Origin of the sequence: Polynucleobacter sp. UB-Siik-W21, assembly GCF_018687415.1 — a bacterium.
GTDB lineage: Bacteria > Pseudomonadota > Gammaproteobacteria > Burkholderiales > Burkholderiaceae > Polynucleobacter.
The window spans coordinates 1,322,248-1,436,942 of record NZ_CP061289.1; the positions used below are offsets into that span (position 1 = coordinate 1,322,248).

The window sequence follows — 114,695 nt, forward strand, 5'->3', positions numbered from 1 at the left end:
CTGGAAAGCCGCAGAGCTTTGCCAAGCCATCTAATGGCGCATTGGCTCTGCCATTAAATTTAGCCAAAAGATCCATCATGTCAAGGTGACGCATGTGATAACGACTGATGTAGTTATTCCATTTAAAGTCACGGCTATCAGCCTCTTGACTATCACCCATTTCCCAATAGCGTGGCGCCTGAATGTGATTTGCAAGCGCGCGATAGTGCAAGACGGGTAAATCAAAACCACTTCCATTCCAAGAGACCAGTTGCGGCGTGTACTTCTCAATTAAGTCAAAGAAGGCTTGCACCAATACCTTCTCATCATCTTGGGGTGTGCCTAAGGTACCCACTTTAATTTGCGGTGTACCCTCTTTGGTCGTTCTCCGAATCACACAAGAGATCGCAACAATTTTTTGTAAAAACAGGGGCAGAAACTCACTACCAGTTTTAGCGGCGCGCTCAGCCATGGCTTTAGCAGCAACCTCGGCATCACTCATCGAATCTGAATAATCTTCCAGACGACGCAAACCTGCTACATCAGGAATCGTTTCAATATCAAAGACAAGAACGGTGGCCATAGCCTATTGCCCTATCGCCGCAGGCTTACTGCAAGTACGGCGTTGGATTGACTGGCTTGCCGTTGACGCGTAATTCAAAATGGAGCTTAGGAGAATTGGTATCGGTATCCCCCATCTCGGCAATCTTCTGACCCTTGCGCACGCTATCGCCTTCTTTCACTAAGAGTTTGCTGTTGTGTGCGTAAGCCGTGAGATAAGTGTTGTCATGCTTCACAATGACTAAGTTGCCATAACCACGCAAACTGTTGCCGGCATAAACGACTTTGCCATCAGAGGCTGCCAATATAGGCTCGCCTACTTTGCCAGCAATGTCGATCCCTTTATTGGTTTCATTAAATTCGCTCGTCACTTTACCTTTGGCGGGTGAAGATAAACGAATGCCAGGCTCTGCCACCACTTCGGGTTTAGCGGGCTCTGCTGAAGCAGGGGCATCTACAGATTTTTTCTCAAGAGGTGCAGCGGGCTTAGCACTGGCTGGCGCTTTAACCAAAACCAGATCGCCCACTTCAATCACATTGGGATTAAAACCTGGATTGGCAGCAGTATTCCACTGCGCTACATCCCGTGGAGCCTGACCGTGATCCAAAGCAATACGCGCTAAGGTGTCACCCTTTTTGACGCGATAGTAACCAGGAGGTGCTGGTTCATACGCAACAGACCCCCCAGAGCGATCAGTCACATTCGCAGGTTTAGTACGAGGAGTAGAACATCCTGCGATCAGCACTACAGATGCCGACAGGATTGCGATCAGAAAGCTGCTAGATACATTAGTCATGGAATGAGAGATAGGATTAACGAGTCGCGATTTCATACTACCCCTGATTGTAAGGGGACAAAAAAGACCCCGTCCAGCACAGTTCTTTGATAGCGCTGGGAGCTCATTCTCTCCACCATCACCAGTTGTTGCTCTTTTTCGTTTTTAGCAACCGGAGCCACCAAGCGTCCACCGATAGCCAATTGATCCAGCAAGGCATCAGGAATCCCTAAACCTGCCGCTGCCAAAATAATCCCGTCAAAGGGGGCGGCTTGTGGCAAACCCAAAATACCGTCGCCATAAATCAGGCGTAAATTATTAATCCGAAATGGGCGCAGTTTTGCCCTAGCCAGATCGTGCAGCGAACGAATGCGCTCAATGGAATAAACCTCATCGGCCAATAAACTCAGCACCGCTGCTTGATAACCACAACCCGTACCAATTTCCAGGACTTTGCCCAGGGGGTGTTTGGGTTTATGCAGCAACTCAATCATGCGCGCCACAACCGATGGCTTAGAAATCGTTTGCTCGTGCCCAATTGGTAATGCCGTATCTTCATAAGCTTGCGCGTGCAAACCCGCGTCCATAAATGCATGACGTGGAACAGTAGCAATCGCCTCTAATGTTTTGCCATGTTTTACACCGGCAGCATGTACTTTTGCTGCTAGTGCTTGCCGATAGGCGGCAAATCGCTCGGTGGGTGCCTTCAAGCGCGATCCCAACCATTCGCTCGCATCGCCGCTAAACGCGCGTGATGCGTTAAATCTAATTGCATAGGGGTAATCGAAATGCAACCATCAGTAATCGCATGAAAATCGGTCCCTTCGGAACCTTCTTTCACTTCGCCTGCCGCACCAATCCAATAAATCTTCTCACCGCGCGGGCTGTCTTGCACGACAACTGGCTGAGAGTGGTGGCGATTGCCCAAACGGGTCACACGCCAGCGATTGAGATTTGCATAAGGACGATTCGGAATATTGACGTTGAGTAAAGTTGCAGTGCCATCGTTATGCGAGAGCTTGGATGCCAACATCTGCACTACGACATCATGCGCTACTTTAGCGGCATCTTCAATACGATTCCAGCCCCGATCAATTTGGGAGAAGGCAATGCCAGGCACACCAAACATCACACCCTCAATTGCCGCAGCTACCGTACCGGAATACAGCACATCTTCACCCATGTTCTCGCCTTGGTTAATCCCTGAGATCACTAGATCAGGTTTTTCATCCAAGAAACCAGTCATTGCAACGTGGACACAATCAGTCGGGGTGCCGTTAATAAAGAAGAAACCGTCACGTTCACCGCCAGCCACACGATGAATCGAGAGCGGTCTTGAAAGTGTGAGTGAATTCGAAGCGCCGCTATGGTTTTGCTCTGGAGCAATCACGGTAATACGACCTAAAGGGCGCACCGCATTGACTAAAGCCAATAAACCAGGAGCTAAATAGCCATCGTCATTCGATACCAGAATATGGGGTTGTTTAGACATCACTACACCAGTCCTGGCTTGTGCTTTCCGCGTGATCTCATGGCTGCATAAATCACTGGTAACACTAATAAAGTGAGGACTGTTGTAGTCACCATACCACCCACAATCACCAGAGCAAGCGGACGCTGTGCTTCAGAACCAATTGAATGTGACAAGGCAGCCGGCAAGAGACCAAGTCCCGCTAACATTGCGGTCATTAACACAGGGCGCACACGTAATGCTGCGCCATCAACCATCGCATCCTTCATGGCGCCATGCTCTTCCGCTACGGTTTTATTAATATAAGAAATCAGAATCACGCCATCCTGAATTGCAATTCCAAACAGTGATAAGAACCCAAATAGCGCAGAAATACTCAAGGTTTCACCACCAAGATGCAAAGCGATGATGCCGCCAATAGCAGCAAACGGAACGTTGATCAATACAATGACTGCGTCACGGAAATTACCCAAGGCAGTCACAAGTAATAAGAAGATTGCCACCAGAGTTAATGGAATGATCACCATTAATTTTTGTTGTGCTGCCTTCATCTGATTAAACTGACCATCCCAAGCAATCATGTAATTCGTAGGCAAGGAGATGTTCTTTTCCACTAAGTACTTAGCATCTTCGACAGCGCTACCTAAATCACGACCACGCACACTAAAGATCACCGCAATGTAGCGCTTACCTGCTTCGCGGTAAATAAAGAAAGGACCATCGGTGAGCTGTACTTTGGCAACCATTGCCAAGGGTACTTTTTGACCGTTTGGCGTATCTACCAATAAATTAGAAACATCCGGAATGTCGTTACGACTAGCTTCATTCAAACGTACCGCAATACCAAAAGTTTTCTCATCTTCCAAGAAATTAGTAACGGGTGCACCACCAATGGAGTTAGCCACCACCGTCTGAATATCACTTACATTGACGCCATAACGCGCAGCCTTATCGCGGTCAATTTGAATATTTAAAGTAGGTTGACCTAATTCTTTGAGGATATTTTCATCCTCGATACCGCGTACTTTCTTGAGCTGCGCCACGACTTCGTGGGCTTTCTGACTCAAGACTTCGAGATCGGATCCAAAGATCTTGACGGAGTTCTCGCCCTTCACGCCAGAGAGCGCCTCATTGACGTTATCTTGAATATATTGCGAGAAACTGTAATTCACGCCAGGAATCTTATCGAGTTCAGCCTGCAAGTGTTTAATCAAGAGATGTTTATTAGTGCCTTTAGGCATCTCTTCCGGTGCTTTCAAATACAGACCGTACTCTTGGTTAAATACGCCCGTCGAATCTGTGCCGTCATCTGGTCGACCAATTTGGACTGCTACCTTTTCTAGTTCAGGCTGCTTTAGAAAGGTTTCGCGTAACTGGTTAGCGACTTTAATGGAGTAATCCAGATCTACTGTATTCGGCAGAGTCACCCGTAGCCAAATATTGTTCTCTTCAAGCGTTGGCAAGAAGGCGGTTCCCAAACGGGTTGCGCTCAATAAAGTCAACCCAAGGATGAAAATAGAAACAGCGATGACATGGCGTGGATGATCCATCCAGTTCCGCAGCAAGGGGCGATAGCGCTTGAGCATCCAGGAAATAAACTTTGGTGGCTCATGATGAAAATTTTCACCAAAGGCATAGGACATTGAGGCCGGCAGGAAGGTCAAACTCAAAATAATTGAAGCAACCAAAGCAAAGCCCATCGTGAAGGCCATGGGCTTAAAGATAATGCCCTCAACACCACCCATCAAAAACAAGGGCGAGTAGGCTACGATGATGATGCTAGTTGAATACACCATGGCACGTTGAACTTCGCTCGTTGCCAAAATGATGCTTTGATTGACCCGCTTACCACCCTCTTCCATATGACGCATCACATTTTCGGTGATGATCACGGCTGCATCCACAATCACACCAAAGTCAATCGCCCCCAATGAAATCAGGTTTGCTGGCACATTAAAGAGATACATCATGATGAATGAGAAACACAGTGCCAGCGGAATCACTGCAGCAACCACTGCAGCTGCGCGTAGATTACCTAAGAATACATAGAGTAATACCAAGACCATGGTGATCCCAAAGAACATGGTGTGTTTAACCGTGCCTACAGTGATGTCAAGAAGAACTTGACGGTCATAGAATGGTTTTACCTGTATACCAGGTGGCAAGATGTGATTATTGATATTGGTAACTTTTTCACGAACGCGAGCCAAGACTTCAGAGGCGTTCTCACCCCGACGTAAATACACAATACCTTCTACTGAGTCTGGATTGCTATCAAACTGAAAGAGACCCAAACGCGGTGCATTACCAATCTGTACTGTTGCCACATCGCCAATGCGCACAGGCATACCCTTATTTACAGCGATGATGACTTGTTTAATATCTTCAATATTTTTCAATAAGCCCACACCACGCACCACAAATTGCTGTTCACCACTAGGTAGTACACCGCCACCAGTATTGTCGTTAGCCTTAGATAAAGCCTCGATTAATTGTGGAACAGTAACGCCCTTGGACTGCAAACTCTCTGGACTCACAATCACTTGATATTGACGCACCTTGCCACCGAACGAAGATACATCAGCGATTCCTGGGGTCTGCTTGAGTTCTTTGTAGATTTCGTAGTTTTGTAAGGTCTTGAGGCGAGTAGGCGATGCGTAATCAGAAGTCACTTGATAGCGCAAGATCTCACCCGTCGCATCTGAATCTGGGCTAACACTAGAACTCACGCCTGGCGGGAACGTGACATTACCTAAATTGGTAATGAATATTTGGCGCACCTTAAACGGATCAGCGTTGTCATTAAATTTAAGTGTGACAACCGATAAACCAAAAAGAGATACCGAGCGAAATGCTTTTACACCCGGAATACCCGCTAAAGCATTCTCAACCGGAATGGTAACTTGTTGCTCAACTTCAGTCGTACTTCTACCAGGCCATTGAGAGATCGCTTGGATCGTCAGCGGCGCAACGCCAGGATATGGCTGAATCGGTAACTGTTTTAAGCTAAATGAACCGAGCACCAACAGCACCGCTGCGGCAAATAGAATAATGACGCGCTTATCTAAAACTCCCCGAATGAAGGAGGTAACAAAACTCAATTATTCCTCCTGCTTAGCAAAACGGTCGTTCAGTAAGACAGCGCCATCAGTTAACACTTTCATACCAGGCTCTAGACCTTCAGTAACTGCAAAACGCTTACCATCGAGGTCATACCCTTTTACAGCAAAGCGACGGAAAGTATCTGCACCCGTTTTGATGATGGCGTAACGCATTTCACGTACCCGTACAATTGCTGATTGCGGAACGACGACTGCCTCTGACTCACCCGTTTTGAGTCGGGCATTAACGTACATATCTGGGCGCAATAGTCCATCAGGATTTTCAACATCGCAGCGAATCAACAAAGCATGAGTCTCTGGGTCAATCGCCGGCGCAATGTAGTTAGCGGTAGCAACAAACTCTTTGTCTGGATAGGACTCTGAGCGCAGAATCATCGTCTGCCCTTTTTGAATCTTACGAATATCTTGCTCGTATACATTACCTAAGAACCATAGCTCTTTAGGATTAGCCAAGGTTACCAAGACATCGCCCGCATTCACAATTGAGCCGGGATCAACAGCGCGCTTGACGACTACCCCTTGTAATGGTGAGCGCATGACCAAGTTGTATTGAGTTTTTCCTGTCTTATCTAAAGACTTTATATCGCCATCACTCGCACCTAAATTACGCATCCTGTTTGCGGCAGCCTGTTGTGTGATTTGAGCATCCCCCAACAGGTCGCTCATTGTCTTATTGGCTTCCAGCACTTTGGACGTTTTTGATGACAGCAGATACTCTTGTTGTGCCGAGAGGAACTCGGGGCTGTACAACTCAATAATTGGCGAGCTCACTTCCACTTGAGCACCATCAAATGCGTAAATGCGCTCCACCCTACCAGGAGCCCTAGCGGAGAGCACTTTCGATTTTTCAGCATTAAATGCTAAACGACCAGGAACCTTAAGCTCGACCGGAACTTGTACTTTTTGCGCATCTTGGAATACATAGATACTGGGATTGAGTTCCACGCCTGGCAACTTAAGCTCCATTGCGCCAGTACTTTCAATCGACAGTGATTTGCTACTCTTCTCCAATTTGACTGGACGGTTCACGTTCACAAACAAACCAATCACAATACCGAGCATCAGAATAGATACGCAAATCAATATCAAGCGCAGGCGAGCGCGAGTCTCTAATGGCAATGCCCAGTAAGAGCGATGGATCTCATTCGTATTAGCTTCAATACGAGCGACAAACCTGTCCTTGAGCTTCTTAGCCTCTTCAGTAGCGCGCTTTAGGATGTTCAGTAACTTGTCCTTCAAAACAACTCCTTAAAAAGGTTCTTTGCCAGCAGATACCAGCAATACTGCCTGGGCCTGCATTAGATTTGCCTCAGCCAAAGCCAACTGCACCTCTAAATTACGCAACTGTGTCTGGGCAGTCAACAAATCATTAAAACCTTGACCATTATTGGAATATTGAACCAAGCCTACTTTATATGCTGCATCCGCCTGCGGGACTTGTCTTTCTTTTAAAAACTGGGTTTGAACCTTGGCCTGCTCATAAGCAGCATAAGCGGTATTGACCGCCAAAACAATCTGTTGGCGATTAGAAATGTTGCCAGCTTCAGCAGAGGCTTGATTGCGCTGCGCCTGCTCTACCCCATACTTCTCTTTGGTAAAGAAATATAGAGGAATAATCAGGTCTAATTCAAACTGGTAATACAAGGCACCGTTGTTCGATGCAAAGGGACCGCGTGGCGTATAGGAGGAACCAATCACCTGAAAATCTGGCAAGTACGCTTTCTTGGCAAGGTCCACACCCTTACGCGCTGCATCTAACTGCAAGGCAGAACTCTTTAAGGCTGGGTGACTACTCTCTGCATAGTCCTCTAACTCCACTAATGTTGGTACGCCGGTCATTGCGCGACGTACATCACCCCGCAGCACCAACTTTTCTCGAGAGTGTCGACCTACTAAAGTATTGATGTTGTTGATCGCTACTTGAAGCTGACGGTCAACGTTGAATTGATCTGCCTCGGCAGCACTTTGCGCAACTTGCGCATTCAGGTATTCAACATAAGCGGCAGCATTATTTGCATAACGTGCTTTGGCAACATTCTTAACCATCTCTAGGCGAACTACAGACTCCTTGAGAACTTGCAATTGTTTTTGTGCAGCGAGTGCGTTGTAGTACAAGCTTGAGAGCTGCGCACCCAATTGCAAATACGTTGCTTCAGACTGCGCTAGCAATGCCTCAGCATTGGTGTCGGCAATATTGGCTGCCAAACTTCGCTTACCCGGAAACTGAAACGGCTGTGCAATCGAGATGGCATTGTTATTACTCACGTTAGGATTAGTACCTGCAGCACCCAAAGCTAATGGGGATCCTACTGGCATGCCTGACCACACTAGTCCAACTTGAGGATTGGCTGGTGCTGCAATCTGTGGTACGGTTGCCTTGGCAGATAAATACGATTCACGCAAAGAAGATAATTGCGGATTATTTATCTTGAGTTCATTCCAAAGCTGACGCAGATCCATTTCAGTGGGACCGCTTGCAACAGGCTTGGCATAAATCTTGGGTGTATTGGCTTTTGTTACTGGCGCAAATAATTCATTTGCTTTTGAAGGCTTGTCTTGACCGCTTAACTGAGCACCAATTGAGGGCGGAGTACTTAATGGTGCATCGCTGGTTTGGACGGTGACACTTGCTGGCGGAGTATCACTACCAGTAGACTGAGCAAAGGCGGCAGAAAAAGCAGAAGCAAAGAGAGCAAAAGTGATTCTTTTGACTATGAATACTGCGCTAATTTTGCTTGTGCCGTGAATCAACAAATGCGGCCGCCTCTAGATCAATAATGCTGTTTTTATAGCCCCTGATGCAGATTTTGATCACGCATCTACCTGTTACAGGGGGTTTAGAGGATTATAGGGTAGAAAACGCAAATGTCGAATTATTGACGATTGCTATCTCTTTGATTCTAAAGATAATAATGAAGTCTTCAGGACGTCCACACCCCGCCAAACCCTTAAAACTCAGCATGAATCCTGAAAGACACGATATTTACAGGGCCGCGGGCAGAGTTATAGGCAGGATTTTGAATATGCTGAAAGTTCACGCCGCCAAGAATATTTTTCACAAGCAGGGCGTTGTAGTACACCTCGCCGATACGCTCTGGGCGATAAGAAATAGTCTGCGATGCGCTCGCATAGTCACCAATAAAGTAAGACACGCCACCTGCTTGTAGATAGCCTCTTCTGTAACTCGATAGGCCGTTTTGCATCATCGAGATTCCGATGCTATCGCTTGGACGACTCCAAGAAGTGCCATTCATACCCATGCCTACTGAGAGAGAGTTATCGGCTTCAGTAAAAGACATCGTTTCTGTATGACCATCGGATGTGAATGCGCGGCCATAGATACCCAAGTCATGAGTCAGCGCTTGTTCCCCATGAATACCAACACCCGTTTTGTATTGGTAGTTATTGCGTACGTTGTTAATCGCTTGCGTACCCTGCGCATTATTGGCAATCACATAATTAGTTGCATCCTGAAAGCGCGCCAAGATCATTCTGTTGCGATAGGCTAAGACGCTCACCTTACCTGGCAGGTCAGCAATATGGTGCTGACGCTCTACTTCCACCTGGTCACCGTAGGTGTTAAAGATTTGCCAATTGAGATCACGACCATTGGGGTTTTTTGGCGCCAACATGCGTGAGGCACGCAAGACCCAATTATTTAAATACCACTCACCTGCTAGGCCAGTACTATAGCCACGCGCATCAGCAGCATAGTCATAGGCCAGATAAGTCATATTGCCCCAGTTCATAAACTGGATGCGGGGATCTTTTGCGTAACGACTATCGTCAAAAATATCTAAAGTAGAAAATTGACCGGCAGTAATCACTACTCGATTGCTGCTGACGGTTTGCGTAATTTGATTCGCATCATCCTCAAGCACCACCTTATCGCCCTCTTGGTTGATGGTGTGACGCAAGAATGCACGTGCAGAATAAAACTTGGCTTGAGCGCCGCCTGCTTTGGTAGCCTCACCGTTTGTAAAACCGCCAAGACCCGTTAGGCCAGAGAATGGCACACCAGAAACCACTTCTGGGTTGAAATAAAAATCGGTGTCAGGTGCCAAGCGCGCACCAAAGAACAAAGTACCAGACCAGGTGTAGCTCATTGACTTCAGAGCACTCATACTATTAAGACCTGAATAGCTGGAGGTGAAATTGTTATAACGCTGATTGATATAAGTGCTTTGACCGTGAATATTGACGGGCAGACCAAAAATCTCACCTTCAGTTGGTAACCAAGAAAGGTCGTTAGCAAAACTGGCAATTTGGTCAGCGCCTGACCCTGCCCTCTGCGCAAACGCAGAAGCTCCAAGAAAAGTGCACAAAATGCTCAACAGGAGAAGGAAATAAAACTTGCGGATCATTCGCGATGTCTTTGGGTGCCAGTGCATCAATACACTGGCTACATACCGATAGAGAAAACTAGACCTTCACACCGAAGATTAAAACCCCAGTGTGGCGTAGCCCAAATTATCCCCAAAAAGGAGTAATTTACCTAGTTTTTATGTCTCAGGCATGACAAAAGTGTCATGCCTGGCGGAGGATGCGCCTCAGTCTTTGAGACCCAATAGTTTTGCTGGGTTCTTTTTCATCATCTTATCGATGTCTGCTTGTGACACACCTGCAGCTTTAACTGCTGCAATTTCATTCTCAACACCATCTGGTGGAGTCATCATGCCTTGCTGACCTAAGTCAGTTGAAAGTACTAAATGGTCTGCACCAATTTCTTTGACCGCTTTAGCAACCACGGTGGCATCGACCTTCTCCCAATGCGTCATCCATTTGTACTGCGCTGTAGGACCGGTCATAAATTGCAGGTAGCAAATTTCAATATAGGCGCCCATGGAAGTGACTTGCTTAGCTTGCTCCCAAGATAGGCCTGGGATATTGGTTAGGCCATGGGTAATTAAAATATTTTTCACGCCCAATTCTTTTGCGCGCTTGACTACTGCCACTACTTCTTCTGCAGAGATGTGACCTGTCGCCAGAATCAAATCCTCACGAGCAATGATTTTTAATACTTCTTCAAGCTCTGGTGTGACTTGGCCATTGGGCGCAACCACGATGCCAGATTGGTTCTTATCAACTAAGGTCTTAACATGCTTATCAGAGTCAAAGGTAGGTAGCCATACCACTTTGCCACGACCACCAGACATCCGGTGCATCCACTCAACTGCAGAAGGATTCACACCGCCAACGGATTTATTCAGAACAATACCGCCCCACACTTCAATACCGGGGACTTGTTGCATCACTAAAGCGGCGCGATCATTGGTAGTGACCACATGGTTTTTAATCACAATACCGCGCATGCCTTTGCGACGAGCAATGGTGGCTAACTCGTAATCAGTTAAAGCTCTGCCAAATACATCTGGATCAGGATGCACGTGCATATCAATCACACCTGCTGCAGGACTCACTTTTGGTGGCGGTGGCGGAAAGCCTACTTGTGCCTGAGTCATATTCGAGGTCAATATCAAACCAGCACTCATTAAGCTGGCGACTAAGACCTTGGTGGACTGAAATTTACGCATGAGTCATCTCCCTGATTAAACTACTTATTTGTAATCAGTTGACTCTAATGCATCTATCCCAAAGGGTATTTAAGTAGTTCCCCCTAGGCGATGGGCTCAGAGAGTGATAGAGGGGCGATACAGCTGCGAACTTATTCGTACCGGAACAACGCTTGCTTTAATGCTTATCGCTTCAAATCACGATAGAAGTTTTCGTGAACCCCATACCCCATCAGCACAAGCTTAGATCCATCAAGACTGACGGAATAAGCTAACAACATCTGCTGCGTTAGATGTCTAAATTTAAATACCTGGATACCTGTTAAATCGCCTTTTTTCATCTCACCCTGAGATGGGTCAGCAACTATGCTCTTAACGGTATCATCAAGAGTCTTTTTCTCAGCAGGCGATATCTTCTTAATAGCCCTATCAAATCTAGGTGTCGTAAATACAATCATCCGAATTTATAGGGATTTAGATTGCCAACCTTCACCTCTTCGATGCTGACTAACATATCCTGCAACATATGAACTGGTAAGTCAGGATTCTCCTCTGCGACTTTACCTAAACGAGCCCAATACTCAATCTGCTTAGGAACGGAGCGATGCATTGCCTGTGCATAAGGCTTTGCATCCTCTACTAAAAGATCAGATAACTTGATAGCTATAGCCATAATTACCCCTCAATAAATATAGATGTAATTTAACACAAAAGGTTGCAATTTGCAACCTTTTGGCATTTGAGGAATTTAGGAAATAAAAGACTAACGACGATCCATGAGAGCCCTGGCCAAGGTACCTGCATCCACATACTCGAGCTCCCCACCCACCGGAATACCGCGTGCGATACGCGTGACTTTAATACCTTTAGCTTTGAGTACTTCACCAATGTAATGGGCTGTTGCTTCGCCCTCACTCGTAAAGTTCGTTGCTAGCACCACTTCTCGAATCGGCACACTAGTATCTGGGTTCTCTATACGATTGAGTAAGCGATCAAAATGAATTTCATTAGGGCCCATACCATCGAGTGGTGAGATGCGACCCATGAGGACAAAGTAGTTACCCTTAAAACTCAAAGTCTGCTCTACCATCACTTGGTCAGCAGGCGTTTCTACAATACACAGCAGTGATGGGTCACGACGACCATCAGAGCAAGTGCTGCAGATTTGTGTTTCTGAAAAAGTATTACAACGGGCACAGTGACCAACGGTCTCGACCGCTTCGCCTAATGATTGAGCAAGCACTGCTGCGCCATTGCGATCATGCTGTAATAAATAAAAGGCCATGCGCTGAGCAGACTTAGGGCCTACTCCAGGCAATACCCGCAATGCCTCAATCAAGCGACCGAGTGCATCTTGAGGTGCTTCTATGCGCGCCATCTATTTAGGTAGTGAAGAAAAAACTAACAAGGTCAATTAGAACGGCAACTTAAAGCCCGGAGGCATTGGCATGCCAGCAGTAGCGCCTGACATCAGTTGCCCGCTAGCCGCTTCTACTTGCTTAAACGCATCTGTATAAGCAGTAAGGATTAAGTCTTCTAACATCTCACGGTCATCCATTGCGCCTGGATCAATCTGCACCCGTTTGATCTCGTACTTACCAGAGACGGTCACCTTGACTAAGCCACCAGCCGCTTGACCAGTGACTTCTAGCGCAGCCAATTGCTCTTGCGCTACTTTCATCTTCTCTTGCATCTGCTGAGCCTGTTTCATGAGACCAGCAAGTCCACCTTTCATCATCGCTTTATTCCTCAGTACTTATGTTGATTGCTTATGTTGATTACTTATGTTGCTTACTATGATTAATACTTATGAATGAATTTAAAGAGGCCAGATTACAGTGGCTTGACTGAGCCACCAACGACTTTAGCGCCAAACTCTTTTTCTAATTGCTGAATAAAAGGATCGGCTGCAATCAATTGCTCGGCGTTCATTCTTTTCTCTTGATGAATCTGTGCATCTACTTTGGCAACCGTCTTGCCTTCTACTTCACCTTTTTCAATCACGATCTTGACTGTTTTACCGAAGTGCGCAGTCAGTGCATCAGCTAGGCGGGCGATAGAAGCCTCGGAAGCTAACTGCGGCATTGGAGTCAGAATGCTTGCTTTCACAGCCGCAGGGGAATCTGCCCAATCTTGTAACTCTGTCTGAAATGCCAATTGCTGCACTAAACCTTTGACTGGTAACTGACGCATCAAGCTATGCCAATCGGGACGCTCAGCAGGGTTACCAACTACGCTAGCAGCAACAGGAGCAGGAGCAGAGGCAACCGACTTAGCACTTGCAGATGCTGGCGCTGCTTTAGCGGCAGGCGCAGAAGCTACAGAGGATGAACGGGCAGTATTAACTGGTGGGGCCGATGGCGCTGAAGGTGTGGGCGCAGAACCTCCACCACCACCGCTATTGCTGCTTCCCGGACGAAACGCCAGCATGCGTAAAAGTGTCATGGCAAAACCAGTTTGCTCATCGGGTGCGAGCGATAGGTCAGGACGGCTTGTAATCGTAATTTGGTAGAAGAGTTGTGCTTCTTCTTTGGTGAGTTGTCCTGCTAAGCGACGAATCTCACCTGCTTCTGGCCAATCCTCTAAGACAGACTCTGGCACGACTTGGGCTGCTGCAATTTTTTGCAACAAGCTAGATAAATCTTGTAACGCCAATGAGAAAGACATGCTGCGCTCACCCATTTCATTAGCAACTGCCAAAAGGCTTGCGCCATCTTTGGCAATGATGCAATCTAAAATCCGAATGAGATACGCATCATCTAATGTGCCGAGCATACCGCGCACCGATTCTTCGGTGACCTTACCAGCAGCATAAGCAATTGCTTGATCTGTGAGTGATAAAGCATCGCGCATCGAGCCTTGCGCTGCTTTTGCTAAAACACGCAGTGCATTAACTTCATAGGTAACCTTTTCTGCAGCGAGTACTTTCTCCAAGTGCTCAACGATGAGTGGCACTGGCATTTGCTTGAGATTGAACTGCAAGCAACGCGACAAAATGGTCACAGGGATCTTTTGTGGATCCGTAGTAGCCAGAATAAATTTAACGTGCTCTGGGGGCTCTTCTAATGTTTTGAGCATGGCATTAAAGGCATGATTGGTGAGCATATGCACCTCGTCAATCATGTAAACCTTATAGCGACCATTACTCGGTGCGTAGGCTGCTTTTTCCAGAAGTGCAGCAATATCATCTACACCGCGATTACTCGCTGCATCCATCTCGATGTAGTCAACAAAGCGACCTTCATTAATCTCTAAGCAAGATAGACATTTGCCGCAAGGCTCTGATGTCATCTTGCCCGATCCGTCCGATCCTGTGCAATTGAGCGCTTTAGCCATAATGCGTGCAATCGTGGTCTTACCGACTCCACGAGTGCCCGTAAAGAGCCACGCATGATGCAAGCGACCCTGATCTAAAGCATGGGTTAAGGCTTTCACCACATGGTCTTGCCCCACCAATTCGGAGAATGTTTTAGGGCGCCACGAACGGGCTAATGCCAGTGCTGTCATGTCCTACATTCTAACAAGCTAAAATGGAAGAGGATGGGCCTCCCCGCATGGTGGGTTGGATAACCTGGTCAGGTCGGGAACGAAGCAGCCAAACCCAATTTCTGCCAGTGCCGGGGGTTTGGCTCATCCACCTGATTTTTAAGTCTTTGTTTGTGTTGAGTTTTGTTTAATCAAACAAGGATTTGTGTCACCTAGCTGTGTCACCCCAGAGGCATTAACTGCTTTTTACTGGGGTAATGCATGGCCAATACAAACGGTATTTTTCAAAGAGGAAGCTCTCACTATCTAAGAGTAGTACTGCCGATAAACCACGAACTTCAAAAGCAATATAAAAGTGGGAAGATCATTCTGTCGCTGGGCTCTTGCAGCTACAGGGAAGCAGTTACGCTAGGAACAATCAAAAGAGCAGAAATTTTAGGTCTAATTGCACCCGCCCAAAAAACAACGGCGGAACAAGCGCCTACAAAACGCACCCCAACCGCATACTACCTTCGAGACATCTATCAGCGATGGAAAGAATCTAAACCACGTAGCAGCGATGCGATTAACTCATGCATGCGAGCTTTAATCTTATTTGAGGAGCAAACCAAGAACCCCATACTTCAAGAGTTAACTAGAGCTCAGGGCGATAGCTTCAGAGCCTGGCTACAACAACCAGAACGTAATACAACAAGTAAAACTGCAAGGGATCGACTTACTTGGGTCAAATCGCTACTGAAATATGCCTACAGAGACCTAGAAATTATTAATAGACACCCTTGGGAGGGGATAGAGATCCACTCTCAAACCACTCAAAAACGGAGGCCGTGGGATGTATCCGAACTTAATAAGCTCTTTTCAAATGAGTTATTCACCAGTTACCAGTTGCCAAAAGACTGGAGATGCGGAGGGGATGCTGCCTACTGGCTTCCAATATTAGCGATATTTACTGGGGCAAGACTTAGCGAACTTGCACAACTTAAACCAAGTGATATCGCTCTCGACTGCGAAATACCCACAATCTCAATCTCAAACGCTGGAGCAGGTCAACAAGTTAAAACAGAAGCCGCAATAAGAAAAATACCTATTCATAGCGAGGTAATTCGTCTTGGTTTTTTAAATTATGTCCAAAAAACAGTAATGGCGAACGACACACAACTTTGGTCAAAATTGAAGTTTCGCAAAAACAAACCTGGCGGAAACTACTCTAACTGGTTTGGGGAGTTTAGAAAGGAGCTTGAACTACCGCAAGGTCTTGACTTCCATTCTTTTAGGCACGGAGTTAGAAGCCAGTTGGCTGAAAATGATGTTCCCGAGCCTACCATTGATGCAATCATGGGACATGAAATCAAAGGTAGTACTGGGGCAAAGATTTACTCACATAGAACTACATCTAGTATCAAGGCAGCAATTGAGCTCATTAAATACCGAGATCTAAGGCTGCCTAACGAGTTATGCAAACTGAACCTTTAGTACCAAAAGTAACTATAAAAACTGATACAAACTAATTGTAAATACTCACACTTTTGGTAAAATAAAAATGCACGCGACAAATTGAATACGTGCCTCAAGCAGTAGACAGTCTGAATCCGTCCTTCACCCGACTTTAAACCGGTGCCAAATCAGATAACTACTTGCGCCTACATTGCAGGTCCTGTCAAAAGCTGGCCACTAACGGCCAAATTATCTTTTATATAACTATTTGCTTCTGCACGCCTGTGCAGAACGCTATTCATTTAGGAAAAAACATGAATACGCAGCACAAAATTTTTGGTATTACTCCAACTGAGCCACTACAAATCCTCAGGTTATCAATTGAACAGCAACTGGGCACGAATAAAACGGTCATGTCCATGAACTCAATTAAAGCAATACAACTGCAAGCAACTTCCTCAATTAGTAAAACTACTTCAGGAACTGAGGTTGCAACTCGCATCGACTTTTTAACCTTAAATGGAATCTTCCATAACGACGAACTGAGCGGCATTGGTATTCCGCAGACTGAAGATGAGCATTGGATCATTCAGTTGAACTTCATTTCAGAGGTTAATACTGGTAAATGCAGCCTGATCGTTCCAACAAAGAAGTACCCAGCTGGTCAAATGCAGAATAACTACTTTTTACAAAAAATCATTGATCGCTTTACAGAAGACCGATATCCACTGCAATTAAAAAAAGATCAAATAATTGCGATCTTAGTAGAGGTCTTTTCAGAAATGACAGGCAAGGATATTTTGTTAGACAAAGAAGGAGGCAACTAAGATGCACGCCAACCTCCAAGAAAATCTTAGTATTAAAAGCGACTTTGCCCTCTTTAATAACATTAAAAGTATTACCGCAAAACAGGCGCACAAGTCCCTGCGTAATATCACGAGGCAATTAAGCACACCAATAGAATCAATTGAAAAAGATACGCTGTTAATTGGGCCTTACAAACTAGGACCTGAGCAAAAAAGGGCAAACCGAAACATTGAATCAGTCTCCGCTTTAGTGTTTGATATTGATGAACCAAAAGGATATACCTTTGATGACATCATCGCATTAACAAGCGAATACTTTGGAGTTGTGCATACAACTTGGTCACATACAATGGACCATCCAAGATATAGACTAGTGATTCATCTTAGGGAGGAGATACCAGCCAATGACTTTGTATCTGTTCGCGATAACTTTTTATTCTTTAATTCGGAATTGGCATTAATTGTAGACAAGGCCTGCTCTGATATCTCACGCGCTTATTACTGGTTTAGTTACCCACCAGAGAAGGCAAACGATGCGCATTGCTGTGTTTTAATGGGAAGTCTGCTTGATCCGTCAAACTTAAAAACGCCTAAGTTTTTAGCTCAGACTAGAAGTCAATCATCAATAGTTCAATCTCAACTGCAAAATATTCTTCAAGGCGGAGCAGCAGAGGGTTCTCGTAATAAGCATCTTGCTTCTCTAGTAGGTGGACTTATTAAAAAGGGGTTAACAAGAACTGAGACGTATGACCAAGCCAATCAGTGGAACCAAACACTAAGCGCTCCCCTGCCATCAGACGAGGTCGAGAGGACCCATAATAGTATTTGGAATACCCACCTGAGAAACAACTCAAACTGCGAGCCAATACGGGGGCAAACTCATGCAAGCAATGCCGAGCGCTTTAATCTAATACCTGCAGCAGGTCTTCTAGCAACACTACCACCAAAAAGGGATTGGGTTATCCAAGACTTTCTACCAAGCAAGATTGTGGCAGCGGTTGTCGCAGCAGGCGGAACTGGAAAGTCCTATTTTGCAATGCACACGGCCGTTAGTATTGCCTCAGGTACACATCTATTTAGCAAGTACCAACCAAAGGCAGCGGCTAAGGTTATATTTATCAGCGGCGAAGATGATGCTTCAGAGTTACAACGTCGACTACACAAAGCGGTATCTGGTCTATCGTCGCAAGCAAGAGCTCTAGTAAACCAAAATCTTCACTTTATTGATTTAGCAGATTCATTTGAACTCTTTACCGAAAAAAACAATAAAGGCGAAATTGATATTACCAAAATACCAAGCCTAATTTGCGAGCAAATTAATAGCCAGGTGGGGCCAGATATTGGTTTGGTAATTGTTGACCCTGTTGCACGTTTTAGGGGTGGGGATGAGAATTTCGCAGCAGATGCAACGAGGTTTGTTCAAGCACTTCAACAAATTCGAGACCAACTAAACACAACCGTCTTATGTCTCCACCATGTAAATAAGGGCGCTGGTGCTGGAGGTAATCAAAATAATGCTCGGGGTTCAAGCGCATTTATTGATGGGGTGCGATTGGTCTTTCAGCTAAATACCCTCTTGGAGCCTGAAATACGAAAGTTATATGGCAACCCATTGGCCCTCCCACCGCTTCTTACGCTTCAATCAGTCAAATCAAACTACGGAAAGCCAGCAGAACCCATGATTCTTGCAAGGCGGGATGATGGCTCCTTAGAACTGTTTGATGTCATTGCAGAAGATCATCAACAAAACGACCTACTTAAGGAGATTGAGGTTTGCAAACTATCTAAAACCCAGTTCAAAGGGCTTTACGGTGGTGTCAAGAAGAAGTTCGGTCTAGCAGAGAAGGCATTGTTAGAAAAGCTCGAGCAACTTAATCGGGAGGGGCTCATCACAATACCTAACCGAGGCGTGATGACCGTAACCGAAAGCGGTAAGAAGGTCACAACCTTATAAGGGCAACGGGCAAATGAAAGGGCAAGTAAAACGTCTGGAACCCTTGAAGTATCAAGCTTTTGGTTTTATACGGGCAGGCAAGGGCATGCCCTTGCTTTTTCTAACCCCTTATTTTTATTGGTTTTTTTACGGGCAAGCGCCTATATATAAATAAGCACCCTTTGGGGGTGCATTTATGAACACATTAAATCCCGACCATGACTAATCTGAATCTAGAACAAAACACTATAACTGCGCGTCTCCAGCGCCGTTCAAAAAAATGTCAAATTACAAATCCAGAACTCACATTGGTCACGGCGGGCGGCAAAATTAAATGTCGGAGATGCGTAGGAGTTAGTTCAAGAACAAAACAACAGTGTGGTCACGTAGCCCTAAAGACAAGTAAAACATCCCGTTGCAAGTGGCATTCCGGAGCATCAACAGGACCCCGCACTGAAGAAGGAATTGAAGCGATTCGGAACGCAAATACCAAGAATGGCAGCGAAACTCTTGAAGCACGGGCAGAAAGAAAAAAGAAGTTTGCTGAATTAAACGAACTGGCCATCAGCCTAGGAATCAACCCCAGAAAATGAACAAAAGGACGGTGATAACTGGGCTATACAAAAAGCACCCCTAACGCATACTAGCTAAGCCTGCATTTGACTGACTGCTTCTCGCTGTGTAACCGCCCCTCACCTGAACTAGGCTTCAAAGACTCTACCCGACCCAAAGCAGACGGTCATGAAAAAACCACCCGAAGGTGGTTTAAGTAAGGTGAAAAACTTTATTAATGCTTAGGCGACTTAGCAAAGCGTACGTATGGCAATTTGATATCAAGCTCACCATACTTAGCTACCGCTTGTTCATCATTTAGAGCCAGTCCCACTATTACATCCTGGCCAGGAACCCAGTTTGCTGGCGTTGCTAATGGAACACCATCCGTTATCTGAATAGCGTCTAAGGCTCTAAGAATTTCAGCAAAATTACGTCCAACAGACATTGGATAAGACATCGTTAAGCGTAACTTTTTATCTGGCCCAATGATAAATACAGTGCGCACAGTTGCACTATGAGCAGGAGTGCGGCCATCGGGCAAATAGGCATCAGCCGGTAACATATCATAGAGCTTGGCAACCTTTAGTGAAGTGTCATCGATTATTGGAAAATCTGCAGGTACTCCAGCAAAAGTAGCAATATCTTTTTTCCATTTATGGTGGTCTTCTACACTATCAACAGAGATACCCATTACCTTAGTATTTCGTTTGGCAAACTCGGGAGCCAGTCTTGCTACCGCACCAAATTCCGTTGTGCATACCGGCGTAAAGTCTTTTGGATGAGAAAACAAAATAGCGTAGTTATCGCCAATCCAGTCATGTAAAGTCAAACTGCCGGCTGTCGATTCTGCTGTAAAGTTCGGCGATAGATCGTTAATTCGTAATGTCATGGTTATTCCTCAGGATAATAGTCATACTATAGTTATAGTTCGTCACAGTTTTAGTCGATATGCTTTTAAAATTTTTGTCGTTTTAAATGACATTAAAAGTGCTGACATTAATGCTCATGATGGCCATAGGCAAAATGATTATGAATTGCATCATGGCTTTCCGCAGCAAGCTGACGATAAAGTCCTAAGTCATCAGTCTGGAAAAGCATCGTCTTCATTGAGACGCCTTCAATAACTCCATTTGCCTCCAACTTAATTACAGCGCCGAGACCAGCATATACATAATGATCCCCGAAAGTTTTGCGTAAGGCATTAAATGTAGGCTCCCCAGTGCAATGACCTGGGGCGATGTAATTAACCTTCCATTTATCACGCAAAGCAATTGCTACATTAGCTATCGTTTCATCGGGAGCTGTTACCAAGTGGAATCCTCCAGCTACCAAATGAATTTTAGGATTAATTTTTGCAGCCGCCTGAACAATATTCTCAATGCCAGGATGTGAGCAACCCACAAGGATCACTAGTCCATTAGGTGTATCAACTGCTAAAGAGAGCTCTTTCATTTCTTTAGTGCCTGGAGCATCCGATACCTGTGCAATAGCCCATATTCCCGGGGCAATTTCCGTAGTCTGATCAATTACCTGAAAATTAGCCTTCTCCCAAGCTGAACCAAATTTCATGGTTTCAGGTGGCGATCCATCGTAATAACGATACTCATTTGGTAGTTCTGCATCTTTACGATAGAAGGAGCTGGGTAAGGAAGAGCCGTAGATACCAAACCCTTCTCTCGGAGCATAAATTTTGACTTTTGGATTTGCCTCAAGGACTTTATTCAGTCCTGCCATATGGTCACTATGGCGATGTGACAGCACTACGAAGTCTATTTTTGAGAGATCTGCGTTAGCAACTTTGGCGTTATGTTTGAAAGTTTCGCCGTTATTACCAGTATCAAAAAGAATGCGTTTTCCACCTATTTCAATAATAGCCGCATAACCCCAATCCTTTTGGTAGGCACTCTGCTTTCCAAAGGCGTCATAAATTATTTTAATTTCAGACTTTGATGATTTTGCTTTCTGATCGTTGGGTGCTGCAAATACCAAAGGCACGGACAAGGAGGCAATAAATAAAATTGCAATTGCTTTAATAAATTTAATCATTAATTTCTTCTTTTTTTCATAGTTTTATTGAGTAAGGTTTTAATGTAAATGCCATTCATTAAAGATGTAACCTTAAACGACATGAGTTGCATATCAAACGATTAAATAATTATTCCATTAGAGCTTTTTATGTATATAGCAGTATGGGTACAGCAAAGGGGCAATTCCTTAATTTGGGCTCCTAAATTTAATATGCCGCAAGTCTTAATTCTCTGAGCAGTTGAGGATTCTAGTGAACCCATAGGACTTAAGCTATCTGTACTCAATGCTTGCAATGACCGCTCATGGCCGTTCTCTGCCCGTCAAGAACCTCAAAATAGGCTAATTTGAACGGCTGTTATAAGCTCAATATCAGCCATGGTGGTTAAAAACCCATATTGCGGTAGCAAAACTGCCTGATGACCGTTAAGCCTGTTTAATTCTCTCGCCCACTTTCTTAGCCAACTTCACAAGACCAAAAGCTACTTCAAACTAGCAAGCTCTCGATACCATTCCGGATAATCATCCTCAAGCATATTTTTTCTTATCCATGCGGGGTAATAATTCTCAGGATCAAAAGGTGTTTTATCAAGATCTGGGTATAACCTCGTAGGGTGAGGTTCTGGCTCTTTGTAACTCTTATCAAAGAATCTTCGGATTGGTTTGTACCATCTTGGCGTACTATCCGACGCTGGCACCTGCAAAATTCCAAGAGGAATAAAGTTTTTTAGAGGTTTCTGTTCAGAGCAGCGTTGGCATACCTGAAAATCATCCGGTTTGTGACTTTTTGGTGGTGGGTCAAAGGTTAAATTAATAGACCTACTTTTAGCCAGTATGTGTTTTTGCCCACAGCTTGAACATTGAAGTAATTGATAAGAAGAAATGCGGCTCATACTATAGGCATGAAGTAATTGAGCCAGTTGTTGAACAGTTCATAATTTTCCCGCCTGGCAGCATATATGTTCTATTTAAATTTGTAGGTGCAATTGGAGCTATTGGAGGTTGAGATGCATATCCTCCTGGTTGAGCATTGGAAGCCATACCTAAACCCATCCCCATAAGGGCTAGTCCAGCCGCCCGATCCTGTTGCTTCTTGTAAGCCGCAATTTGCTCGTTATATCTTTGCTCATCTTGGGCATACTTTGCCTGAGCAATAATTGCGTCTTTCCTAGCTTGATCTATTTGCATTTTACATGTTGCATATTCGTTTGTCTTTTCTTTAAATCCATATTTTTTACAGATAGCAGCATCATTTACATCTTGTTCATCAATGCTTGATTTAGACGCAGGATCTCTTTTTATCAATACTGCCTGCGAATATCCATTTTGTTTACAGGCAGTAATATTGCTCACTTCTTTACGACTCCCATCTGGCCATATTGCTGTAACTGGCTGCAAGGTCATGCACCCAGTTGTCATAAATGGTCCATTTAAGGTAACTCTATAATTAACATTTACAGGCATCTGACCAAAGCCAACATTGCCCTGATAGAGAGAAGCCCCGGGCGGATCAGAGCTGTAAATTACACCCAACTGACAGCCAGCTAGAAGTAATAAAGTGCAATAAGTCACTCTTCTAAAAAATATCTTCATTTACTTACCCTTTTATGGTTACCATATCCCGTGGTGTTAAATACGTCAATAGGCAAACATGCTGCCTATGGCAAGACCCTCAAAAACCCACGCTGGAAGCAAAGAATTAACCGCCCTTGGCAGAGCAATACGTGGTTTTCGTCTTGAAACTGGTTTATCTCAAGAGGCTCTAGCTGATGAAGCTGGAATTGATAGAAGCTATATGGGTGGAATTGAGCGTGGTGAACATAACGTGGCCCTAATCAACCTTGTAAAAATTGCCAAAGCTCTAGAAAAGACGACTGCAGAACTCCTAAGTAAAGCCAAGCTCTAGTCAAATCTTTGACACACTTTACAAAAAATTTTAAAAACGGTTACAAAACAGTGATCAGGTATACAGATCAACATTCCCTATTTTGTGTGGGTACCGGGTGGGCGGGGTGAACATATTGGGTATGAGTAAAGATAAACGCAGTCTTGGCGATGTCGAATATGCGGGCACTATAAAAAACCAAACCTTCAAGCAATTTCAGCTTGAACGACTCATTAGGGATGGGAAGGTCATTCCTGCATCGAAGCTGGCAGATGCCAAGAAACAGGAACTGGAGCGTGTTAGAGACTTTACAGCCGCCTCAATCGATGAAGAAAGGCATAGAAGGTCTGCAATCCCCGCACCAAAAGACAAGCTAGAAAGTCTTCCCCTGACTAGAGAGCCCTTTGAAGATTAATGGGATTAAAGCTATATTGAAATCCAAACGCGTCTTGTGTCACCTTACTGTGTCACTTTTGGGGTACTAGCCACATTTCCAGTCAAATAATTCTTGCATTCTTGAGGGCACTAAATTACCATAGAAGCCTTATGCTACAAGGGTTGTAGCGGTTAGAAAAAACAGGTCGGGAACGAAGCAGCCAAACCCAATTTCTGCCAGTGCCGGGGGTTTGGCTCATCCACCCCCAGCCTGCCATTACTGCCATTACGAAGTGAGATCAAACATCCCTAATTGATGGGAATATAGGTCTGAGGTTTATTGAGATCGTAAAACTGCACCTCTTTGGCATTGGGATCAATCTTCTTAAAGTCAAACGCCAACACATTGGTGCTTTCAAACATCTTGACGTAATACATCCGATTTTTATTATCAGCAACCACAGACCATTCTGTAATCTCAATACCACCTGCCCCCCCACCATAAGCATTGCTTGCAGGCAAACTAATCGCACCAGGAGGAATATCAAAGCTACCCAAAATATGCCAAGCGGTATTGGTATGCTGCGCAGTCGAGTAAGTGGTTGGTACGGACTTGGTTAAAAATAGCGCACGAATAAAGCGACTCGGACTGAGGTAGTCTCCTGGTAGGCCATGCAAACCGCTACCGGAACTTGGTGGAACAAAACTAGCGCCATTAATCACCAAAGCATTGCGCTCTACATTAGTCAGATTTGCGTAGTTACCAATATTGTTGAGTTGCTCACGAAAGGCAGGATCATTGGTCATCACCCCAGTTGGGTTATCGGTCATCACTAACTCGCCTTTGAGATACTCAATGACTAGGCTCTTACCCAGCGCATCATGCAAGGTCATGCGGACAGGTGCTGATTGATTATGAAATGCCGGAATGATGGAGCGATTCACCAAAATCTTTGGAAAGCCGGCTTTGACTTCATCAATCGTTGCATAGTTAGTCAAGGCATAAGTGAGCATCTGCACTGACGCAATACTCTTAGCGGAATCGGCTGCTGGCACCGCCTGAAATACCGCGGTATTGGGAGCATTGAGTAAGCCACCGACCAAACCTTTTTCATTCATACCATCAACGAGTACTGGCAAACCCAAACCATTCATACCAGCGGCGGTATATTTAGCCGTCCAATTGAGACCGGTACCGGGTTTGCTATCAACGCCCACACCTTGCATAGCCGTATTTTTAGGAATGAGAGTGAGCTGCGACTTGAGCGCTAAACCAAACTCCATCGTTCTGCCATACACGTAACCGTTGTCATTGCCTTTGAGCAAAAAGCTTGTACAGGCATTACTGATGAGAGGAGTCAATGCCAAAGACGCGCACACACTAGTGGCGACGATTTTTTTAGTGAGTTGATTCTTCCAACTTTGTTTAACTTGATTTTGCACAGCTACCCCTTTTATTGAAATGAGATAAGCAGCTTATTTTGCTGCTATTAAAAACATTCTAACTGAGGGGCGGACTAAAAAATCCAGAAATCTAGAAGATCTTCAAAATCCTAAATATTCCCCAAATCATCCAAATAATGGCTAAAACTAGAACAGTTCGGATATCTAGCTGGATCTTAAACAGACGCAATGTCTTATGGGTGCACTCAACAGAAACTTGCAAACTGAACCCTCCTCTACATAGAAAGATTTAGCGTAGAGGCTTGGGAAGACAATAGAAAGGGATCGCGGATGGTTCGGATGTAGGAAAGAAAGGAATCTGGTCCCAACTAGTTGCTTTAAGCTAGATAGATACCAAGTCAAGCCGAGTTTCTTTAGTGGCTCCCAACCAATTATTACCCCCATCATCGCTGATGGGGGTGTGATTGATTTAATTTAACAGCAGTTGATTCATGCGCTTTACAAAACTCGCTGGATCATTGAGTTGGCCGCCCTCTGCCAATAAGGCTTGATCAAACAAGAGATTGGTCCAATCATCAAAATGCTGATCATCGCTTTTAAGTTTTGCTAGCAATGGATGCTCCGGATTAATTTCCAATATGGGCTTCATATCAGGAGCATTTTGCCCTGCTGCTTTGAGCATGCGTAGCAAGTTGCCAGATAGCTCATTTTCATCGGCAATCAAACACGCTGGGGAATCTGTTAAGCGGAAGGTCACACGTACATCTTTAACCTTCTCTTCTAACACTTTTTTCATGCGCTCAACTAAGTCTTTGAACTGCTTCTCAGTCTCCTCATGCTCTTTTTTTTCTTTTTCATCACTCAGACTTCCTAAATCGAGGCCACCCTTGGCAACGGATGCCAATTGCTTGCCATCAAACTCAGTGATGAAAGAAAGCATCCACTCATCGACACGGTCCGATAGCAAGAGCACCTCAACGCCTTTCTTGCGGAAGATCTCTAGATGCGGGCTATTTTTAGCTGCGTTAAAAGTTTCGCCAGTGACGAAGTAAATCTTATCTTGGCCTTCTTTCATACGAGAGATGTACTCCGCTAGGGATACGGTCTGCTCAGCAGAATCAGTCTGGGTGCTTGCAAAGCGAAGTAACTTGAGAATGCGCTCTTGGTTTGCTTGATCTTCGCCGACCCCTTCTTTGAGTACTTGACCAAACTGGGTCCAGAAAGTGCGATATTTCTCTTTCTTAGCCTCATCGTCGCTATTAGCCAATTCTTCGAGCATGCTCAGTACTCGCTTGGTAGCACTTTCACGAATGACTTTAATGTCACGCGACTCTTGCAAGATTTCACGGGAGACGTTTAGCGGCAAATCGACTGAATCAATCACGCCCGTGACAAAACGCAGATACATCGGCATGAGCTTTTCAGCATCATCCATGATAAAAATGCGTTTTACATAAAGCTTGATGCCACCGCGCTTATTACGATCCCATAAATCAAATGGAGCTTTGCTGGGTACATAAAGCAGTTGGGTAAATTCACTTCTACCCTCTACGCGATTTAAGGAGTAGCACAGCGGATTCTCATAATCATGTGAAAGATGCTTATAAAACTCGTTGTACTGCTCTTCAGTAATGTCTGACTTATTACGAGCCCAAAGTGCCGAAGATTGATTAATATTCTCAAGCTCATCTTTGATGACTTGCTCTTTTTTCTCCTCATCCCACTCTTCTTTGCGCATTTGAATCGGCAAAGAGATATGGTCTGAATACTTGCGAATAATGGACTTGAGCTGATAACTATTGAGGAAATCATCTTCGCCTTCGCGCAGATGTAAGGTAATTTTGGTACCACGTTGTGGCAGATCAATTTGCTCAATCGTAAATTCACCAGAACCATCCGATTCCCAACGCACACCATCAGCAGCTGGTAAACCTGCACGACGGGTATCTACCGTGATGCGGTCGGCAACGATAAAGGCCGAATAAAAGCCCACACCAAACTGACCAATTAAGGCAGCATCTTTTTGCTGATCACCTGAGAGCTTGGAAAAGAATTCTTTCGTGCCAGAGCGGGCAATCGTGCCCAGGTTACTAATCACCTCTTCACGACTCATGCCAATACCATTATCGGTAACGGTGAGGGTTCTGGCAGTCTTATCAAATTCCACTTTGATCTTGAGCTCTGGATCATCGCCATACCAATCAGGGTGAGCAATGCCTTCAAAGCGCAATTTATCGGCAGCATCTGAGGCGTTTGATATAAGCTCGCGCAGGAAAATTTCCTTATTGGAATATAAGGAGTGGATCATCAACTGCAGAAGTTGCTTTACTTCCGCCTGAAATCCTAAGGTTTCTTTAGTAGCAACAGTCATTTTTGGCATCCCATAAAAATATGAACTTTTAGGTATTTGGGGGTGATTTTGCTAATTTCAAGGGCATTGCAAGATCACTTAGGCCGGCTTGTCACCTTGCAAGGTAATTCTGAGCATTAATCTTTCAAAGCCGTGATAGTCGTTAATTGGGTTGTGCAATACACAGCGGTTATCCCAAAGCGCAATGGCATTTTTAGTCCAAGAAAACCGGCAGGTAAATTCAGGCTTGATTTGGCGCTCAAAGAGAAAGCTCAGTAAAGGCTGGCTTTCTTCTGGGCTCATCCCTTTGATGCCAATAGTATGAGCAATATTAATAAATAGGGATTTCCGACCAGTTTCCGGGTGAGTTCTGACGATGGGATGCTCGGCTAGTAGCACTTCATTCGCTTTTGCGCTGCCATCATTCTTGATGCGATCTTCTCGAGTTTTAGAAACATCTGCCTTAGCTGAACTGCTAATACCAATCAGGCCATCGAGCAATTGTTTCATCGTGCTAGATAAGGACTCATAAGCCAAATACTGATTGGCAAACATTGTGTCACCTCCGTAAGGCGGAATTTTTTGAGAAAGCAGCATAGAAGCTTTGGGGGGAACCTTGAGATAGGTAGTGTCCGAGTGCCAAATACCGCCAAAATTAACTTTCTCATGTTTTAATTTTTTCACTTCAATAATCATGGGGAATTCATTAAGTCCTTTTACAAAAGGATACTTAATGGGCTTACCTATTAAGCGAGCAAAATTGAGAAAATGTTTTGCGTCAATATCTTGATTACGTAAAAAAATTACTTGGTGATCTAAGAAAGCCTGTTTAATCGAATGAATTTCTTCTAAAGAAAGTTTCTGATTCAAATCAATGCCACTAATCTCTGCACCTAAAGCACCAGAAATTTTTTTGATCGTTATATTAGCCATTTAGGGACTCCATAATCACTGCATAGAATTCGAATAAAGGAGTGATTTCCCCATTCTTTATTTCTCAATTACTTTGAGTATACTGATTCAAATCAACCAGTTAAGCACCTGCTAAAGGAAATACTACATGAGATTAGGAATACTAAAAAAGGTTATTTTCTCTGTTCTACCTTTCCTTTTTATTGGTGGACCTATCTCAGAGCTGCAGGCAGATGAGTTCCCTAGCAAGCCCGTGAAGATTTTGGTTCCGCAAACACCTGGCGGCGCCTCAGATGCCTTAGCAAGAATTGTGGCTCAGAAATTAGGTGAAAAGTGGCAACAATCGGTAGTGGTTGAAAATCGCCCAGGTGCTGGCGGTAATGTAGGAATGGAGTTTGTCGCTCTCGCTCCTGCAGATGGCTATACCTTGCTCATGAGTTACGCAGGTTCTCACGCCATTAATGGCGCCCTTTATAAAAATTTACCGTTCAATGTAGAACGGGACTTCACCCCCGTCGCCACACTTGCAGTTTTACCTTTTGTCCTCACCAGCAAACCCAACGCGCCTTTTAAATCAGCCAAAGAATTAGCGGAGATGGGTAAAACAAAGATCTTCACTTTTGGCTCTGCCGGTAATGGATCAGTCAATCATTTGCTGGGCGTAATGTTCAATACCACTGCCGGCATTAAGATGGAGCACATTCCTTATAAAGGCGCTGCTCCTGCCATGCAAGATTTGATGGGTGGACAAATTGATATCGTATTTACTAGCCTACCCTCGGTTGCAGGATCAATTAAGTCTGGAACTCTGCAAGCAGTTGCTGTGACTAGTGGTGTGCGATCCAAAAACTTTCCTACCATTCCAACTATTGCAGAATCGGGTTTTAAGGATTTTGATGTCACTCCCTGGTTTGGCTTATTTGCCCCAGCAAAAACGCCGCCCAATATCATTCGCAAAATCAATCAAGATGTAGCGGAGGTTCTGCGAAATCCTGAAGTCATTGAGAAATTTAATTCTCAGGGTGCCGATCCTTTTATCACGCAACCCAACGAATTTGCCTTAATCGTTAAAAAAGATATTCAGAAATGGGGAGAAGTTGTCAGAACCTCAAAGGCACAGATTGATTAATAAGCGAGGTTCAGATGAGTTGCTTTTATTTTTCAAAGCTTCTTCTAGCTAAGTCATTTGATTTTGTATCCCAGCCTTCTTGGATTACCAAGCATGCAACAATCGGCATCGCATGAATCAAGGTATGTTTTGCTTTACTCTGCAGCACAAAGGCATCAAAACTAATTTTTTGTATTAAGATCATTCGAACGATAAGCTTTGAACCATAAGCTGAAGATGAGGGTATATGCTTTCCGCGCAAGATAATGCATTTCTGGTCACTAGTGAACCCAATTCGCCGATGGGTAATTATTTACGCTGCCATTGGCATCCGGTAGCTCTTTCAGAAGAAGTAGCAGCGCCAGATTGCCCTCCTATTCGCGTCAAGGTCATGGGTGAAGACCTATTACTATTTCGGGATACCAATGGCAAAACCGGTTTAATCGAACCGTTTTGCGCCCATCGTGGCGCAGACCTTTTCTTTGGTAGAAATGAAGAGTGTGGCATTCGCTGTATTTATCATGGCTGGAAATACGACATTCACGGTAACTGTATTGATATGCCCAATGTCCCTAAAGATGCTGCCTATCATGGGAAGATCAAAATTAAAGCGTATCCCACGCAAGAGTTTGCTGACATGGTTTGGGCTTATATGGGTCCTTCAGACCTACAACCCAAAGACGTTCCTCAACTTGAAGTTGGCCTTGTTCCCCCTAATCAACGCTATGTCACTAAACGCTTAATCGAGTGCAATTGGGTGCATTCGATGGAGGGCGCATTAGATACTGCGCATTTCTCGTTTTTACATATGCCAGCCCCAGCATTTCTTAAAGACGACACTACGAATATTGCTGCTGATGAGAAACGCATCCGCTGGTTGCGCAATGACCCAGCCCCCCGTTTTAAGATCATTGAACATGCCGTGGGCTTTCTGATTGGTGGCGCTAGAAATGCTGATCCAGGAGACCACTATTGGCGCCTTACTCAATACATGTTGCCAACCCATTCCATCACTCCTTCAGCAATGCCCAATGAAACCTACTATGGTTACTCTTGGACGCCCATCGATGATCATCATTGTTGGATGTATGTCTATGCTTGGCATCCAGAACATCCCATTCCTGATGAAGAACGCAAAAAATATATCCAAGGTGGTTATGGGCAATTTGCAAAACTAGGCCCAGGCTATGTCCCTCTGCGCAACCGCAGCAATCAATATCTGATGAGTCGTGAAGAGCAAAAAACAATTACATTTACCGGAATTTCAGGAATTGCTGAGCAAGACCAGATGGCTCAAGAAAGTCAGGGCTATATTGTTGACCGCACCAAAGAAAATCTATCACCTACTGATGTTGGCATCATTCGTTTTAGAAAAATCTTATTAGAAGATGCGAAGGCTTATGCCAATGGCAAGAAACCGGAGTCTCCTCACCTGCCTGATGAATATTGTCTACGCGGCGGTGGAGCACATACGAAAGCCAGTTTGTCCTTAGAAGAAGTAATGCAAGAGCGCTTTGACTCCACCACGGGAAAGGTTCATGATGCCAAGCACTAATATTTTTACTGCACTTTTTTTTAGTCTGATTACCTGCTTCTTCAGCACAAGTAGCTTTGCCCAAAATTATCCCAATAAACCCGTGACAGTAATCGTGCCTTTTTCTGCTGGCAGTGCTAGTGATGTGGTAACTCGTGTATTACTAGATAAGGTGAGTAACAATACTGGCACCCGTTTTGTATTTGATAATCGCCCGGCAGCAGGCGGTAATGTTGGAACTGCAGCGCTGGTGCGAGCCGAACCAGACGGCTATACGATTGGAATTAGCACCTCTGGCCCCCTGGCGATTAATAAAATCTTAAATCCAGATCTGGGTTACGACCCTGAAAAAGAGATTCAAGGCATCGCTGTGTTTGCAGTGTTGCCAAATGTGATTGTGGTGAGCTCAACCCTCAATATCAATACTCTTGGTCAGTTAAATGACTATGTACGAAAAAATCCTGACGTAGGTTATGGTTCTGTTGGTAACGGTAGCTCTCAGCACTTAGCTGGTGCCTACTACGAACAACTTGTTGGTGCCAAAATGTTGCATGTGCCCTATCGTGTTACCGCCAATATGGTGACTGATCTAGTAGCTGGTCGCGTTCCAACGAGTTTTCAGTTATTTCCCAATGTTGTTGGACAAATTAATAGTGGCAACGTCAAAGCACTAGCGGTTGCCTCTAATAAACGCTTAGCCGCTATTCCCGATGTGCCCACCGCCGCTGAAGCGGGCCTCAAAGGCTATGAATCTGCTGCTTGGTTTGCGCTCATTGCACCCAAAAACACCCCAAAATCTATTGTGGATAAACTCAATAAGGATGTGAACCAAGCCTTGTCTGACCCCACAGTGCGTGCGAAGTTTTCAGAGCTTGGGGCAGAACCGATGATTGGTCCACCAGAAGATCTCAATAATTTGATGGCATCTGATATTAAGAAGTGGACTGCGATTATTAAAAAGGGTGGTATTACTTTAGAAAAATAATCTGCAGGCGGGATTACTCTTTTTTAAGTCCAGCCGACTGCACTACTGGTCGCAAACTAACGAGTTCTTTGGCAATAAATCCAGTGGCGGCAACGCCCGTGAGATTGGTAATGGGCTGAATGGATATTGAGTTTAATTTTTCTAATAACTCTGGGTTTTTGAGAGCCTTAGTTGTCGCCAATATCAAGGTATTATTCACTTGAGGCGACAGACCCTCAGGTGCTGAGACAATATTCCATAAAGCCGCTTGGAAATCTTTTAAGCCCGTTACCTCATTTACGGTCGGCACATCAGGAATCAAAGGAGATCGCTTAGAGGCCGCAATTGCAACAATTCTTAACTTTTCAGCACGATGTTGTTGAATTAATGAACCTAATGTGTCAACCGTCATATTGACTTGATTGCCAATCAAAGCAGGGATTGCTTGCGCGCTTCCTCTAAAAGGAATGTGCTGGATATCTAGCCCGCCTAATTCATACTTCAAGCGCTCTCCGACAATATGCAAATACGTTCCCTCTCCTGCTGACCCATATTGCAACTTGCCTGGGTTGATACGTGCATATTCAATGAACTCTTTCAAGCCCCCTTTGGTTGTTGGGCTTACTGCAAACACAATAGGCGCATCCCCAACCACGGCAATTTCTGTAAAGTCTTTGATGGAATCATACTGAGGCTTTGGATTAATTAAGCTGTACAGCACATGAGTAGAAGCAGTTCCAAATAACAAGGTATATCCATCTGGGGCGCTGTTTTTCACTTCTAAACTTCCAATTGCGCCACTGGCTCCGCTTTTATTATCGACAACTACAGGTTTTCCCAATTGAGTCGACAAAGCCTGTGCGTACTGTCTTGCAAATTGATCGGTAGGACCACCTGCAGGAAACGGCACTACTAAACGAATTGGTTTAACGGGGTATGTAGAAGATGGGCCTGCGGTCTGAGCAAAGCTCGCCGAGACGGCCAAATAAGATACCAACACCCATAACAGCGATTGCATCAATTTCATTACGATCTCTTATAGTTTTCCGTCATTCCAATTTTCTGCTGGCATCGGCGGCTCCGCAATAAAGCCAGCCGATTTAATGGACTCAATAGCGCAGTATTCATCTTTATCTGATGCATCACCACTAATTCCAACGGCGCCAATTGCTACTCTGTCTTGATTCACAATCAACACACCGCCTGGGGTAGGAATAAATCTGCCACCAGATGCAGCTGATAAAGCTGCTTGAAAACTAGGCCGATCAGATAATCTATCTCGGATAGTTCTAGTTGGCATTCCCATCCCAAGAGATGCCCAAGCTTTACCAATGGCAATATCGTGACGCAAGATACCACAACCATCTTCTCTTTTAAAAGAGACTACATGCCCACCAGAATCCAATACCACCACTGCCAATGGCAAAAGTTGATGTTTTGAACGCAATCTTAGAGCCTCATCAATGATCCGTTCAGCATCAGCTAAAGTAAGACTTGAATGATTTGCAATGAGCTTTTCTGCCATGGTTTTTGCTCCGGTTCACTAATTACTTTTATTTTTCAAAGCTTCTTCTAGCTGGGTAATTTTATTTTGCATTGCAGCCATCTTGGCATTGAGCGCGCCCACATTTAAGAAAGTTTCATCCGCTACAGGCGCTTTGAGGTTATTACCCCAACCTAGCCAAGCTGAGTCATATACTTTGACCTTCTTAAAGCCTAAAGTCTTTAATACCACTGCCGTTTCAGCAGCGCGCACCCCGCTTTGGCAATACACCACTGTCTCTTTATCAGGATCGAGATTGGCATACAGTTTTTTAAGATCTGTTTGATTTTTCAGTGCCATACCGGAGTTATCAGCAACCTGTTTTTTACCCAACTTAATCGCGGTCGCCGGATCTTGCCAGTTGTCCTCAAAAGGAATATTGATGGAATTGGGAATATGGCCACCGCGAATAGCTCTGACATCTTTGCCCGAAAATTCATCGGGAGTTCTGGCATCAATAATTTGTACTGACTTTGATTGAGCAATCTTGAGCATCTCCTCATTGCTAACTACTAACTGAGGCTGAGCTACTAGTGCGACGGATACCGGTGGTAAGGCTTGGCGCTCTTTTTGCATTGGTAAACCCGCTTGCTTCCAGCCATCAATACCATCGTGATAAATCTGCGCATTTTTTCCACCAAAGTAATTAATAGTGTACAAACCAAAATAAGCATAGGGATTGCCCCGCGCACCATAAACTACAACATCTTTATTCACATCTAATCCGGCACTGTTAAAGAGCTTCTGGATTTGTTCTGTAGGAATGTAGTCTTCCTTATTTGGATCGCGAAGTGTGCCGCCGACTTCACCAATATTGATTGCGCCTGGGATGTGGCCTTCTAAATAACTCTTTTCATCACGCACGTCCCAAATGATCGCGCCGCGCGCAACTGCCTGCTGCATCTGATCGGTTTGGATAATGGCTATTTTTTGCTGAGCAAAAGCCAGGGAAAAAATAGATGCCAATACGATTGCTAATAATGATTTCACTGTACTTCCTTTAATTAAATAGATTTAAAAGCTTACATAAGGGATAACAAATAAGCAGCGCCAAAAATACCTTGTATCAGAATAGCATTATTTGAATTCCCAAAGGCTTTAGATCTAAAAACTTTTGACCATTTTTTATTCAGAAAATTCAATGGTCCCAGATGCTCCAATTTAAGGAAGGTGGCGATGGTTGGGTCCAAGAGATTGGATACTTTCTGACTCCCAAACCTAGTCGGCTCCAGATGTAAGCAACTACAAAAATAATAGTGACACCGAGTAATACCGTGACACCAAGATGAATAAAACTCGCATGGGCCTGAATCATAATGAGCGGGTTTGCACCTGCGGGTGGATGAACACATCTCACCACCAATAAGATGCCGATCGTTACTACTAAAGCAATAATGTAGACCCAAAAAGCATCGCCAAATAATTGATAAGCCAAGATGCCTACTAGGCTACTAATAAGATGCGCACCAAAGACTGCTCTGGGCTGCGCAGCAGGCGCGGTAGTCAGAGCAAATAAAAAAAGTGTGGTGCCGCCCAATGAGGCTAACAATAGTGGGGAGTTGGTTTTTGTCACCCACAAGGCAAGAGAAATCGCGACAGAAGATCCAAGCAATACCCAAAGCAAGCGAAGCAAACGTGTTTTCATTGCCTCATCATAAACGCTTCATCAAAGATAGCCTAAAGCGCTTTTGCTCAACGAGAGCCAATAGCCTCTTCAGTAAACTTAGCCACCTTCAAGAAAGCCTCGTCTGCTTTGTAATTACCCATCAGCTGAATTCCTAGAGGCAACCCATTGGCAGACTTACCTGCTGGAATATTGATCGCCGGAATCCCCAAAAGACTACCTAGGGCGCAGAATGAAGGATCACCGGTCCAGCTCAAGCCTTTGGGGGCTTCACCAGTTGCAGGGGCTAATAAAAGAGCATCAACGTCTTTGAATAACTCACCAACAGAGTGACGTAATTTGCTTTGCACTGCTAAGGCCGCTTCATATTGCGCCTGGGAATATTCTGCTCCCTTGGTGGCGGTCTCTTTAATATTTTCACAAAGAAGCTCTTGATTGTTTTCCATGTGTTTTTGATGAATGTGCGCAACATCAAAGCCCATGATCGTTGGCATTTGATCAATGCCCTCCCAGTATTGCGCTGGGATCTCCATTGTTTTTACGCTCACGCCAGCCTGCTCTAGCTTTTCGACTGCAAACTGTAGCGTTTGCTGTTGCTCGGCGCTCATTAAGTGATCAAACGGTGTTTTAAGTAATGCTATTTTGGGCGCATGCGCCAACTTTAAATCCGGTATGACAATTTGGGCTGTTTTGGTGCTGCCATCTTTGAGCAATTGAAACGCAAAAGCGGCGTCCTCAACTGAGCGAGTAAAAAATCCAATGTGATCTAAAGAGTAAGCAAACGGGTGGACACCTTCTTTGATGATTGATCCAAAGCTAGGCTTAAAGCCCACCACGCCACAAAACGCTGCCGGACGCACAATCGAGCCTACTGTCTGAGAGCCGATGGCAAGCGGCAGAATACCGGCCGCTACTGAAGCGGCAGATCCACTAGAAGAGCCTCCTGGAGTATGTTCCGAATTCCAAGGGTTCACTGTTGGCCCTGGGGTTCTCCATGCAAATTGGGTCGTCACAGTCTTACCAAAAATCAGCCCACCCAATGCCCGAATTCTTTGCACAATCGGCGCATCTTCCTGGGGACGATGATTGGCGTAAATTGGTGAACCATTGGTGGTGATTAAATCTTGGGTATTAATAATGTCTTTAATTCCAATCGGAATACCTGACAAAGGTCCAGGCGCAATCGCCTTTTTTAAATCCTCTAAAGTGTTTCTGGAAACAAAGGCTTTTAAGTTAGGCTCTAGTTGATTGGCTAACTCAAATGATTGCGTTAATAAAGTTTGCGGGTCAAGTTTGCCTTCGCTGATCTGCTTGACCGCTGCAATTAAACCAAGGGGTTTGCTATGTTGCTCACTCATATTCATTTCCTAATGTTTTGCCAATCCATAATCAGATCTTCAAAGAGCTGGGTGGCGTCAGTAATGTTGTCGACATAGCAAAACTCATCGGTCTGGTGCGCCATCTCAGGCTGACCAGGGCCTAGAATTACTGTCGGGGGGTTACCGATGAACGGCTTTAAGGCTGAAGCATCAGTAAAGTACGAAACTGTTTTTTCAACAGGTCGCACGCCATTGATCTTTTCGCAGCGATCAAACACGCTTGCCATCCAAGGATCACTCGCAGGGGTATAGACCCCTTCGATATCAATCATAGTATCGAGACGCACAATCGGCCCCAATGCTTTGCAAAGACAACCGTAGATATGCGCATGACTTTGCCCTGCCACTGTCCGGATATCTAAAGTCATTTCAGCGGCATCAGGTACAGAGTTAATATTTAAACCCGCTTTCGCAGTGCCTACGTTTAAGGTGCCCTGACCCATCAAGGGATGCGCTGGTGTATCAAAGGTAAATTTCTCTAAAGTTAATGCTGCTTTGGCTAACTTATAAAAAGCATTCTCACCACGCTCTGGCATCGATCCGTGCGCGGTAATGCCTTCGGTTGAGGCCTTGAGCCAATATGCCCCTTTATGACCTATGAGTGGCTCGTTGGCAGTAGGCTCAGCTACTACAAAAGAGCCTGCTGGTCCTAAAAACTCGAGGATCTCTTGACTGGCTGCTAAATGAAAGGCGCCTTCACAACCTGTCTCTTCGCCTGCGGTAATAATCAAACTCACACCGCTACCTGCTTTAGCAGCCTGGGCAGTCTTCATCGCTGCCACCACAAATGCGGCAACACCGCTTTTCATATCACTAGAGCCGCGACCAAATAATTTGCCATCTTCAATCAAGCCGGCAAATGGCTCATGCTTCCATGAACGCGCTCCTAAGGGAACAACATCCACATGGCCAGTAAAGCAGATGCTGGGATTGTCATTGCTGCAAGATCCAATTTTGGCAACCAGACTCATGCGCCGTGGAGCAAACTCAATTTTGCGACATTCAAAACCGGCAGACTCTAAGATCGATGCGAGGTAATTACAGACTTGGTCTTCATTACCTGGGGGATTGACTGTATTAAAACGAATTAACTCTTGGGTTAATGCAATCGGATCAGGAATAGTCATTATCTGTTTTACTCAAACTGAAGTGGTTAAGGGTGTTTAGCCAAAATAAGCCGCTTGGACTTCTGCATTTTCAGCCAGCTCAGTAGCGCTTCCTTGAGCAACCACCTGCCCTTTAGCAATCACATAACCCCGATGGGCAATCGCTAGGGTTTGGCGCACGTTTTGCTCAACGAGTAATACGGTAGTGCCCATTTGATTAATCTCTTTGATGATCTTGAAATTCTCTTTCACAAACAAAGGTGAGAGTCCTAAAGAGGGTTCATCAAAAATGAGCAGTTCGGGAGAACTCATTAAACTGCGGCCAATCGCTATCATCGCCTGCTCGCCGCCAGACATAGTTCCCGCTAATTGATTAGCGCGTTCTGCCAGGCGTGGAAATAAAGTCTTCACCCGCTCGCGGCGCTCTTGTATGACTTTTTGATCGCTCACGAGATAAGCGCCTGCCGAGAGGTTTTCATCAACCGTCATCCGAGGAAATACCCGGCGACCCTCAGGTACGCAAGCGATACCTTGTTCAATAATGCGATGGGTGGGCAGATGAGTGATATCAGCGTCGTTAAAAATAATCTTGCCACGATTGGCTGGCGTTAAACCCAAAATTGAACGAATCAGGGTGGATTTACCAGCGCCATTAGCACCCAAGATACACGTGATCTGTCCGCGCTCGACCTTGATCGATACGTCCTCTAAGACGTCAATGCGATCGTAGGCTGTATAGATGTGATCGATGTCTAATAAGGCCATGATTATTCCTGCCCCAGATAGGCAACCTGAACTTCACGGTTGCTAACAATTTCTTCATAAGTGCCTTCGGCAATTTTCTTGCCGTAGTTGAGCACAATGCAGCGCTCAGTCATGCGCTGAATCAAGCTCATTTCGTGCTCAATCAAAATAATCGTAAATGGTTTAATTTTGCTGCGGACCTGCAAAATATCATTCATGACCTCTGCAGTCTCATCATGGGTCATACCCGCTGATGGCTCATCTAATAACAAGAGATCAGGCTCACTGATTAAGGCTCGGCAAATTTCAATACGGCGCCGATCAATCATTGGCAGACTAGCTACAGGCTCAAATATTTTGGCTGCTAGTTTGGGGTTAAACGTTAATAGCAAAGCGCTGACTTGCTCGACAACGTGGTCATACTCTTTTTCAAATCGATCGCGGGCAAACAAGTTAAAGATCAGTCCGGTATTTAGCCTGCGATTATCACCAATCGCGATGTTGTCAAATACCGTCAAAGGCAATGACAAACGGGAGCGCTGAAACGTTCTGGTAATCGCGTGCAGATAGACTTCTTGCGCAGTCGCATCGGTGATATTCTCGCCCCGAAAACTCACGTTCCCAGAGCTCGCGCGATATAGGCCCGTGATGACGTTAAAAAAAGTGGTCTTGCCTGAACCGTTTGGGCCTAATAGACCTAGGACTTCACCTTCATTGACATGCATGGTTAGATCATCTAGCGCAGTAACCCCACCAAATCGCATAGTCAGGTTGTTGGCTTCTAAAATTTTGGAAGCATTCATCGTAGCGCTCATTCTGACTCCCCCACCTTCTTGCCTGGGAAGTAGTTCCGAATTCTTCTAGGAAGCAGGCCATCTGGGCGAAAGAGCAAAATCAAAATCACCACAATGGCATATAACAAGAAACGGTATTCCTGAATAAATTGCAGCTTCTCTGGAAGGATAACCACAATGGCTGCCGCTGGAATAATGCCCCAAGGATTTCCAATGCCGCCCAAAATCACAATCGAGACCAGAATGAGCGAGTCTGCAAAAGTAAAGTTATTGGGCGCGACATAAGCTGTCATCATTCCGTATAGGGCGCCTGCAAGGCCGGCCAGCAAATTGCCAAGAGTAAAGGCGACGATTTTCCAATGGGCAATATTGACCCCAAAGGTTGAGGCCGCAATCTCATCGGTGCGCACCATATCCATACTCAAGCCTATCCAGGAGCGCTCTAAATTTCTGGTGATACGAAAAGCGGCAATGAGCAAAATCAAAGCGATGAGCAAGTACGGAATATAGAAGGAGAGTTCAATTCCTCCAATCTGAATACCTTCAGAAAGATTCCAACCAAAGATTGTCAATGGCGGAATTTTTAAGCCTTGCGGTCCGCCTAAGGTATCGTTCACCTCTAAAAAATTACGGAACAAGATTCCAAAAGCAATTGTCACTAAAGCGGCGTAATGACCTCGTGTTCTGAGCACAGGGTAAATCAAGATTGAACCAATTAAGGCAGAGACTGCCGCCGCAATAAACAAGACTAGTAAATGAGGCAGTGCTGTATGTGTGGCTAAGACTGCAGCGGTATAGCTGCCAATGCCAAAAAAGGCAGCACCCGCAAAATTAACAATCCCCACATAGCCAAACTGGATGTTTAAGCCCAAACACACAATGGAATAAATCAAGACCGTTGCCAACATCAACAGCGCAAAGTGGGAGTTATAAAACACCACCATCGCAATCAAGACACCAGCCACAGAGGCAACTGCCGGAAAATGAGGATGTTGACTCACTGCATTAGCAAGGCGATCCATCAAGCCCATCTTCTTGCCCACTACGCTTGCGATAAAAGCGACGGCCACCAAAATACCTACTTCTAACTGGTTTTCAGCACCTAACAATAAGAGGCTATAAATGAGGAAAACAATAAAACTAGAGATTAATAACTTCATACTTACACCCGCTCACTTGATTTTTCAGAAATCAAGCCGGTTGGCTTTAATCCCATGATGATGATGATCACCGTAAATGCAAATACATCTTTATAGGCGCTAGGTACGCTAGGCAAAATCGCGGGCAACATAACCGCCCCAACCGTTTGAAGGGCAGCAAATAAGAAGCCGCCCACAATAGCTCCATAAAAATTACCTAAACCGCCAACAACTGCAGCGGAAAAGCCAATCACCCCGAGCAGCAAACCCATACCGAAGTTCACTTCGTTGTAATACAGGCCGTTCATCAGGCCCGCTAAAGCAGCTAGCGCTGAACCAAGCATAAAAGTAATTAGCACAATCTGGTGAAAATTAATTCCCATAATGCGTGCTGTCTCACTATCTTGTGCAACCGCTCGGATCGCTAAACCAATTTTGCTTTTGGTAATGAGTCTTTGAACCGCGATGATGGTAATGATCCCTGTTATTAAGAGAATCAAACTATCAGAGCGCAAAGTGAACTCCCCTAAAGCGATACCATCGGTTGGCAGCAATCGAGGGAAAGGTTTTGGATTAGAGCCATTGGGATAGAACAGGCGAACCATTTCACGCAATGCCAGACCTAACATTAGGGTCACGAGCAAAGTATTAATCGGGGGCGCCTTTTGCAAAGGCAAGATGAGATAGCGGGCAATAACAGCGCCCAAAAATGCTGCTACTGAGAGGCTGACTAAAACTAGTATCAGCAGTTGTAACCAGGGAGACTCAAAAGTTCCCGCGATACCAATATAGGTGGTGAGGCCAGCAAAGGCCCCCACCATCAAAATATCGCCATGCGAAAACTTAATGACATCGAGTACCCCAAAGTAGAGGGTAAAACCCACCGCCACAATTGCATAAATCACACCTAACATCAAACCATTGAGTAGGTACTGCAAAAAAATATCAAATGACATGCAAGCTTACCCTCTTTGACTTCTGTAAAAAATCAAAAGAGCTTATTGACCTAATTTACGTTGCCCCTTAGCGTACTGACTATCTTCCCACACGACCCACTTACCATCCTGGGCAACATATTTAGAGATCAGAGGAACGATGTTTTGACGGTGATCATCAAAGCTAACCTTACCGATCACAGTCTCAACGTTTTGAGTGTTATTTAATACTGCCATCACTTTTTTACGATCAGGACCTGCTTTTTCAATTGCAGCCATGATGAGGTTTGCAGCAGTGTAGGCAAATGGACCATAAGCCTCAGGTGCATCTGGATATTTTTGTTGGTTGTACTTAGCAATGAATTCAAGACCGCCTGGTAATTTTTCCCAAGGAGCGCCTTCGATAAAAGAGAGAGAACCTTCAGAGAGCTTGCCCAAGCCTTCAATATAGGCGTCAGATTTAATACCAGAGGTACCTTCAAAGACCGCCTTAATTCCTAAGCGATCCATTTGTGTACGAATACGAATACCAATGGGTGTCAGGCCACCAAAGTAAACCACTTCTGGTTTTAACTCTTTGATCTTGGTGAGCTCTGCAGTGAAGTCCTGCTGATCAGCTGTCACTCCGAATGTACCCAGGATTTGTCCACCATTTTTATTGAGGTACTGACTGAAGTACTTGTTATGTCCTTTGCCGTAATCAGTAGTGTCATGAATAATCACCCACTTTTTATAACCGAGGCCAGTTAAAAACTTTGCTGCAACTTCGTTTTGGTTAATCATCGTGCCGTTCACGCGATGAATTTCTTTGTAGTCATTGCCATAGGTGATTTCTGGAAGCACCGCGCCCCACACCATGACTGGCAAACCAAACTTGTGATAAACGTCTACGGTGCTCATCGCTACTGCTGAGCAATAGTGAGTCACGCCCGCGATAATCGAGTTATCCGAAGCAATCTTGGTAGCCACTTGTACGCCTACGTTCGGCTTACATTCATCATCAGCTGACACCAATTCATATTTGTATTTCGCATTGGGGTCTTGGTTTTTGAGTCGAACCGCTAAGTCAGCAGAGTTTCGTCCACCAATACCATTGGCTGAAACGCCCCCAGTTAAAGGCCCAATATAGGCAATCTTGACAGTATCTTTTGCAGACACATCGGCAGAAAGGCCAATGACAAATGCTGCCAGCAATGTAGAAATGCGTGATTTCATGCTTAATCTCCTTAGTTTTGGTAGTACTTTTTTCCAGTGTAGCAAAGCTTTGCAAATGGCATGCATTGCTGGGCATCTTCGATTCTATAAAGGTGATTGCTTGGATTTTCAGGAAATTGACTGTATTAGTGCATGAAATGCTTAGATAGGTGCATGCACCCTAATAAGCATTCTATTGAATAGGACGCCTCAATGAAGGCTCCTTTGCCTTACTAGAATATATCTGGCTCAGGAACCGGCTTCCCAAAGCCAGTTTCCAGAAAGTCAAAATCACACCCGTCTTCTGCTTGCAAGATGTGTTGGCTAAACATCCAACCATAACCACGTTCATATTGAGGTACTGGTGGTGTCCATTTGGCTTTTCTGTGAGCCAGCTCCTCATCACTAATCTCTAAATGAATTTTGCGATTAGGCACATCGACAGTGATAAGGTCACCCGTTTTAATGAGGGCTAATGGACCGCCGATATAAGACTCTGGTGAGGCATGCAATATGCAGGCGCCATAACTAGTACCACTCATGCGTGCATCCGATAAACGCAACATGTCGCGCACGCCTTGTTTTACTAACTTCACCGGGATCGGTAACATGCCCCACTCTGGCATACCTGGTCCACCTTTAGGCCCGGCATTTCTGAGAACGAGGATGTGGTTTTCAGTGACGTCAAGATTTTCATCTTCAACAGCTTTTTTCATTTCGGGATAACTATCAAATACTAAGGCTGGGCCAGTATGTTTTAAGAACTTCTCAGCACAGGCGCTGGGTTTAATCACTGCGCCACCCGGAGCGATATTGCCTTTGAGTACAGCGAGCGCGCCCTCTTGATAGATTGCATTACCCAGCGGTCTAATAACGTCTTCGTTATGCACCTCTGCGTTTTGAATATTCTCACCAATCGTCTTACCGGTGACCGTCATCGCACTGAGGTTGAGATGAGAGCCCATTTGTTTGAGTAATGCAGGCATGCCACCAGCGTAATAAAAATCCTCCATCAGATATTGATCGCCACTAGGACGGATATTGGCTATCACTGGAACTTTTCTGCTGGCCAAATCAAAATCTTCTAAGCTCACGGTGCATTCTGTACCGGCACGCCGCGACATCGCAATTAAATGAATGATGGCGTTTGTACTGCAACCCATCGCCATCGCTGCATTAATAGCATTGAGAAAGCTTGTCTTGTTTAAGATTTTTGCAGGAGTGAGGTCTTCCCATACCATCTCGACAATTCTTCTGCCACAAGCTGCAGCCATGCGTGGGTGACTGGCATCAGCTGCCGGAATACTGGATGCACCAGGTAATGTGAGACCTAATGCTTCAGCAATACCCATCATCGTTGCAGCAGTGCCCATCGTCATACAAGTTCCATGACTGCGAGCAATGCCACCTTCAACTTCGAGCCACTGCGCTTCAGAGATATTACCAGCGCGGCGTTCATCCCAATACTTCCAGGCATCAGAACCCGAACCTAACACTTTGCCTTTCCAATTACCGCGCAGCATCGGACCAGCAGGCAAGTAAACAAATGGTAGTCCAGCAGATAATGCGCCCATCACTAAACCGGGAGTAGTTTTGTCACAGCCACCCATCAGTACTGCACCATCGATCGGATGAGAGCGAATCAGCTCTTCGGTTTCCATCGCGAGCATATTGCGATAGAGCATGGTGGTCGGTTTGACGTATGTCTCTGAAAGCGAAATTGCTGGCAGTTCAATTGGAAGCCCACCGGCTTGCAAAATACCACGCTTGACATCTTCCACGCGTTGCTTGAAATGCGTGTGGCAAGGATTGATGTCTGACCAAGTATTCACAATGGCAATCACGGGCTTGCCAGACCAATCCTCAGGACCGTAGCCCATTTGCATGGCGCGCGAGCGGTGTCCAAATGAACGCAAATCATCGGGCTCGAACCAACGGGCACTGCGCAGGGATTCTTTGGTCTTTTTGGACATTGTTTTAGGCACTCGTTTGAATAGCCCTATATTAATGCCTGATATGAAGGAAAGGGTATACCTGCACTTGTTTTCTGGCAGCCAATTAATTACCCTAGCTTTCAACACTAATATAGATATTTATTCACAAGGATCTATCAATGACTGGGCATTCCTTCTTTACTATGTTCACCAAGCTAAATAAGGCATTTCTGATTGGCGCCCTCTTATGCGCCAGTCATCTTCCAGTATTCGCTCAGTCCGAATATCCAAGCAAGCCCGTCAAAATTATCGTGCCCTTTCCGCCTGGTGGGACTACTGATCTGATGGCGCGAATTTCTGCAGAACAATTAACCAAGATATTGAAGCAAGCCTTTGTAATTGAGAACATCGGTGGTGGTGGTGGCGTCATTGGCGCTGAGAGAGCTGCTGGTGCACCAGCTGATGGCTATACCTTAGTCATGACTGGCGTGGGTCAAAACGCGGTTGCCCATGGCTTGGATCCCAACCTCAAATATGACTCTATAAAAGACTTTGCCCATATTTCTTTAATTGATTTAGGCCCTAATGTGTTGGTCGTCAACCCAGATCGTCCATTTAAGACACTCAAAGATATTGTTGATTTTGCACGCAAGAATCCTGGCAAGCTGGACTACGGGTATACCTATGCATCTTCAGGTCACATGGCAATGGAGCTACTGCGTCAAGCAACCAACACCTGCGCTGATGTAAAGAATAAAACGAACTGCAATCCGCTACCGATTGTTGGTATTCCGTATCGTGGTGGTGGCCCACTCATGAACGCCATCCTCGCCAATGAAATCCCGATGATCTTTATTAATCAAGATGCGGCTTTGCCTTATGTTGCCTCAGGTAAATTACGCCCGATTGCGGTGAGCAGTTTGCAACGCAATGCGCTCTATCCTACTGTGCCTACCGTGGCAGAAAGTGGTTACCCAGGATTTCAGGCGCTCTCATGGGCTGGGATTAGTGCTCCCAAAGGAACGCCCAAACCTGTCTTAGATAAGTTAGAGGCCGCCATGATCCAGGCTTTGCAAACCCCTGAAGTCAAACAGCGTATAGAGTCCGTGGGCTTTGTGATTCCACCCTTGGGTGTGAATGCTTATAACAATTTCTTAAAGTCTGAAATTGAGCTTTGGACTACATTGATTAAGAAGTCAGGGATTAAGCCAGAGTAAGCCGAGGTAAGCCTGAGCCACACCATTACTCGCGCTAGTCCACCGTGATTTTTGCTTTCTCAACCACCTTGGCCCAACGACTCTGCTCAGTCTTGATGAAGGCACCAAACTGAGCGGGTGTATCTCCCAATAAAACCGCTCCATCTTCAAGCATCTTCTTAGAGTCTTCTTTTGACTTCAGTGATTTGGCGATCTCTTTTTGCAATTTATCAATCACTGGTTGTGGTGTACCGGCGGGCACGATAATTCCATACCACTGCGAAGTCTCAAATCCTTTGTAACCAGACTCTGCAATAGTGGGTACATTTGGCAATACCTTTGAACGCTCGGATGATCCAATCGCTAATGGTCTTAAGGTATTACCTTTAATCTGCCCCATTAATGAAGGTAAGCCGTTGAAGGTTACCTGAATTTGACCGCCAATGAGGTCCGTAAGCATTGGTCCAGAGCCTTTATAAGGTACATGCACTAGATCAATTCCGGCTTCAGAAGAAAAGTATTCCATCGCCAAGTGACCAGCGCTTCCATTACCTGCAGATCCATAATTAATCTTACCCGGATTCTTTTTGGCGTCTGCCACGAGATCAGCCAAAGTCTTGTAATTACTTTTCTCGCTCACCGCAATCACGTTCGGAACTTTTGCTACCAAGCTTACTGGCGCGAAATCTTTATTGGGATCGTAAGGAAGTTTTTTACCAAAGAGTGCGGGATTCACGGCCAAGGTTCCAACGTGACCCAATATCAAAGTGTAGCCATCGGGGTTAGCGCGCTTGACCTCTTCCATAGCGATATTGCCAGCGCCACCAGGCTTGTTATCAACATACACAGATTGGCCCAAGCTATTACTGAGACTACTAGCCACAGAGCGCGCAATGATCTCTGAGGTGCCACCTGTAGCAAATGGCACCACTAAACGAATCGACTTTTCGGGATAGTCCGCACATACGAGTGAAGAGCAGAGTAAAGCCAATGCAGTTAAAAAAAATTTCAAGGTTCATCCTTTTGATTTGCTGATACCCAAAGCTAGTGGCTAGGCACCTACTAAACTTGAATTTACACTACTTAACTCAGTTAACGATTAGTACGTCGTTGTCTAGCGACCTCTTGTAGTCTCAAGCAATCAGGGTTAGGTGTTCCATCCTCGTTGAGGATATTAAATTCTCGGCAAGGACTGGGACGCTGTTCATAAATAGAGCAACGCCAGCCTTCTGCTTGGGTATGCCGTAGCGCGACACAAGGCGCTCCACCTTTTTCAGTGCCCTTCATACAGGCTAAGTGGTCTGTAAGCTTTGTTGTCAACTCTCCTGGAACGACTCCAGTGTCATTACCTGCGATTTCTCCATGGTAAAAACTCACCCGAAAATGCTGACAGCATTGGCCACATTCAAAGCAAGGATTGACATCCTGAGACAGTCGGTTCTCAAGAGTCATAGTCGCCTACCAACTACTTTCACTTTGATCGCTGTCGTTTTTTGGCAATGATTTAGAGTTTTATACAAAATATTCTACTTTTTGATAGACATGTCATCACAGTTTACTCAGACTTCGCACAAGCATTAGATCTGCGGAGCGAAATACTGATTTGTTTACCGCTTGTTTTTAGATTGCTCCTCAGTCTTTGGGTCAAAAACCTAACAACGCTAGGAGGTAATGATGCGGATTCACCACTATCACTCTGAAGATGACGACTACTTTAATGAGTATGCCGACACCATTAAATATGACGCTTTAAAAGACCGGCTGCATTGGCAACATAAGACGCGTAAAGACATCCTATTAGATTATCGTTTTTACGATGATGATTGTGACTTTGATTACTAATGCAGTCATTATGCAAAGTCTAAAAAGAATTAGGGAATAAGGAGTCCGTGATTTCCTTATTCCCTCAAAAAACCTGCTGCAACTATTATTTTTTCAACTAATCCCTTAGCGGGAACTGCGATTTAATGCCTGTTTTGTGGCACTTTCATGACGCTTAGTGTTTTTCAATACAGCGCAATAAGACAGAATCATGACAGCTGCCAGTGAGATACCATTGAAGTTATTTAATAAGTCCATTTGCTTGCTCCTAGAGTGGTTTTACCTTGTAAATGTGCTGCTATCTATTAAGATTAGTGGTTCAAAAGCTCATGAAATGAGCTAGTAATAAATACTTAGTTTTACTGTTGTTTTTCATCTCTTTTTCTTAACGAGCTACTGGTAATTCATCCCACTGGGTGGTGTAGTTTGGTGACTTGTTTCCTGAGCGCATTTGCCATACTTGCTTGCTGCCGTTTGTACCGGCAGCTGCAGATCTGACTACCGCATTACCAAAACGAGTATTGATCTGGTCCATAGCTTTCATGAGGTGTGCAGACTTACCTTTACTTTCTATATCTTCAAAGAGGGATTGCTGAATCGTTGGCTTATCGCTAATCAGATTAAGAATGACGCCCGCCTTCTTGTAACGAAAGTTCGGCTGATAAATTTGCTGAAGGCCTGCTAGTGCTGCATTGGTTAACGTCAGCGTGTTATCTGTTGCATCTGATAGTGGAATCGTGACACTTTGATGATGCTGTGGCTCATGTTGCTTAAACGGATTTGTCTGAATAAATACCGTAAGCGCCCCCGTCACGCTGTCTTGGCTTCTTAACTTCTCTGCTGCCCGCGCTGCATGGGTGGCGACGGATTGGGCCAGCTCTGCCTGACTCGTGACCAACTTACCAAAACTACGGGAGGCAATGATTTGCTGTTTGGCTGGCGCCACTTCTTCTAGCTTGAGACAAGAGACACCTCGCAGTTCATAACAAAGGCGCTCCGTCACCACACCAAACTGCTGACGCATTGCCTGTGGTGAAGCTTGCAAGAGATCGAACACGCTATGAATGTGTTGTGCTTTGAGTTTCTTGGCAATTTGCCTGCCGATACCCCACACCTCACCTACCTCAGTCTCACTCATCCACTGATAGAGCTCTTCTTTATTCATAGCATTGACATCACACACACCGGAAAACTGTTTGTGTTTTTTAGCTAAGTGATTGGCCAGCTTAGCCAAGGTCTTACTCGCGCCAATCCCAACACACACTGGCAAGCCAGTGGTGTCTTTGACCTGCTGTTTAATCTTTTGACCTAACTCAATCGTGTCTTGATATGGTTTTAAGACAGTCTCAATTTGCAAGAAACTCTCATCGATACTGTAAACCTCAAGATGAGGTGTAAAGCTGCGCAATACTTGCACTACGCGGTTACTCATATCACCATATAAAGTGTAATTTGATGAGTAAGCTTGAATGCCATGCTTTTTTGCCAGATCTTGCATCTGAAACCAAGGTGTTCCCATCTTTACACCTAAGGCCTTGACTTCGGCACTACGCGCTACCGCGCAACCATCATTGTTTGAGAGCACCACCATCGGCACTTCTTCTAACTTAGGCTGAAACACCCGTTCGCAAGAAACATAGAAGTTATTCACATCGACTAAGGCGAATAAGGAGTTTGATGGTGAATAGGTACTCATTGCTTACTCCCTTTGCTATATCTTGTGCTGGCATTGCTGTACTTACGCACAACGCCAACGACAACACCCCAGATTTGCAACTCACTACCTTCACTAAAGGTGATAGGTTGATAGTTGGGGTTTTCAGGTTGAAGTTCAATGCGGCCACGTAATTGATAGAGGCGCTTGATGGTGTATTCACCATCTACCACTGCTACCACAATGTCTTTGTGTTTTGGTTTGAGGGCTTTATCCACAACTACCTTATCGCCATCGCAAATCCCCGCACCCAGCATCGAATCCCCCTTCACAGTGAACATGAAGGTGGCTGGTTTGTTTTGTACTAGGTAATGATTGAGATCTAAGCCATCCTCAGCGTAATCTGCCGCTGGACTGGGGAACCCAGCAGAAATCCGATGACTCAGGAGCTTGAACTCATAGGCGGCAAAATGACCGGCTAAGGCTTGTGGAGCCTGGCTAAGAGTTACTTTTGGGGAGCTCATTTGTTGCGTCATAGTCATTAATATACTGTATGTTTATACAGTATATGTAAAAACCGTAAAAATGAGGTCGTTTTTGTTGTTTTGGGGCTATGGGCGCCATTTCACCCCTCTTTTTATGGGCATACCCGAGTTCGCCCTAAGGAAACTTAGGGGCAAGCGATTGCATAATGGCTCTAGAAGTTACTGCTGAAGTAGCTTATATAAAAAACAGTAGGAGACACATGAAGACGTACAAAATTGCATCCATTCCAGGCGATGGAATTGGCAAAGAAGTTATTCCTGAATGCGAAAAGGTTTTAAACGCTTTAAGCAAAAAACATCCTGAAGTCACTTTTGAGTTTGAGCACTTCGATTGGGGTGGTGACTACTACCGTAAGCACGGCATCATGATGCCCGAGGATGGTCTTGATCCTTTGCGCTCCAAAGATGCCATCTTGTTTGGCTCAGCTGGCGACCCAAAGATTCCGGATCACATTACGCTGTGGGGATTGCGTTTAAAGATTTGCCAAGGCTTTGATCAATATGCGAACGTGCGCCCTACTCGCATTCTGCCTGGTATTGAAACTCCGCTACGCAATTGCAAACCGGATCAACTCGATTGGGTGATCGTGCGTGAGAACTCCGAAGGCGAATATTCTGGCTTAGGTGGCAGAGCACACCAAGGCCATCCGATTGAAGTGGCTTCCGATATGAGCATCCTCACCCGTGTTGGGGTTGAACGTGTGCAACGTTACGCCTTTAAGTTAGCGCAGTCACGCCCTCGCAAGCATCTCACGGTGATTACCAAATCGAATGCGCAGCGCCACGGTATGGTGATGTGGGATGAGATCGCTAATATCGTTGCTAAAGATTTTCCAGATGTCACTTGGGATAAAGAATTAGTCGACGCTGCTACCGCACGCATGGTCAATCGCCCTGAGTCTTTAGACACCATTGTGGCGACTAATTTGCATGCTGACGTACTCAGTGACTTAGCTGCTGCACTTGCAGGCAGCCTAGGCATTGCACCCACCGGTAATATTGATCCAGAGCGTCGCTACCCTTCAATGTTTGAACCGATTCATGGTTCTGCTTTTGACATCATGGGTAAAGGTCTCGCTAATCCCATTGGCACCTTCTGGTCTGCCGTGATGATGCTCGACTTCTTGGGTGAAAAAACTTTAGGTGCCAAGTTAATGGCCGCCATTGAAAAGGTGACCGCCAATCCAAAGTTACATACCCGCGATTTAGGTGGCACTGCCATGATGAGTGATGTGACGAATGCTGTTATCGAGGAGATCTCTAAATGAAGTTAATTAAATTCATAAGTGCTTGTTTTATTTCGTTTGGATTGCTGTCGGGAGCAGGCGCCCAACCTTTCCCAGACAAAACGATTCAGTACATCATCCCCTTCCCACCTGCTGGGGAGTCTGACTTAGTAGCACGCTACCAAGCTGAAATCTCTGCCAAGAAATTTAAACAACCGATGGTGGTGATTAACCGTGCTGGTGCTGGTGGCGCTCTAGTATGGAGTGCTCTGAATACTTATCCTGCTGACGGCACTACGGTAGTGGGTGTCAATATTCCCCATACGATCTTGCAACCTCTGCAAGAAGGCATTCAGTACAAGACTGAAGACATTAATGCCATCTACTACTATCACTTCACGCCCGATGCCTTAATGGTTTCTGCAGATAGTCCCTACAAAACTTATCAAGAATTTATTGCGGCAGCTAAAAAAGAGCCTGGCAAGATGTCTTTAGCAGGCTCAGCCCAGTTCTCAGCGAACCACATGGCAGTGGAGCGTTTGAACAAACTGGCGGGCGTCAAAATCAATTACGTTCCTTTTAAAGGTACCGGTGATTTGATTACCGCTTTAATTGGGATGCACGTCGATGGCGCGATGGGTTACCTGCCATTAGCGATTCAGCAAAAAGGCAAAGTACGTACTCTTGCGATCGCCACTGAAAAACGCAACCCTGCGCTACCAGATGTGCCTACCTTTAAAGAACTGGGTCTGAACTGGGTTGACGGTGCTTATCGCGGCGTTGCTTTGCCAAAAGCTACGCCACTCGTCTTACAGCAAAAGATGTCTGACTACTTTGCGCAGCTCAATGCCGATCCTGAGACCAAAAAGAAACTGGAAGAGTCTGGATTTGTATTGGTAGATGTACCGTTAGCCAAGATGCCTGCTTTCATAAAAGAGAAAACAGCTCAAGCTATGGAAGATGCTAAGAACGCAGGCATGATTAAGTAAGGCTTGTTAGATATTAATGACTGTTGCTTCAAATAAAAAACCACCGAATCTCGGTGGTTTTTTATTAGGCGCTTACTATTGCCATGCTCCCATGCAATCAGACATCACTCATAAAGTCGCCACCACCGTCATCCCAAGAACTAGAACCTCCATCATCCCAAGAGCTGGCGTCATTCACACCAAAGTTAGGATCTAAAGATGCGGGGCCACCAACTTGAGTGAGGTTCGGATTTGGGTTTGCACTGGAATGGCCGCCATCGTGACCGCCCATGAGATTGTTTGCTAAGGCTTGACCAGCAACCATGCCAGCACCTAAAGCAGCGCCAGTAGCCAAGCTACCCATCAAGCCACTTCCCATGCCACCTGCAGCTGGAGCTCCAGGGTAGCCAGGACCACCTGGATAACCAGCAGGAGGACCGCCTGGAGTACCAGGGTAACCAGCGCTAGGTGCGTTGTAGACCTGCACAGCCTCAGCCTTACGACGTCTCATCACAATAATGATGCCTACTACCAAGATCGCAATCAAACCCCAAAAGATTGGATTGCTAAAAATTGAGCCTTGAGCAGCGGCAGAGCCTGCTGCACCACTAGCGAGTTGCACTTGGAGTTTTTGTACAGACTCCGGTTGAGCAAATGGCAATCCTGGCGCAAGATTTTCTGCTTTGACAAAGTGATTGCGTGCGGCATCGAGCTTACCTTCTTTGAGATAAAGCTCAGCAGCTACATAGTGCGCTTTGGCACTATTAGGATGGTTCTGCAAAACCTCTTTCATCATGGCATCAGCTTTAGCCAACTGCCCAGATTGCACGGCTTGATATATCTCTGGCAAAGATGCCTCAGCGAATACGGGATTGCTAGCAAGCAATACCGCAGCGGCAAATAAACCAGCAAGTACATTGATTAGATTACGCATTTTCATGATGACTCCTTATAGGATGTTTCTTGCGAATTTCATTATCCCTAGTTTCGGGATTTTTGCTATTCCCCTCCTATATGGGGGCTTTTGGGTGCAATTCAAGGGGCTTCACGGGCTATTTAGCCTAGCGAATTTCGTGGATCCTGCCCTCTGATGAAACTAAATAAGCCTTATTAGGCTTGTCCTTGCGGATACGACTTAACTCAGCCCGGTAGTTTTGAAGTTGCTCGCGATATTTTTCATGCTTCTCAGTTCCCACTGCTGGAATGGTGAGCTTGTAATCGATGATGGCGATGTAGTCATCTAACTCGACCAAGCGATCCATGCGATAGCTCTTACCTTCTTTACTTGCAATATCTAACTCATTCCACGCGGCAATCCATTGACCTGAGGTCAAATACTTGCTGAGCTCTGGCGCTTCTAATACTGTCTGGGCGCGCTCGATCACTTTCTGGGCATGGGCTTGATCTATACCAAGCCAATTCATCACCTCTTGCTCGCTTGGCATCTGTGTTGCTTGTGCTTTAGTCGAGTCGGCAGTAACAAACTCCAACAGTTTATGAAAATGTGTACCTTCCTCTAAGATCTCTGGATCAGGCTCTGATATTTGCTCACCTTCACCAGCAAATACTTCTACTGTGATGCCATCCTGAATATCACGTAGTAATTGAGTATGACTTTCTTGGGCCGGATTCCACTCCAAGACAAAATCTTCAACGGCACTTTCTGGAGCGCTCTTTGGTTTAACTGCTACATCTTTAGGCTTATCAACCTGATCCTGGTTAACTTGATAAATCGTTAACTCAGCACTATTGGCCTTGCCATACCAAGATGCTTTATCTAAACCATCGGGATTGTTCTTAGTGGGTTTCTGGGCATCACCACTAATCCATAAACCTTGGCGAGCACGGGTCATCGCCACATAAAGTAAGTTCCAGTTTTCATTTTCGCCAATACGCTTTTCTTCTTCGTTGATCTCAGCGCGAGGGCTAGTTAATGTTTTGGAAGTAAAGAGGGATAAATGGGAAGGACTCTCTTCTTCTGGCGCCCAATCAATCAATACCCCGCTGTAGTCTACATTGGTATCGGTGTTATTGGCATCTAACATGATCACAAAAGGAGATTCCAATCCTTTTGCTCCATGGATCGTCATCAAGCGCACACGCTTATGGCGATCTTCTTCTGACATCTCACTTTCTTCATCAATGTCGACTAAATTGTCATCACTTGCCGCATCAACATCACCCTCATCAGGTGTTTCATCATCATCGCCACGACGCTTGGCATTAATTTCTTGAATAAAACGACTCAGGCTTGGGTATTGGCCACCATCTTGATTCAGCGCCACTTCCAAAAAGGCATCTAAGTTTGCCAATACCTGTGGACGATCAAGATCCTGACAGACGGCGGCGTATTTGAGGCGCACATCACCCTCTTGGTAAATACGATCTAATAAGTCATGCACTGGTAGACGCTCACCGAGTAAATGCCAGTGCTGGAGATAACGCGCTGCAAACTGTAATTTTGCATCCTGACTATCTTGCAGAGCATCCCACCAGGAACGATATTGACCTGATGTCATGGCAACGGCCAACTGCTGCATTTGCTTTTCAGTAAAGCCAAAGATAGGACAGCGCAATACTTGGGCTAATGGCAAATCATGACGCGGGGTCACTAGCACAGTTAATAAAGCAATCAGGTCATCGATCTCAAGTGTATTTAACAAACCACCTAAGCGCGAGCTCTCATACGCAAGGTCTGCTTCACGCAGCGCCCGCTCATATTGAGGTAAAAACTTACGGCGCTTGACCAATAAGAGGAAATCACTTGCTCTTGCCTCTCTCCAAAACTCTTTACCCCCCTCTTTGTCTACCACTTTACGGGTGGCGATAATTTCTTTAATGAGACGAGCAACCAATGCACCTTCTTGTTGACGCTGAACCACTGCAACCGTCTCGCTAGAGTCTGCAATCGCTTTATCAAAAGCACTGCCCTCTCGTACTGCTTCAACTTTTTCTGCATATGGTATTAAAGGAAGTAAATAAATCTCACCCTCTTTGGCATAAGTCTCTGTGGGCTGATGGTCTATTGGGCTAGACCACAGAGTTTCTTGTTTGGTATATGGATATTCTGGGGGAATCTGCTCACTCTGGAAGATCATATTGACCGCTGTATTAATTTGATCTGCATTACGACGTGTTTTATCTTGCTCTATGTAAGCTGCGCCTAAGTTCTGATGCAAAAACGCTCTTGCACTCACAAATAATCTTGGGTCCGCACGACGAAAACGATAAATCGATTGCTTAGGATCACCCACAATAAACACTTTAGGCTTCTCATCACCTTCGCTATAGCCTGCTAACCATGCTCGCAAAATTTGCCATTGCAATGGGTTGGTATCCTGAAACTCATCCACCAGGATTTGTTTATATTTAGCGTCTAAGCGCGACTGTAGATAAGCAGCGTTAGCGGAATCATCCATTAGCATGCTCACGCCAATCTCTAAGTCATCGAAGTCACGCACGCGCATATTTTCTTTTGCGGCATTAGCGTGCGCCATCATCGATTGATTGAGCGCAAACCAGGCCTCGTTCATGGCAAAGACATCCTGCTCTGCCTGCCAGAGGAGATATTCCTCAAAAGTGTGACCCCAAGACTGCTTAAAGCTGATGTGTTCACTAACTCGGTCGGACATCCCTTCATTATTTAAAAAGGTTTGTAATGCGCTCAAAGCGCTATCGTTGCCAGCTCGGTACTTCACTGGCTCTTTTGTTAAGAAGACACTTTGCAAGGTAGCAGCAATATCCAGCACATTGCCGCTACGCTGCTTACATGCAATGGCTGGCAATAGATTGGGTAATAGCTTTTGATCATTTGTACTGCTATTCCTCAGGCAATGCGCTAAAAACTCCAGATCAGCTAATGCGCTTGGCGCATCCCACTGCGCAATTAATGGGTTAGGTAAATTGAGTTTGGGTAGCGTTTGCTTTAAACGCTCTATTGAACTATTACCGGTTTGTTTGCAATCCTTCGCAAAAAAAGTCCATGCTCCCCTTTGTTTAAAGAGACTGCTTCTTCCCATTAAAAGCTTTTGTGTCTCGTGTGAGCCAAGATGGTTCAGCAAGACGTCATAATGCGCCTTGAGTTCTGGTGTGAGATCACCCCACCAATCATCAAGACACTCTTCTTGCAGGCGCTTGGCGTCTTCACGCAACTTAAATCCTGGCTGAATCCCCAAGGAAACCGGCGCTGCACCGAGTAATCTACCAAACCAACCATGAAAGGTATCAATCACAATTGGCTGTGGGTTTGCTAGCACTTGCTCATAAAGTGCTTTAGCCTTCGCTAAAGATTGCTCCGCTTGCTCTAGCTCCATACCTCTAGCGATGAGCTCCTTTGTTAAAGAGGTGTCATCACTTTTTGAGAACTGCTCTAGCAATCCATATAAGCGATCACGCATCTCTTGTGCCGCTTTGCGTGTAAATGTTAATGCAAGAATCTCTTGAGGTTTCACACCATCAAGCAAGAGTCGCACCATTCTTGCTACGAGTAACCATGTCTTACCACTGCCGGCGCAGGCAGAAACAATGACTGAACGCTGGGGGTCACAGGCGAGCTTTTCTGAATAAGCTTGCTTCTCAGGAAGTATGTTCATCTGCCCATTGAGCTGCGTATTTAGCGGATCACTCACCAGATCCCCTTTCTGCAAATGCCCCGCGCTTCACAGTATTGACACACCCCTTCAGGCGCAAATGCTTGCATGGGCTTTTTAGCCCACAGTTGCTCTATATCTTCTGTGATTTGCTCAGAAAACTGCTGCATCATGGCTGGCATATCGACTACCTCTTGACCTCGTAATGCTTTGTGGTCACCCTTGGAAAGATCAGCTTTTAGCGCCACCCACTCTGCCTGCTGAACTACATGACCCGTGAGCTTATGATTTTCTTGCTCTTCGTTAGCAGCACGGGCATAGATCAATAATTGCGGGTCATCTAAAAGATGCTCCGCGCGTACTTTGACTCTCTCAAAGCGTTGATTTTTGTAATCAATCACTGAGGCCAGCGCGTTATCACCGACCTGTACGTCATAGCGATCTGCAAAGCCCTCAATGCGAATCGTTTTAGGAGCGCCTTCGGCATCTTTAAATGGTAGATCAAAGCCAACTTTGACTTCGCCGTCAAAATATTGCCAGCCCGCTTGCTCGCGTTGCAATTGCCACTCAATAAAACTTGGGATTTGTTTTTGCCAATCTCGCAATGTACCCATCACTCTGGCATCGCCTTCAATCAAAGCAGCAAACTCTTGTTCCGAATGAATGGTAAGACTCTTTTCCATCCAGACGCGTCTTTGATCTTGATCTGTCTTGATGGCCGGATTGGTGTGTTCTTGAGTTTTCAGTGCTTGATAAAAACGCTTGAGTAATTTGTGCAAGGTCTGCCCTGCTAAGGAAGCATCAAAGCCCTCATCAAAACCTTTGTTCTTTCTTAAGCCCAATAAGCTACGCACGTAATAGCGATATGGACAATCGCGAAGAGCCTTATAGGCACTCGGACTGATCGATAAGGGCATGGGCAATGCTTCTTCAAAATGCGCAACTGCCATATCCATCGGACTAGATTGAAAGGCTCGCTTTTTGAGCTGTGTGGGAATAGCCTGCCATCCAAGCTGATTTTGCAAGCGCTGTAGCCATGCTGCTGGTCTCAGCGGCTCTCCGTTATTACTCTTACTTTGCCAAAGCAAATCAACCTTGGGGCATGACACTAACAGTTGAGAAAGATCTCGCGCCTGCTGCACAAACTGCATTGCAACGGTAGAAGTCTTTAAGAGTTGATTGAGCGCATCTGAGAAAAATAAGGGCGGCTCTGAGTATGCTGGCAGCTGCTGTTCATCACAACCTGCCACTACGACTGCTTCAAAGTCACGCAGACGCGTTGAGCTCAGTGGCAAGATGCTGAGAGTTGCCTGAGCTTCCTTGCCAACTTCTTGATAACTTGCACCTTCAACCACGGTTTTGAGCAAACTCAGCCACTCGCTTAAACGAATGGATGCTGCTTGATACTGCGTCTTACTTAAATCAAATGTCTTGAGTACTTCTAATAGTTGCTTACCAGCAGAGTCTTGATGAAGGCTTTGCGCCATACCTGTATCTTGAAGATTGGTTTGCAACAGCCTATAAGCCTGATTGCAATCAACCTTGAGCGTCAGCCATTCATGATGTCGCTCTCTGACAAACTGCAATAACTCCAATAAAGCAGCGCTTGGCAAGTTGCTTAAAGTTTTGGCCGCATTATCTTGCGCGCCTTCAATAGCTAGGTGGAAAGTTTTCCAACCAGACTCGGCCTTGCTTGCTACCAAGATATCTTCTAATTCTGCAATGAGTCCAGTGCAGGTATCTGGATCTCGGTTGAGAACTTTTCCAAGATCAAAAAAGGGATTCTGTAAAAACTCGAGTAATGCTTTTGCACTTGGTCCATCCTTAGGCGCTTTGATGAGCTCCAACCAACTATTTAAGGCTGCCGCTGCACGCGTTGTCGATAACTTCCAACCAGTCTCATCACGAATATTCAGTGCGGGACCCAATCTTGCCAGCAGTGCTCGCGCCCTTCTCGCTACTAAACGATCTTGCGCAACGAGTGCTAACTTGGTCTTACCATCGATGAGATGTTGCTCAATGGTTTTAGCGGCGGCCCAAGCCAGTTCTTCAAAGCATTTCGCTGAGATCAGACGCCACGCTTTGCTTTGTGTGCGTTTGGCATTGCTTAATGCCTGAGCCTTTGCCTGCAGGTCATCTTCAATGTCAATCGCTTCTGACCACAAGCCCACATCGCGCCAATTCATCTTAACCTCTACAACGGGCGCATATTGGGCATACTCACTCAGTAAGTTGCCAATAATCTCTTGGTCAATTAGCGTGGGATCGGCAGTCTCTACCCAAATGAGAGGTCTTGCTTGATTTACTTCTTGAGCGGCTGCGATAGCTTCAAGGTGTGCCGCCATTGCAAACTGATTCCGAAATACTGGATCACTCATGCTCGTGGTATAGCGCCAGAAAGTGAGCAAGACTTTAGTTTCTTGATCAACCACTTTTCGCGCCATCCCGGAATAGACTTTGGCGACGGTCATATCCAATAATGCTTGCGCTTGATCACCCCAGACTTCACCAATATTGCTCTGCTTAGCTTGATCCTCTTGCATCAATGCATGGATTTGCTTTTGTAATTGTGGGCACACTGCTTTGGACAAGGTGTCGCACGCTTCCACAATCGCTTGCGCTAACCCCCATGCGCCAGTTTCACTCTCTGCTTTAAACCACGCTTGCAATTCTGGATGTTTACGCAAAGTGGTGTAGACACCCAACCATCGCTCTAAATCCGTTTGTTTTTTTGGAAATTTCCATGCGCCTGGCGCTGCTTCCAACCAATCGGCAAAACTAATCACTTGCGGCAAGAATGCAATCTTGGGATTGAGATTTTGCGGTCGATATTTTTCAAGTGCTGCCCTCACTCCGATGAGGGGACCTGCAGTGCTGAGTACCACTAAGGGGCGCTGCTGGGTTTGCGCCGCACCATCCCAAATACCCCTTGCTAACTGTTCCAGCGCAGTAGCATCAGGTGTGATGGCCCATGGCTGCACTTGCTTTTGATCGGAAATTGTCGGGAATGGGTGAAGCATGAATGGAGTAATTTATCTATTTTGAGCAGAATGTTTCGCTTATTGCTAATATAAGCTCTGTAACGCCACAATTAACCAACTCGCTAAATGCGGAGCTAAATAAGCCTAAATAAGGAATTTTCATGAGTGCCGGCATTAAATATGTAACTGACGCCTCTTTCGAACAAGACGTCCTCAAGTCCGATAAACCTGTACTGCTCGACTTCTGGGCTGAATGGTGTGGTCCTTGCAAAATGATTGGTCCCATCCTGGAGGAACTCTCCGGTGAGTATGGCGACAAGCTGCAAATCGCAAAAATGAACGTGGATGAGAACCAAGGTGTCCCTGCCCAGTTCAATATTCGTGGCATTCCGACCTTGATCTTATTCAAAAATGGCACTGTAGCTGCTCAAAAAGTAGGCGCTTTGGCCAAATCTCAGTTGACTGCATTTATTGATAGTCATCTGTAAATCATCTCAGACCACAGGTTCACCCGTTGAGCCTGTGGTATTTACCTATTTCTAGCTCTTGCCAGACCCGTTTTTTAGTGTAGTATTGCATTTAACAGTAGTTCAGCGCCTTCTTGAGAGCGCCCCTTTCCAGTAATTTACCTCCCCCTTCTTTTAGCAAACTCCAAAATTCTGTCTTCCCATATCTGCGTGATCTCCATCAACGCGGCGATACCCCAAAACAAATTTCCCTTATTCATTTTTATCAACACCCGAGAACCACATGCAATTAACTGAACTCAAAGTCCTCCACGTATCTGCCCTGCTCGAAATGGCAGCTAGCTTGGAGATTGAAAACACGCAACGGATGCGCAAACAAGAATTGATGTTTGCGATTCTGAAGAAACGCGCTAAAGCTGGTGAAACCGTTTTCGGTGATGGCACTTTGGAAGTCTTGCCGGATGGCTTTGGCTTCTTGCGCTCTCCAGAAGCCTCTTACATGGCTTCTCCAGACGATATTTATATCTCTCCAGCGCAGATTCGCCGCTTTAACTTACACACTGGTGACAGCGTAGAAGGTGAAGTACGCACCCCTAAAGATGGTGAGCGTTACTTTGCTTTGGTAAAGGTCGACAAGATCAACGGTTTGGCTCCTGAAGCCCTCAAGAACCGAATCATGTTCGAGAACTTAACCCCTTTGCACCCAAACCGGGTAATCAGTCTTGAGCGCGATATCAAGGCAGAAGAAAACTTGACTGGCCGCATTATCGACATGATCTCCCCAATTGGTTACGGCCAACGTGGTCTGATCGTAGCATCACCAAAGTCTGGTAAGACCGTGATGATGCAACACATTGCACACGCTATTGCCGCAAATAATCCTGAAGCGATTCTCATCGTCTTGCTCGTTGACGAGCGCCCTGAAGAGGTGACTGAGATGCAACGCTCGGTGCGCGGTGAAGTGGTTGCCTCCACTTTCGATGAGCCAGCGGTCCGTCACGTTCAAGTTGCCGAGATGGTGATTGAAAAAGCAAAACGTTTGGTCGAGATGGGTAAAGATGTGATCATCTTGCTTGACTCGATTACTCGCTTAGCACGCGCCTACAACACCGTAGTGCCTTCATCAGGCAAAGTACTTTCTGGTGGTGTGGATGCCAACGCATTACAACGTCCAAAACGCTTCTTCGGTGCAGCGCGTAATATTGAGGAAGGTGGCTCATTAACCATCATCGCTACTGCCCTGATTGAAACCGGTAGCCGCATGGATGACCTCATCTATGAAGAGTTCAAAGGTACCGGCAATATGGAAGTTCATCTTGAGCGTCGTCTGGCTGAGCGTCGTGTTTACCCATCGATTAACCTCAATAAGTCTGGCACCCGTCGTGAGGAGCTCTTGGTGAAAGCTGAGAACCTCCAGAAGATCTGGGTATTGCGTAAATTGCTGGCTGATATGGATGACATTGAGGCGATGAACTTCATCGTCGATAAGCTCAAATCGACTAAAAACAACGGCGAATTCTTTGACCTGATGCGTCGCGGAGGCTAATTTAGGGGTCTAGGGGGTGATTTAGCCCCTTTTGGACCCCAAAAGCGCGCTTTGTTATTGATTTCATGGCATAATTTCGCCTTTGTTGCACCAATCACTGTTTTTAACTTGGGAAAGTATTTAAGTTGCCATCATCAAACGGCGACATAAACGGCTCCCCGCTCATAGGACTCAAAATGAAACCTGGCATTCACCCCGAATATCGTGAAATCGTCTTTGTAGACGTTTCCAATAACTTCAGCTTCAAGACTCGTTCCACTATGTCTACTAAAGAGACAATCAAGTGGGAAGATGGTAAGGAATATCCTTTGGCCAAGATCGAGACTTCATCTGAATCACACCCTTTCTACACTGGTACCCAAAAAATCATGGATACCGCTGGTCGTGTTGAGAAATTCCGTCAGAAATTCGGTACCAAAGCGGTTGCTAAGGCTGCCGGTGATGGCGCTGCTAAAACGGCTGAGAAAAAAGCGGCTGCTGCAGAAGCTAAAGCTGCCGAAAAGTCAGCTAAGAAGAAGGCTTAATACACTTCATATTCGCAGGGTATGGCAATGCCCTTCTCTGCGAGATAATCAAGGCAGCGTTTGCTGCCTTTTTTATTGCTTGTTTTTGTTTAAATAAAGTTCATGGTCAAACTCACTGCCGCTGCTACTAAATCGATTCCGCGCATCATTATTTTTGCGTTGACTTTGATTTATGGTTTTGCAGGTCTCTTCTTCCGTGATCCTTGGAAGAATGAGGATGCGATTGGTTTTGGGGGCATGTGGACTTTGTTTCGCGGCAACTCGATCGATTGGCTCGTCCCTCACTTAGCAGGTCGTGATGTTTCATTAGGTACACCATTGCCTTACTGGATGGGCGCCACTCTCATTAAATTATTTGGCGGCTTCATTGGCGCTGCAAATGCAGCACGCTTATATTCCGCGATTTGCTTTTTTGCTGCTGCACTGGCAATTTGGTATGCCACGTATTTATTAGGTCGTCGCCGTGAAGTGCAACCGATGGCTTTTGCAGTGGGTGGCCAGCCTGACCTGAAAAGTTATGGCATGACGCTTGCCGATGGCGCATTGTTAATCTTCTTGGCTTGTGTCGGTCTTGCTCAGCGTGCTCATGAAACAACGCCGATGATGGCGCAACTAATGGGTATTAGTATCGTGCTCTATGGCACTGTACGTGGATTAGACAAACCATGGCAAGGGGGTTTATGGACCGGCCTTGGTATTGCGATCGTAGCGCTATCTAGCAATCTCACTTTAAGTCTGATCGTTGTCACCTCGACCATCATTGCGGTGATCGCTAGTAATGCTAAGTTACGCTTTCGTTGGACTTTGACCAGTACTGTTTTAGGTCTCATTGGTTTTGCGATTTGGCCGGCGCTTTGGTATCTGGCTGACTTACCAGCTGGCTGGCGCCATATTGCTCAAGAAGGCTGGCGCAATATGCCGGAGATACGCTCTACTCCATCGCTTGAGTCCTTGAGTTTTTTGAGTGTGAACTTCTGGGCTTATGCCTGGCCGGTATGGCCATTAGCATTGATCTCTTTAGGACACTGGGGTCGCGTTAAAGAAGCAGGGTCTTGGCGCGCTCCCCACCTTTGTATTCCGCTGAGCTTATTTATTGGTACCTTGATTTACGTCCTATTCCGCCTCGAGGCAAATGAACATGATCTGATGATCATGATTCCTAGCCTGTCGATCATCGCTGCTTTTAGCTTACCGATTCTTAAACGCAGCATCATCAGCTTTATTGATTGGTTTGCGATGTTCAGCTTTACCCTAATTGCCTTAGCCATTTGGATTATCTGGCTCGCAAAAGTTACTGGCTATCCAGAATCTACCGCTGCCAATATTGCACGCTTACTTCCCGGTTTTGAAGGTCAATTGAATTGGCTTGCATTTATCGTCGCACTTGCGATTACTGGCGTCTGGCTCTCGGTGGTTCGCTGGAGAACATCGCGCGCCCCTAAGGAAATCTGGCGCTGCTTGATTATCTCGGCATCAGGTACTACCTTGATGTGGGTATTACTCATGACTCTATGGCTACCTACTATTAACTTTGCTAAAACCTATCGTCCGGTATCTGCTCGTCTGGCGCAAGTAGTTCCTACAGGCGGCGGATGCATTAACACCAGCAATATTGGTTCGGCCCAGTTAGCCTCATTTGACTACTTTACTAAACTGACTTTACGTGATGATCCAGATTGCCCTTGGATGCTGACGCATAACCAATCTGAAGCAAAAGCCTACGCGCAACTTAATAACAAGAAACTTCGCCTTCTCTGGGAAGATCGTCGCGCCGCTGACCGCGATGAGCGTTTGCGTCTATACGAAGTAATTCCGGAATAAGGCGTGCTGCACTTTAAGTTATCACGCCTACGTGAGGACGTTCCCGCTCTACTAAAACTCGCCGGTCCTCTGCTCATTGGTCAACTCGCAGTCATTACCTTTGGGGTTTTAGATACCGCAATGACGGCACGTTACTCTGCCGATGATCTAGCAGCATTAGCCATGGCTTCAGCCATCTTCATTAGTATCTATGTTGGTCTCACTGGCGTCGTGTCTGCTCTCGCTCCAATCGCTGGGCAACTTTTTGGCGCAAAACGCTATAGCGAGATTGGCGAAGAAGTTCGTCAAGCAACTTGGCTTGCTTTAGGTTTATCTATTCTCGGTTGTTTTATCTTACTCAATGCAGATCATTTATTGGCGATCTCGCAAATCAGTTCTGATATTGAAGATAAGGCAAGGCTATATCTCAGTATCTTGGCGCTTGGCTTACCAGCAAGTATGGGTATGCGCATCCTCATGGGATTACATAACGCCGTCTCCCGCCCTACAGTCATTACCGTGGTGCAATTAATTGGATTAGGTCTGAAGATTCCCTTAAATCTTCTGTTTATTTATGGCGGCTTAGGCATTGAAGGGATGGGTGGCCCAGGCTGTGCGGTTGCTACCGTCATCATCAACTGGTCTTGGCTGTTAATGACTCTAGGCTTTGTACTGTTTGATCGCTTTTATCTACCCTTCAAGATATTCGAGCGCTTTAGCCTACCTGATTGGCCTCGCATTTGGACTTTGTTAAAGCTAGGTACGCCGATTGGCTTTAGCTATCTGATTGAAGTAACCTCCTTTACCTTCATGTCCTTGTTTATTGCGCGTTTAGGCACTACTGCTCTAGCGGGGCATCAAATTGTGGCCAATATGGGAACCGTAATTTATATGGTGCCACTCTCACTCTCGATTGCCACGATGACTTTAGTATCTCAATCGATTGGTGCTAACAAGCCAGAGCGCGCTGAAGAAATTGGTTGGTCCTCGGTTTTCTTTACAACCACTTTGTGCATCATGATTGGTATAGCTGTCTGGGTGTTCCGCATTCAGCTATTAGATTTATATGATCCACCAGAGGAAGTGAAAGCATTTTCCATACCCCTCTTTTTGTTTATTGCTTTTTATCAAATCTTTGATGCCTTGCAAGTGACTGCCGCATTTATTTTGCGAGCATATCGGATCGCCTTTTGGCCTATGCTCATTTATGCAGGCTCACTCTGGGGTGTAGGTCTTGGTGGCGGTTACTTGATGGGCTTTAATGTATTAGGTAATACGCCCACATTCTTGCAAGGTGCTAATGGCTTTTGGGCTGGCAACAGCATTAGCCTAGGGTTAGCTGGCTGCTTACTACTCTACTTATTTAGAAGAACGGCGGAGCGCTATGAGAAAACGCATCCGCCAGTCGAGCTGTAAAACTACTGCGGAACTTAGCGGTAGCTCGGTCCTGAGGCAGGTGCCGCATAACTAGGAACCTGATTACCTTTAGAGTACATACATTGTTGGTAGGCAATGTTGTATTGAGTTTGCGCTTGGTTTTGTTTGCCAGCTGAGTTCATAGCACCCATCGCAGCGCCACCCAATAAACCAACACCTGCGCCAGTACCAATGTTCGGACTACTACCACCCTGAATCACTGCACCAGCAGCGGCGCCTAAGGCGGCACCAATAGCGGCACTGGTAGCACCTTCTTTTAAGGCAGCATTACTGGTATCTTTGACAGCATTGTCAGCAAACTCACGGCACTGCTTATCTTCCTGTTGAAACACCTCAAACGGTTTACCTTCGCGCGGCATGATCGCAATCGTAGGTCCAGTTGGCGCAGATACGCATCCAGCTAGTGAAGTGAATACAGAAACAGTAAATACTGCGATACGAGCAAATCGTTTCATAACAAACCTTTAAATATTCTGAAATAAGCTGGATAAATACAGCATCAATACTGTGGACGTCTTGGTTGAGTGTTGCTCGTAGGTGGCGTTGCTGCTTGTATCTGCCAACCTGCTGGACACTCTTGTGCGTATGGGAAATACTTACCGCTAGCTTCACAGTAATACCAAACTGCCGGCTGAGGCTGAGCTGCCAATACCATTGGTTGCTGAGGCGGCATGTAGACTACAGGCGGAGCATAAACTACGGGAGGTGAGTAGTAGTTAGCATATGGGCCGTAATACCCGCCACCATAAGCCCAATTACCACGCCAACCTGGGCCGTAACCATGGCCCCAACCAGGACCGTAGGCGGCAGGACGCCAACCACCACCGTAACCGCCATGGCCACCGCCAACTGAGACATTCCAACCCACATTGCCTGCTTGAGCAGCTACAGGAGCAAATGCCAGTAGAGCAGCTATGGCGATTCCTAAGATACTGAATTGATTGATCTGTTTCATGATTGACCCCCCATTTGGTCCTACGTGGTCTTCTATTTCTTGATACTGATATTCTAGTTTTTACTGGCTTTACTATCAATGTCTTACTATTAATAACGCCTCAAATTCACTCAAGCTGACAAGAAAGTAACTTATTTATTAGCACTGTTATTAGTGCCACCCTACTGATCTAATTTTGCTCCAGATTGCTTTACTACCCTACTCCATTTAGCAGACTCCTGGGTAATCAATTTAGAAAGCTCATTGGGGCTTCCCGGGGCGGGATCTAAGCCCCCCGCCAAAAGACGAGTTCTAACTTCAGGATTATTCAGCGTTTTTCTAGTTAACTGATTGAGACGCTTTTGAACGGCAGGCGGTAAGTTCGCTGGCGCCATTAAAGAAAACCAAGAAACTGCCTCAAATCCAGGCAAGCCCTGTTCCGCCAATGTGGGAATGTCAGTGGCAGCTTGAGAACGCTTGAGGGTAGTGACACCTAAAGCCTGCACTTCACCAGCTTTAATTAAAGGCAGTGAAGATGACAAGTTATCAAAGAGCATGGAGATACGACCACTGACTAAATCTGGTAAGGACTGTGCGCGCCCCTTATACGGAATATGCCGAATTTGTACGCCAGCCATCTCTTTAAATAATTCACCGGACATATGCAATGAAGTACCTACACCCGAAGAACCAAAGGTCAGTTGATTAGGTTTAGCTTTTGCAAGTTCAATGAGCTCTTGCAAGTTATTCACGCCCAGTTGTTTATTAACGATGAGTACATTAGGAGTGCTAGCCAAGAAGCTAATGGGCGTAAAGTCTTTAACGGGGTCAAAGGACATCTTGTCATAAAGCGCACCATTGATCGCATGGATGCCTACCGTGCCAATCAGGAGCGTGTAACCATCAGGTTCACTCTTGGCTACGAGATCAGCGCCGATGTTGCCACCGTAGCCGGGACGGTTTTCAACTAAGACCGGTACACCCAAACTTTGTTGCCAACTTTCAGCTAACACGCGCGCCAAAATATCAGGCGCCCCACCAGGAGTAAAGGTCACCACAATTCGAATAGATTGTTTTGGCCAGTGGGTACTTTTTTGAAGATCTGCTTGAGCTTGTGCTTGCACTAAGAGCGTCACTGCACTGAAGCATATGAATAGAAGCAGGGTCTTAGCTGCCTTAGAGAATCGCATCATCTTAAAGCCCAACCTAGTGGGCATCATCACTTAAAAGCCAAATCGGGAGCGCAACCACAGCCAACCCTCATACTTGACTGGATCATCAGCACAAGCGCCAATGCCGCATTCGAGTAGAGTTGAAACGAGATTAGCTAAAACAATCAAAATAAACAGAATGACTAGTGTATTGGCAAACCAAGAACGTGAACGTACTTCACGATTTGGCAGCATTAACAAAATGGCAAAGCCCGCTAATAAGCCAAGATAACCAACGAAAGCCCAAGTATAAAAATGGAGCTCTAAGAAGGTTGCGCCAAAGCCTTTGTCGCCCGGCAGAATGTGGAGCAATACTTGACGCAGAGAAACCATCATCCCCACTAAGCCACCCATCATGCCCCAGCCATAATGCGCTGAGTGCGCACCACAGCGAATATTGAGCACCAAAGCAAATCCAATAATCACAAAGCCCATCCTTTGCATTAAGCAAAGCGGGCAAGGCAACTCACTAAAATACAGTTGATCAACAAAGGCATAAGACAAGGTGCCAATCACTGCCAACAAAGCCAGTTGGTTACCTAAGGCCGCTAAAGAAGGAAAGGATTGTCTGCTCACAATGCTTACAGACTGATATTGAGATGATTCGTTGCATGAAAGCGAAACCAAACCATCAAAATGAGTACGGTGATCGCCAACATTAATAAACCTGCAAAGCGCTTCTCAAACCAGACTAAGAAGAGTCCGATCAACGCTGTCAGAAAAGGTAGGAACATATACATAGGAGAATTCTAGCGTAGGAGACTCTAGAACTCGGTTAATCAGCAATTCAGAGTCTAGAAAATGGTCTTTAGGAATAGCCATTTTCTAAATGCGCAAAACCCAAAACAGTGATGTAACTAGTTCTTAATTCTTGCTAGATTGATTTAAGAACTGCACGACTGTTGTAACAAAAAGATCGGGAACCTCTACGTGCGGGACGTGACCAACATTCTCAATCGGCACTAACTTTGCATTCGGAATCACTGCCTGAGTTTTTTTACCCAACTCCGGAAAGTTACCTAAAGTTTTTACTGCCTCAGGGGGTGCAAACCGCCTACCAAATACGGTACGATCTTTTTGACCAATCACTAGCAATACCGGCATCTTGAGCTGCGGCAAATCACCGACAACAGGTTTTGCAGCAATCATCTGATACGTGAGCACCGATGTCATTGCATAGGCAGGATAGTCTGAGCCTTTTTGGACGCGAACATAGACTTCAATAAACTTTTCATAAGCAGGCTGCCAAGTCGGAAAATACGTTTGCAAGAAGCGACGATAACTCGTCTCCGTTTGGGCCATCTCTAACTTGAGTAAATTGTCGTTTTGCTGAGGCGGGATATCTTTGCTGTAATCCTCTAGACCTAGAGGATTCTCCAGGACTAACTTTTGTACTGTCTGTGGATAGAGGCGCGCAAAGCGCACACCAACCATGCCGCCCATCGAATTTGCAATCACCGAGACTTGCTTGATACCCAGTGATTTGAGCAAAGCTTTGGTATTGGCAGCTAAATCATCAAAGTGATATGCGACATTTGGCTTAGAAGATTTACCAAAACCAATCTGATCTGGGGCAATCACGCGATACCCTGCTTGCGTTAAGCCTGCAATCGTAGGCGCCCAATAATCGCTCGAGAAGTTCTTGCCATGAAAGAGCAACACTGCACCCTTTTGTTTACCTACCGCCGGCACATCCATATAGACCATGCTGGCGGGAACACCTTGCAAACTCGTTTTAAATTCTTTGGTTGGATAAGGGTATGGCCACGCACTTAAACGTAAATCCAAAGGAGCTGCATTGGTATACAAGCTTGCGGGTGCAGTAGTGCTTGCTACGCTAGGCGCACTGGCTTCATTACTCGCGCAAGCTGCTAACAATAAAGACAGGGTAGAAACTACTACAAGGGTTCTGAAGATATTCATGTTTTTATATTCGGCAGTTTTGCGTTCAGTGAGGCATTTAATACATTCTTAAGCGATTTTGGTTTTAAGATTCTTTAATCCCGCAACACTGCCCTCGAGTACATCCCCTTTTTTCACAGGGCCTACGCCTGCGGGTGTGCCAGAGAAAATAAGGTCACCTGGCTCTAATGTAAACAGCGTTGAGAGGTATGCAATGGTGTCAGGTACATTCCAGATCAGTTGATTGAGATCACCCGACTGACGCTCTTCACCATTTACTAATAATGTGACTGCGCCCTTGCTAGGATGACCACATTGAGTGACTGGCGTAATTTCTCCACAAGGAGCAGATTGGTCAAAGGCTTTGCCAGTATCCCAAGGACGGCCCATTTTTTTTGCCTCACCTTGTAAGTCGCGTCTTGTCATATCCAAGCCAACGCCATATCCATAGACATGATCCAAGGCTTTATCGGCAGCAATATTAGAGCCCCCTTTACCAATAGCAACGACCATTTCAATTTCGTGATGGACGTCTTTCGATAAATTGGGGTAAGCCATATCTTTGCCATCCGTCACGATCGAGTTTGCTGGCTTCATAAAAAAGAATGGTGGCTCACGATCTGGATCATGACCCATCTCCCGCGCATGATCTGCATAGTTACGACCGACGCAATAAATACGATTGACTGCAAAGCGACGGGTGTCACCTGTCACTGGCAAAGAAATCTGCACTGGAGGATCGATAACAAAAGCTGAACTCATGACTTACCTTTCTAAAGGGGGGATTTTTATTGTTTCGGTTGTTTAGAAGTATGACGCAATTTCAATAACAAAATACTGAGGGCGAGAGTAAAAGTGAGGGCATTGGCTAATATCAAGGGCCACTTTTCAATAATCAGACCGTAGACCAGCCACAAACCCACTCCTGCAGTAAATAAGGAATACATTCCCAAGGAGATTCCAGAAAGATCTTTGGTGCGCCAAGACTGAATTGCTTGGGGTAAAAACGCAACCGTGGTTAAGAATGCAGCGCAATATCCAATGATCTCAATTTGATGGGGCTCTAGGGTCATGCATTCATTGTAATTAGAGAATGGCTTCAATCCTGAATCTAGTGCAGAAAACCAAATTCTGTAGATAATGGAAACTTGCAGTTCAACCCATTACTAATAATACAAAATGAGACAAAAACTGACCTATTGGATTAGCGCAGCCCTATGCGCTAGCTTCATCGCATCCCCAGTGCTCGCTCAAGGCGATGCTGCACTGAAAAACTATCCGGATAAGTCAATCCGACTAGTGATCCCTTTCCCTCCAGGTGGGGCGACTGATGTGATTGGCCGCATCATGGCACAAGAGCTGTCTAAGACATTGAATCAGCAAGTAGTGCCAGACAACCGCGCTGGAGATAGCGGCAATATTGGCGCTGACTTAGTCGCCAAATCGCCAGCCGATGGCTACACCTTATTGATGGGCGCCCTCACCTCCCATGCCATCAATACAAACTTAGACAAAGACAAGATTAAATACAACCTGGAAAAAGATTTCACTCCAGTGGCCATTGTGGGTGTAGTACCTCTCGTCTTTGTGGTGAACCCATCAGTACCTGTAAAAAATATGAAAGAGTTCATCGCTTATGCGAAAGCTAATCCAGGCAAGCTCACTTTTGCCTCTTCTGGCGCTGGCGCTCCACAGCGTCTCGCGATGGAAATGTTCCGTTACCAACTCGGACTAGATATGCTGCATATCCCATATAAAGGGAGCGGCCCTGCTATGACCGATCTGGTTGGCGGACAAGTACTCAGCATGTCTGAAACCGTTCCAGCTGCTTTGCAATTTATCCAAGCAGGTCAGTTAAGGGCATTGGCAGTGACTACTGCTAAACGCATTAGTCAGTTGCCTGATGTACCGACCGTCACCGAAGCAACCGGCTTGCCAAATTTTGACGTGGTGAGCATGTTTGGTATTGAAGCACCAGCAGGAACACCACCAGCCATCGTGAATAAATTGAGTGCAGATATCAAAACCATTTTGCAGCGCCCTGATGTTCAAGAACGCATGCTAGCTGCTGGCGTTTATGTAAATTATCTTTCTCCAGCAGACTCAAGTAAACGTATTCATCGTGAACTCAATATGTGGAGCAAGGTCATTAAGGATGCAAATATTAAAGCGGATTAATCCGCTAGTTGATCCGCAAGTGCATTGAAATCACTCGCGTGATAGTCTACCCATTCTTCTTTGTACAAATCATCGCGTTGATGAGTGGGTCCAAACTCTCGTGGTCGCTCGATAAAAGCAGTTTGCAGACCTAACTTATTTGCCGCTTTGAGATCATCTTTATGCGCAGCGACCAACATTACTTCTTCTGGATTGACATCAAAAGTGGCCGCTACACCCAAATAGGTTTCTGGGTCTGGTTTGTAATGGCGAAATACTTCGGCCGACAAAATGAGATCCCAAGGTAGGTTCGCGTTCTTAGCCATATCAGCCAATAGACCGAGGTTGCCATTGGATAGAGTCACAATCGTAAATTGCTTCTTCAAGCGCGTGAGACCCTCTACTGAATCTGCCCAGGGATGCAGGCGATGCCAAACCAAATTGAGATCCTTCTTTTGTGCTTCACTCAAAGAATCAATGTTGAATTTAATCAGTAACTGATCCAAGATCATGCGATGTAAGTCATCAATTTTGATCCAACCTAATTCGCCTGAGCGTACTCTTGCCATTGCTGGCTTATAACCATTTCGCCAGGCACTTGCAAAAGCATTCGGATCAACCGGCAGTTTTAGTCTGGCAGCTTCGTTAGCAACCGATCCATGCCAATCAACCACAGTACCAAATACATCAAATGCAAGAATCTTGGGTAGAGCCTGTTTAACCATTCAGATTATTCCGCCTCAATCTTGGCTTGCTGAGCAACCAACTCCCACTTCTTCTTCTCAGCGGCAATAAAGAGCTTGGTGTTGGCCGGTGTGTCACCTACAGCCCAGCCGCCCAAATCTTTCCAGCGCTGTTTAATTTCTGGGGAGTCTAGTGCTTTCTTTACAGCAACATAGAGTTTGTCGATCACAGGTTTTGGTGTTCCTGCAGGAACGAATAAACCAAACCACGCAGTGACTTCAAAGTTAGGATAACCCGCTTGAATCATCGTTGGTACATCAGGCAATTCTGCAACTCTATTCTTGCTGGTCACTGCGAGAGCACGTAATTTTCCAGCCTTGATGTATTGCATCGAGCTCGGCAAGTTATCGACCATCATGCTCGTCTGGCCAGCCAATAGATCAGCCAATGCTGGTCCAGCACCTTTATAGGGTACGTGAATAATGTCGATACCAGCTTGTGTTTTAAATAACTCGCCAGACATATGGATTGATTGACCACGGCCAGAAGATGCAAAGGAATATTTACCCGGATTGGCTTTTGCCAAAGCAACCAGCTCAGCAACCGTCTTTGCAGGCACCTCGGGATTGACTACTAGCACGTTTGGGTTAGCAATCACAACAGTGATGGGCTCCATGTCTTCCATCTTATAAGGAAGACTTTTATAAAGGCTGTAGTTAATTGCATTCGGGCCAATATTGCCCATGGCCATGGTGTAACCATCAGCAGGGGCTGCAAGCAAAGCTTGAATACCAATGATTCCTGCGCCACCGGCTTTGTTTTCAATGATCACACTTTGTCCAAGTTCTTTACCTAAAATCTCAGAGAGTGCACGCGATGAAATATCAGTTGTACCACCTGGCGCTGCCGTGACAATAATTTTGACAGGCTTACTGGGAAAGGGATCCGCCGCATGAACAGGATGAGTAAAAGAAATAAATGCTGCAAGTGCAGCAAAAAATCTTAAGCGGCTACCTAGCGAGAAAGGAATTCGTATCATTTTGACTCCGTTAAATTTTTTAATTATTTGAGTAATATAAACTGATCTTTAAGATATTCAACTATTGTTTGGAACTATGTATAACTCTGGCTTAATCGATTTTTGCTACCACTTAGAGAGCACGCACTTTAGCAGAGCGCTACAGGATAATTTCTGGGTAGTGCCTACAATGCAAAGTCTACATATTTTGGCCATTGCCTCAGTTTTAATAGCCACCCTTCTCATTAATCTTCGTATTCTTGGTCTATATGGCAAAAGTGAATCAGTTGTAGTGATAATTGTGCGCTACAACCCTCTAGTCTGGGCTGCGCTGCCTATCTTGTTCATTACTGGTTGCATCATGATCATTAGCGAACCAGCGCGCTCCTTAACTAATCCCATTTTTCAAATAAAAATGGTCATGCTCGTATTAGTCATCTTAATTACCCTTATTTATCAAAGAAAGTATTGCAGCAATACGCCTAGTGAACAGGTCAATACTAAAACTCGTCTCTTGGCAATTCTCTCTCTTGGATTATGGAGTGGCATTGTTGCTGCCGGTCGTTGGATTGCTTACAGCTAAAGAAAAATATGAACGATTTCCTCATTCTGATTTACAACAATCCTTTAGCTCAAACCATTCGAGAGAATGAATTCGCATTTCCATGGATTGAGGCTACTCATGTTCTTGCAATCACATTAGTTATTGGTTCGATTGCGCTAGTAGATCTGCGTCTGATTGGGGTACGCGCCTTAAATCACCCTATTAGTAAAATTAGTCAAGACCTATTGCCTATTACGTGGATCGCTTTTTTGGTTGCCATCATCACAGGCGCCGTTCTATTTGCCTCTAATGCTTTGAGTTACAGTCAAAATTTTTATTTCATCTCGAAGCTAATTTTGCTTAGCTTAGCAGGTATCAATATGCTGTGTTTTCAGTTCATCATCGGCAAGAATCTTGATCGTTGGAATAACTATCAACAGCTACCAATAGCAGCTCGTATTGCCGGCACCATCTCCCTCACACTGTGGATTAGTATTATTTTTTGCGGTCGCTGGATCGGCTTTACACTCGAACCAGTATTAGCAATTTCATAAGAAAAGAGGGGGACATGAAAATAAAAGTCATTTGCCTGATGATGGTAACCAGTTTGGGAATTTGCCTTGCGCACAGCACGCTGGCCCAATCGACCAAGCCCATTATCAATCTGCCACCTACCACAAAAGATTGGGCAAACCTCGCCAAACTACCAGACTGGAGTGGTGTCTGGAATCCAAAGATTTCAGATCAGGATAAGCAGGCTAAAACTAATATGCCACCTTGGACTCCTGCTGCCAATGAACTCATTCAGTATCAACTATCTGAAGAAAAGGCAGGTAGGCCCCCTCCACTTTTTGTCAATTGCCTACCCGAGGCTATGCCTGCTTGGATGTTGGTCACTCATAATGCAATGGAAATCTTATTCACACCAGGTAGAGTCACTTTGCTTGGAGAATCGGATGGCAACCGCTTGCGTCGCATCTATACTGATGGGCGCTCTCACCCTGAAGATCCAGATCCAACCTTTCATGGTCACTCGATTGGTAAGTGGGAGGGCGACACCTTAGTCATCGATACCATTGGCGTTGTCCCTCAGGCCTACATTGCCATTAGCGAAGCTGCAGGCGTTCCTAATAATGGTGATATGCGTATCATCGAGAGTATTCATTTGGTAGCTAAAGATGAGTTGCACGACGATATTGAAATCATTGCGCCCAATGTATTAACGAAGCCCTGGAAAACAACTCGTATTTACTTCCGTCAACGCGCTCGTAAGTTCGACATTGTCGAAGGTGTTTGCCTTGAGGGCTCTTTTGCTCCAGGTAAAGATCAGCGTGGTAATGATATTTTTGTGCCCGTCCAATATGATGTTGGTGGTAATCGCATACCACCGCAATAATTTAGGCAATTTCTAGGAGATAAGACTTGAAGCACAAAATATTTACAAGACTCGCAGCATTTGCGATTGTCATTTCTGCGTCACCACTAGCATTGGCGCACCATGCCACCACGATGTTTGATCGCGACAAAGTGATGACCATTACCGGCGTTGTCAAAGAAGTGCAGTGGACCAATCCCCACGTAGGCATTTTTGTCACCGGCACCCTCAAGGATAACGACACCCCTGCACTTTGGGTTTTGGAAGTTTCTAGTCCTGGGAACCTCACTCGCGCGGGCAATTGGACCAGAAGCTCCGTAAAAGCAGGTGATAAAGTATCGGTAGATTTCTGGCCATTACGTAACGGCAGCAAAGGTGGCTACCTTAAGAAAGTAACCCTCACTGACACCGGCAAATTCTATACCGCCGATATTCGCGCTCAAGAGAGTCCTAACTTGGAAGAGCGCGAGCAGAAGTAAGCTAGTTGCGTATTAGGGAAGTGGAATTGAAAAAATAGCCTTCAGCGTCAACGAGTCAGTGCTATTGGAGAAACCCTTCCCTACGCCCGCCTGAAATGAGATTGGCTTACCGTCGTAGTACATCATCAAGAATCCCAGTTGTTGGGTTTTTTGATAATTAATAGGCTGCCCCAACTGATTGAGGTTAGAGTAATACTCAGCCCCTAAGGCTAAATCAGGAATGACTTCTCTGGATAAGCGGGTAGCGGTTGAAAAGTATGGCGATTGATGGACATACGGCTGTGAAAGTGGCATATCAATGATGGGGTTAAATGAAAATAACCATTCATCAACATGTTTGCCAAGAATAAAACGGGCTTCTGCGTTGTATCTTGATTCATCAAACTGTGGCTGCACATTAGCAATCTCTAAATTAACCCCAGCAAAAAAATCATCGCCCTTCTCTTCACGATAAGGCAACCACTTCATGCGCACTTTAGTCGCAGCATACTGAAACTTATTATCGTAATTGACATACGAGATATAGAGTCCAGCCTCTAAGTCATGGCCCAGACCGTAGGCCAACTCTGGCGTAATACGCAGACCGTTATTATTCATTACCTCACCTGGATAACTCGGTGTCTGTATTCCACGAGGCGTGCTGTTGACGTGAAGCTCTAAGCTTGATTCACCTTTGGCATTAATCTCATCGTCATACACCTGAATCTCATCTTGCAAAATAGCCATAGCAGCTATTGGAATGATTGCCAGAATAATTAGGGCAACTACTTGCGTGAGGAAGTGCTTCAGATGCCATCGGATGCGTGGCATGAGCACAATTGACTGCATCTTCATGATGCATCAGTTTAACAACTATTGCGGTTTCTTGACTCTTTCGGTCCAAAGCTGCCAAGGTCGACCAATGGTCTTCTCGATCGTTTCTTGGGCGATCGAGGCTTCACCTGGGGTGAGATATTGAACCTGCCCCATCTTCATTGCTTCCCCTTGAATGCTGGCATTCTGAATCGCATAGACTGCTCTAAAGACAGCCTTTTTAATGGAGTCTGCTCCAGCAGCATAACCGTGGCCACGCATCAGAACAAAATATTGCAAACCCATTGATTGGGATAAGGCATTCCCCAACTCCACATTACTGACAAACATATCGGTATCTGGATTAGGTTTTGCAAAATTACGAATTTCAAATATCGGTGCGCCCTCGCCCAAAAAAGAACTCATGTGATACACCGGTTTTAAGGGGGTTCCAGTCAAACCATAAGGCAAGATCGGTGGTGCATGTCCATGAATCACTGAATTGATATCGGGACGATTTTTTAGAATGCCACTATGAATAAATCGTTCGCCATATGCAACCCGAGTGTCGCCATTGAGCGCCTTACCATTCATATCGAACTCTATGATGTCCTCGACCTTAACAGTCGACGGCGCAACACTTCTCGCTAGAAAGAAAGTATTGGGATTGGCAGGATTACGAACGCTAATATGACCATAGCCATCAACTGCATTTTGGTCATACAAAATATGATTAGCAATCACCAATTCTTCAATGGCTACCTTAACCTTAGGATCTTGCTCCATCTGCTCTTGCACGGAGGCAGCATGAGCCTGCGCAATACCGAGCAACATCAATGAAATCAGAATTCTTTTCATCATTCCACCTTACCAATCTTTCTGACGATCTCGCCCATCTGCGCAGATTCTTTATCCCAGTAGACTTTAAATTCGGGAGCATCCAGATATTGGATGGGGCTTCCTGCGCCATTAATCACAGAGCGTACCCTCTCATCCGTTGAGGCTTGCTTAGCAGCTTCACGTAGCTTATTGGTGATGTAGTCAGGAGTAGCACTAGGCACAAATAATCCAGCCCACTGCGAGAACTCAATCTTCACACCCATTTCTTTAAAGCTGGGTACCTCTGGCATGCTAGCCAATCTGCCATCACCCCAATGAGCTAAAGCACGTACCTTGCCTGCTTTAATTTGCTGAACAATCGAGGATGGCCCAGTAGCAATCGCATCTACCTGTCCGCCCAATAAGCCCACAATCGCTGGCCCAGCACCCGTATAAGGAATATGTACCATGTAGAACTTTTCAGAAGACTTGAGCATCTCCATTGGCACGTGCATAGTTCCATAGTTTCCTGAAGAACCAAAGTTGTATTTACCAGGATTGGCGCGCATTGCGGCTACAAAAGCTTTGTAATCTTTCCAAGGGCTATCTGCGCGCACCACTAATACGGTTGGATCAGCAGTAAAACGGGCAATCGGTTTGAGTTGATTCAACTGAAAAGATTGCTCGCGCCCGACTACTTTGTCAGCCTCGGGAATAATCGAAATGGAAGATAAAGCCATCAAGATGGTGTAACCATCTGGTTTTGATTTAGCCACTGACGCCATACCAATACCACCACCTGCACCCGCCTTATTTTCCACAATCACCGGTTGACCCAAGATGCGGGACAGCGCTTCAGCCACTGGTCTACCTACGGCATCGGCTACACCACCCGGAGGAAATGGCACGACCATGGTGATCGACTTGGTGGGCCAGGGCTCTGGGGTCTGGGCAAACGCAGAAATTACCCAGCAAGATAATGCGATACAGCTCAACAAACGGCTAACTTGGTATTTTTGTCTCATTTTGTCTCTAAACCGTAATTTCGTTATTATTTAAGCTCTTTATCCTACTACAAGAATCATCACAATCAACTAGGGTTAGTCTAGACATAACCCCCACTGGAGATAGTAATCATGAGATACGCAGCATTTTCTTTAAGCAAAGAGCCTTCCAAGACTCGGGTGGGAATCGTAGCAGCTGACGGCAAGACTATACAAGAGCTCGATTTAGGGGTTGATGTAAGTGAAGACGGTATTGTGGCCATCCTCAAATCAGATCTGGCTGGCAAATTACCCAAGCCCATTGCGACGCATGCTATGAGTGATATTCGTTTACTCGCCCCCGTTCCAAGACCTCGTAGAAATATTTTCTGTGTTGGCAAAAATTATCATGAGCATGCTAAAGAATTTTCTAATAGCGGATTTGATGGCAGCGCTAAACCAGGCGAGGATATTCCAAGCCATGCCATTTTTTTTACCAAGCCGCCAGAGTCTGTCACAGGCCCAAATACTAATGTCATCATTCCAACCGCTATCTCTACCTGTATCGACTACGAAGCAGAGTTAACGATTGTGATTGGTAAAGGCGGCAAAGGGATTAGCGAAGCGGATGCCATGAAACACGTCTGGGGTTACACCGCTATTAATGATGTGACGGCCCGCGATTGGCAACAACGTCATAAGCAATGGTTCCTTGGCAAGAGTTTTGATACCTTCTGTCCGATGGGCCCCTGGGTCGTGACCGCAGATGAAGTCAATGCCGAAGATATTTCTGTGAAATGCTGGGTCAATGGTGAGTTACGCCAAAACTCCAATACCAAAGATCTGATCTTTGGTATTCCTAACATGATTGCCACTGTCTCAGCCGGTATTACGCTTTACCCTGGCGATCTGATTGCCACCGGGACACCCGTGGGTGTTGGTATTGGATTTAAGCCGCCGAAGTATTTAGTCAATGGTGATGTCGTAGTGGTTGAGATGGGTGGCATTGGCAAACTTGAAAATACCTTTGTTGCCGTCTAAGCAAGTCAACTGATATTGACTTAAAAAGAAAGCCACCCTAGGGTGGCTTTTCTAATGTAAGACTTAGTTTTAAGTTAGCTTATGCCAAGGTAAATTTGAGTTCACCAAGATTTCCTACTGAACTGACTACCTTATCGCCCTTCTTTAGCCAGACTTGTTTGTCTTTCGGCATCCCTGCTATTACGCCTTCCGGAGTTCCCGTAAAGATAATATCGCCAGGCTCTAGAGTCCAATAGGTACTGATATAGGAGATCATCTTTTGGGTGTTATGAATAAAGTCTGAGGTATTTGAGTTTTGACGTAACTCACCATTGACCCAAGTTTTGACCGTCAAGTTGTTAGGGTCACCCACTAAATCAGCCGTCACAAAATAAGGGCCGATTGGTGCGTACTGATCCAAGGTCTTACCTACCATCCACTGACCATTGGGTAGATCTAGTTGCAAGTCACGCGAGGAGAAGTCATTAGAGGTGCAATACCCGCCAATATAATCGAGCGCCGCAGATTCAGGGATGTTACGTCCTTGCTTGCCCACCACAATCAAAAGCTCAGTCTCATAGTCAAGCTTGTAAGACACTGATGGCGGAGGAATCTGCAATAAGCTGTTATGCGCAGTCAGAGTGTTATTGTATTTATTAAACAATGGTGGAACGCGTGGGTAACCACGACCAACCTCATCGGCATGGGCACGGAAATTTAAGCCAACACAGATAATCTTGCCTGGATTTTTAAATAGACGTCCAAAAGTAATGTCAGATTCTTTTAAGTAAGGAACACCAGATTTATCTGCGCTAGCCACTACTCTATTAAATCCTGCAGCATTACCTTCTTGCAACAACTGATCTAGCGTAGTTGGAGCGGCAATCTTCATCTTCTTGGCTACAGCGCGGACATCAATTACGCCCTTTGGAGTCACAACCCCTAAAGTCTCTGTACCGTCAGAATTCATGATGGAGAGGATCTTGCTGTTCTTCACCATTTCACGAGGACCCTTGTATGGCTCACCACCCCATACTGAAGTTTGATGTGCAGAAGCTTCTTGCATTACACCCATAGTGGAAGCTGCTACTAAACCAGCACCTGCTGCTGATGCGGTTTTCATAAATTGACGGCGTGAACTCATCCATTTCTCCTTTTGTTTTAATAAATTATTTCAATTGCTAATTAATCACTACAAAAGGAATATTACTGCAGCAAAATATGCGGTGGTGCAGCAAATAGAATGAAAGCGGACGACTAAGCTAAGCCGAAGAAAGTCGCAATGCGGTAGGTAATGAATGAAGCAATGTAAGCTAGTCCGAACAAGTAGCTCAGCATAATGATTGGAATCTTCCAACCGCCCGTTTCGCGCTTAACCGCAGCAATGGTTGAAAGGCACTGCGGCGCAAACACAAACCATGCCAGCAAAGAAAGAGCAGTCGCCAACGACCAACCACTAGAGATCAATGGAATCAATGCTTCTGCTGCATCAGCACTAGAGCTTGATAAGGCGTAAACCGTTGCAAGTGAACTCACGACTACCTCGCGCGCAGCCATGCCAGGCACTAAGGCAATGCTGATCTGCCAGTTAAAACCAATTGGCGAGAAGACATGCGCTAGGGCCTGTCCGATGACGCCAGCAAAACTATATTGAATTGGAGATCCAGTTGCGCCTTCTGGTGGCTGCGGAAAGCTCGATAAAAGCCATAGACTAATGGTCATGATCAAAATAATGCCGCCCACACGACGCAAGAAAATTTCTGCGCGTTGCCATAGACTGATGGCTAAATTGCCTAAGCGTGGTAAGTGATAACTCGGTAACTCCATCATGAGGGCGTTCATTCTGAACTGCTCACTAGTAAATCGTTTCAGCACCCAAGCTACAGCCATGGCCCCCAAGATACCGGCCAAGTACAACAAGAACAGTACTAAGCCTTGCAAATCAATGCCGGCCCATAATTTCTGTTCCGGAATAAATGCAGAGATTAATAAAGCGTACACCGGCAGACGCGCTGAACAAGTCATCATCGGCGCGATCAAGATGGTGACTAAACGATCGCGCGCATTAGAGATACTACGCGTTGCCATGATGCCAGGAATAGCGCAGGCAAAGCTAGATAGAAGGGGAATGAATGAGCGCCCCGATAAACCAACGGAGCCCATCACACGATCCAAGAGATAAGCCGCTCTGGGTAAATAACCAGACTCTTCTAGCAACAAAATAAAGAAGAACAAAATCAAGATCTGCGGCAGAAAGATCACAACCCCACCTAATCCAGCCAAGATGCCATTAATCAACAAGCTACGTAACCAGGTGTCTGGCAGAACCTCACTCATTTGTGTGCCAAGATATTCAATCGAGGTCTTAATCAATTCCATCGGCATGGTTGCCCAAGTAAAGACGGCTTGGAAAATGCAAAAGAGTAAGGCAACCAAAATCATCGGACCAAATATTGGGTGTAGCAATACTGCATCCAAGCGATCACTCAGTTGATCGGGAATAATTTGGTCAAGACCCAAGTTCTGCAATATGCGCTGTACCTGCACGTTGTCAGATTCTGTATGGGCAATATGCGAAGCAACATTTTCTAAGGTGGCATCACTAGTACCGGTGCGCAAGGCATTGAGATTACGCCAATCTAATTCTGATAAGAACTGCTTGATACCATCTGCGCCATCTGACTGTATGCCAACACTCGTAATCACCGGTAGCCCCAGTTCCTGAGAGAGTGCAGCTGTATCAATCTGCAAGCCTTGGCGTTTAGCGATGTCGAGCATATTGAGTACTACAACGCATGGCAATCCCAAGCGCTTCGCAGCTAATACTAGGCGTAGATTGCGACGCAAGTTCATAGCACTCAAAATGCACAAAACTAAGTCGGGACGTTTCTCCCCTTCTGCTCTGCCCAAGAGGACATTACAAGTAACACGCTCATCCAAAGATCTTGGATAAAGACTATAAGCACCTGGCAAATCTAAGATACGAATATTTTTTCCAGACCCAAGTGCTAGTCGACCTTCTTTACGCTCAACAGTTACACCAGAATAATTGGCGACTTTCTGGCGACTGCCAGTGAGTAAATTAAATAATGCGGTCTTTCCGCAATTGGGATTACCCAATAAAGCGACGATTGGTTCGTTGGGGAAAAAATGGACGGTGGATTCAGACATGAGGAATTAACTCAACCTCAATCATCCGAGCTTCTGATTGACGCAAGGCAAATGTGGAAATACCAACTCGAACTAGATAAGGTCCTTTTTTCAGCAGACCTTTGCGTAGCAAGGTAACCTGCTCACCGGGAAGAAAACCAATATCTTCCAACTGCCCCTTAATTTGAGGGGCGCCTTTGGGGGCATTCACTTCACTCACCCGATAGAGGTTACCAAGGTCGACCTGATCTAAATTCATTCAATATGCTTTTTAGCTAGCTAAGAAGGGATTATAGCTTTAAATGAGAATGAATATCATTCATTCAAAAGCGAAATTATTCCCTTTAATAATGAGGCATCCTAAGCCTTTAGGATTTGATCCAAAGCAAAAGTAATAGGCTTAATCCAGACTCATTTGAATTGATTGAGAAGAGACGCAAATACCTGAAATCAATTCAGTGCAGTAGGTGTTGTGAAGCCGTATTTACGCAGAATCGATTTAGCCTGCGGGCCCTGCATAAATTGATATAGATCTTGCGCCTCTTGTGGGGCATCTTTGATCAACACCATTCTTTGTTGAATGGGGGAATAGAGTTTGCTATCGACCAATATGAAGTTGGTCTCTTTTGCGACCCCTGATGACTTCACTAATGACAAAGCAGTAAAGCCAATATCTGCAGCACCACTCACTACGTATGTTGTAGCCACGCCAATGTTATCGGCATAGACCAGTTTATTTTTCGCCAGATCCCATAAGCCCTCTGCTTTGAGATATTCCATCGCCGCTTTTCCATAAGGCGCTAACTCAGGTTTTGCGATAGCAATCTTGTTTGCCTTCATGATGACTCTGCTGACCTCCGCCTTGCTGTTAACTAGCTGAATGCCAGCAGAGGTTTTGGCGATCAAGGCAAGCTTGCCAATGGCGTAGACAACTCCTTCATTGATCGTCTTGCCATTTTTATAAAGCTCAAGAGGAAAATACTCATCAGCGGCGATCAAGAGATTGAATGGCGCACCATTCATAATTTGAGCTGTGAAATTACCAGAGGAGCCATAGACTATTCTCAACTCTGATTTACCAGTAGCCTTGAACGCACCGGCAATCTCACTAAAGGCATCTTTCATATTGGCAGCAACAGCAACCGTTGCACCCTGAGCAAAAGCAAAGTTTGCAAACAGCAGGAGTGATGCGAATAGGGATAGTAGGCGCAAAGACATATTCAAAGAGATTGTAGCCTTCGATCAAACTCGCTCAAAGCCAGTCCTTTACCTGTCTATTAAGGCTAACTGCCATATAGCCTGGTGTATTTCCAGAATAGCTGCGAATTTTACGAATCAACTTTGAAGATTCAGGCTGAGACACCATCTCCTTGTGCATGGCAATGAAGAAAATTTCATCTTGCAAAGGCACAAAGCCAAGACCATTTTCAAGTGCAATATTTTTTACTCCGATTCCAACGTCAGCCTTATCAGCCAGAATCGCATTAGCTACTGCAGAGTGCGTGAACTCTTCTTGTAGGTAACCATTAATCTCAAAGGGATCAATTCCCTCATTAATCAATAAGGTGTCGAGCATTAATCTAGTGCCTGAACCTATTTGACGGTTGATGAAGCGAATTTTTTGATTGAGCAAGTCCTCAATTGATCGAATGTGTCGTGGGTTCCCCTTTTTAACGATCAGACCCTGCGTTCGCTTCATTACTGGATATATTTGAATATCGCTTTTGGATAAACGCTGATAAATGGCCTTTGAGCTCTGCTCATTCGATACATGGTAGCCAGCAATATCAGCCTCATTATTGAGAAGCCTTTCTAGAGACTCTCCAGAGCCAGCAATTTTCAGATTAAAGCCTTTTACTTCTCTGACAGCCTGCTGAATAATCGAATCGCTACTCGACAAAAACTTCCAGCGAGCGCTTTCTGATTTTTGTACGCGATTCATTTCTTTCATCAAGGCTTCTTGATAGGCGTTGCCGTACTTCAAGTGCCCAGCCTGCATGTCATCAATAAATTTAAAGAGAAAAGATCCAAACTCCGTTAACTTAGATCCATGTCCTTTAGTACGAACAATCAGAGGCATTCCCAAAGTAGCCTCAACCTCATTCAATTTGCCCCAAGCACCCCGATAGGAGGTGCCCGCCCTTTTGCTGGCTACCACTAAGGAGCTGCCACTCTCAATGTCCTTAAGGAGTTGAGATAGCCAAATGAGATCCACAGAGTTTTTGCCCTGGCTTTGCACGACAAGAGATGGACGAACTTCAATTTGCATATGTAATTTTTTGCATATTCATTAAGTATTAATGTATGAGATGATATCCGCCTAGTCAACTCTTTGGTATGTTTTATGAAAAAACTGATTCCTAATCTCTTCTTTAGCTTACTAATCGCTTTTTCTTTCAATGCCCCACAAGCACTCGCACAAGAAAAGAGCGTTGTGGTTTCCTCAACTACCTCAACCGAACAATCTGGTCTATTTGGTTTCATCTTGCCAATCTTCAAGATGAAGACTGGGATAGATGTCAAAGTGGTTGCCGTTGGTACTGGCCAAGCGTTAGATATCGGTCGTCGTGGCGATGCAGATGTTGTCTTCGTTCATGACAAACCAGCAGAAGAGCTATTTGTCCAAGAAGGCTACTCCACCAAACACAATGAAGTGATGTACAACGACTTTGTATTGATTGGGCCAAAATCTGATCCCGCAAAAGTTGGCGGTGGCAAAGATATCCAAGCGGCATTCCAAAAAATTGCATCTGCCCAAGCACTCTTTGTTTCTCGTGGTGATAAGAGTGGCACACATGCTGCAGAGCTTCGCTACTGGAAAGGTGCTGGCATTCCCGTTTCACCAAGTCAGAGTTGGTACAAAGAAACTGGCTCAGGCATGGGCCCTGCCCTCAATACCGCCTCAGCAATGAATGGCTATATCTTGGCAGACCGTGCAACCTGGTTGAGCTTTAAGAATCGTGGCGACCTGACCATCCTAGTTCAAGGCGACCCCAAGCTCTTCAATCAGTATGGCGTGATGTTAGTGAACCCCGCCAAATATCCCTCTGTGAAAAAAGCTGAAGGACAAGCGTTTATTGACTGGCTCATTTCCAAGAATGGTCAGGACGTGATTGCGAGCTATCAAATTGGTGGCGAACAGCTCTTTTTCCCAAATGCTAAGAAATAGACTTATTGGGAAAAAATCTTGATGCTTCTATGCGCGCTTTGCCAACCATGTCTATCTAAATACTTCGGTTAAGAATGTATTCATTCAGCTACTTTTACAAGTTTCTGTAACACCTCGCGAACATCCTGTGGAATTGGTGTTGGTTTATTAGTCTTCCGATCAACATAAACATGGACAAAATACCCCATCGCTGAGGCAAGGTCATCCTCATTCTTAAAAATGGCGACTTCATATTTGACGCTACTATTTCCTAAATGTGCCACTTTCAATCCAACATGAATCATGTCGGGATAGGCAATTGGTGAAAAATATTGGCATTGGGTCTCAATCACCAAGCCGATAGCGCTGCTTTTAAGTACATCCAAAACATTTTGCTCAATGAGATAACGATTTACTGCTGTATCAAAAAAAGAGTAGTACACCACGTTATTAATGTGCCCATAAACATCGTTATCCATCCATCTAGAATGAACCTCTTCAAATGCTACAAAATCAGCGCGTACTGGTGGGCTAGCTTTTTTATCGCTCATAAAGCCTCTCTATAAAGCAGTGCTGCATCATTCAAAGTAATCTCACGAGGACTATTTTGTAATAAGCGTGTTTGCAGCATTGCATCTGCAGCCAACTGATCCACATCTTCTGCAGTGATGCCAACCTCAATTAATTGTTTTGGCAACTCCAACTCACCAGCAAGACCGCCAAGATAGTTGGCCAGTTGAGTAGCCTGTTCAATGGATGAGCCTTGTAAGCCAGGCTTGATAATTTGACCCAACTCGGCATACATACTGTGCGCAGCTTCTAAATTAAAGCGCATCACAGGCCCCAGCATTAATGCATTTGATAGGCCATGCGGCACATGAAATCTTGCACCAATTGGATAAGCCAATGCGTGTACACCTGCTACAGGGGCATTCGTAAATGCCATTCCCGCGAGACAAGCACCTAATAACATGTTTTCACGTGCATCAATATCGCTACCAGTTCTAACCGCTTTATGAAGATTACCGGCCAATAGACGCAAAGCCTCTTTGGCTAAACAATCAGAAACAGGATTTTTTAAGCGTTTGGTTGTAAAGGCTTCAATAGCATGAACCATGGCATCAATACCAGTTGCAGCTGTGACATGGGCTGGAAGTCCCAGCGTTAACTCGGCATCAAGCAATGCAAGGTCTGGGAGCAATTGAGGGGAAACGACGCCTTTCTTTTCACTCTCGCTAACAGTAACAATAGAAATGGTGGTTACCTCAGAACCAGTACCTGCTGTTGTAGGAACCAAGATCAGGGGTAAGCGCGGCCCTTTCGCCATGCCTACACCATAGACATCTGCTAACTTTTCTTTACCGGGGGCTAATAGGGCAACTAATTTGGCTACGTCCATTGAGCTTCCACCACCAAAACCAACGATGTAATCCGCTTTGGCATCTTGAGCTGCTTTTACAGCAGCATCAATCACTGATACGGGCGGATCAGCCTGCACATCAGAAAATATTTGCACTGGCAAACCAATTTCTTTGAACTGAGGTAAGGCTTTCTCAAGCAAGCCAGCGGATAGAACTCCTGGATCAGTAATGATTAGTACAGATTTTCCACCCCGCTCGGCAATTCTCTTGGCAAGATGATGAGTGCCGCCTCTTTCTACCAGGATGGAGCGGGTTGAGTGAAAGTCAAATTGCATATTTGCCTCTTACTAATTTTCTAAATTACTTTTTTAATTTAAAACGCTTTATTTTTCAGGGCCTGCTCTCGACATCTCTTTCGCCAGATGAACATCTGTATGAAGAAAGATAAGGATGGGCCCCAGGTCTTGAACCTGGGGCCAAAGGATTACTTCTTAGGTGTTACGAAACCAATCGCTGTATCGTCAACAAACTCAACGATCACATCATCACCGGCTTTGAATTTCTCAAGACCTAACACTGCTGGATCTACTTTCACTTTTTGCTTCTCGCCGCTAGGCATTGTGAAAGTGACGATACGGGTCTTTTGATCGATCGTTGAAATCTTCACAGTTGCATAGATAGTGTCTGTTGTTTCTTCGAATGGCTTAGCAGAACCTTTGCCAGCGATCGTTACAGAACGCACACCAGAAACGCCTGGCTTAGCATCTTTAGCAGCAGCAGTTAATCCAACCGCAACCGCTTGTGCATGCTCAACCAAGAACACGTCACCTTTTTTGACTTTATCCAAGTCATTGATTGCTTTAGATACATTCATCTGTGCCAAGTTACCATTTGCATCTTTCAAGATAACAATACGTTTTTTAACATCTACAGAATCCACGGTTGCGCTAAGCACAATCACTTCAGCAGCTAAGGGCAACATTTTTGCAGGCGTTTGCGCAAAAACAGAAGTTGCACAAGTAATACCAACGGTAGCGAATAAACCAGCAAGTAAAGATTTCTTCAAGATAACTCCTAATTGAGGGGGTTCGATGGAACTAGATTCGGGCTTGATACGCCACTAGTGCATTGTAACCATGGCATGTTTAATTAAAGTTTCTTATTTGGTAAATTAAACCTATTTACACATTGCATTTCATACTGTCAAACCATTGAAAACTATAGAAATCTTCCTTTTGCCCTGGGAGCGTGCCTCAGAAGCCGCTTACTCCATCCGCAAGCAGGTGTTTATTGAAGAGCAAGGGGTTCCAGAAGAGCTTGAGCTTGATGAGTACGATCCCTCAGCAATGCATGTTCTGGCTCACCAAGACGGCCAATGTGTTGGCACCGCAAGACTAGTCGATTTGGGTAATGGGCAAGCCCAGATTGGGCGTATGGCTGTCTTGGCAAACTTTCGAGGCCAAAACATCGGCAGAGAGATACTAGTAAAGCTATTACTGACTGCCAAATCAAAAGACTTCTCTTCTCTGATCTTGCACTCTCAATTAACAGCAATGCCTTTCTATGAAAAACTGGGTTTTGTAGCTACCGGTCAAACCTACGATGAGGCAGGCATTCCCCATCGTAATATGATGCTTATATTATCTAAATAAATTAAAAACCAATCGCTAATAATGAGTTTGCCAAGCACTTTTATCTACACTCATCGGGTCTGCTATGCCGATACTGATGCTGCAGGATTTATCTATCATGCGCGCTACCTTGATATCTTCGAACGTAGTCGGGCTGAATGGTTAGCTCAAAAAAATCTCAGCCCCAGCAAGCTGATCACCGAATTCAAAATTCTGATGCCCGTTCGTGAGCTTCAGATGGAATTTCATAAGCCAGGTCGCCTCGATGATATGTTGCATATCGATCAAGTCATTGAACGCCGAAGTAGAGCTCAGGTTAGCGTTCGACAAACCGCAAAACGAGCCACTTTAAAGGCTTCTATGGAACTGGAATTAATTGCCAGCGCTTTAATTAATATCGTCTGCCTGGATGTTGATACCTTGAAACCCAAAGCCTTTCCTGATTTTCTATTTGCTGCTGAATAAAAGGTATCCCATGTCTGATGGAAAATTACTCACCTTCGTTAAAGAACTCAGCCTATTGCTTGAGCAAAAACCAAGTGAAGCAGTGATTTTCACTAAAGGCAAAAAGCTCTTAGAGAATCTCATTGCTGTCGACGATTGGCTACCAGTCGAATTTACTAAACCACATCCTCAGTATTACCAACAATATCTTCTCTATGCAGATCCATTGGATCGCTTTTCGGTTGTGAGTTTTGTCTGGGGCCCAGGTCAAAAAACACCCTTACATAACCATACCGTCTGGGGCATGATCGGTCAATTACGCGGAGAAGAAAAAGGGACTCCTTACTATCGTCAAGCAGAGGGTGGCTTTAGAGCTAGTAAAGCTTGTATTTGTCCTCCGGGTTACGTGGATACCGTCTCACCGAATACGCATGACATCCACGTTGTCGAAAACAATCATCTCCATCAAACGTCCATCAGCATTCATGTGTATGGTGGCAATATCGGCAGAATTCAGCGCTCGGTATTTGACCCAGTGACTGGCGCAGAAAAATCGTTTGTCTCTGGTTATGCCAATACCGTTGTTCCTAACCTCTGGAATCCGGCTTAATTCAATAAAGTGAGTTCTTTGAGGTCAATGACTTAAAATAGAAGCTCTTACTGCAAACGCGCTTGCGTGGCAGCTCACCCCATTGACCGGGATAGTCGATTTTTAAATACGTTGAATACGGGTCAATACTTTATTGGTCCCTATGTTATTTACAGATCTTGGTTTATCAGAACCCATTCTTCGCGCTATTGCAGAAGAAGGCTATACCAGCCCTACCCCTATTCAAGCGAAATCCATCCCCGCAGTTCTGAAGGGTGGAGATCTTTTAGCAGCAGCGCAAACTGGCACTGGCAAAACTGCTGGCTTCACACTGCCTATCTTGCAACGCCTCAGCAGTACTCCCAAAGTGAGTGGCAAAAGACTGTTACGAGTATTAATTTTGACCCCTACTCGCGAATTAGCCGCGCAAGTTCAAGAGTCTGTGGTTACTTACGGCAAGTACACAGGCCTAAAGTCAACTGTCATCTTTGGCGGTGTTGGCGCCAATCCCCAAATTAAAGCGATTGCTGGTGGCCTTGATATTTTAGTTGCTACACCAGGTCGCTTGTTGGATTTGATGTCGCAAAAATGTGTCTCACTCAACGATATTGAAATTCTGGTGTTGGATGAAGCTGATCGCATGCTCGACATGGGCTTCTTACGCGATATCAAAAAGATCTTGGCTGCCTTACCCAAGAAACGTCAGAACCTACTCTTCTCGGCAACCTTCTCAACCGAGATTAAACAATTAGCCGATGGCTTACTCAACTCACCAGAGTTGATCGAAGTCGCCCGTAGCAATAGTGCGAATGAAGCCATTGCGCAGTTAATCCATCCCGTTGATAGAACCAAAAAGCATCCGCTCTTAGCGCATCTTATTAAGAGCAATGACTGGAAACAGGTTCTAGTATTTACACGTACCAAGCATGGCGCCAATAAGCTCGTCACCCAATTAGAAAAAGATGGCATCACCAGCATGGCCATTCATGGGAATAAAAGTCAAACTGCGCGCACCAAAGCGCTAGCTGATTTTAAGGCGGGTAAATTAACAGTATTAGTAGCCACTGATATTGCTGCGCGGGGTATTGATATTGATCAGTTACCGCATGTGGTGAACTATGACTTGCCAAATGTGTCCGAAGATTACGTCCATCGTATTGGTCGTACTGGTCGTGCTGGCTCTAATGGGGTTGCCGTTTCTTTAGTTTGCGTTGATGAGCACCAGATGCTGCGGGATATTGAAAAACTCATCAAACAAAAACTTCCTCAAGAAGTGATTGCGGGATTTGAGCCAGATCCAAACGCAGTAGCCCAACCCATACAACTGCGTAGCCAACAACACCAACAATCCAGAAAGCCCCGTGGTGGTGGCTCAGGAAGCGCTCCAGCTCGTCAGGCGCCAGCTAAGCGTAGCAGCCCACCGAAAAGAAGCTTCAATCGCTAACATTCTTACGGATTAAAATGTTTGTATGACACAAACAACCATTGCCGAAACACTTGAACCACGCTTAACCTCCCTCTCTCATGGTGGTGGCTGTGGCTGCAAGATTGCACCAGGGGTGCTAGCAGAGATTTTGAAGAATGTTCCTCAGTTGCCCTTCCCCAAGGAATTACTGATCGGCATTGAAACCTCGGATGATGCTGCGGTTTATCAAATTAATGAGTCGCAAGCCATTGTTGCAACGACTGACTTCTTCATGCCCATCGTGGATGATCCATTTGATTTTGGCAAGATTGCAGCAACCAATGCAATTAGCGATATCTATGCAATGGGTGGCACTCCATTATTTGCACTTGCTTTAGTTGGCATGCCGATCAAAGTCTTATCCAATAAAACCATTGCGCGCATTTTGGAAGGTGGCGCTGAAGCGTGTCGTAGTGCCGGTATTCCGATTGCTGGTGGTCACACGATTGATTCAGTGGAGCCGATTTATGGCTTGGTTGCAATTGGCATTGTTGATCCTCAGCGCGTGAAGAGTAATGCGAGCGCTAAGCCAGGTGATGTACTGATTTTAGGAAAACCCCTTGGCGTCGGTATTTTGTCGGCGGCCTTGAAAAAGGATTTGCTTGGGCCAGACGGCTATCGAGAAATGATTTCGAACACAACCAAACTCAATGCTGCAGGTCCTGATTTAGCAAAGCTTGCTGGGGTACATGCCCTAACCGATGTAACAGGCTTTGGTTTAGCAGGTCATATGTTGGAGTTAGCACGGGGCTCTGGTTGCACCGCTCATATTGACTGGAGCCAAGTGCCACTCCTCTCAAACGTACAACATCTTGCCGATGAGGGAATTATCACAGGTGCATCTGATCGCAATTGGCAAAGCTATGGTGACGAAGTAGGTATTCCAGCAGATTTCACCTTAGCACAGCGTGCCTTATTAACCGATCCGCAAACTAGCGGTGGCTTACTCGTTTCTTGCAGTCCAGATTGCGTTAAAGCAGTATTGGATATCTTTAACCAACACCACTTCTTAGGCGCTAGAGTGATTGGCCAAATGAGCAAACGCCAAGGCAAGCCCTTAGTTGTTTCTTAGTTGCTTCTTAGTTGACCGTTTGGCGAGACGCTAAATACTTTACGCCTTGTGGCCCATAGCGCTCTGCATGTTCTTGTTCAAAGGCTAGCTGAAAGACATCGCCTACTTCGTATTTTTTTGTCTCACCTGCGATATTAATCTCGATATACCCATCTAAGATCAATGCTTGTACCGAAAATGGATGGGTGTGATTGCCTAGTTGACCATTAGGAGGTTGTTGTACTTCCACTGGCGTCGGATAACCCGCCTTTTTGAGTTGCTGTAAAAATTGGTCTTGGTTCATGCTTTTACTATAGCGCGAATATACACTGCTGACATCAGTCATTTAAAGCAAAAAACGAGGGTATATGGCAGTCAAAGTTATTGGATTAATGGAGCTCAGTGATCAAGCCGCCTTTGAGCAATACCGCAGTCAGGTAGGTAAAACCGTGGAGCAGTACAAAGGCAGTATTGAGCACCGTGGCGAGATCACCGAAGTGTTTTGGAATGAATTATCCATTCAAGCCTTTAGCGCATTTGTAGAGTTGCATTTCCCCAGCAAGAAAGATGCGCATACCTGGGCTAATAGCCCTGAATACCAATCTCTTGCGCTATTCGCAAGCAAGCAATGCGACTTACCCTCTTTGGTGTGGCGATCTAAAAGAAAAAGCCTAGTGGATTAGACTAGGCTTTTAGATCAATTGGGGGTAAGAATTACTTCTTAGCTTCCATTGCTTCTTTTGTAGCGGTAATTTCTTTACGACGCTCCTTACAAGCACCAGCGATTTCTTGCAAGGCCTTACGAGCGCGAGCTGCAGATGCCTTAATACCTTTTTCAATAAATTTTTCGTTCTCAGCTTTGTATGTTTCGAAAGCAGTTAACAATGTATCGTGTTGTGACATCTTGTCTCCCATTCATCAAATAAATATTCATACCAACAACGAAGTCAGTATATCCCCATAAAAAGCACTAAAAATGGCGATTTTTATCAGGGATAACTCTTAGAAGCAGTCATTCAGCCAAAATGCTTTAATCAGACAAAATATCCTGGAGACATCAAAATGCTCAGAAAAATCCTAGTTTTAGCAACTGCCAGCCTGCTCTCCCTTGTCACCTTGATGGCAAGTGCTCAAAACACCTCCTGGCCCGCCCCAAACAAGCCCATCACCTTTATTAACCCCTTCCCCCCAGGCGGCGCTGTAGATGCCTTTGGGCGCCCTTTGGCCAAACAGCTTTCTACCCAGCTCAATGATTCCATCGTGGTAGATAACCGCGGCGGGGCAGGCGGCACCCTGGGTGCTGGCGTTGCAGCAAAAATGGCTCCTGATGGATATACCTGGCTTCTTGGTGCAGTGCATCACTCGATTGCACCCAGCATGTACCCCAACCTGCCTTATGACATTACCAAAGACTTTGAGCCCATTGCCATCATCGGCAGCGTTCCCCATGTGGTCGTCGTCAACCCTAGTAAGTTTCCAAAAAATGATTTGAAATCCATCATTGAAGAAATTCGTAAGCATCCTGGCAAATACAACTATGCATCGACAGGCAACGGCACATCACAACACTTAGCTGGTGAGCTGTTTAAGATGCAAAACAAATTATTCATCACCCACATTCCCTATCGTGGCACTGGTCCAGCATTACAAGATTTAGTTGCCGGTCAAGTCGATATGATGTTTGACACCCTAGCAGGTGCAGCACCGTTTATTAAAAGCGGTCAACTTATTGCTGTCGCGGTTGCAAGTAATCAACGCAACCCTGCTTTTCCAAATGTACCTACCGCACAAGAATTGGGTATCAATAATTTTGTAGTCTCGAGCTGGTATGCCATGTGGGCAATTAAAGGCACGCCCAAAGAGATTGTCGATAAGATGAGTGCAGAAGTGCAAAGCGCGCTTGCCTCACCTGAGATTAAAGAGCGCTGGGCTGGTATGGGCGCTACCGTACCAAAAATGAGCCGCCCTGAATTAGCCAATTACATCAACCAAGAGATTGTGCGCTGGAGCGAAGTAGTTAAAAAGTCCGGCGCTAAATTAGATTAATCAAAACAGTAGAGACAATATGAGCATTCCAGTAAAACATTATTCCTTTGTACGCAATAAGCTTTTAAACAAAGAGGAAATTGCTTTTTTAGATGTCCGTGAAGAAGACCCACATGCACGCGAGCATCCTTTATTCGCTGCCAACTTACCACTCTCTCGTATTGAGATAGATGCTTACGGAAAACTACCAAACACAAATATTCCGATTGTGACGCTCGATGATGGCGAGGGCTATGCAGAGTTGGCTGCACAACGCTTACTGTCATTAGGTTTTAGCGATGTATCTGTATTTGAGGGTGGTGTGCAAGCTTGGAAAGCTGCAGATGGCGAAGTCTTTAAGGATGTAAACGTACCCAGTAAATCTTTTGGTGAGTTGGTAGAATCAAAGCGCCATACCCCATCCCTCTCTGCCCAAGAAGTAAAACAGCTCATCGACAATCAAGCAGATGTCGTCGTAGTAGACGTGCGTCGCTTTGATGAATACAACACCATGAGTATCCCTACTGGCATCAGCGTACCAGGCGCTGAGTTGGTTCTTCGTTTACCAGAGTTAGCACCCAATCCCAAAACCAAGATCATCGTCAACTGCGCCGGCAGAACTCGCAGCATCATCGGCACACAATCACTCATCAATGCGGGCATCCCCAATGAAGTCAATGCACTACGCAATGGTACGATTGGCTGGACTCTAGCGGGACAAGAACTGGACAAGGGTCAAACTCGCAAATTTAAAGATGTGAGCCAAGGCACTACCAGCGAAGCAGCGCAGCGGGCACGCAGGGTGGCTGATAGTGCTGGTGTGAAACGCGCCACTATAGCTGATGTAGATCAGTGGAAATCTCAGAGTGAGCGGACAACTTATTTCTTTGATACTCGCACCCCAGAAGAATATGAATCCGGCCACCTTCCAGGATTTCGTTCGGTACCTGGTGGGCAACTTGTTCAAGAAACAGAAATGGTTGCTCCAGTGCGCGGCGCACGCATTGTCTTAGTAGACCCTAGCGGTGGCAGCGTTCGAGCCAATATGCCTGCTTCCTGGTTAGCGCAAATGGCTTGGGAGGTTTATGTTCTCGATGATGTCAGCACTGCCGCCCTCACTGAGAAAGGTCCATGGCAGCCACCTTTACCAAACCTTCCTCAAGTGAAGATGGTTGATGCAATCACTTTAGCGAACTGGCTGAAAGCAGATAGCAATACGATTGCGGTAGATTTTAGTACGCACGCTAATTACGTCAAGGGTCACATCCCTGGTAGCTGGTATGCCCTGCGCTCTCAATTGGCGGATGCGATGCAAAAGATTCCCAAAGCCAATCGTTATGTTCTTACCAGCGCACCTGCAGAATTAAGTCTATTTGTTGCACAAGAATTTCAGGTGCAAACTAACGCAGAAGTATTCGTTTTAGAAGGTGGCAATGCCGCATGGATTAGCACTGGCTTAGAGCTAGAGAAAGGTCCCAACCATCTGGCCTCCCCACCACTAGATCGCTACAAACGTCCGTATGAAGGGACGAGCGTAGATCCTGCAGCAATGCAGGCCTACCTCGATTGGGAGTTTGGTTTAGTGGAACAACTGGGCAAAGATGGAACCCATCACTTCTGGGTTCTTTAGCAATGGATCAAACTACCTTGATCACCAAATCGGGTAGTCGATCAATCGTGCAGCGGATCACATCCCCTTTGACTACTGGACCTACATTTTCTGGGGTTCCTGAATAAATAATATCCCCAGGAAAGATCTCATTCGCTTCAGATAACTTGGCGATCTGCTCTGCTACTGACCAAATCATTTGATTGAGGTCTGCACTTTGCTTGGTTACGCCGTTCACCGATAAGGTAATTTTTCCACTCTGAAAATGCCCTACTTGCGCCACAGGAAAGATCGAGCCAATAGGAGCAGAATAGTCAAAAGACTTACCAATTTCCCAAGGCTTTTTCTGATCTCCCATAAAACGCTGCAGATCCCTTCGGGTCATATCCAGGCCCAAGGCATATCCATATACATGCTCTAGCGCTTTTTCTACTGGAATATTCTTGCCACCCTTGCTGATTGCAGCGACTAACTCAACTTCATAGTGATAGTTTTTAGTCAAGCTTGGGTAGGGATGATCGACGATTTTATTGGGAGCCACAAATTGAATGGCATCGGTTGGTTTTTGAAAAAAGAATGGCGGCTCTCGAGTGGGGTCAGAACCCATTTCTCTAGCATGAGCGGCATAATTTCGACCAATACAATAAATACGTCTGACAGGAAACTCTTCTGCACTGCCAGCGATGGGAACATAAGTTTGCCCAACGATAAATGGAGTTTTGATAGAAGCCGCCTGGGTCTGACCTGAGACTGCCGCCGTTGTGAAGGCAGCAGCACCAAGGCTTATTTTGAGGGCACTACGACGACTCATATTTTTATTGATACTCATGTTGTCTCCACTATCAAATAGATTGCACAATCTTAATACTAATTTAAAGAGTGAATGAAGTCATAAATCAGGGTAAGCTAGCGCCATGAAATTTGCTAAAAAAGTACTCCATGCCCAGCTGCTCATTGTGATATTGGCTTTACTTAGTGGGTGCGACAGAGAAACCTATACGACTTGGACTTGTCATTCCGCCAGCGAAACCAAAATCCCCATGGTGCTTCGCAAAGCACAAATGGCGTTTAAAGGGGGTAAGCTCGATTACTGCGGTAGTCTAGGTAATCTCAGCTATTTTGCTCAACAATGTCCCGCTCAAATTGAGCAATCAGGAACATTATTTACACCCTCCACTGGCCTACTTATTATGAATGGTCAAGAGTATCAATGCTCAGCTCTCTAGGTAGCATTTCAGATGAATAAACTGAGTCCCAAGAAACTGCTACTCACTAAGTGGACTGCAGTAAAGCCGATTGCCAAACAAAAGCATTTTCTAGTGAGCAAGGTCATTCTTCCCGAACCCCCTAATGAAAAAATAGAGTTCGTCGAGATTGAGGCCGTCTATAGCAAGAAGACGACACAGATTGCTTGGCGTGACCTCACTAATAGTGAGCTATGGGTACAAGGCTGGAAATAAAAAAACCGCCTCAACAATTGAGGCGGCTCTTTGGCTAATATACGGAGAATTAGTCAGACTTTTTCTTCGATGATGGTGTTTTCTTAACCAATTCATCAATATTTTTTTCTGCAGCATCCGCAACTTCATTCACAATACGGCGCCCTTCTTTAAACATATTCTGACCAGTAGTAGACATTTCGTGAACCACTTTAGATAACTTGTCGGCATGTGCTGGCATTTTATTTTCAGCATCTTCAAGCCAAGTTACCAGTGATGCGCGTACTTTTTCAAGATGCTTCTCTGTTTCATCAGCAGCACCCTCACTCAAGTCTTTCAAGACAGCTTTCACTTTCTTTTGGTAAGCGTTCGCCCGTTTAGCAGCTTCTTTTGTTGCTTCATCTTGCAAATCCTTCAACTTCGCCAAATCATTTTTAGCGGCAGATTTTGCACTATCTAAAGCATTCTTCATGCCCCACTCAATCTCAGCTAAGTGATGTTCACTCAATTTTTTTGCAGCCTCTAGTAAAGTATGTGAATAATCAAATAATTCTTTGGCTTTTTCACGTTGCCATTTTTGCAGTTCTTGTGCATCCATTTTTTAACTCCTATCAATATGGGGTTTATCAAATCTCTCATATCCACTCTATACCGAAATTGGCAGACTGCCAATTCCTTCTAATTTATGGCATTAAAATGACAATACCATGGAAAAACACAGTATTTATGAGGCCATTGGGGGCATCGATAAGGTAGATGAATTGGTCGATCGTTTCTATGATCTCATGGCACTAGAACCCCAGTTTGCCGAGCTTCAGGCTATCCATCCACCAGATTCAACCAGCTCTCGAGAAAAGCTTAAGTTCTTCCTCACAGGCTGGATGGGCGGACCTGACATTTATTCACCCAAATATGGGCACCCTATGCTGCGTGCTCGTCATCTGCATTTTAAGATTGGCATCCTAGAGCGCAACCAATGGCTAGCATGTATGTATCGTGCGCTTGAAGAGTGTGGCATTGACGGCAATATTGCTAAACAACTAGAAGAATCCCTCTTCAATACTGCCGATTGGATGAGAAATCAGCCCAACTAGTTAGACTCAATCTAATTTTGCACCTGCTTGTTTTACTGCTTTTGCCCAACGCGGCATTTCAGCAGCAAGGAACTTTGTAAATTGATCGGCATTGAGATAAGCAGGATCTGCGCCTTGTTCAATCATTTTTTTCTGAATATCTGGAGACTCTAAAGTCTCTTTAAATGCTTGACTCAATTTATTAGTGATATCGAGCGACGTTCCTTTAGGAGCAAGAATTCCATAAAAGCCCACCACCTCCAAATTGGCAACGCCCGTTTCCAATACAGTCGGCGTATTCGGTAGAGCAGGATTGCGTTTAGCACTTGTAACTGCTAATGCTTTAACCTTGCCTTGCTTCGCATAGTTGGCTGCTTGAGGTACAGACTCTGCCATAAATTGCACGTGTCCTGCTATCAAGTCTGTAAAAGCCGGGGCGCTGCCCTTAAAAGGAATGTGCACCATAAAAATACCCGTCTCACTTTTCAGCATTTCGGGTACTAAATGAGAAATTCCACCATTGCCAGCTGAACCATAGTTGAGCTTTCCGGGATTGGCTTTGGCATAAGCTATAAATTCTTTTAAGGTATTTGCACTCACCTCTTTATTCACAATCAATGCAAGCGGTTGCTGCGCTGTTCTCGCAATAGGCTGAAAATCTTTTAAGGTGTCATATGGTGACTTTGTATAAATTGCTGGATTAATCACCATCGTTCCAGTGTTTGCTAGCAATACGGTATAGCCATCAGCAGGAGACTGCATGACAAATTGTGCGCCAACCGCACCACCGGCGCCCGCTTTGTAATCGACAATCACCGGCTGGCCTAATACGGATTGCAACTTATCGCTGAGCAATCGAATATGGGCATCTAAAGGGCCTCCCGCTGGAAAGCCAATAATGATCTTGATGGGTTTATCGGGATATGCTGCGTACGCCACCCCACTAGACAATCCTAGGGCAATACTCAACAACAATATCCTGATAATTAGTATGGGCTTAGGCATTAATGGGTACTTTTCTTTGACTTCGATACACTTTACCTTAAAGTCAATTTAGAGAAATAAGCAATGATCGAAAGTGCCCTGCAATTATTAAGTGACCCCAATGCTTGGATCGCTTTTTTAACACTCTCCGCCCTGGAAATTGTTCTAGGGATAGACAATATTATTTTTATTAGCGTCATTGCCAATAGACTGCCAATAGAAATTCGGGAAAAAGTACGGCGCTTTGGCCTGTTCTTTGCTTTAGCCACCCGCATCTTATTATTACTCAGCCTGACATGGGTAATGAGTCTTACCACTCCACTCTTCACATTGTTAGATCATTCTATTAGCGGTCGTGATCTCATCCTATTGCTGGGTGGATTCTTTTTAATCTGGAAAGCATCTAAAGAAATCTACGTTGAAGTAGAAGTGGGCGAACACGATGCACAAATTGAAAATGTCGATAGCGATATGGTCAAAAAGTCGATTCCCGCTCTATTTCTCAGCTCTGTATTACAAATCGGCTTACTCGATATTATCTTCTCGCTCGACAGTGTGATTACGGCAGTAGGTATGGTCGATGAAATCAGCGTCATGATTGCGGCCGTGATTGCTTCGATTCTCATTATGCTGATTGCTGCCAAGCCAATTGGCGACTTTGTGCAACGTCACCCTTCTATCAAGGTCTTAGCCCTCTCCTTCTTAACAGTAGTTGGCGTGGTACTGATTGCAGAAGGAATGGGTATGCATATTCCTAAGGGCTATGTGTATGTCGCGATGGGATTCTCCCTCACCGTGGAGTTATTGAATATTCGCTCGCGTGAGAAGAAAAAACTCAAGAAAAGTCATTAGTACTGGGGCTACCTAAAGAGCTTGAGCACAAGCATGGCCACTTGCCCAGGCCCACTGAAAATTGTGACCCCCTAAGTGCCCGGTGACATCAACACATTCACCAATGAAATATAAACCTGGATGTTGGCGCGACATCATCGTTTGCCCATCTAAGTCTTTTGTATCTACACCGCCCAACATGACCTCAGCCTTTTTCCAACCCAAAGTTCCGGCCGGCTTCATAGCCCAATTGGTGATGAGCTCTTTGAGGGCCTGACGATCTTTCTTGGATACCTCGGCCCACTTACGCCCCAGCAGATTTCTTTGTTCTGCAAAAGCTTTGGCGAGCCTTTGGGGTAAAACTGAAGCCAATATGGTTTCTGTCAGCCTAAGACGATTGTCTTCATTATTAAATAAGGTATCGCAGTTAAAGCCACCTGGTCGCTCAATAGCACCTAACCAATCAATATGGATAGGCTCACCCTCAAGCCAATAACTACTGGCTTGCAGTACCGCAGGTCCAGATAAACCTTTGTGGGTCAGCAATACATCTTCATTAAAGCGACATGCACCATAACGATAGCCTTTAGAGCCAGATGCGATCCGGACTGGAACACTCAGCCCAGCAAGCTCATTCAGATTACCAAAGGTCTCTGCAGTAAATGAGAGTGGCACTAATGCCGGCCTAGGATCAACCACCTCAAGACCAAACTGTTTTGCAATATCAAGAGAGTAAGCAGTTGCACCAATTGCGGGAACAGGCAAGCCGCCCGTCGCCATGACTACAGAATGAGTTTTCTCTACACTCTCGCTGGTATGAATGAGCCAATGCTCACCCTCTTTTGTAACAGCCGCTACTGCTACGGGATTACGGATTACGACTTTTCCTGTGGCACATTCAGTGAATAACATCTCGATAATCTGCTTGGCAGAGTCATCACAAAATAATTGCCCTTGATGTTTCTCATGGTAGTGAATGCCATGAGCAGTCACGAGTTTGATGAATTCTTTTGAGGGATATTTTGCTAAGGCACTCTTCACAAAATGAGGATTGAGCGAGAGAAAATTAGCAGGGCTGCTATGGACATTAGTAAAGTTGCAACGCCCTCCACCGCTAATACGGATCTTTTCACCTAAAACTGGCGCATGATCTAAAACGAGTACTTTTTTGCCAAGCTGACCAGCTACACCAGCACAAAACAGACCAGCTGCACCGCCACCGATAACGATGGCATCCCAAGCCTTCGTCATGATTTATTCAAAGCGATCAATGATCTCAGAAGAGATATTGAGTTTTTTCATGTGTAGCTTGGTATAGGCCTGACGAAAATTCTTGGTCATTGAAATCATGACAGAGGCAGTCCATGCAAAAGAAAACATCCCCGAGAAGGCAATGATGACTGCCAGCATTTTCCAGCCATCTGGCAGAATATCTTCCATGAAACCCATCGCGGTATAGGTGCTGCCACTAAACAAAATGCTTTGCCCTAAAGTAGGCACTAATTTCAATACAAACAGTGCGATACCCCAAATGAAAATTTCTGTAATGTGGGTGAGGAATAAACAAAATACACTGATGTAAAAGCAGGCAGCAACCGTAGAATATTTTTTCTCAGCTAAATACAGAAAAGTTTTGACTTCATAGCGCTTAGCAATCTGCAGTAACAAAACACCATGAAATACCATCACCACCAATAACATGAATCCACCTAAGAGGTAGCCGGGTAGGTCTAAATTGCTAGCAATGCTAGTTTGTGCAGGGTTCATAAATGGATTCGATTGTCTTTAGGCTATTTTACTTTGGCCGACAATGCCTTTAGGCCAATTGATACCAGTCTTGAATGATCTTCCAAGCTTCTTGGGCAGTCTCGACAAAATGGATCGCTTTCATATCCTCTTGATCAATCACCCCAAACTGCACCATTCCCTTAAAGTTCACCATCTCATTCCAAAAAGCTTTGCCGACTAATATGACTGGGATGCTAACTACCTTTTTAGTTTGCATCAAAGTTAACACCTCAAATAGCTCATCAAAAGACCCAAAGCCACCAGGATAAGCAACGATGGCCCTAGCTCGCAACATGAAGTGCATCTTACGTAAAGCAAAGTAATGAAAGCGGAAACTTAAGCCTGGACTAATATAAGGATTCGGGTGCTGCTCTCTTGGCAAACTAATATTAAAACCAATCGTTTGATCACCCGCTTCAAATGCACCACGATTAGCCGCCTCCATAATTCCCGGGCCACCGCCAGTACAAATATGTAGCTTGTTAGAACTCTGTTGTTGAGTCGCGTTGTAATGCGCTACTAAAGCCCCGAAGTCTCTAGCAGACTCGTAATACTGACTATGAAGTAATGCTTTCTTGGTAGACTCCAACTCTGTAGATGTCTTAGCATCCTTGATGAATACTTCTGCATGCTCACGACTGACAAAACGGGTAGAACCAAATACTGTAATCGTATGGTCTATGCCATGTTCTTTTAGTAGTATCTCAGGCTTGAGTAATTCCAATTCAAAGCGAATACCGATCGTTTCCCTGCGAGACAAAAATGCTTCATCGTCAAAAGCAAACTTATAAGAATCAACGGAATCTTCTTCAGACGTCTGACTCTTGTGAAGATTTAAAAACTCAGTAATGGTTTGAGCATTATTAATGGGAAGCTTTGGACTCATATTGCTACCTTAAAACATCTATGTGAAATCATCTTATCCTTTGTGCTGCCCCACTCAATATTCTCAGTATTAATACCTAGTTTAACCAGGAGAATCAGCCACTAGGGCTTGCGAGGATTTACTGAGGCTCTAAGTAGAGTTAATATTGACAGAATTTAAACCAAACCGAGGGAAAATCCATGAGCAACCGTTCAATCATCATTATGGTACTTGTATTAGTTGGTGCCACAGCCTACTTACTCCTCAAGGGCGATGGCAATATTGATATGGGCGGTGAAAAGCATGGTGCTGAAGCAGTTCATATTGAAGATGCTAAAAAAGATGCTCCTGCAGCAGCTCCGGCTGCACCAGCGGCACCAGCAGCGGCCCCTGCAGCTGACGCGAAGAAGTAATTCTTCAATAGCAAATGAAACCGCGGTTCGCCGCGGTTTTTTTATACTTACTGAATGAACAAAGTTCTTTTCTTCCTCGCAATACTGTGGATTTCACAATCTAGCTATAGCCAACCTTCTGGCCAGTCCTATCGCCCCATGAAAACTATTGATCCCTCCATGATTTCCTCGTTTGCGCCTACAGGCACTCTACGTGTTGGCATTAACTTAGGTAATCCCATTTTGGCCAATGAAAATCCTGTGAGCCACCAAGCCCAGGGAGTGACGGTTGATATCGCCCAAGAAATCGGGAAGCGTATTGGCCTACCAGTCAAACTCATTCCATTCAAAACAGCAGGCAATACAGTGGATGCCGTGAAGACTGGGGAGATTGATTTAGTGTTCGTAGCAATTGATCCCGTCAGAGGCGCTGATATTAGCTATACGCCAGCCTATATCCAGATTGAAGGTGCTTATATGGTCAAAGCTAGCTCACCCATCAAGACAAATGAACAAGTTGACGTAGCTGGTAATGAAATCGTAGTTGGCAAAGGGAGCGCCTATGACCTCTACCTCACACGAGAAATCAAACATGCCACTCTTCTCCGAGCTCCAAGCTCACAAGCAGTCGTGGATGACTTTATGTCAGGCAAAGGTAATGTGGCAGCAGGCGTAAAACAGCAGCTAGAGAGTGATGCCAAGCGCTATGAGGGATTGCGGATGTTGCCAGGTCGCTTTATGGCAATCAATCAAGCCATTGGTATTCCGAAGGCAAGGCCCCAATACGAACTGACCACTGCATATTTAAGCGATGTGATTACTCAGCTCAAGCAATCCGGCTTTGTGGCACAAGCATTGCAACGCCATCAGATTGAAGGCGCTAAGGTAGCGGACTAAGCTTACCCAATAAAGTAGCTCAATTAGCTAAATTCCAATGCATTCAGAGCGATACTACTGGCATGACCTTAGCACCTAGCAAGCTCGATATCCTCCAAGCGCTGAGTCCACTCGGCCCACTCATGCGCCTCAAGCGTGAGCCTGCTGAGCATAAGGGTCACGCTGGTAAAGCCGTCTTGATCGGTGGTGCACCTGGAATGGCAGGCGCCCTCCTCCTTGCCGGAAATGCTTGCCTTCATCTTGGTGCTGGCTGGACCATATTAGAAATGCTTGATCCTGCGTCTGCACGCGCTGATAGCAATCAACCTGAACTCATGATTCGCCTGGCTAACAATGAACCTAGCGAGGTATTAAATCAAAACCAACCTGATGTCATTGCGATCGGACCTGGGCTTGGTAATTCTGCATTAGCGATTAAATGGCTCAAGGCTTGCCTAGCTTATCCCAAGGTTCCGTTGATTATTGATGCAGATGCACTCAATCTGATTGCAGACTCAACTGAGTTACTCAGTGCACTTCAACTACGCAATCAACAATTTCCAGGTCAAAGTATTCTGACTCCTCATCCAGGTGAAGCGGCCCAGTTATTAAAATCTTCATCCGCAGAAATTCAAGTAGATCGCTTCAGCTCGCTTCATCAATTAGTTCAGTTAACTCAGTCTATGGTTGTTCTCAAAGGTCAACACACCTTAATTGCGGGACCCCAACACTCTGCAGTTCAATGTGAAGCCGGTAATCCCGGTATGGGCACCGGTGGCATGGGTGATGTATTGACCGGCAGCATTACAGCAATCGCTGCTCAAGGGGTGCATCACCATCTGAATCTTTGGGACTCTAGCTGCATCGCTGTTCAGCTCCATGCTTGCGCTGCCGATAGCCTAGTACAAAAAGGGGTTGGCCCAATAGGGTTAACTCCTTCTGAAGTAATTGCAGAGATGAGAAGCCTCCTGAATAAACTGTTATAAAACCGTATGCAATCCACTAGCGCAGAACATCATCACCGACGTTACCTCTACGGCATTTTGATGGCCGGAGTGGGCTCCATGCTCTTTTCCGGTAAAGCTGTATTGGTAAAGTTGGCTTTTGGTTATGGGGCCAATGCAGAAACTTTATTAGCATTACGTATGCTGATGGCACTTCCAATGTTTTGGAGCGTCTACTGGTGGGAGTCTCGCAGAAAACCAATGAGCCCGATTACTTGGCAAGACCGTGGCAAATTATTTTTCCTCGGTTTCTTAGGATATTTTTTATCTAGCTATATTGATTTCTTGGGACTGCAATATATCTCCGTTGGATTGGAGCGCATTGTTCTCTACCTGACACCAACGATTGTTTTACTCATTTCCTACTTTGCTTTAAATAAGCACATTTCAAGAATGCAGTGGTACGCCCTTGTGGTGGGATACCTTGGGGTATTTGTCGTGTTTATTCAAGATGCGAGCTCGACGGGCATCCACGCATGGCTCGGAATGATATTAGTCTTTGGCAGCGCGTGTAGTTATGCCATCTATATGATCGGCTCTGGCGAAATGGTCAAGCGCATTGGTAGTGTGCGCCTAGTAGTCTACGCAAGCACGGCGTCTGCAGTATTTAGCGTGATTCAATCCTCACTGTATAACCCTAGCGCTGTGTTTGAACAGGCTGCACAGATTTACTGGCTCAGCCTTCTCAATGCAGGATTGTGCACAGTAATTCCCATGTTCCTCGTGATGATTGCGATCAATCGCATAGGCTCACCACTCGTTGCACAGGCCGGCATCCTCGGTCCTGTCTCCACTATTTTCTTGGGTTACTTTATTTTGTCTGAGCCAATTACTTTGATGCAGATTGGCGGAATGGTGCTGGTGATTGCTGCTATGTGGTTGTTAGTACGTAACGATGCACCAAGAAAAAAGTCATCTGACTCTAAAACATCCGATGACTTTAATGAAGTGGAACCCCTCAACTAAGAGACTAGAAACTACTAAGCTGCTGGTTCTGTAGCTTTAGCTCTTTTCTTAGACTTCTTCTTGGTTTTTTTCTCGGCTTTCTTTTCTTTTTTAGCCTTCTTTGCGCCTGCTTTATCGGTTGGCGCCACATCTGGAGCAGCAGTAGGCGCTGAAGTAGGAGCAGCAGCCGTGGAAGAATCGGCAGCCATCGCGGAGATGGAAGATAACCCAATCGCTGCTGAAACAAGGGTGGCCAAACTAAAGCGAGCGATACGAGAAATCATGCGATTCTCCAAGAAGGTTATAAATCATTTAAAAAGGCCATCATCAGACGGCCTTTTTGTTTTACTAAATCGCCTTATGCAGGCTGGGCTTCTGCCTCAGTAATTTTTTCTAGGGCGGCAGCTAAGTGACCAACAGTACGGTCAACATGAGCCAGCTTTTCTAAACCAAATAAACCTAGACGGAATGTACGGAAATCTGATCTTTCATCACACTGCAGTGGCACACCTGCAGCAGTTTGCATACCTAGCGCAATAAATTTTTTGCCAGACTGAATATCCGGATCCTTGGTGTAGCTCACAACTACGCAAGGGGCTTGGAAGCCCTTCGCAGAAACTGAGTGATAGCCTTTGGATACGAGTAATTCACGAACTTTGGTACCAAGCTCTACTTGTTTTATTTTTAAAGCAGCAAAGCCAAGAGATTGTGTTTCTTTCATGACACCGCGCAAGATCTTGAGTGCATCGGTAGGCATAGTGGTGTGATACACATGGCCGCCCTTTTCATAGGCTTCCATGATTTGTAACCACTTTTTCAAGTCCATTGAAAAACTACTGCTTTGAGTAGTATCAATACGCTCACGGGCTCTTTCGCCTAAAGCGATTAAGGCGCAGCATGGTGAGCTGCTCCAACCTTTTTGTGGCGCTGTAATCAAGACGTCCACATTACAAGCTTTCATATCAACCCACATTGCACCAGAGGCAATGCAATCTAATACAAATAAACCATTTACAGAGCGCACTGCTTCACCAACTGCTTTGAGGTAATCATCTGGCAAGATGATGCCGGCAGAAGTTTCAACGTGAGGAGCAAAAACTACGGCTGGCTTTTCTTTCTTAATAAAAGCTACTACTTCCTCAATCGGTGCAGGGGCAAATACACCCTGTGCAGAATCTTCTAATTGACGACCTTTGATAACAGATACATTGTCAGCAATGTGGTCTAAGTCAAAAATTTGGGTCCAACGATAGCTAAACCAGCCATTGCGCAACACTAAACACTTCTGTTTATTGGCAAATTGACGAGCAACTGCTTCCATGCCGAAAGTACCGCTACCAGGAACGATCACTGCAGAGCTGGCGTTATAAGCATCCTTGAGGACACTAGAAATATCGACCATCACACGTTTAAATTCTTCAGACATGTGATTTAAAGAGCGATCGGTGTAAACAACCGAAAACTCTAACAATCCATCTGGATCAACATTGGGAAGTAAGCCTGGCATAGTAATTTCCTAGGGATTTCTGTGGTTAGCCCTAAATGATACCGATTTAAGCATTTATTGCACTGCAATCTTGTTTTCTTTGATCAATTTGGCCCATTTTGACTGGTCTAGACGTAAAAACGCAGCAAATTCCTCGGCACTACCACTGGCAGGGTCACTTCCCCGCTCCAACATAGCCTTCCGAATTCTCTCCTGAGCTAAAACAAACATCACGGTTTGGTTGATCTTTTGCAGCACCGATTTTGGTGTATTGGCAGGCGCGAACAATCCAAACCAACCTACTGCGCTATAGCCTGGTAGACCAGATTCGGCAACAGTGGGAATATTCGGCAAGGCTTCCGATCGCTTTGCACCCGTTTGCGCTAAAGCTAGTAACTTTCCAGATTCAATTTGTGGCATCACAGTTTGTGCAGGCCCAAACATTAAATCAATATGCCCTGCTAATAAATCCGTTAAAGCCTGTCCAGTTCCTTTGTATGGAACATGTAGTAATGTCACGCCAGCCATTGAAGCAAATAACTCACCTGCTAGGTGCGATGCCGAACCTGGTCCTGAAGAGCCATAACGAACTTTTCCAGGATTGGATTTTGCATAGGCAATTAAAGCCTTGATTGAAGTCACATTCAATCCAGAGTTAGTAGTAACAACATAGGGCGAAGCCGATACAAGCGCTACTGGAGAAAACTGTGCAATATTTTTTTCTGTGACGGCAGCAGTTGAGCCCATCAATAAGGTGTAGCCATCTGCTGGAGACTGGGCAACCAAGTCAGCACCAATGAAGCCGCTTGCACCTGGACGATTTTCAATCACGATAGATTGCTTCCATAATTCTCCGACTGTGGGAGCAATCAAACGAATTAATGTATCTGCGCCGCCGCCAGGTGGAAACGGCACGATGACTTTAATTGACTTCGAGGGATAAACATCGGCTGCGCTAACAAATGATGACACAAGAGTAGTACAACACAAAAGTACCAACATCAGAGGCAATGCTCGCTTCATAATGCTCTATTCAATAATCGTTGTGCGTAACGTAGAAATACCATCGATGGCGCACTCTACTACGTCACCGGGCTTTAAATAGAGATCTTCTGCATTTTCTTTGCCAACAGCAACACCGCCAGGTGCGCCCGTAGAAAACATGTCCCCTGCTTCAATGGGAATAAAGCGCGAGAAGTGCTCCAAAATATCTGAGATCTTCCAAATCTGATCCACTGTATTGACGCGCATCCGCTCTTGTCCATTAACCGAACAGGTCATCCACAAGTTATAAACATCGGGAATCTCATCGATCGTGACAATTTCTGGCCCAAGAGGACCAAAGCCTGGAATATTCTTACCTGTCCAAAAACGCGAACCAGATGCTACTTCACGTAATTGCAAATCGCGGCAAGTCAAATCATTCAAGATGGTGACACCCGCTACGTAATCCATAGCCTCAGCTTTTTTTGCCCCCAGGGCTCTTTTACCAATAACAAAGACTAACTCAGGCTCGTAATCCAAGCGAGTAATTCCCTTTGGGCGCACTACTCTGGCTTCATGACCAGATAAACAGGAATTAAGCTTAATAAATGAAGTGGGCTCTTGAGGAATTTCTTTAATCAAGTTAGTGCGCTTGAGCTCTTCTAAGTGTGTGCGATAGTTTTTACCAACACAGAGAAACTTTTCTGCATCGGTAATCGGGGGTAGGTAAGTAATTGTTTTTGGATTAATGAAAAGGGATGAGCAATCACTTGCAGCAACTACCCAAGACTTAGCCTGCTCCATCACCTCGCTACCAGCCTGCAAGAAGGCTTTCATATCGCCTGGGAAATCCGCAATTCCTAACTTTTTAGCAACATCGACAAATGGCAGAATTTGATCTCCAGAGGGATTTGGCAAGCGAGCACCGATTTCAGGATAATTTGAACCAGCGCGAGTAAAGGTAATGAGTCTCATGTTGTCTTTAAATGAAATTATTTAGATGGAGTATTAATGGTTAAAGTTGATACCATACTATAAAAATCATCGGAGACAAGCATGAAGATTCAGCAGTGTTTTTGTGGCGTCATTGCCTTTCTAGCGTTGTACTGTTCAATAGGTATGGCACAAGAATACCCAAATAAACCAATCAAGGTTGTGATTCCTTATGCTCCAGGCGGCCCGTCTGATATTTTCGGTAGGCTGCTCTTCCAAAAAATTACTGAAAATACTGGTTACACATTCTTTATCGAAAATAAGCCTGGAGCAAGTGCCAACATTGGCATTCAATATGTTGCCAAGTCTAATCCTGATGGCTATACACTTCTTCTTAGCAGTAGTGCATTTGTGATTAATCCTTCTCTTATTGCAAATTCTGGATATGATGCAAGTCGTGACTTTGCGGCAATTTCATTGCCAGCAAGCTCACCTAATATCATCGTTGTTAATCCCACATTCCCCGCCAAAAATTTCAAGGAATTTTTGGCCTTAATCAAACAAAACCCAGGTAAGTATGACTATTCATCGCCTGGGGCTGGCACAAGTCCGCAACTGACAGCCGAGTTGCTAAAGCTAAAGGCCAATTTGGACATTAAACACATTGCTTATAACGGTGGTGGGCCAGCGCTTCAAGCAGTCTTAAGCAATGATGTGCCCATTGGTTTTGCAGTGTTACCGCCAACTGTCCAGCAAATTTCAGGAGGCAAGGTGCTTGGCTTAGCAGTAACCAGTTCCGCAAGATATCCTTCCCTACCAGATATCCCTACAGTTGCAGAATCTGGACTACCCGAATTTGAAGGGGAAACTATTCAGTTTTTGATGGCGCCTGCAGGAACCCCAAAATCGATCATTCAAAAACTTCATCAGGAAATTACCAAGGTCCTCGGTAATCAAGAGATGCGCAATAAACTATCCGGCATTGGCTTTATTGTCAGCCTCAGAACTCCAGAGCAATCAGAACAAAAGATTAAGCTCGAAGTTGAAAAATGGGCTCAGGTCATTAAGGCAAATAAAATTCAAGCAGACTAATGAAAGCATGATTAATTGGCTGTAATTCCTGCAGCCTTCACTACTAACTCATTCTTTTTTAACTCACTAGCCATAAAGTTTTTAAATTGCTCGGGGGTGCCCCCTATGATCACCGTACCCTCAGCGGAGAATATTTCGACAACTTCTTTATTGGCTAATCCGACATTCACCGCTTGATTTAATTGCTGAATAATTTTTTGCCCAGTACCAGCAGGGGCGAGGATTCCATACCAAGTACCAGCATCTACTCCACTTACCCCAGCCTGCACGAGGGTTGGAACTTCTGGCAATAGCGCAGATCTATTTTTAGAGCTTACCGCTAGTGCTCTTAGCTTGCCAGACTTAATAAATGGTGCAGATGTGCTCACCGTATCAAACAAGACATCAATCTCCCCGCCAAGCAAGGCAGTTAATGCAGGATTGGTTCCCTTAAATGGGATATGGGTCATATCTATTTTCGTCGCCATCTTAAAGGACTCGCCGGCAAGATGCGCTGCGCTGCCATTCCCAAAGGATCCATAATTCATTCTGCCCTTGGCATCCGATCCGGCCCTCAATAAATCAGCAACAGAATATATTTTTGAATCTGCATTAACTACCAACACTAAGGGTTGAGCAGATATCAGTATCACTGGCTCAAAACCTTTTACTGGGTCATACGGCAAATTAGGGTAAGTAAATGGGCTAACCGTTAAGGGCCCAGCTGCACTAAACAATAAGGTGTAGCCATCTGGCGAAGCTTTGGAGACAAAGTCCTGACCGATCGTGCCACCAGCACCCGCTTTATTCTCAACAAGAACAGGTTGATTCAGGCTTGAGGAAAGTATCTTGGCAATCAGCCTCGCCGTAATATCAGTGCCACCGCCAGGCGCGTACGGAACCACTAGCTTAATTGGTCTATTGGGGTAGGGTTGAGCCCATGTTGAGCTAATCCCAAGAACCATTAAGGTCAGTAGAAAAACAGAATGCAGGAATTTTTTCTTCATCACAGTTCTCGCCTTCTTTGTGGAGTTAGAAATACATACTAGTCAGAGCCTAACTTCAATGTACTTGTCTGACGTTTCTCAACTGCATTTTTTAACAAGGCTGCCATACGATAAATGCCGTGTGCAAATTTTCCATAGGGCATGGTTAAAAATAAGCCCATCACAAATCCCAAATGAATGATCAGCAAATAAGACATCAAGGCACTTTCTCGAAGTACCAGTAAGAATAGGCCAGATAAGCCAATCAAAAACAGTAGCAAAATAAAAGCTCTGTCCATCGGCTTTTGGCGTGCATCACCATGAAGGGGATTGCGACGTAGATTTAAAAAGAGTAGTCCAATTGGGCCAATCAAAAGACCCAGTCCGCCAACCGTACCAAGAATCACTGGCAGACTATTAAACGCATAAGGAGCGTCTAGTTTCAGAACATAGTGGTATAGCGTTGCAACACTAGTAGATGCAAAACAGAGCATGAAGCCATAAAAGGTAAAGTGGTGAAAACGCTTTCGCCAAAGCGTGAAACCATCATCCTCATTATTACAACCCTCCCCGTGTCCGCCATCCAGGTATTTCATTGTCAAGGCGTCATGAGCTGATTCACCAATAGCAGCAATTGAAGCACCAGTCTTAGAAATATTGCGCCAGAAGTTATAAAAACCAATCCCTAGCGCAAGTATAGAAAAGGAAAATACGGCACCAAAGATTAAAACCAATACATTGTGAGGAAAGACGGCATAAAAGTTTCCATTTAAGGTTACGTTTGAATTTTCTCTGAGCGCTGTTGATAGCCACAAAAAGAAAGCCAAAGCCAAGGAACAGGCAAGCGCAACAATGACACCATTATTTTTATAAAGCCTACCGAATGATTTGGGCCAAGCATATTCAACATAGGTTTCTTGGCGAACAGCTGCCATAGCCTGCGGGACATTTACGGCAAATTCATTCGGAGGAGCATATTGGCATGAATGCAGGCAAGCACCACAGTTATGACAAAGATTTGCCAAATAATTAATATCTGCCTTATTAAATTGCAAACGCCTTGTCATAGCGGGAAACACTGCACAGAAACCCTCGCAATACCTACAAGCATTACAGATTGTCATGATGCGATCAACTTCACCCTCCTGATCGCTCATGCCAGTTCGCCTGGCCTCCTGAATTAAGTCATTTAACTGTTGCATCTTGATTCATTCCCTGCTGCAAAGGCGGCATTTCTACCAGCTATTCGACCAAAAGCAGTCCCTATGGCCATCCCAATACCAGCCGTGTAACCTTTGCCTAAAATATTTCCTGCCATCATTTCTCCAGCCACAAATAAATTGTTGCTGCGAGTGCCATTCAAAAATATCGCGGATGTCTCATCGGTTTTGAGACCAAGATAGGTAAACGTAACACCGGGTCGCAAAGGGTAACCATAAAATGGGGGCACTTCAATCGTGGTAGCCCAATGTGTTTTTTCAGGGGCTATACCTTCGGTATGGCAATTATCTAAAGTCGTATGGTCAAACTCGCCGGGTTTACAAGCCGCGTTAAATTCTTGTACCGTATTTTTTAACACCTCAGCGTCCAAACCAAGCTTAGAAGCTAACTCATCCAGACTATGAGATTCATTGCCGGAAAATACTGGGGGCATAAAGCGACCAATCGATTTCGAGTCAATAATCGAATAAGCAATTTGATCAGGCTGTTGGGCTACTAACCTGCCCCAAATTGCATAACGCTTAGGCCAAAAATCTTCACCCTCGTCATAAAAACGCTTGGCATGCTTGTTTACAACGATACCAAGAGAAACACAATCAATGCGGGTGCAAATACCGCCATCATAAAGTGGCGACCGCGCATCAATTGCTGCCATATGTGCCTGAGTGGGATCTCCAACCTGATCCGCGCCAGCGGCAATCATGTGTTTTAGAAGAACCCCTTTATTGAAGGTGGTTCCGCGGATTAAAAAATTATCCGCCGGACTTGCGCCATGCTCGTCAATGCCCCATGCCTCTCGCTGCCATTCAATATTAGATTCAAAACCTCCTGCAGCAAGTACGCAACTTTTTGCTGCAATTCTTCGACCGTCCTTAAGATGGGCTGCAACAAATTGTTTATCTGAAAGCTCAATTGAAGTAACCTCAGAGTCATATTGAATATCAATACCAGCCTTTTCAGCGCTTCGGTAGTAGGCGTTTACCAATGCCTTGCCACCACCCATAAAAAATGCGTTAGTTCTAGATAAGTGCAAAGTACCAGAAAGAGGAGCCTGAAAATGCACTCCATATCTTTGCATCCAAGTACGACAAGTTGCAGATTCACGAATGGCAATCCTCGCTAGAGGCTCATTGGTTAAGCCACCAGTTACTTTGAGCAAATCCTGCCAATATTCATCTTCAGGATAGGATTCCAATAAAACATCTTGAGGCTCTTCATGCATACAACGGATGTTTCGAGTGTGTGAAGAGTTGCCACCCCGCCATTCCTTGGGGGCAGACTCAAGCAATGTCACAGACGCCCCAGACTCTCTTGCCATTAACGCTGCACATAAGGCAGCATTACCTCCGCCAATTACTAGTACGTCGGTCAAAATAAACCTTTTTATTTACTGTTGGTGTACAAAAAGTAACTTTACTATAGAATTTGCTACAACATCATCGAGCCCTAAAAGCACTCTCCTATTTAAAACCTAAAGGTCTGCAATGCCTGAAAATCAAAAATCCCTTGTGCTTCGCGGCCTTTACCCTGCAACGATTACACCCTTCAAAGCCGACCTGAGCGTAGACTATGAAGCCTTAGCCCGCCACCTTAAAGAGACCGCTCATACACCTGGGGTCAAGGGGCTTGCAGTAAATGCTGGGCTCGCAGAAATCCTACAACTTTCAGATGATGAGAAAAGGAAAGTACTGCATTTAGCTCGAGAAATTTTGCTCCCCGGACAAATATTGATTAGCGGAATTGAAGGAAGAGGACCTGCAGCCGTTAAAGATGGTCTTCTAGCAAAAGAAGCTGGGGCAGATGCACTATTAGTACTCAATCCATTTGATGCGCGCCCATATCGTAGACTGGCTCAAAACCCTGCATCAGCTTATCAATTCTTCAAAATGTTGGATGAGCAGGTTGATTTGCCAATGATTGTTTTTCAATACCCCGATCCATCTGGCTGCGCTTACTCACTAGAATCTTTGGTCAAAATTTCTACCATTCGAAATGTGGTTGCAGTGAAAGCCGCCTGCGGAACAGTGACTCGTTATGTACAAATTTGGGAAGCATTGCACGACAAACTCACTGTCTTAGCCGCACTT

General features: G+C 45.2%; 120 protein-coding genes, 1 other RNA gene and 1 pseudogene (2 of these 122 only partly in view). 44 read left to right on the forward strand and 78 right to left on the reverse strand.

Features of this window, described 5'->3' with window-relative positions; genetic code table 11:
* The 14 genes and pseudogenes from C2756_RS06870 to dnaX all read right to left on the reverse strand — a co-directional run.
* On the reverse strand, positions 1-562 hold the 5' portion of the coding sequence (locus C2756_RS06870; protein WP_215318232.1) for a 3'-5' exonuclease. It extends 260 nt beyond the left edge of the window; only the first 562 of its 822 coding nucleotides appear in the window; its start codon is at positions 560-562; its stop codon lies off the left edge, out of view.
* Between the two features lie 25 nt (positions 563-587).
* Positions 588-1,337: a peptidoglycan DD-metalloendopeptidase family protein gene (locus C2756_RS06875; protein ID WP_251372009.1), complete on the reverse strand. Its 750-nt coding sequence runs from the start codon at positions 1,335-1,337 to the stop codon at positions 588-590.
* Between the two features lie 32 nt (positions 1,338-1,369).
* Positions 1,370-1,993: pseudogene (locus tag C2756_RS06880) on the reverse strand (protein-L-isoaspartate(D-aspartate) O-methyltransferase); the annotation flags it as partial.
* 29 nt (positions 1,994-2,022) lie between these two features.
* Positions 2,023-2,808, reverse strand: coding sequence for a 5'/3'-nucleotidase SurE (surE, locus tag C2756_RS06885; RefSeq protein ID WP_215320886.1), 786 nt, complete (start codon positions 2,806-2,808; stop codon positions 2,023-2,025).
* 2 nt (positions 2,809-2,810) lie between these two features.
* On the reverse strand, positions 2,811-5,888 hold the full coding sequence (locus tag C2756_RS06890) for an efflux RND transporter permease subunit (RefSeq protein WP_215318234.1): 3,078 nt from the start codon (positions 5,886-5,888) through the stop codon (positions 2,811-2,813).
* The gene (locus tag C2756_RS06895; protein ID WP_215318235.1) at positions 5,889-7,148 is read right to left on the reverse strand and encodes an efflux RND transporter periplasmic adaptor subunit; all 1,260 of its coding nucleotides are present in this window, start codon (positions 7,146-7,148) and stop codon (positions 5,889-5,891) included.
* 9 nt (positions 7,149-7,157) lie between these two features.
* On the reverse strand, positions 7,158-8,663 hold the full coding sequence (locus tag C2756_RS06900) for a TolC family protein (protein ID WP_215318236.1): 1,506 nt from the start codon (positions 8,661-8,663) through the stop codon (positions 7,158-7,160).
* 194 nt (positions 8,664-8,857) lie between these two features.
* Positions 8,858-10,273, reverse strand: coding sequence for a carbohydrate porin (locus tag C2756_RS06905; RefSeq protein ID WP_215318237.1), 1,416 nt, complete (start codon positions 10,271-10,273; stop codon positions 8,858-8,860).
* Between the two features lie 186 nt (positions 10,274-10,459).
* The gene (locus C2756_RS06910; RefSeq protein ID WP_215318238.1) at positions 10,460-11,443 is read right to left on the reverse strand and encodes a DUF6282 family protein; all 984 of its coding nucleotides are present in this window, start codon (positions 11,441-11,443) and stop codon (positions 10,460-10,462) included.
* 164 nt (positions 11,444-11,607) lie between these two features.
* The gene (locus C2756_RS06915) at positions 11,608-11,880 is read right to left on the reverse strand and encodes a type II toxin-antitoxin system RelE/ParE family toxin (RefSeq protein WP_215294966.1); all 273 of its coding nucleotides are present in this window, start codon (positions 11,878-11,880) and stop codon (positions 11,608-11,610) included.
* Positions 11,877-12,095 carry a ParD-like family protein gene (locus C2756_RS06920; RefSeq protein WP_215294968.1) on the reverse strand — a complete coding sequence of 73 codons (219 nt, stop codon included), beginning with the start codon at positions 12,093-12,095 and terminating at the stop codon, positions 11,877-11,879. Before C2756_RS06920 ends, C2756_RS06915 begins: the two co-directional genes overlap by 4 nt.
* 90 nt (positions 12,096-12,185) lie before the next feature.
* A complete protein-coding gene (gene recR, locus C2756_RS06925; protein WP_215318239.1) occupies positions 12,186-12,800 on the reverse strand; it encodes a recombination mediator RecR in 615 nt (204 codons plus the stop codon).
* A 36-nt stretch (positions 12,801-12,836) separates the two neighbouring features.
* Positions 12,837-13,160 (reverse strand): YbaB/EbfC family nucleoid-associated protein, encoded by a 324-nt coding sequence (locus C2756_RS06930; protein ID WP_215318240.1) that lies wholly within the window; start codon positions 13,158-13,160, stop codon positions 12,837-12,839.
* A gap of 95 nt (positions 13,161-13,255) precedes the next feature.
* A complete protein-coding gene (gene dnaX, locus C2756_RS06935; protein WP_215318241.1) occupies positions 13,256-14,929 on the reverse strand; it encodes a DNA polymerase III subunit gamma/tau in 1,674 nt (557 codons plus the stop codon).
* A gap of 32 nt (positions 14,930-14,961) precedes the next feature.
* On the opposite strand from dnaX, the gene ffs reads away from it, so the two are divergent.
* The 5 genes from ffs to C2756_RS06960 all read left to right on the forward strand — a co-directional run bounded on the left by ffs (position 14,962) and on the right by C2756_RS06960 (position 19,674).
* Positions 14,962-15,060: signal recognition particle sRNA small type (ffs, locus tag C2756_RS06940), an RNA gene on the forward strand.
* 109 nt (positions 15,061-15,169) lie between these two features.
* A complete protein-coding gene (locus C2756_RS06945; protein WP_215318242.1) occupies positions 15,170-16,381 on the forward strand; it encodes a site-specific integrase in 1,212 nt (403 codons plus the stop codon).
* Positions 16,382-16,656: 275 nt separating this feature from the next.
* Entirely contained in the window at positions 16,657-17,169 is a 513-nt protein-coding gene (locus tag C2756_RS06950; RefSeq protein WP_215318243.1) for a hypothetical protein, read from the forward strand.
* A gap of 1 nt (position 17,170) precedes the next feature.
* Complete coding sequence (locus C2756_RS06955; RefSeq protein WP_215318244.1) at positions 17,171-19,102, forward strand: AAA family ATPase; 1,932 nt, start codon at positions 17,171-17,173, stop codon at positions 19,100-19,102.
* A 197-nt stretch (positions 19,103-19,299) separates the two neighbouring features.
* A complete protein-coding gene (locus C2756_RS06960; RefSeq protein ID WP_215318245.1) occupies positions 19,300-19,674 on the forward strand; it encodes an HGGxSTG domain-containing protein in 375 nt (124 codons plus the stop codon).
* 194 nt (positions 19,675-19,868) lie between these two features.
* Here C2756_RS06960 and C2756_RS06965 read toward each other — a convergent pair whose 3' ends face one another.
* The 4 genes from C2756_RS06965 to C2756_RS06980 form a co-directional block, all read right to left on the reverse strand.
* Positions 19,869-20,525, reverse strand: a complete 657-nt coding sequence (locus tag C2756_RS06965) for a peroxiredoxin (RefSeq protein WP_215318246.1) — start codon at positions 20,523-20,525, stop codon at positions 19,869-19,871.
* 107 nt (positions 20,526-20,632) lie between these two features.
* Positions 20,633-21,682, reverse strand: coding sequence for an MBL fold metallo-hydrolase (locus C2756_RS06970; RefSeq protein WP_215318247.1), 1,050 nt, complete (start codon positions 21,680-21,682; stop codon positions 20,633-20,635).
* 461 nt (positions 21,683-22,143) lie between these two features.
* Positions 22,144-22,554 carry a hypothetical protein gene (locus tag C2756_RS06975; RefSeq protein ID WP_215318248.1) on the reverse strand — a complete coding sequence of 137 codons (411 nt, stop codon included), beginning with the start codon at positions 22,552-22,554 and terminating at the stop codon, positions 22,144-22,146.
* A 1-nt stretch (position 22,555) separates the two neighbouring features.
* Positions 22,556-23,254: a hypothetical protein gene (locus C2756_RS06980; RefSeq protein ID WP_215318249.1), complete on the reverse strand. Its 699-nt coding sequence runs from the start codon at positions 23,252-23,254 to the stop codon at positions 22,556-22,558.
* Positions 23,255-23,321: 67 nt separating this feature from the next.
* Between C2756_RS06980 and C2756_RS06985 the strand changes: the two genes are divergently transcribed.
* Together C2756_RS06985 and C2756_RS06990 are read left to right on the forward strand one after the other, a co-directional pair.
* Positions 23,322-23,567, forward strand: coding sequence for a helix-turn-helix domain-containing protein (locus tag C2756_RS06985; protein ID WP_215318250.1), 246 nt, complete (start codon positions 23,322-23,324; stop codon positions 23,565-23,567).
* A gap of 121 nt (positions 23,568-23,688) precedes the next feature.
* On the forward strand, positions 23,689-23,961 hold the full coding sequence (locus tag C2756_RS06990) for a hypothetical protein (protein WP_215318251.1): 273 nt from the start codon (positions 23,689-23,691) through the stop codon (positions 23,959-23,961).
* 269 nt (positions 23,962-24,230) lie between these two features.
* On the opposite strand, the gene C2756_RS06995 is transcribed toward C2756_RS06990, so the two are convergent.
* From C2756_RS06995 to C2756_RS07005, 3 genes are all read right to left on the reverse strand, one after another.
* A complete protein-coding gene (locus tag C2756_RS06995; RefSeq protein WP_215318252.1) occupies positions 24,231-25,364 on the reverse strand; it encodes a linear amide C-N hydrolase in 1,134 nt (377 codons plus the stop codon).
* A 430-nt stretch (positions 25,365-25,794) separates the two neighbouring features.
* Complete coding sequence (htpG, locus tag C2756_RS07000; RefSeq protein ID WP_215318253.1) at positions 25,795-27,696, reverse strand: molecular chaperone HtpG; 1,902 nt, start codon at positions 27,694-27,696, stop codon at positions 25,795-25,797.
* Positions 27,697-27,774: 78 nt separating this feature from the next.
* Positions 27,775-28,608, reverse strand: coding sequence for a TauD/TfdA family dioxygenase (locus C2756_RS07005; protein WP_215318254.1), 834 nt, complete (start codon positions 28,606-28,608; stop codon positions 27,775-27,777).
* Between the two features lie 127 nt (positions 28,609-28,735).
* Between C2756_RS07005 and C2756_RS07010 the strand changes: the two genes are divergently transcribed.
* Entirely contained in the window at positions 28,736-29,716 is a 981-nt protein-coding gene (locus C2756_RS07010) for a tripartite tricarboxylate transporter substrate binding protein (protein ID WP_215318255.1), read from the forward strand.
* A gap of 25 nt (positions 29,717-29,741) precedes the next feature.
* Here the strand turns inward: C2756_RS07010 and C2756_RS07015 are convergent, their stop codons facing one another.
* A complete protein-coding gene (locus C2756_RS07015; protein WP_215318256.1) occupies positions 29,742-29,900 on the reverse strand; it encodes a hypothetical protein in 159 nt (52 codons plus the stop codon).
* A gap of 42 nt (positions 29,901-29,942) precedes the next feature.
* Here C2756_RS07015 and C2756_RS07020 point away from each other — a divergent pair, with 42 nt between their 5' ends.
* A complete protein-coding gene (locus tag C2756_RS07020) occupies positions 29,943-31,250 on the forward strand; it encodes a Rieske 2Fe-2S domain-containing protein (protein ID WP_215318257.1) in 1,308 nt (435 codons plus the stop codon).
* On the forward strand, positions 31,237-32,214 hold the full coding sequence (locus C2756_RS07025; protein ID WP_215318258.1) for a tripartite tricarboxylate transporter substrate binding protein: 978 nt from the start codon (positions 31,237-31,239) through the stop codon (positions 32,212-32,214). The genes C2756_RS07020 and C2756_RS07025 overlap by 14 nt, the downstream gene beginning before the upstream one ends.
* Positions 32,215-32,227: 13 nt before the next feature.
* Here C2756_RS07025 and C2756_RS07030 read toward each other — a convergent pair whose 3' ends face one another.
* The 12 genes from C2756_RS07030 to araD form a co-directional block, all read right to left on the reverse strand.
* Positions 32,228-33,220: a tripartite tricarboxylate transporter substrate binding protein gene (locus tag C2756_RS07030; protein WP_215318259.1), complete on the reverse strand. Its 993-nt coding sequence runs from the start codon at positions 33,218-33,220 to the stop codon at positions 32,228-32,230.
* A 9-nt stretch (positions 33,221-33,229) separates the two neighbouring features.
* A complete protein-coding gene (locus tag C2756_RS07035) occupies positions 33,230-33,718 on the reverse strand; it encodes a heme-binding protein (RefSeq protein ID WP_215318260.1) in 489 nt (162 codons plus the stop codon).
* Positions 33,719-33,736: 18 nt separating this feature from the next.
* The gene (locus C2756_RS07040) at positions 33,737-34,726 is read right to left on the reverse strand and encodes a sulfurtransferase (RefSeq protein WP_215318261.1); all 990 of its coding nucleotides are present in this window, start codon (positions 34,724-34,726) and stop codon (positions 33,737-33,739) included.
* A 148-nt stretch (positions 34,727-34,874) separates the two neighbouring features.
* Positions 34,875-35,381 (reverse strand): HPP family protein, encoded by a 507-nt coding sequence (locus C2756_RS07045; protein ID WP_215318262.1) that lies wholly within the window; start codon positions 35,379-35,381, stop codon positions 34,875-34,877.
* 47 nt (positions 35,382-35,428) lie between these two features.
* Entirely contained in the window at positions 35,429-36,718 is a 1,290-nt protein-coding gene (locus tag C2756_RS07050; RefSeq protein WP_215318263.1) for an amidase, read from the reverse strand.
* Positions 36,719-36,720: 2 nt separating this feature from the next.
* Positions 36,721-37,866 carry a M20 family metallopeptidase gene (locus C2756_RS07055; RefSeq protein WP_215318264.1) on the reverse strand — a complete coding sequence of 382 codons (1,146 nt, stop codon included), beginning with the start codon at positions 37,864-37,866 and terminating at the stop codon, positions 36,721-36,723.
* A 36-nt stretch (positions 37,867-37,902) separates the two neighbouring features.
* The gene (locus C2756_RS07060) at positions 37,903-38,610 is read right to left on the reverse strand and encodes an ABC transporter ATP-binding protein (RefSeq protein WP_215295008.1); all 708 of its coding nucleotides are present in this window, start codon (positions 38,608-38,610) and stop codon (positions 37,903-37,905) included.
* 2 nt (positions 38,611-38,612) lie between these two features.
* Positions 38,613-39,404 (reverse strand): ABC transporter ATP-binding protein, encoded by a 792-nt coding sequence (locus C2756_RS07065; RefSeq protein ID WP_251372010.1) that lies wholly within the window; start codon positions 39,402-39,404, stop codon positions 38,613-38,615.
* Positions 39,401-40,543 (reverse strand): branched-chain amino acid ABC transporter permease, encoded by a 1,143-nt coding sequence (locus C2756_RS07070; RefSeq protein WP_215318265.1) that lies wholly within the window; start codon positions 40,541-40,543, stop codon positions 39,401-39,403. The genes C2756_RS07065 and C2756_RS07070 overlap by 4 nt, the downstream gene beginning before the upstream one ends.
* Before the next feature lie 2 nt (positions 40,544-40,545).
* Positions 40,546-41,478: a branched-chain amino acid ABC transporter permease gene (locus tag C2756_RS07075; protein ID WP_215318266.1), complete on the reverse strand. Its 933-nt coding sequence runs from the start codon at positions 41,476-41,478 to the stop codon at positions 40,546-40,548.
* A gap of 42 nt (positions 41,479-41,520) precedes the next feature.
* A complete protein-coding gene (locus C2756_RS07080; RefSeq protein WP_215318267.1) occupies positions 41,521-42,672 on the reverse strand; it encodes a branched-chain amino acid ABC transporter substrate-binding protein in 1,152 nt (383 codons plus the stop codon).
* Between the two features lie 212 nt (positions 42,673-42,884).
* On the reverse strand, positions 42,885-44,624 hold the full coding sequence (gene araD / locus C2756_RS07085; protein WP_215318268.1) for an L-arabinonate dehydratase: 1,740 nt from the start codon (positions 44,622-44,624) through the stop codon (positions 42,885-42,887).
* A 140-nt stretch (positions 44,625-44,764) separates the two neighbouring features.
* Here araD and C2756_RS07090 point away from each other — a divergent pair, with 140 nt between their 5' ends.
* Positions 44,765-45,802: a tripartite tricarboxylate transporter substrate binding protein gene (locus tag C2756_RS07090; protein ID WP_251369946.1), complete on the forward strand. Its 1,038-nt coding sequence runs from the start codon at positions 44,765-44,767 to the stop codon at positions 45,800-45,802.
* A 34-nt stretch (positions 45,803-45,836) separates the two neighbouring features.
* On the opposite strand, the gene C2756_RS07095 is transcribed toward C2756_RS07090, so the two are convergent.
* Together C2756_RS07095 and C2756_RS07100 are read right to left on the reverse strand one after the other, a co-directional pair.
* Positions 45,837-46,793, reverse strand: a complete 957-nt coding sequence (locus C2756_RS07095; RefSeq protein WP_215318269.1) for a tripartite tricarboxylate transporter substrate binding protein — start codon at positions 46,791-46,793, stop codon at positions 45,837-45,839.
* Between the two features lie 80 nt (positions 46,794-46,873).
* Positions 46,874-47,233, reverse strand: a complete 360-nt coding sequence (locus tag C2756_RS07100; protein ID WP_215318270.1) for a YkgJ family cysteine cluster protein — start codon at positions 47,231-47,233, stop codon at positions 46,874-46,876.
* A gap of 222 nt (positions 47,234-47,455) precedes the next feature.
* Between C2756_RS07100 and C2756_RS07105 the strand changes: the two genes are divergently transcribed.
* Complete coding sequence (locus C2756_RS07105; protein ID WP_215318271.1) at positions 47,456-47,623, forward strand: hypothetical protein; 168 nt, start codon at positions 47,456-47,458, stop codon at positions 47,621-47,623.
* Between the two features lie 105 nt (positions 47,624-47,728).
* Here C2756_RS07105 and C2756_RS11160 read toward each other — a convergent pair whose 3' ends face one another.
* The 3 genes from C2756_RS11160 to C2756_RS07115 all read right to left on the reverse strand — a co-directional run bounded on the left by C2756_RS11160 (position 47,729) and on the right by C2756_RS07115 (position 49,798).
* Entirely contained in the window at positions 47,729-47,860 is a 132-nt protein-coding gene (locus C2756_RS11160; protein ID WP_256437772.1) for a hypothetical protein, read from the reverse strand.
* Between the two features lie 127 nt (positions 47,861-47,987).
* Positions 47,988-49,298, reverse strand: coding sequence for a Y-family DNA polymerase (locus tag C2756_RS07110; protein WP_215318272.1), 1,311 nt, complete (start codon positions 49,296-49,298; stop codon positions 47,988-47,990).
* The gene (locus C2756_RS07115; RefSeq protein ID WP_251372011.1) at positions 49,295-49,798 is read right to left on the reverse strand and encodes a LexA family transcriptional regulator; all 504 of its coding nucleotides are present in this window, start codon (positions 49,796-49,798) and stop codon (positions 49,295-49,297) included. The genes C2756_RS07110 and C2756_RS07115 overlap by 4 nt, the downstream gene beginning before the upstream one ends.
* A 203-nt stretch (positions 49,799-50,001) precedes the next feature.
* Between C2756_RS07115 and C2756_RS07120 the strand changes: the two genes are divergently transcribed.
* Positions 50,002-51,069, forward strand: a complete 1,068-nt coding sequence (locus C2756_RS07120) for a tartrate dehydrogenase (RefSeq protein WP_215318273.1) — start codon at positions 50,002-50,004, stop codon at positions 51,067-51,069.
* The gene (locus C2756_RS07125; protein WP_215318274.1) at positions 51,066-52,016 is read left to right on the forward strand and encodes a tripartite tricarboxylate transporter substrate binding protein; all 951 of its coding nucleotides are present in this window, start codon (positions 51,066-51,068) and stop codon (positions 52,014-52,016) included. The genes C2756_RS07120 and C2756_RS07125 overlap by 4 nt, the downstream gene beginning before the upstream one ends.
* Positions 52,017-52,113: 97 nt before the next feature.
* Here C2756_RS07125 and C2756_RS07130 read toward each other — a convergent pair whose 3' ends face one another.
* The 3 genes from C2756_RS07130 to C2756_RS07140 all read right to left on the reverse strand — a co-directional run bounded on the left by C2756_RS07130 (position 52,114) and on the right by C2756_RS07140 (position 59,604).
* Complete coding sequence (locus C2756_RS07130) at positions 52,114-52,935, reverse strand: M48 family metallopeptidase (RefSeq protein WP_215318275.1); 822 nt, start codon at positions 52,933-52,935, stop codon at positions 52,114-52,116.
* Between the two features lie 121 nt (positions 52,936-53,056).
* Positions 53,057-56,623, reverse strand: a complete 3,567-nt coding sequence (locus C2756_RS07135) for an exodeoxyribonuclease V subunit beta (RefSeq protein ID WP_251372012.1) — start codon at positions 56,621-56,623, stop codon at positions 53,057-53,059.
* Entirely contained in the window at positions 56,620-59,604 is a 2,985-nt protein-coding gene (locus C2756_RS07140) for a PD-(D/E)XK nuclease family protein (RefSeq protein WP_215318276.1), read from the reverse strand. Before C2756_RS07140 ends, C2756_RS07135 begins: the two co-directional genes overlap by 4 nt.
* A gap of 122 nt (positions 59,605-59,726) precedes the next feature.
* On the opposite strand from C2756_RS07140, the gene trxA reads away from it, so the two are divergent.
* From trxA to C2756_RS07165, 5 genes are all read left to right on the forward strand, one after another.
* Positions 59,727-60,053: a thioredoxin TrxA gene (trxA, locus tag C2756_RS07145; protein WP_068948270.1), complete on the forward strand. Its 327-nt coding sequence runs from the start codon at positions 59,727-59,729 to the stop codon at positions 60,051-60,053.
* Positions 60,054-60,315: 262 nt separating this feature from the next.
* Positions 60,316-61,578: a transcription termination factor Rho gene (gene rho / locus C2756_RS07150; protein ID WP_011903147.1), complete on the forward strand. Its 1,263-nt coding sequence runs from the start codon at positions 60,316-60,318 to the stop codon at positions 61,576-61,578.
* A 176-nt stretch (positions 61,579-61,754) separates the two neighbouring features.
* Complete coding sequence (locus C2756_RS07155) at positions 61,755-62,102, forward strand: type B 50S ribosomal protein L31 (RefSeq protein WP_215295051.1); 348 nt, start codon at positions 61,755-61,757, stop codon at positions 62,100-62,102.
* A gap of 102 nt (positions 62,103-62,204) precedes the next feature.
* A complete protein-coding gene (locus tag C2756_RS07160) occupies positions 62,205-63,923 on the forward strand; it encodes a glycosyltransferase family 39 protein (protein ID WP_215318277.1) in 1,719 nt (572 codons plus the stop codon).
* A gap of 3 nt (positions 63,924-63,926) precedes the next feature.
* A complete protein-coding gene (locus C2756_RS07165) occupies positions 63,927-65,318 on the forward strand; it encodes an MATE family efflux transporter (protein ID WP_215318278.1) in 1,392 nt (463 codons plus the stop codon).
* Positions 65,319-65,332: 14 nt separating this feature from the next.
* On the opposite strand, the gene C2756_RS07170 is transcribed toward C2756_RS07165, so the two are convergent.
* From C2756_RS07170 to C2756_RS07205, 8 genes are all read right to left on the reverse strand, one after another.
* The gene (locus tag C2756_RS07170; RefSeq protein WP_215318279.1) at positions 65,333-65,794 is read right to left on the reverse strand and encodes a glycine zipper family protein; all 462 of its coding nucleotides are present in this window, start codon (positions 65,792-65,794) and stop codon (positions 65,333-65,335) included.
* A 44-nt stretch (positions 65,795-65,838) separates the two neighbouring features.
* Complete coding sequence (locus tag C2756_RS07175; protein ID WP_251372013.1) at positions 65,839-66,294, reverse strand: hypothetical protein; 456 nt, start codon at positions 66,292-66,294, stop codon at positions 65,839-65,841.
* A 161-nt stretch (positions 66,295-66,455) separates the two neighbouring features.
* Positions 66,456-67,466 (reverse strand): tripartite tricarboxylate transporter substrate binding protein, encoded by a 1,011-nt coding sequence (locus tag C2756_RS07180; RefSeq protein WP_215318280.1) that lies wholly within the window; start codon positions 67,464-67,466, stop codon positions 66,456-66,458.
* A 30-nt stretch (positions 67,467-67,496) separates the two neighbouring features.
* Positions 67,497-68,060 carry a disulfide bond formation protein B gene (locus C2756_RS07185; RefSeq protein ID WP_215318281.1) on the reverse strand — a complete coding sequence of 188 codons (564 nt, stop codon included), beginning with the start codon at positions 68,058-68,060 and terminating at the stop codon, positions 67,497-67,499.
* 5 nt (positions 68,061-68,065) lie between these two features.
* The gene (locus tag C2756_RS07190) at positions 68,066-68,224 is read right to left on the reverse strand and encodes a DUF5993 family protein (RefSeq protein WP_215295061.1); all 159 of its coding nucleotides are present in this window, start codon (positions 68,222-68,224) and stop codon (positions 68,066-68,068) included.
* Positions 68,225-68,348: 124 nt separating this feature from the next.
* Complete coding sequence (locus tag C2756_RS07195) at positions 68,349-69,407, reverse strand: alpha/beta fold hydrolase (protein ID WP_215318282.1); 1,059 nt, start codon at positions 69,405-69,407, stop codon at positions 68,349-68,351.
* Positions 69,408-69,455: 48 nt separating this feature from the next.
* Complete coding sequence (locus C2756_RS07200) at positions 69,456-70,148, reverse strand: fumarylacetoacetate hydrolase family protein (protein ID WP_215318283.1); 693 nt, start codon at positions 70,146-70,148, stop codon at positions 69,456-69,458.
* A 26-nt stretch (positions 70,149-70,174) separates the two neighbouring features.
* Positions 70,175-70,459 (reverse strand): SemiSWEET transporter, encoded by a 285-nt coding sequence (locus tag C2756_RS07205; protein WP_215318284.1) that lies wholly within the window; start codon positions 70,457-70,459, stop codon positions 70,175-70,177.
* A gap of 106 nt (positions 70,460-70,565) precedes the next feature.
* Here C2756_RS07205 and C2756_RS07210 point away from each other — a divergent pair, with 106 nt between their 5' ends.
* Positions 70,566-71,564 (forward strand): tripartite tricarboxylate transporter substrate binding protein, encoded by a 999-nt coding sequence (locus tag C2756_RS07210; RefSeq protein WP_215318285.1) that lies wholly within the window; start codon positions 70,566-70,568, stop codon positions 71,562-71,564.
* On the opposite strand, the gene C2756_RS07215 is transcribed toward C2756_RS07210, so the two are convergent.
* Together C2756_RS07215 and C2756_RS07220 are read right to left on the reverse strand one after the other, a co-directional pair.
* On the reverse strand, positions 71,561-72,268 hold the full coding sequence (locus tag C2756_RS07215; protein WP_215318286.1) for a haloacid dehalogenase type II: 708 nt from the start codon (positions 72,266-72,268) through the stop codon (positions 71,561-71,563). The genes C2756_RS07210 and C2756_RS07215 overlap by 4 nt on opposite strands.
* A 5-nt stretch (positions 72,269-72,273) precedes the next feature.
* Positions 72,274-73,266: a tripartite tricarboxylate transporter substrate binding protein gene (locus C2756_RS07220; protein WP_215318287.1), complete on the reverse strand. Its 993-nt coding sequence runs from the start codon at positions 73,264-73,266 to the stop codon at positions 72,274-72,276.
* A 169-nt stretch (positions 73,267-73,435) separates the two neighbouring features.
* On the opposite strand from C2756_RS07220, the gene C2756_RS07225 reads away from it, so the two are divergent.
* Genes C2756_RS07225 through C2756_RS07240 form a run of 4 tightly spaced genes read left to right on the forward strand, consistent with a single transcriptional unit; the run spans position 73,436 to position 75,643 of the window.
* Positions 73,436-73,828 (forward strand): DUF6644 family protein, encoded by a 393-nt coding sequence (locus tag C2756_RS07225; protein WP_215318288.1) that lies wholly within the window; start codon positions 73,436-73,438, stop codon positions 73,826-73,828.
* 8 nt (positions 73,829-73,836) lie between these two features.
* Positions 73,837-74,343 carry a DUF6644 family protein gene (locus C2756_RS07230; protein ID WP_215318289.1) on the forward strand — a complete coding sequence of 169 codons (507 nt, stop codon included), beginning with the start codon at positions 73,837-73,839 and terminating at the stop codon, positions 74,341-74,343.
* Between the two features lie 14 nt (positions 74,344-74,357).
* Positions 74,358-75,185: a hypothetical protein gene (locus tag C2756_RS07235; RefSeq protein WP_215318290.1), complete on the forward strand. Its 828-nt coding sequence runs from the start codon at positions 74,358-74,360 to the stop codon at positions 75,183-75,185.
* A gap of 26 nt (positions 75,186-75,211) precedes the next feature.
* A complete protein-coding gene (locus C2756_RS07240; protein WP_215318291.1) occupies positions 75,212-75,643 on the forward strand; it encodes a DUF6152 family protein in 432 nt (143 codons plus the stop codon).
* Between the two features lie 12 nt (positions 75,644-75,655).
* Here C2756_RS07240 and C2756_RS07245 read toward each other — a convergent pair whose 3' ends face one another.
* The 3 genes from C2756_RS07245 to C2756_RS07255 are packed head-to-tail and all read right to left on the reverse strand — an operon-like array spanning position 75,656 to position 78,279.
* Positions 75,656-76,477 carry a hypothetical protein gene (locus C2756_RS07245; protein ID WP_215318292.1) on the reverse strand — a complete coding sequence of 274 codons (822 nt, stop codon included), beginning with the start codon at positions 76,475-76,477 and terminating at the stop codon, positions 75,656-75,658.
* A gap of 18 nt (positions 76,478-76,495) precedes the next feature.
* Positions 76,496-77,293: a class II aldolase/adducin family protein gene (locus C2756_RS07250; RefSeq protein WP_215318293.1), complete on the reverse strand. Its 798-nt coding sequence runs from the start codon at positions 77,291-77,293 to the stop codon at positions 76,496-76,498.
* On the reverse strand, positions 77,293-78,279 hold the full coding sequence (locus C2756_RS07255; protein WP_215318294.1) for a tripartite tricarboxylate transporter substrate binding protein: 987 nt from the start codon (positions 78,277-78,279) through the stop codon (positions 77,293-77,295). The genes C2756_RS07250 and C2756_RS07255 overlap by 1 nt, the downstream gene beginning before the upstream one ends.
* A 111-nt stretch (positions 78,280-78,390) precedes the next feature.
* Here C2756_RS07255 and C2756_RS07260 point away from each other — a divergent pair, with 111 nt between their 5' ends.
* Positions 78,391-79,278, forward strand: coding sequence for a fumarylacetoacetate hydrolase family protein (locus tag C2756_RS07260; RefSeq protein WP_215318295.1), 888 nt, complete (start codon positions 78,391-78,393; stop codon positions 79,276-79,278).
* Positions 79,279-79,357: 79 nt separating this feature from the next.
* Here C2756_RS07260 and C2756_RS07265 read toward each other — a convergent pair whose 3' ends face one another.
* The 5 genes from C2756_RS07265 to C2756_RS07285 all read right to left on the reverse strand — a co-directional run bounded on the left by C2756_RS07265 (position 79,358) and on the right by C2756_RS07285 (position 84,676).
* Positions 79,358-80,401: a fumarylacetoacetate hydrolase family protein gene (locus C2756_RS07265; RefSeq protein WP_215318296.1), complete on the reverse strand. Its 1,044-nt coding sequence runs from the start codon at positions 80,399-80,401 to the stop codon at positions 79,358-79,360.
* A gap of 113 nt (positions 80,402-80,514) precedes the next feature.
* Positions 80,515-82,428, reverse strand: coding sequence for a ferrous iron transporter B (locus C2756_RS07270; protein WP_215318297.1), 1,914 nt, complete (start codon positions 82,426-82,428; stop codon positions 80,515-80,517).
* Positions 82,421-82,666: a FeoA family protein gene (locus tag C2756_RS07275; RefSeq protein WP_215318298.1), complete on the reverse strand. Its 246-nt coding sequence runs from the start codon at positions 82,664-82,666 to the stop codon at positions 82,421-82,423. The genes C2756_RS07270 and C2756_RS07275 overlap by 8 nt, the downstream gene beginning before the upstream one ends.
* 191 nt (positions 82,667-82,857) lie before the next feature.
* Positions 82,858-83,625, reverse strand: coding sequence for a molybdate ABC transporter substrate-binding protein (gene modA / locus C2756_RS07280; RefSeq protein ID WP_215318299.1), 768 nt, complete (start codon positions 83,623-83,625; stop codon positions 82,858-82,860).
* Positions 83,626-83,659: 34 nt separating this feature from the next.
* Entirely contained in the window at positions 83,660-84,676 is a 1,017-nt protein-coding gene (locus C2756_RS07285) for a substrate-binding domain-containing protein (protein WP_215318300.1), read from the reverse strand.
* A 75-nt stretch (positions 84,677-84,751) separates the two neighbouring features.
* Between C2756_RS07285 and C2756_RS07290 the strand changes: the two genes are divergently transcribed.
* Positions 84,752-85,576 carry a substrate-binding domain-containing protein gene (locus tag C2756_RS07290; protein WP_215318301.1) on the forward strand — a complete coding sequence of 275 codons (825 nt, stop codon included), beginning with the start codon at positions 84,752-84,754 and terminating at the stop codon, positions 85,574-85,576.
* Between the two features lie 80 nt (positions 85,577-85,656).
* Here the strand turns inward: C2756_RS07290 and C2756_RS07295 are convergent, their stop codons facing one another.
* From C2756_RS07295 to C2756_RS07305, 3 genes are all read right to left on the reverse strand, one after another.
* Positions 85,657-86,106: a thioesterase family protein gene (locus tag C2756_RS07295; RefSeq protein ID WP_215318302.1), complete on the reverse strand. Its 450-nt coding sequence runs from the start codon at positions 86,104-86,106 to the stop codon at positions 85,657-85,659.
* Positions 86,103-87,251, reverse strand: coding sequence for an iron-containing alcohol dehydrogenase (locus C2756_RS07300; protein ID WP_215318303.1), 1,149 nt, complete (start codon positions 87,249-87,251; stop codon positions 86,103-86,105). Before C2756_RS07300 ends, C2756_RS07295 begins: the two co-directional genes overlap by 4 nt.
* Before the next feature lie 149 nt (positions 87,252-87,400).
* The gene (locus C2756_RS07305; protein WP_251369952.1) at positions 87,401-87,982 is read right to left on the reverse strand and encodes a hypothetical protein; all 582 of its coding nucleotides are present in this window, start codon (positions 87,980-87,982) and stop codon (positions 87,401-87,403) included.
* Between the two features lie 145 nt (positions 87,983-88,127).
* Here C2756_RS07305 and C2756_RS07310 point away from each other — a divergent pair, with 145 nt between their 5' ends.
* From C2756_RS07310 to selD, 5 genes are all read left to right on the forward strand, one after another.
* A complete protein-coding gene (locus tag C2756_RS07310) occupies positions 88,128-88,568 on the forward strand; it encodes a GNAT family N-acetyltransferase (protein WP_215318304.1) in 441 nt (146 codons plus the stop codon).
* Between the two features lie 21 nt (positions 88,569-88,589).
* Positions 88,590-89,012: a YbgC/FadM family acyl-CoA thioesterase gene (locus tag C2756_RS07315; RefSeq protein WP_215318305.1), complete on the forward strand. Its 423-nt coding sequence runs from the start codon at positions 88,590-88,592 to the stop codon at positions 89,010-89,012.
* A 10-nt stretch (positions 89,013-89,022) separates the two neighbouring features.
* Positions 89,023-89,601: a hypothetical protein gene (locus tag C2756_RS07320; protein WP_215318306.1), complete on the forward strand. Its 579-nt coding sequence runs from the start codon at positions 89,023-89,025 to the stop codon at positions 89,599-89,601.
* Between the two features lie 142 nt (positions 89,602-89,743).
* Complete coding sequence (locus tag C2756_RS07325; protein WP_215318307.1) at positions 89,744-91,024, forward strand: DEAD/DEAH box helicase; 1,281 nt, start codon at positions 89,744-89,746, stop codon at positions 91,022-91,024.
* A 25-nt stretch (positions 91,025-91,049) separates the two neighbouring features.
* A complete protein-coding gene (selD, locus tag C2756_RS07330) occupies positions 91,050-92,117 on the forward strand; it encodes a selenide, water dikinase SelD (protein WP_215318308.1) in 1,068 nt (355 codons plus the stop codon).
* Between the two features lie 7 nt (positions 92,118-92,124).
* Here the strand turns inward: selD and C2756_RS07335 are convergent, their stop codons facing one another.
* On the reverse strand, positions 92,125-92,400 hold the full coding sequence (locus C2756_RS07335; protein ID WP_215318309.1) for a cupin: 276 nt from the start codon (positions 92,398-92,400) through the stop codon (positions 92,125-92,127).
* A gap of 64 nt (positions 92,401-92,464) precedes the next feature.
* Here C2756_RS07335 and C2756_RS07340 point away from each other — a divergent pair, with 64 nt between their 5' ends.
* Positions 92,465-92,779 carry a DUF1330 domain-containing protein gene (locus tag C2756_RS07340; RefSeq protein WP_251372014.1) on the forward strand — a complete coding sequence of 105 codons (315 nt, stop codon included), beginning with the start codon at positions 92,465-92,467 and terminating at the stop codon, positions 92,777-92,779.
* Between the two features lie 31 nt (positions 92,780-92,810).
* On the opposite strand, the gene C2756_RS07345 is transcribed toward C2756_RS07340, so the two are convergent.
* A complete protein-coding gene (locus C2756_RS07345) occupies positions 92,811-92,999 on the reverse strand; it encodes a hypothetical protein (RefSeq protein ID WP_215318310.1) in 189 nt (62 codons plus the stop codon).
* 159 nt (positions 93,000-93,158) lie between these two features.
* Between C2756_RS07345 and C2756_RS07350 the strand changes: the two genes are divergently transcribed.
* Positions 93,159-94,142 (forward strand): tripartite tricarboxylate transporter substrate binding protein, encoded by a 984-nt coding sequence (locus C2756_RS07350; protein ID WP_215295109.1) that lies wholly within the window; start codon positions 93,159-93,161, stop codon positions 94,140-94,142.
* A gap of 19 nt (positions 94,143-94,161) precedes the next feature.
* Entirely contained in the window at positions 94,162-95,751 is a 1,590-nt protein-coding gene (locus C2756_RS07355) for a rhodanese homology domain-containing protein (protein WP_215318311.1), read from the forward strand.
* A gap of 7 nt (positions 95,752-95,758) precedes the next feature.
* Here C2756_RS07355 and C2756_RS07360 read toward each other — a convergent pair whose 3' ends face one another.
* Positions 95,759-96,559: a fumarylacetoacetate hydrolase family protein gene (locus C2756_RS07360; RefSeq protein WP_251372015.1), complete on the reverse strand. Its 801-nt coding sequence runs from the start codon at positions 96,557-96,559 to the stop codon at positions 95,759-95,761.
* Between the two features lie 85 nt (positions 96,560-96,644).
* On the opposite strand from C2756_RS07360, the gene C2756_RS07365 reads away from it, so the two are divergent.
* Positions 96,645-96,956: a hypothetical protein gene (locus C2756_RS07365; RefSeq protein WP_215318312.1), complete on the forward strand. Its 312-nt coding sequence runs from the start codon at positions 96,645-96,647 to the stop codon at positions 96,954-96,956.
* Between the two features lie 12 nt (positions 96,957-96,968).
* Positions 96,969-97,190 (forward strand): TIGR02450 family Trp-rich protein, encoded by a 222-nt coding sequence (locus tag C2756_RS07370; protein WP_215295114.1) that lies wholly within the window; start codon positions 96,969-96,971, stop codon positions 97,188-97,190.
* A gap of 49 nt (positions 97,191-97,239) precedes the next feature.
* Here C2756_RS07370 and C2756_RS07375 read toward each other — a convergent pair whose 3' ends face one another.
* Positions 97,240-97,767, reverse strand: a complete 528-nt coding sequence (locus C2756_RS07375; RefSeq protein ID WP_215295116.1) for a hypothetical protein — start codon at positions 97,765-97,767, stop codon at positions 97,240-97,242.
* 109 nt (positions 97,768-97,876) lie between these two features.
* On the opposite strand from C2756_RS07375, the gene C2756_RS07380 reads away from it, so the two are divergent.
* Positions 97,877-98,263, forward strand: a complete 387-nt coding sequence (locus tag C2756_RS07380; protein WP_215295118.1) for a group II truncated hemoglobin — start codon at positions 97,877-97,879, stop codon at positions 98,261-98,263.
* Between the two features lie 6 nt (positions 98,264-98,269).
* Here the strand turns inward: C2756_RS07380 and C2756_RS07385 are convergent, their stop codons facing one another.
* Complete coding sequence (locus C2756_RS07385) at positions 98,270-99,247, reverse strand: tripartite tricarboxylate transporter substrate binding protein (RefSeq protein ID WP_215295120.1); 978 nt, start codon at positions 99,245-99,247, stop codon at positions 98,270-98,272.
* Between the two features lie 63 nt (positions 99,248-99,310).
* On the opposite strand from C2756_RS07385, the gene C2756_RS07390 reads away from it, so the two are divergent.
* Complete coding sequence (locus C2756_RS07390; protein ID WP_215318313.1) at positions 99,311-100,078, forward strand: TerC family protein; 768 nt, start codon at positions 99,311-99,313, stop codon at positions 100,076-100,078.
* A 12-nt stretch (positions 100,079-100,090) separates the two neighbouring features.
* Here C2756_RS07390 and C2756_RS07395 read toward each other — a convergent pair whose 3' ends face one another.
* Genes C2756_RS07395 through C2756_RS07405 form a run of 3 tightly spaced genes read right to left on the reverse strand, consistent with a single transcriptional unit; the run spans position 100,091 to position 102,731 of the window.
* Positions 100,091-101,308: an NAD(P)/FAD-dependent oxidoreductase gene (locus C2756_RS07395; RefSeq protein ID WP_215318314.1), complete on the reverse strand. Its 1,218-nt coding sequence runs from the start codon at positions 101,306-101,308 to the stop codon at positions 100,091-100,093.
* Between the two features lie 3 nt (positions 101,309-101,311).
* Positions 101,312-101,824: a hypothetical protein gene (locus C2756_RS07400; protein WP_215318315.1), complete on the reverse strand. Its 513-nt coding sequence runs from the start codon at positions 101,822-101,824 to the stop codon at positions 101,312-101,314.
* A 49-nt stretch (positions 101,825-101,873) separates the two neighbouring features.
* A complete protein-coding gene (locus C2756_RS07405) occupies positions 101,874-102,731 on the reverse strand; it encodes a TIGR00730 family Rossman fold protein (RefSeq protein WP_215318316.1) in 858 nt (285 codons plus the stop codon).
* A 179-nt stretch (positions 102,732-102,910) separates the two neighbouring features.
* On the opposite strand from C2756_RS07405, the gene C2756_RS07410 reads away from it, so the two are divergent.
* The 4 genes from C2756_RS07410 (at position 102,911) to C2756_RS07425 (ending at position 105,948) form a co-directional block, all read left to right on the forward strand.
* Positions 102,911-103,123, forward strand: a complete 213-nt coding sequence (locus tag C2756_RS07410) for a hypothetical protein (RefSeq protein WP_215318317.1) — start codon at positions 102,911-102,913, stop codon at positions 103,121-103,123.
* A gap of 54 nt (positions 103,124-103,177) precedes the next feature.
* Entirely contained in the window at positions 103,178-103,999 is an 822-nt protein-coding gene (locus C2756_RS07415; protein ID WP_251372016.1) for an ABC transporter substrate-binding protein, read from the forward strand.
* Between the two features lie 62 nt (positions 104,000-104,061).
* Positions 104,062-104,964: an NAD(P)H-hydrate dehydratase gene (locus C2756_RS07420; protein WP_215318318.1), complete on the forward strand. Its 903-nt coding sequence runs from the start codon at positions 104,062-104,064 to the stop codon at positions 104,962-104,964.
* Between the two features lie 6 nt (positions 104,965-104,970).
* Positions 104,971-105,948: a DMT family transporter gene (locus C2756_RS07425; protein WP_215295132.1), complete on the forward strand. Its 978-nt coding sequence runs from the start codon at positions 104,971-104,973 to the stop codon at positions 105,946-105,948.
* Between the two features lie 14 nt (positions 105,949-105,962).
* Here the strand turns inward: C2756_RS07425 and C2756_RS07430 are convergent, their stop codons facing one another.
* The 4 genes from C2756_RS07430 to C2756_RS07445 all read right to left on the reverse strand — a co-directional run bounded on the left by C2756_RS07430 (position 105,963) and on the right by C2756_RS07445 (position 109,372).
* Positions 105,963-106,211, reverse strand: coding sequence for a protein tyrosine phosphatase (locus C2756_RS07430; RefSeq protein WP_215318319.1), 249 nt, complete (start codon positions 106,209-106,211; stop codon positions 105,963-105,965).
* A 74-nt stretch (positions 106,212-106,285) separates the two neighbouring features.
* Positions 106,286-107,434, reverse strand: coding sequence for an aminotransferase class V-fold PLP-dependent enzyme (locus tag C2756_RS07435; protein WP_215318320.1), 1,149 nt, complete (start codon positions 107,432-107,434; stop codon positions 106,286-106,288).
* Positions 107,435-107,488: 54 nt separating this feature from the next.
* Entirely contained in the window at positions 107,489-108,436 is a 948-nt protein-coding gene (locus C2756_RS07440; protein WP_215318321.1) for a tripartite tricarboxylate transporter substrate binding protein, read from the reverse strand.
* Between the two features lie 6 nt (positions 108,437-108,442).
* Positions 108,443-109,372, reverse strand: a complete 930-nt coding sequence (locus tag C2756_RS07445; RefSeq protein WP_215318322.1) for a fumarylacetoacetate hydrolase family protein — start codon at positions 109,370-109,372, stop codon at positions 108,443-108,445.
* Between the two features lie 81 nt (positions 109,373-109,453).
* Here C2756_RS07445 and C2756_RS07450 point away from each other — a divergent pair, with 81 nt between their 5' ends.
* The gene (locus C2756_RS07450; protein WP_215318323.1) at positions 109,454-110,422 is read left to right on the forward strand and encodes a tripartite tricarboxylate transporter substrate binding protein; all 969 of its coding nucleotides are present in this window, start codon (positions 109,454-109,456) and stop codon (positions 110,420-110,422) included.
* An 11-nt stretch (positions 110,423-110,433) separates the two neighbouring features.
* Here C2756_RS07450 and C2756_RS07455 read toward each other — a convergent pair whose 3' ends face one another.
* Genes C2756_RS07455 through tcuA form a run of 3 tightly spaced genes read right to left on the reverse strand, consistent with a single transcriptional unit; the run spans position 110,434 to position 113,980 of the window.
* Positions 110,434-111,408, reverse strand: a complete 975-nt coding sequence (locus tag C2756_RS07455; RefSeq protein ID WP_215295144.1) for a tripartite tricarboxylate transporter substrate binding protein — start codon at positions 111,406-111,408, stop codon at positions 110,434-110,436.
* 38 nt (positions 111,409-111,446) lie between these two features.
* Positions 111,447-112,589: a tricarballylate utilization 4Fe-4S protein TcuB gene (tcuB, locus tag C2756_RS07460; protein ID WP_215318324.1), complete on the reverse strand. Its 1,143-nt coding sequence runs from the start codon at positions 112,587-112,589 to the stop codon at positions 111,447-111,449.
* Positions 112,577-113,980, reverse strand: a complete 1,404-nt coding sequence (tcuA, locus tag C2756_RS07465; RefSeq protein WP_215318325.1) for an FAD-dependent tricarballylate dehydrogenase TcuA — start codon at positions 113,978-113,980, stop codon at positions 112,577-112,579. The genes tcuB and tcuA overlap by 13 nt, the downstream gene beginning before the upstream one ends.
* Before the next feature lie 112 nt (positions 113,981-114,092).
* Between tcuA and C2756_RS07470 the strand changes: the two genes are divergently transcribed.
* Positions 114,093-114,695: the 5' portion of a dihydrodipicolinate synthase family protein gene (locus C2756_RS07470; protein ID WP_215318326.1), read on the forward strand. It continues 351 nt past the right edge of the window; the window shows 603 of its 954 coding nt (coding positions 1-603); it begins with the start codon at positions 114,093-114,095; its stop codon lies off the right edge, out of view.

Bases quoted from the DNA above. Each gene is read 5' to 3' on its own strand.
- C2756_RS07070 (WP_215318265.1), bottom strand. From the start codon at position 40,543: ATGAAGTTATTAATCTCTAGTTTTATTGTTTTCCTCATTTATAGCCTC.
- C2756_RS06915 (WP_215294966.1), bottom strand. From the start codon at position 11,880: ATGATTGTATTTACGACACCTAGATTTGATAGGGCTATTAAGAAGATA.
- C2756_RS07375 (WP_215295116.1), bottom strand. From the start codon at position 97,767: ATGGATGCACAAGAACTGCAAAAATGGCAACGTGAAAAAGCCAAAGAA.
- C2756_RS07200 (WP_215318283.1), bottom strand. From the start codon at position 70,148: ATGAGTTCAGCTTTTGTTATCGATCCTCCAGTGCAGATTTCTTTGCCA.
- C2756_RS07110 (WP_215318272.1), bottom strand. From the start codon at position 49,298: ATGAGTACCTATTCACCATCAAACTCCTTATTCGCCTTAGTCGATGTG.
- C2756_RS07315 (WP_215318305.1), top strand. From the start codon at position 88,590: ATGAGTTTGCCAAGCACTTTTATCTACACTCATCGGGTCTGCTATGCC.
- C2756_RS07160 (WP_215318277.1), top strand. From the start codon at position 62,205: ATGGTCAAACTCACTGCCGCTGCTACTAAATCGATTCCGCGCATCATT.
- recR (WP_215318239.1), bottom strand. From the start codon at position 12,800: ATGGCGCGCATAGAAGCACCTCAAGATGCACTCGGTCGCTTGATTGAG.
- C2756_RS06980 (WP_215318249.1), bottom strand. From the start codon at position 23,254: ATGAAGATATTTTTTAGAAGAGTGACTTATTGCACTTTATTACTTCTA.
- htpG (WP_215318253.1), bottom strand. From the start codon at position 27,696: ATGACTGTTGCTACTAAAGAAACCTTAGGATTTCAGGCGGAAGTAAAG.
- C2756_RS06930 (WP_215318240.1), bottom strand. From the start codon at position 13,160: ATGATGAAAGGTGGACTTGCTGGTCTCATGAAACAGGCTCAGCAGATG.
- C2756_RS07030 (WP_215318259.1), bottom strand. From the start codon at position 33,220: ATGAAATTGATGCAATCGCTGTTATGGGTGTTGGTATCTTATTTGGCC.
- C2756_RS07120 (WP_215318273.1), top strand. From the start codon at position 50,002: ATGAAGACGTACAAAATTGCATCCATTCCAGGCGATGGAATTGGCAAA.
- C2756_RS06875 (WP_251372009.1), bottom strand. From the start codon at position 1,337: ATGACTAATGTATCTAGCAGCTTTCTGATCGCAATCCTGTCGGCATCT.
- C2756_RS06905 (WP_215318237.1), bottom strand. From the start codon at position 10,273: ATGATCCGCAAGTTTTATTTCCTTCTCCTGTTGAGCATTTTGTGCACT.
- C2756_RS07130 (WP_215318275.1), bottom strand. From the start codon at position 52,935: ATGAAAATGCGTAATCTAATCAATGTACTTGCTGGTTTATTTGCCGCT.
- C2756_RS07380 (WP_215295118.1), top strand. From the start codon at position 97,877: ATGGAAAAACACAGTATTTATGAGGCCATTGGGGGCATCGATAAGGTA.
- C2756_RS07345 (WP_215318310.1), bottom strand. From the start codon at position 92,999: ATGTCACAACACGATACATTGTTAACTGCTTTCGAAACATACAAAGCT.
- C2756_RS06955 (WP_215318244.1), top strand. From the start codon at position 17,171: ATGCACGCCAACCTCCAAGAAAATCTTAGTATTAAAAGCGACTTTGCC.
- C2756_RS07405 (WP_215318316.1), bottom strand. From the start codon at position 102,731: ATGAGTCCAAAGCTTCCCATTAATAATGCTCAAACCATTACTGAGTTT.
- C2756_RS06950 (WP_215318243.1), top strand. From the start codon at position 16,657: ATGAATACGCAGCACAAAATTTTTGGTATTACTCCAACTGAGCCACTA.
- C2756_RS06920 (WP_215294968.1), bottom strand. From the start codon at position 12,095: ATGGCTATAGCTATCAAGTTATCTGATCTTTTAGTAGAGGATGCAAAG.
- C2756_RS07370 (WP_215295114.1), top strand. From the start codon at position 96,969: ATGAATAAACTGAGTCCCAAGAAACTGCTACTCACTAAGTGGACTGCA.
- C2756_RS07360 (WP_251372015.1), bottom strand. From the start codon at position 96,559: ATGAGTATCAATAAAAATATGAGTCGTCGTAGTGCCCTCAAAATAAGC.
- C2756_RS07220 (WP_215318287.1), bottom strand. From the start codon at position 73,266: ATGATACGAATTCCTTTCTCGCTAGGTAGCCGCTTAAGATTTTTTGCT.
- C2756_RS07350 (WP_215295109.1), top strand. From the start codon at position 93,159: ATGCTCAGAAAAATCCTAGTTTTAGCAACTGCCAGCCTGCTCTCCCTT.
- C2756_RS07265 (WP_215318296.1), bottom strand. From the start codon at position 80,401: ATGAGTTCACGCCGTCAATTTATGAAAACCGCATCAGCAGCAGGTGCT.
- C2756_RS07080 (WP_215318267.1), bottom strand. From the start codon at position 42,672: ATGAAATCACGCATTTCTACATTGCTGGCAGCATTTGTCATTGGCCTT.
- C2756_RS07365 (WP_215318312.1), top strand. From the start codon at position 96,645: ATGAAATTTGCTAAAAAAGTACTCCATGCCCAGCTGCTCATTGTGATA.
- C2756_RS07190 (WP_215295061.1), bottom strand. From the start codon at position 68,224: ATGTATATGTTCCTACCTTTTCTGACAGCGTTGATCGGACTCTTCTTA.
- C2756_RS07415 (WP_251372016.1), top strand. From the start codon at position 103,178: ATGAACAAAGTTCTTTTCTTCCTCGCAATACTGTGGATTTCACAATCT.
- C2756_RS07340 (WP_251372014.1), top strand. From the start codon at position 92,465: ATGGCAGTCAAAGTTATTGGATTAATGGAGCTCAGTGATCAAGCCGCC.
- C2756_RS07230 (WP_215318289.1), top strand. From the start codon at position 73,837: ATGAACGATTTCCTCATTCTGATTTACAACAATCCTTTAGCTCAAACC.
- C2756_RS07015 (WP_215318256.1), bottom strand. From the start codon at position 29,900: ATGATCTTAATACAAAAAATTAGTTTTGATGCCTTTGTGCTGCAGAGT.
- C2756_RS07300 (WP_215318303.1), bottom strand. From the start codon at position 87,251: ATGCAATTTGACTTTCACTCAACCCGCTCCATCCTGGTAGAAAGAGGC.
- C2756_RS07275 (WP_215318298.1), bottom strand. From the start codon at position 82,666: ATGAATTTAGATCAGGTCGACCTTGGTAACCTCTATCGGGTGAGTGAA.
- C2756_RS06965 (WP_215318246.1), bottom strand. From the start codon at position 20,525: ATGACATTACGAATTAACGATCTATCGCCGAACTTTACAGCAGAATCG.
- C2756_RS07440 (WP_215318321.1), bottom strand. From the start codon at position 108,436: ATGAAGCGAGCATTGCCTCTGATGTTGGTACTTTTGTGTTGTACTACT.
- C2756_RS07155 (WP_215295051.1), top strand. From the start codon at position 61,755: ATGAAACCTGGCATTCACCCCGAATATCGTGAAATCGTCTTTGTAGAC.
- C2756_RS07100 (WP_215318270.1), bottom strand. From the start codon at position 47,233: ATGACTCTTGAGAACCGACTGTCTCAGGATGTCAATCCTTGCTTTGAA.
- C2756_RS07325 (WP_215318307.1), top strand. From the start codon at position 89,744: ATGTTATTTACAGATCTTGGTTTATCAGAACCCATTCTTCGCGCTATT.
- C2756_RS07385 (WP_215295120.1), bottom strand. From the start codon at position 99,247: ATGCCTAAGCCCATACTAATTATCAGGATATTGTTGTTGAGTATTGCC.
- C2756_RS07425 (WP_215295132.1), top strand. From the start codon at position 104,971: ATGCAATCCACTAGCGCAGAACATCATCACCGACGTTACCTCTACGGC.
- C2756_RS07090 (WP_251369946.1), top strand. From the start codon at position 44,765: ATGACTGGGCATTCCTTCTTTACTATGTTCACCAAGCTAAATAAGGCA.
- trxA (WP_068948270.1), top strand. From the start codon at position 59,727: ATGAGTGCCGGCATTAAATATGTAACTGACGCCTCTTTCGAACAAGAC.
- C2756_RS07005 (WP_215318254.1), bottom strand. From the start codon at position 28,608: ATGGCTAATATAACGATCAAAAAAATTTCTGGTGCTTTAGGTGCAGAG.
- C2756_RS06970 (WP_215318247.1), bottom strand. From the start codon at position 21,682: ATGATTAAATTTATTAAAGCAATTGCAATTTTATTTATTGCCTCCTTG.
- C2756_RS07075 (WP_215318266.1), bottom strand. From the start codon at position 41,478: ATGTCATTTGATATTTTTTTGCAGTACCTACTCAATGGTTTGATGTTA.
- C2756_RS07445 (WP_215318322.1), bottom strand. From the start codon at position 109,372: ATGAGACTCATTACCTTTACTCGCGCTGGTTCAAATTATCCTGAAATC.
- C2756_RS07435 (WP_215318320.1), bottom strand. From the start codon at position 107,434: ATGCCAGGCTTACTTCCCAATGTTGATCCAGATGGATTGTTAGAGTTT.
- araD (WP_215318268.1), bottom strand. From the start codon at position 44,624: ATGTCCAAAAAGACCAAAGAATCCCTGCGCAGTGCCCGTTGGTTCGAG.
- C2756_RS07125 (WP_215318274.1), top strand. From the start codon at position 51,066: ATGAAGTTAATTAAATTCATAAGTGCTTGTTTTATTTCGTTTGGATTG.
- C2756_RS07055 (WP_215318264.1), bottom strand. From the start codon at position 37,866: ATGACTATTCCTGATCCGATTGCATTAACCCAAGAGTTAATTCGTTTT.
- C2756_RS07260 (WP_215318295.1), top strand. From the start codon at position 78,391: ATGAGATACGCAGCATTTTCTTTAAGCAAAGAGCCTTCCAAGACTCGG.
- C2756_RS07245 (WP_215318292.1), bottom strand. From the start codon at position 76,477: ATGAAGATGCAGTCAATTGTGCTCATGCCACGCATCCGATGGCATCTG.
- C2756_RS07455 (WP_215295144.1), bottom strand. From the start codon at position 111,408: ATGAAGAAAAAATTCCTGCATTCTGTTTTTCTACTGACCTTAATGGTT.
- C2756_RS07010 (WP_215318255.1), top strand. From the start codon at position 28,736: ATGAGATTAGGAATACTAAAAAAGGTTATTTTCTCTGTTCTACCTTTC.
- C2756_RS07065 (WP_251372010.1), bottom strand. From the start codon at position 39,404: ATGAGCGCTACGATGAATGCTTCCAAAATTTTAGAAGCCAACAACCTG.
- dnaX (WP_215318241.1), bottom strand. From the start codon at position 14,929: ATGACAGCACTGGCATTAGCCCGTTCGTGGCGCCCTAAAACATTCTCC.
- C2756_RS07320 (WP_215318306.1), top strand. From the start codon at position 89,023: ATGTCTGATGGAAAATTACTCACCTTCGTTAAAGAACTCAGCCTATTG.
- C2756_RS07050 (WP_215318263.1), bottom strand. From the start codon at position 36,718: ATGAGTGAGCAACATAGCAAACCCCTTGGTTTAATTGCAGCGGTCAAG.
- C2756_RS07270 (WP_215318297.1), bottom strand. From the start codon at position 82,428: ATGTCTGAATCCACCGTCCATTTTTTCCCCAACGAACCAATCGTCGCT.
- C2756_RS07115 (WP_251372011.1), bottom strand. From the start codon at position 49,798: ATGACTATGACGCAACAAATGAGCTCCCCAAAAGTAACTCTTAGCCAG.
- C2756_RS07215 (WP_215318286.1), bottom strand. From the start codon at position 72,268: ATGGTTAAACAGGCTCTACCCAAGATTCTTGCATTTGATGTATTTGGT.
- C2756_RS07430 (WP_215318319.1), bottom strand. From the start codon at position 106,211: ATGATTTCTCGTATCGCTCGCTTTAGTTTGGCCACCCTTGTTTCAGCA.
- C2756_RS07225 (WP_215318288.1), top strand. From the start codon at position 73,436: ATGCAAAGTCTACATATTTTGGCCATTGCCTCAGTTTTAATAGCCACC.
- C2756_RS07420 (WP_215318318.1), top strand. From the start codon at position 104,062: ATGACCTTAGCACCTAGCAAGCTCGATATCCTCCAAGCGCTGAGTCCA.
- surE (WP_215320886.1), bottom strand. From the start codon at position 2,808: ATGTCTAAACAACCCCATATTCTGGTATCGAATGACGATGGCTATTTA.
- C2756_RS07355 (WP_215318311.1), top strand. From the start codon at position 94,162: ATGAGCATTCCAGTAAAACATTATTCCTTTGTACGCAATAAGCTTTTA.
- tcuB (WP_215318324.1), bottom strand. From the start codon at position 112,589: ATGCAACAGTTAAATGACTTAATTCAGGAGGCCAGGCGAACTGGCATG.
- C2756_RS07025 (WP_215318258.1), top strand. From the start codon at position 31,237: ATGCCAAGCACTAATATTTTTACTGCACTTTTTTTTAGTCTGATTACC.
- C2756_RS06975 (WP_215318248.1), bottom strand. From the start codon at position 22,554: ATGAGCCGCATTTCTTCTTATCAATTACTTCAATGTTCAAGCTGTGGG.
- C2756_RS06945 (WP_215318242.1), top strand. From the start codon at position 15,170: ATGGCCAATACAAACGGTATTTTTCAAAGAGGAAGCTCTCACTATCTA.
- C2756_RS07450 (WP_215318323.1), top strand. From the start codon at position 109,454: ATGAAGATTCAGCAGTGTTTTTGTGGCGTCATTGCCTTTCTAGCGTTG.
- C2756_RS07235 (WP_215318290.1), top strand. From the start codon at position 74,358: ATGAAAATAAAAGTCATTTGCCTGATGATGGTAACCAGTTTGGGAATT.
- C2756_RS07410 (WP_215318317.1), top strand. From the start codon at position 102,911: ATGAGCAACCGTTCAATCATCATTATGGTACTTGTATTAGTTGGTGCC.
- C2756_RS06960 (WP_215318245.1), top strand. From the start codon at position 19,300: ATGACTAATCTGAATCTAGAACAAAACACTATAACTGCGCGTCTCCAG.
- C2756_RS07175 (WP_251372013.1), bottom strand. From the start codon at position 66,294: ATGAAACAGATCAATCAATTCAGTATCTTAGGAATCGCCATAGCTGCT.
- C2756_RS06990 (WP_215318251.1), top strand. From the start codon at position 23,689: ATGAGTAAAGATAAACGCAGTCTTGGCGATGTCGAATATGCGGGCACT.
- C2756_RS07395 (WP_215318314.1), bottom strand. From the start codon at position 101,308: ATGACGAAGGCTTGGGATGCCATCGTTATCGGTGGCGGTGCAGCTGGT.
- C2756_RS07250 (WP_215318293.1), bottom strand. From the start codon at position 77,293: ATGAAAAGAATTCTGATTTCATTGATGTTGCTCGGTATTGCGCAGGCT.
- C2756_RS07105 (WP_215318271.1), top strand. From the start codon at position 47,456: ATGCGGATTCACCACTATCACTCTGAAGATGACGACTACTTTAATGAG.
- C2756_RS07390 (WP_215318313.1), top strand. From the start codon at position 99,311: ATGATCGAAAGTGCCCTGCAATTATTAAGTGACCCCAATGCTTGGATC.
- C2756_RS07045 (WP_215318262.1), bottom strand. From the start codon at position 35,381: ATGAAAACACGTTTGCTTCGCTTGCTTTGGGTATTGCTTGGATCTTCT.
- C2756_RS07170 (WP_215318279.1), bottom strand. From the start codon at position 65,794: ATGAAACGATTTGCTCGTATCGCAGTATTTACTGTTTCTGTATTCACT.
- C2756_RS07195 (WP_215318282.1), bottom strand. From the start codon at position 69,407: ATGAATATCTTCAGAACCCTTGTAGTAGTTTCTACCCTGTCTTTATTG.
- C2756_RS07255 (WP_215318294.1), bottom strand. From the start codon at position 78,279: ATGAGACAAAAATACCAAGTTAGCCGTTTGTTGAGCTGTATCGCATTA.
- C2756_RS07035 (WP_215318260.1), bottom strand. From the start codon at position 33,718: ATGGCAGAAAAGCTCATTGCAAATCATTCAAGTCTTACTTTAGCTGAT.
- C2756_RS07400 (WP_215318315.1), bottom strand. From the start codon at position 101,824: ATGAACCCTGCACAAACTAGCATTGCTAGCAATTTAGACCTACCCGGC.
- C2756_RS07210 (WP_215318285.1), top strand. From the start codon at position 70,566: ATGAGACAAAAACTGACCTATTGGATTAGCGCAGCCCTATGCGCTAGC.
- C2756_RS07180 (WP_215318280.1), bottom strand. From the start codon at position 67,466: ATGATGCGATTCTCTAAGGCAGCTAAGACCCTGCTTCTATTCATATGC.
- modA (WP_215318299.1), bottom strand. From the start codon at position 83,625: ATGTCTTTGCGCCTACTATCCCTATTCGCATCACTCCTGCTGTTTGCA.
- C2756_RS11160 (WP_256437772.1), bottom strand. From the start codon at position 47,860: ATGGACTTATTAAATAACTTCAATGGTATCTCACTGGCAGCTGTCATG.
- C2756_RS06910 (WP_215318238.1), bottom strand. From the start codon at position 11,443: ATGCGTAAATTTCAGTCCACCAAGGTCTTAGTCGCCAGCTTAATGAGT.
- C2756_RS07205 (WP_215318284.1), bottom strand. From the start codon at position 70,459: ATGACCCTAGAGCCCCATCAAATTGAGATCATTGGATATTGCGCTGCA.
- C2756_RS07140 (WP_215318276.1), bottom strand. From the start codon at position 59,604: ATGCTTCACCCATTCCCGACAATTTCCGATCAAAAGCAAGTGCAGCCA.
- C2756_RS07285 (WP_215318300.1), bottom strand. From the start codon at position 84,676: ATGCAAATTGAAGTTCGTCCATCTCTTGTCGTGCAAAGCCAGGGCAAA.
- C2756_RS07020 (WP_215318257.1), top strand. From the start codon at position 29,943: ATGCTTTCCGCGCAAGATAATGCATTTCTGGTCACTAGTGAACCCAAT.
- C2756_RS07290 (WP_215318301.1), top strand. From the start codon at position 84,752: ATGAAAAAACTGATTCCTAATCTCTTCTTTAGCTTACTAATCGCTTTT.
- rho (WP_011903147.1), top strand. From the start codon at position 60,316: ATGCAATTAACTGAACTCAAAGTCCTCCACGTATCTGCCCTGCTCGAA.
- C2756_RS07335 (WP_215318309.1), bottom strand. From the start codon at position 92,400: ATGAACCAAGACCAATTTTTACAGCAACTCAAAAAGGCGGGTTATCCG.
- selD (WP_215318308.1), top strand. From the start codon at position 91,050: ATGACACAAACAACCATTGCCGAAACACTTGAACCACGCTTAACCTCC.
- C2756_RS07295 (WP_215318302.1), bottom strand. From the start codon at position 86,106: ATGAGCGATAAAAAAGCTAGCCCACCAGTACGCGCTGATTTTGTAGCA.
- C2756_RS07060 (WP_215295008.1), bottom strand. From the start codon at position 38,610: ATGGCCTTATTAGACATCGATCACATCTATACAGCCTACGATCGCATT.
- C2756_RS06985 (WP_215318250.1), top strand. From the start codon at position 23,322: ATGGCAAGACCCTCAAAAACCCACGCTGGAAGCAAAGAATTAACCGCC.